We start from the raw sequence: 115,343 nt of genomic DNA, 5'->3' as shown, positions 1-115,343 counted from the left end.
CAATTGATCTGCCAGTTTTTCAGCTATTAACATGGACTCTAGCTCCTCAATTCCCTATAAACAAAAGTATGCCCACTATCTGACTCAAAGCATTCACCCGTAATGGGTACTATTTACTTTGACAGATGTATTTTTTGACAACAAGTGCAGCGAACCCAATTTTACCCGGAGGTTTTTCTAGTATATTTTCTTCACTTGTCAAATTTTTCCAGGTGTTTTCGATCACAACTTATTAGAGAGTAACCTCACCAACCACTAATGTTAAATTTTGTTAAGTTAACCTTGTATAAAAAATTTTTTTGTCCTCAACATTGTTAACTATGAATTTAGAATCTATAGAGATGCGTCTGCAAAAACTCCAGCAAGAAGAAGCGTTAATCATTAACCAAGTGGACAATGCAATTGCCCTTTTCGATCGATCCAACCAACTAATCTTATTTAACAATAAGTTGACCCTGATGTGGGGATTACCTACAGCGTTTTTGGAAGAAAAACCCACAGAGCAAGTTATTTTTAACCGGATTGTAGAACAAGGCTATTGGTCGGAGTCACAAAAGCAACAATTGGAAACCTATTTACAATCAGAAGATATAGCAAATAGTTGTTTCTACTTACAACAAAGTAATAGCATTTGTTTAGAAATTTACACCACGTTAACCTCTGACGGAGGACGCTTATTTACGTTCCGTGATGTGACAAAATATCAGCAAGCACTGCGTTCCGCTAACGAAACTCAAGCTTCATTAAATGCGGAAGTTAGACGGTTAGATTTTTTACTACAACTCACTGAACGATTGCAACCCGCTACCGATCTAAAAGAACTAGGCAAATTTGCTCTCAGCTATTTGGTAGAGGTAACGGGTGCAGCATTTGGGGATGTAAAAGTAATTATCGGTAATAGTAATCAGCGTTATGCTGGTGCGATTACTAATCAGATTTCGGGACAATTTATTGCTACTCATGGAGAAATAGCGGTTGCGGAAATGCAAGCGTTATTAAATCAAGGCATTCCATACGGTGAAGGGTTACTCTGGGGGGTAGTGGAAACTGGGGAACCCATGTTTGTGGAAGATTACTATAAAAATCCGAAAGCTTTACCGGGGTTTAAGCATCCGGCGATCGGACAATTGGGCATTTTTCCCATCCCAGCGGCTGATGGTACGATCATCGGAGTGCTAACATTGGAATCCCGGAGTTTACAGAAGTTACAAGAAGCGCCGCAACAGGATATGCTGATGGCAGCTTGTCGGACTTTGGGTGTGGCGATCGAACGAGTGCAAGCACAGGAGAATTTACGGCGAATTAATGAAGACTTGGAACGCGCCTCGCAGATGAAATCGGAGTTCTTAGCTTCCATGTCTCACGAATTACGCACTCCGCTAAATAGTATTTTAGGATTTTCCGATCTATTGTTACGCCAAAGTGCGGGTTCTTTGAGCGATCGGCAAGTTAATTACGTTCAGACGATCGAACGCAGCGGCGAACACCTGTTACAACTAATTAACGACATTCTCGATCTTTCCAAAATTGAAGCTGGCAAAGTTGAACTAAATTTAAGACCTGTTTCGATCCATTATCTTTGTACAGAATGCCTGAAAATGATTCAAGTCCGAGCAGTGAAAAAACGACTGGCGCTGACTTTGGAATTGGATTACCGTCTAGAACAGGCAAACATCGACGAACGTCGCGCTTGTCAGATTTTGATTAATCTGCTTTCTAATGCGGTAAAATTTACCCCCGAAGGCGGACAAATTAAACTTTCTAGCCGCTTAGCTTATGGTAGCCAATTAGAGAAAGAATATCGTCCCGATCGCTCTGCGATCAATCCCAGTACCCCTTACCTCTGCTTAGAAGTAGAAGACTCCGGGATTGGTATTCCCAAACATAAATGGCATTTGTTATTCCGTCCCTTTCAACAGGTGGATGCTTCCCTAAATCGCTATCACGAAGGTACAGGTTTGGGTTTGGTGTTGACAAAGCGATTAGCAGAATTACATGGTGGTACAGTCTCTTTAGAATCGGAAGTAAACAAAGGTAGTAAGTTCCGCGTTTGGATACCGCTAACAGAAATGCGCCAGGAACAAGCTAGAATGGCATATTTAGACTTCTCTCCATCGCAGTCGAAAATAAATCTGCAACTCAAAGAACCCCCAACTTCACCAGCTAAAGCCGAGACTAAGCGAGTTTTGGTGGTGGAAGATCAACCATACAACCAAGCTTTTATTTCGGAAGTGCTCGAACTTGAAGGATATAAGGTAGAGATGATTTATGATGGCGGAACGATGATGCAGACAATTTACTCTCCCTTAGTTACGCCCCAACGTTTACCAGATTTGATTTTAATGGATATTCAATTGCCCCAAGTAGACGGATTTCAGTTGATCCGCCAACTCAAGGCGCATGAGTTATGGAAAAGTGTCCCAGTGGTTGCAGTTACAGCGATCGCTATGTCTGGCGATCGCGATCGGTGTTTAGCTGCTGGTGCTGATAGTTACTTGAGTAAACCCCTAAAAGTCGATGAGTTAATTGCTTGTGTGCGCTTGTATACAAACAGCGAATCAAAAGAAGTAGATTCGTAAATTACCTAGCCTAGAGTTGAACATTTATCATTAAATTGTTTCAATATATTAAGAAAGCTTTATTGTGTGAGAGTAAAATTTCCTGAAGCTAGGAACCAAACGGGTGTATCTCTGTCACCAAAGACTTTGATTTTTAAAGCCTTTGGAGTTATTGCTAACTTTAAACCTGATTTTTGATGTTTGTGGTTGTACCACATTAGTAGTTTTTTTCCTTAATTATGCTAAACCACCCGCCGAAAATATTGCTCGTAGACGACCAGCCTACAAATCTTATTTTACTAGAAAATTTACTACAATCGGAAGGCTACGATACAGTTTCAGCGACTTCTGGAATGGAAGCACTGACAATGGCTAAAACATCAACTCCCGACTTAATTGTACTGGATGTTATGATGCCAGGAATGAATGGTTTTGAAGTTTGCCAAAAATTACGGGAAGATAGCATTTTACAAACTATACCGATTATTTTTTTGACAGCCTTAGATGACGATCGTTCTAAATTGCGCGGTTTAGAAGTAATGGGAGACGATTTTTTAACTAAGCCGTTTAAAAATGACTTACTTTTAACTAAGATTGCCAGTATTTTACGACTTCAGGAAATTCGATCGCAACAATTTCAACAAGAAATTAAAGAGAAAACTAAAAAGCAATTATCAGCAGCCTGGAATATTAATTTAGCACTTTCGGAAAAATTACGTTTATTCGTCCCCGATCAATTTTTGCACCGTATTGCCCCTAATGGAGTAGAATCAATTCAATTAGGCAATGCTCAAGAAGAAGAAATTACAGTTTTATTTTGTGATATTCGTAAGTTTACTACTATTTGTGAGTCGCAATCTCCCAGTGAAACTTTCCAATGGTTAAACGTATTTTTTACCCAAATGAATGCTTGTATTATCGCAAATCATGGGTTTATTGATAAATTCTTAGGTGATGCTTTAATGGTAGTATTCGATCGTCCAAAAAGTCACCCCCAAGATGCGGTAAATGGCGCATTAATGATGCAACAAAAAATTGTGAAATTTAATAGCGATCGAGCAAAATATAACTTAATACAACCGATTAATATCGGTATTGGAATTCACACAGGCAAAGGAATTATTGGTGCTTTGGGTGCTGATTCTCGGATTGATTCTACAGTGATTGGTGACGTGGTGAATACAGCAGCAAGATTGCAAGAATTAACTAAACATTATGAATGTGGTATTATTGCCAGTGAGTCAGTAATTTCTCAATTGCATCCATCAGAATTTTTTGAGGTGCGTTGGATCGATCGCGTAGTACCCAGAGGAAAACAACACGCACAAGACATTTACGAAATTTTTGAAAGCGGGGTTAAATTGCGATCGTAATAGTACAATAAAAAAATATCTTACAAAGTCTTCAATAAGTTACTCAGACAATTTCAGAAGATTAATAAAGGAGATAATTAATCACAATGAAAACATCTATCAATATTAACCTAGCGTATGAAGAAATTATAAATTTTCTTGCAGCGGGCATAACATCGCAAAGTTTAATTGATTTTCAAGTATCAGAAACCGTTAAAGAAAGAGTATCTGACTTAATTTGGCGAGAAAAGAATGAGGGGATATCTTCCGAAGAAAAATTAGAATTAGATAGTTATTTCATGTTAGAACATTTATTAAGATTAGCCAAAGCTCGTGCATATAGTTTTATTAACCATGAGGCTTAAAATATAATTAAAAAATATCCTTCTCCTTCAGCAATTAGAAGAATGAATGCTTAATCAACTGAATCTGATTTATCAGTAAGTGTTTCAGATTGATTAACTTTGGATTCAGAGATTTGGTTGCGAAAAGGCCAGCCCGATCGCTTATCATAGTTAGAAGCGATCGCTAAAAGCACCCCACCTAAGATGAACACTGGTAATGGCAAAGATAAGTGTTTCATCCACCTAAAAAGTTGTGCCAAAGCAAACAATAACAGAAAACTAGCGACCCAAACTCTCATTTTTTCACCTCATTACTTGTCTGATTATATTGCTATCCTAAAAGTAGCAGGAAAGCAGGAGAGACAAGGGGACAAAGGAACAAAGGGAAGTTCATTAACCCAAAACAGGATCGGGATTTATGGATTTAGATGATGTTCAGGATTATTCTAGAAATATCGTCAATTTGTAAATCTTGTAAATCCCAACCTAACGTTTTCCCTAACTCAAAATTCAAAACTCAAAACTCTCTTCCCAGTCCCCAGTCCCCAGTCCCCAGTCCCCTATTGATGGAGAGAGATTCTGTGTCATCATTAACGCCAGAAATCAAGCAACGGGTGGAACAATTACGGCAAAAGCTTCAGGAAGCAAGCTATGCCTATTATGCTCTCGATAATCCAATTATGGAGGATGCGGTATACGATCGCTTGTACCGGGAATTACAAGATTTAGAAACCCAATATCCAGAAGTAATTACCCCACATAGTCCCACCCAGCGAGTAGGCGAACGTCCCGCAACTCAGTTTACCGCAGTGCGGCACAATATTCCGCTCTACAGTTTAGAAAATGCTTTTAATATAGAAGAGTTTGCCAATTGGCAGGAACGTTGGCGGCGTTATGGGAAAGAACAGGAAATAGGGAAAGAATCTTTTGAGTACGTTTGCGAATTGAAAATTGATGGTTCAGCTTTGGCGCTAACCTATGAAAATGGAGTATTAGTTAAAGGTGCGACTAGAGGTGATGGAATTACCGGAGAAGATATCACCCAAAATGTGAAAACAATTCGTTCCATTCCCCTGAAATTAAACTTAGAAAATCCACCCTTGCGCGTCGAAGTAAGGGGAGAGGCATTTTTAGCATTAAATACATTTAAACAAATTAATCAGGAACGGGAAAAAGCGGGAGATACATTATTTGCCAATCCTCGTAATGCTGCTGCGGGAACTTTGCGCCAGTTAGATTCTAGAATTGTGGCAAAACGCAGGTTAGATTTCTTCGCCTACACTTTACATATTCCCGGAAAAGATGATACCGAAATTACCCAAACTCAATGGGAATCTTTGGAATTGTTGCAAAAAATGGGTTTTAAAGTAAATCCCAATCGCCAACTTTGTCAAACTTTAGAAGATGTCGCAGATTACTACAATTATTGGGATACAGAAAGGTTAAATTTGCCCTACATGACTGATGGGGTAGTGGCGAAACTGAATTCTTTAAAATTGCAAGAAAAACTCGGTTTTACGCAAAAATTTCCCCGTTGGGCGGTAGCTTTAAAATATGCAGCGGAAGAAGCACCAACTCGCGTCGAAGCTATTAGCGTAAACGTGGGAAGAACGGGTGCAATTACACCTTTGGCGGAACTGACTCCAGTACAATTGGCAGGAACGACAGTTTCACGGGCGGCGCTGCATAATATTGATTATGTGCGATCGATCGACATTCGTGTAGGCGACACCGTAATTGTTCACAAAGCAGGAGAAATCATCCCCGAAGTTGTCAAAGTTTTAACCGAACTTCGCCCCCCCAATACTCAACCTTTTGAAATGCCAACTAGTTGCCCAGTTTGCAATCAACCTGTGGTAAAGTTACCCGATGAAGCAGTCACCCGCTGCGTGAATGCTTCCTGTCCCGCAATTTTAAAAGGCGCATTGGTACATTGGGGAAGTCGTGACGCTTTAGATATTAACGGATTAGGCGAAAAACTAGTGCATCAAATGGTAGAAAAAAACCTCGTGCATTCCGTCGCAGATTTGTATGATTTAACCCCCGAAAAACTCATGACTTTAGACAGAATGGGGCAAAAATCAGCCACCAAATTAATCGACGCAATTAATCAATCAAAAACTCAACCTTGGGCAAGAGTATTATATGGTTTAGGAATTCGTTTAGTAGGTAGCGTCAACGCCCAAACTTTAACCCAAAAATTTACTAATGTCGAACAATTAGAAGCAGCATCAGCAACATCAATTGCAGCAGTTTATGGCATCGGCGCAGAAATTGCCCAAAGTGTTTTTCAATGGTTTAGAGTTCCCGCCAATCAAACCTTAATCGAAAGATTAAAAGCAGCAAATTTGCAACTAGAAAATCAAGAATCTACCACATTTTTATCAAATCAAAGTAACAAACTTAACGGCAAAACTTTTGTACTTACAGGAACTTTACCCACCTTAAAACGCGATGAAGCTAAAGATTTAATTCAAAAAGCTGGCGGAAAAGTTGCTAGTTCGGTGAGTTCCAAAACTGACTTTGTAGTTGTGGGAGAAGATGCAGGTTCTAAACTAAAAAAAGCTGAAGAATTAGGAATCACCCGATTGTCGGAAGCGGAACTTTTACAAATGTTGGAAAATTAAACTGAAATACATACTCGACTTCTCTGAGAAGTCGGGTATCTGAGCAAATCCAAAATCTAAAATAGCCTCATGTTATTGCATCAAAGTTCGGGAAAATGGCGTTTAGGGTTAGCACTATCATTATTAACTGTTTTATTATGGGGAGTGCTACCAATAGCTTTAAAAGTAACACTTCAAGGATTAGATCCCTACACCGTTACTTGGTTTAGATTTTTAATGTCTTTCATCTTAGTTGGAGTGTATTTAGCAACTAGAAAACAACTACCTTCGAGGGAAAAATTACGTTCTCTTCCCTTACGTTTGTTAGGAGTTGCCAGCGTATTTTTAGCTTTCAACTATATCCTTTATTTATTGGGTTTATCCTACACAAATCCGGCAAATGCTCAAGTTTTAATTCAACTTGCTCCCGTGTTAATGGGATTAGGAGGAATCTACATTTTTAAAGAACGTTATACCTTGATGCAATGGATAGGTTTAGGAATGTTAACTTTAGGTTTTGCTTTGTTTTTTAATGAACAATTAAAAACCTTGTTAACTGTTCAAGGAAAATACTTGTTTGGTTCGGGTTTAATCGTTATAGCTGCAATAGTTTGGGCAATTTACGGTTTAGCTCAAAAGCAACTTTTGCAACAATTAACTTCAGCCAATGTGATGTTATTAATTTATGGTATTTGTGCGGTTTTATTTGCTCCTTTCGCTCATCCCGAATCCATTCTTAACTTAACTCCTTTGCAGTTTTGTATGCTGATTTTTTGCGGGTTGAATACTGTTATTGCTTACGGTGCTTTTGCTGAATCTTTAGAACATTGGGAAGCATCAAGAGTTAGTGCTGTGTTATCAACTACTCCCATTGTTACTTTAATATCTGTTTGGATGGTAGCATTATTATTTCCAACTTGGATTGTGAAAAATAACCTGACATTTTTAGGGGTTTTGGGCGCACTTTTAGTTGTAGTGGGTTCGATGACTGTTGCTTTGGGGAAAAAGCATTAATTCCGCAGAATGGTAGTAAGTTAAATTTCAGCAGATATAGCAAGGAAATTTTAAGAGTATTTCCTGAACCAAGAAAAAATCGATCCATATTTTAACAAATTATTCAATATTTGTGTAAGGTTGATTTGCCGCTTTGTCTAAATTTACAAAAGTCTCGACGTTTAGGAAATTGTTAGTCAGTATATAGATAGGTAGCGATCGCCGTTGTAGTTCTTTTAAACGATGAATCGCTAAGTTATTGCAGAAGTTGTGTTTGTCAAACTTCCTAAGATTATGCGTAAATTAACTTATTCAATCCCCAAGTCTTTTAACTGGGTCGGAATTTTACTAGGAATTTCTCTGTTGACAACTATTGGGTCTACTTTTCCGGCAAGATCCGCAGAAAGATTGCAAGTATCTTTAGACATATTACAACGGACAATTTCTGTAAATTCTTTAGAAGCTTACGCTAAAAGAGGCGTAGTTAATAACGATTTAGCACCTTACGTTCGATCTGTTAATCCCCAACAACAAGCATTATTGCGCCGGATTTTACTTAAACGTTTAGAAGTTAGACCGATCGCAATTTCTCAATTCTTCAACACCCCACAAGCAGCAATTTTACTGCGAAGATTAGGACAGGTTGTTCAGACAGAATCAGGAGAAGTAGGTTCTCAAGCAATTCAACAAGCCTTAATTTCTGCTGCTAACGATCCAGAAGGAATTACTTTACTAAATGTTTTACGTAAATTTCCGGCGACTGGAGTCAGAATTGATTTAACTAGAGGTTTACAACTTGCGGATGATTTATCTAGAGTAATCGAGCAATCTAATAAAGCAGTTGCAGCTGTTAACCAACAAGCAACTACTTTAGTAACAAATCAAACTCTGGCACAAATAGCTACATTACCAAACTTGCGCCAATCGGGAACTTTTACTACTAACAAGCAAACAATACAATTACGAGATTTACGCCGCAACCGCAGTTTTAAAGCTGATATTTACCTACCAATTTCTGATAATACTAACCAGCAATCAACAGCTGCACCAGTAATTGTAATTTCTCATGGTGTAGGTTCAGATAGAGAAACTTTTGCTTATTTAGCTCAACATTTAGCTTCCTTTGGATTAGCGGTTGCAGTGTTAGAACATCCTGGTAGTAATGCACAACAATTACAAAATTTATTTGTAGGTAAAGCAGAAGAAGTTGCTCAACCTTATGAATTTATTAATCGACCTTTGGATGTCAAATTTCTCCTCAATGAATTAGAGAGACTGTCCCAAACAGATATGTTGTATCGAGGTCGGTTAAATACGCAACAAGTGGGAGTAATTGGTCAATCTTTTGGTGCTTATACTGCATTAGCTTTAGCAGGTGCAGATATTAATTTTAATAGTTTGCAAAAAGATTGTGCGGCTATTAATTCTACTTGGAATTTGTCACTTTTACTGCAATGTCGGGCTTTAGTTTTACCAAATTATAATTATGATTTGCAAGATTATAGAGTCAAAGCGGCGATCGCCATAAACCCCATTAGTAGTAGCATTTTTGGTAAAGATGGATTGGACAATATTAATATTCCTGTTGCCATAGTTGCTGGTAGTGCTGACACAGTTGCACCAGCTTTACCAGAACAAATTGCGCCTTTTACTTGGCTGAATGACCCCAAAAAATACTTACTGATTATTAATAACGGTACACACTTTTCGACTTTAGGTGATTCTCCATCTAGCGTACCTTTGCCATCATCAGTAGTTGGCCCCAATCCTGCTTTAGCGCGTGATTACATGAAAGTTTTCGGTGTAGCTTTCTTCAAATTTTATATTGCCGATCGACCAGAATATAAAGCTTATTTGACTCCATCCTACATTAGAAATTTGAGTCAGGAGCCTTTGCCTTTAAGTTTAGTGCGATCGCTCACCGAAACTGAGTTACAATTAGCTTTAGATCGTCCGTCTCCAGCGCTAATTATCTCGCCTAATCGCGACTAACAATCACTAATTCTTAATTACTAAATCGTGCAAGGTTTCCTCAACTTAAACAAACCATTTGGGATTACTTCTCACGACTGCGTAGCTAAAGTACGCCGTCTATTACGTCAAAAAAAAGTCGGACATGGCGGAACATTAGATCCCGCAGCAACAGGCGTTTTACCCATTGCTTTAGGTAAAGCAACTCGCCTGTTACAATATCTGCAAGAAGACAAAGCTTATCGTGCCACAATTAAATTAGGCGTAACTACCACTACAGACGATTTACAAGGAGAAGTAATAGCCGAAAATTCGGGAAATCAACTAACTTTAGCAGAAGTGAAATTAGCCTTAGAAAAATTCCAAGGAACTATTCAACAAATTCCCCCAAATTATAGTGCGATTCAAGTTCAAGGTAAACGTTTATATGACTTAGCTCGTGCTGGAGAACAGATTACAATTGCTGCTAGACCTGTGGAAATTCATCAAATAGAAATTTTAGATTGGCGAGGCGGAGAATTTCCAGAGTTAGACTTAGAAATTGTTTGTGGGCCTGGTACTTATATTAGAGCGATCGCCCGCGATTTAGGAATAGCTTTACAAATTGGCGGAACTCTCGCTGCCTTAACTCGCACCGCTAGTTGTGGGTTAAATCTAACCGACAGTTTGACTTTTGCAGAATTAGAAACTCAAATAGAACAAGGAACATTTAATCCCATTCCACCAAAAAAAGTTTTAGAACATTTAGCAACAATCAATTTATCAGACAAAGAAGCTAAAGCTTGGTGTCAAGGTCAACGGATTCTCCTTTCAGATATTTCACCTAAATACTCAGGAGATTTGCGGCAAGTTTATCACGAAGACAACAGCTTTTTAGGCATTGGTAAAGTAGTTAACCCTGACGGTAATTTCCTGTTAGTTCCACAAATGGTATTTGCACCAGAATAAAGCTTGACAGGAAACACAAAATTTGAACTCTCAGAAACTTCGTAGTCACATGGGAATCAAGTCTGGACAACAAACCAATTCGATCGACTAGTCTATTTATTGAGCTTCATTTGTGCTTTGGCGACGACGGCGTAAACCGAAGAAAGAACCTACACCCAACAAAGCAAGCATTGCCGAAGGTTCAGGTACGCCAACAGCAGCATTACCTGTAACACCACGAACCGCAACTACAACGTCATTAAAATCGCGATCGGAGTTTTGGTTTTCGCCACCAGTTGCTCCTCTAGGGCCAAATAAATCTTCAAAACCAATTAATACCCAATTTTCGCCACCAGCGTTTACATTATAAGCAACCATGTGCTGTAATCCATCCGGGTTGTTAGCAGCAACAGCACCGTAGCGACGAGTGCTACTGCCATTAGGAGCAAGAGACAAAGATAATTGAGTATCGCCTTGGTAGCTACCTAAACTGAAACCTTGACCTAATGTTAATGGGCCATTGCTTTCTGGCAAAATACTGTTAGGAGAAGCAATATCACCCCAAATTAGTCTTTCAGGGCTATTATTTACAGAGTAGTAAAGAGCATTTCTAAAACCTGCTCCTTCGTTAATAAAGTAAATCTCTGCATTATCAACACCATTTGCCCATCTCAAACTAGCAGGATCTAACTCTAAAAGTTCCGCTCCTGAGAGTTGTAAACGCTCTCTTTGTACATATTGATTAAACTCAGACCAGATTGAGTTACTTAGTTGCAAAGCACTAGCTGTTGTGGCGTGAAACACGCTGGCGACAGAAACTGTAGCAATAATTAATCCTGTTAAAAATTTAGATTGCATGGTTTTTTCCTCAGATTTTTGTTTGGAGATTCAGGTTTTAAGCTGATTTATAATGTCTTCTAATATTTATTGAATTGCAAGCGTTTTTGTCGATTTTTACTAATACTTTATAATGATTAAATCATATTTAAAATTGCTGTTAATTAGCCAAAATTCAATACAAATTACACCTAATCAAAGACTCACTTAATCTAAAATTGCATCAAAATATTAGTCATAATTTCGGTCTAATTTGCTAAATATTCTCATTCTGAGTTGAGGTAAAAGCGTTTGATATGTATTTATACGGTTAATTTTTCTGTAATTTTACTAGTTAAGTTAGTTTATGTAAGAAATACGATCGCTAAACCTATCTATAATTTCCCACCCAGTACTGACCCAGATTTTTGCTACTAAACTTTCCCAAAGATCTGAAAGCCATCGGGATTGGCAAATTTTGTACCTGTAGTTGCTACCTTAGAAAATATACAACTTGCTATCTCAGAGGAAAGGATAATGAGTCGTCGCGATGATGCAAAAGCGATCGTTAATGAATTAAAGACCCAAGTCCTCATCTTGGGTGGACTTGTCGCCCTAATGTGGATTGTGGAATTTTTCGACCTCATGGTTTTTCGAGGTCAACTGGACTACTTTGGGATTATTCCTGGTGTACCTATTGGACTGCGTGGTATATTGTTCGCACCCTTTTTACATGGAAACTTCCTTCACTTAGCGGCTAATACCATTCCCTTTGTCACTCTTGGTTGGTTAATCATGTTACGAGAAACCAGCGATTTTTTTGTTGTCAGTGCCATTTCCATGATTATTAGTGGTCTGGGCGTTTGGCTATTTGCACCACCTCGTAGTATTCATATTGGTGCTAGTGGAGTGATATTCGGATATCTAGGTTATTTACTATTTCGGGGTTATTTTCAACGGAGTCCAGGCGCAATATTTTTATCGCTGTTCGTAGCCCTGGTTTACGGTAGTATGATTTGGGGTGTTTTTCCCTCACAAATTGGGATTTCTTGGCAAGGGCATTTATTTGGCTTTATCGGTGGTGCGATCGCAGCCCGTCTACTCTCCCCTCAAAAGCGTTAACAATCCTAGTAACTGATATCACTAGTCTCAACTAACCAACCACATCACTGAAGATGCTCGAAAATCCAAGTAGTTGACGAGAGAACCTAACTTAGAGATACTGTTGGTCTATCCGGGGGCAGATGCAAAAGCTACCTAAGCCCAGTATAGTGAGGAGTTTACCTGATGACTAATTTGTGTCAAAAAGTCGCTTTAGCGGGTGCTGCTACTATGGCAGTTACCGCTACTATGATTATGGCTAAGTCTGTCTCGGCTCAAAGCGTTACTATTTGCCAGAGCCTTAATTTTCAAATTGCAAGATGTTCCATTGATACTAGAGGTGGAGTAGTCTTAGTAAGACGATTTTCTCACAATCCTTGTAGACCTGAGATAGATTGGGTTTTTAACAGAGGTTCTGTTTGGGTGAGAAACGGATGTCGTGCCGAATTTCGGTCAGGTAGTATAGATCAGCGCTGGCAGATTTTCGACGAAGGAATATGTTGTGAATCAGACTGTTATTCCCAACCAAGACCTAGACGGCGTGTTCGTTATCCCAGAAGAATTCCGATTTGCCCTTATTAAAAGACAGGGAAGTAAGGGGAGTTTGGCATTTTGAGTTGATAAACTTCCCCTTATTAGTCTTGCTTTAATACCTGTCTGCAACAGTTGTTTTTTTAGATTATCCAAACCTAAAACCAAAGAAGTTTCCTAATACTTTTAATGATTAATTGCTAATAATTTAAAAATTACCTATCTTGGGGTATAACTCAGATCTTGCAGAGTATGGAGGTTCCACCTCCCGTAGTGCAAGATCTGAGCTTATTCCTTACCTTTAAATTGTCTGGGATGGTGGGGACGACAGGGATTACCCAAGCAAACTTGTCCGGCTGGCAAACTGCGAAAGACGCTACTGCGTGCGCCTACTATTGTATTTGCACCAATTTCTACACCTGGGCCAACAAAGGAATCAGTTGCTACCCAAACTCCGTTACCAATGGTAATCGGTGCGGTAATTAAACTAAAAGTGGGGTCTTCAAAGTTGTGATCTCCGGTGCAAAGGTAGCATTCTTGGGAAATGACGCTGTGACGACCGATGCGAATGTAATCCAAACTGTACAAAACTACGTCATCACCAATCCAACTGTAATCGCCAATTTCTACTTTCCAAGGGTAAGTGAAACGGGCGGTTGGTCGAATGACGACTCCTTTGCCAATTTTGGCACCGAATAAACGCAGTAGGGCGATTCTGGGTGCGTGGAGTTGGTGGGGTGTGAGGGGAAAGACGATCGCTTGTACCAACCACCAAAGTAAAATTATCCAATTAGAACGACCGCGATCGAAGTTTGATTGATCGTACTTTCGTAAATCCATCCAAGGTTCCGCATCCAACAAAGATTCTTTTTTGGATGCAGAATTTGGATCGGTTGATTCAGGAACCCACTGAGTCATAAGCTGTAGTTTCGCTAGTGGTAGGAGAATCGGTTGTAGATGTAGTTTTTGGGGGAGTAACTGGTTGTGGGGCGTTGTTTAACTGACCACCAAAACGGCGTAATTCGTAGAGTTTTACTCCAATTTGATATTCATATTGGCTCAAGAGTCTAGCATAAATATATCCGGCTCTCCCATCCAAAAAGCCCAATTGAAACACATAACTGATCAAAAAGCGTAGTATGGGTTTGAAAGGTAAATATACCCAAACTTTCTTTAAAAAGCGTTTGCGTTGGACGGCATCTCCGAAAATATTTGCGCCGATCGTCCCGTGATCTCCTCTACCAGTTAACAAGTTCAAATAAACGCGAGCTTCCCAATTAGAATAGCGATTGTGTCGTTCTAACCAGTGATAAATATCACGAAAGTCAATGTGCAGCATATCATTTTTGAGATAGCCAACTTTGCCATCTAAAATTACGTGCTCGTGAACTTCGTTATCTCCGGTGTTGCGAATTTCTTCCGTTCCCAAGTTTTCATAACGCCCTTTTTGATGACGGAAGAGGCGTAAATTCCAATCGGGATATCTACCACCATGCTGAATCCAAGTTCCCAGGAAAAAGACTTTCCGATTTAGGTAATAGCCGTTGTATTCTGGGTTTTCAATGGCAGCAGTAATTTCTGCCCACAGTTCTGGGGGAATGCGTTCGTCACAATCGACGATTAACACCCAGTCATTGCGGAAAGGCAAATTTTCTAATGACCAGTTTTTCTTTTTGGGCCACCGACCGTTAAAGTAAAACTGAACTACATTTGCTCCATATTTTTGGCAAATTTCCACTGAGCGATCGCTACTTTGCGAATCTACCACAAAAACTTCATCTGCCGCTGCCACACTTTCTAAACAAGCTGGCAAGTTAGCTTCTTCGTTTTTGGCTGGAATCAGTACGGAAACTGGGATTTTTTTGGCTGTGGCAGTCATGATTAGTAGTGCTTTTAGCAATAAACTTCAAGATAATCGGCAAGCGAGCCAATCAGGAACTAATTGCTCGCCCGATCTTATTTTTCCCGCTTGGAGGCGGAAAATAACCCTTTGATTACGGCACTTAAATAGCCAATTTGACCGTAGCTATATACTAAATTTTCAAACCTGCGATCGGGTTGGCGAAAATACTTCATTGATTTATAAACTCCATACATCAAGCGTTCGCCACCTCTCCCTAGTTGTTTTACCCCGGCTTTCCCGACTAGTTGTTCCCGGTAATATTCGCTGATGCCTTGCCACCAACCCCGGCTTAAAAACCATTGGGGGTTAACTCGTTCTGGGGAAACGTTATGTTGTACTAAAGCTTCTGGGATATAGGCGACTTGCCAACCTCGGTTTAAAGCTTGTTCTGTCATTAGTAGTTCTTCGTTAGATAGTAATTTTTTCCCGACTCGACCCAGGTTAATATCGAAACCACCGATTTCTGCTAAGAACTTGCGCCTAATTGAATAGTTTAAACCTCTTGGAGTTAAGCCTGGGCGATCGATATAAACTATTTTCTCACCCAGATTATATGCACCCAAATTTCCTGCTAAGTCATCGGAAAGCCAAGCTGGAGGCACAACTCCTTCGGGCCAAATTAAGGTAACTTTGCCACCTGCGATCGCTAGTTTTTCATTGCTTTGATAAGCTGCATACAGTATGCTTAACCAACTGGAACTAGCTACGGCATCATCATCAAGATAGGCGAGAATCTCACTTGTGGCTGATTGAGCGCCTGTGTTGCGAGCTACTGATAATCCCGTGATTGGTTCATAGACGTATTTCACGCTAGGGCGTGCTTGAACTATTTCACGGGTGCGATCGCTCGAAGCGTTGTCTACAACAATTATTTCATAATCAGGAAAATCTTGTGCCAGCAAACTATCAATAGCTGCACCTAAATATTTTTCTCGATTATGCGTACAGATAATTGCAGAAATTTTCGGCATAAACTTTCGCCTAATTGTTAACCTGCTTATCGCTTGTTTACGAAAAGCTACATTTGTTACCCAAAATTTTCATTATACTTTTTCGAGATGAACCCAAAAAAATTATTGTTGAACTTTTCTCATGCTACCAAATAAAAGTCTTTCTAGATATCCGTAAATTCTTTGACACTGCTATGATTATTAAGTACTCTAAACTACGTACAATCTAAGAGGTTTTATCGATCGGATTGTTCGAGTTTTGTTTATGACTCAATTATTTAAAAGACGAGTAATCTTAGTAACTGGCCCTGCGCGATCGGGTAAAAGTGAGTGGGCGGAATCATTGGCGCTACGATCGGGAAAATCGGTAATTTATGTAGCTACTGCTCAAACAGATCCCAATGATACTGAGTGGATGGAGAGAATTTCTCAACACATTCAGCGCCGTCCTTCCGATTGGCAAACTTGGGAAGTGCCTGTAAATTTAGCAGCAACGATTCAGGAAGCAAAAAGTAGTAGTTGTTTATTGGTAGATTCTTTGGGAACCTGGGTAGCTAATTTATTGGAATACGATCGAACTCATTGGCAGAAAATCTTAAAAGAATTGTTAGAAATCGTTGAGAATTGTGATTGTGATGTAATCTTTGTGGCAGAAGAAACAGGCTGGGGTGTAGTTCCGGCATATCCAGCGGGTCGGATCTTCCGCGATCGTTTAGGCAGTTTGGTGCGTCAAATCGGTGCGATCGCTAATCCCACTTACTTAGTCACAGCAGGTCATGTTTTAAACTTAAGTCAGCTTGGTACTCCCTTAAATCCTTAAAGAAGAAATCAGAGATTGCTATTACCTAAATAATCCCATTTTCCGAGATGGAAACTTTTTTAGGTACTAGTCTTGGGAAATAAATATTTTATTTCTTTTGGCAGAACAGCAGTAAAGGTTATGATTGACTCAGCAAGAAAAGTTATTCCTTTTTATAGCTGAGTTACTCCTCACCCAGAAGGAAACATAATTTAAGCAAAACAACTAAGATAAGGAAATAGTTGTGAGATTTGAAAGCGTCCCATTACTTCCCAGGGCAGTAAGGCAAAAATAAATACAGTTAAAAGTTAAGTAAAAGTTTTCAATAAACATTTTTTCTTGCTACCTGGGAACCTTGTTGTACTAGTTTTAACCAATGATTCACTATAAAAGCTATGGCCTCTGAAGAACAAGTTAAACAATATATTGCCTATTGGTTTCAACTAGGAAAGAGAGTTTTGATTCGCAATGGCAGAGAAACTTTGTTGCCGCAAAGGGTGATCCAAGGCGATCGCTACAGCGACGATTTTGAAGAGTGTTGGCAGAAAATAATTGCACCTGATGCTGGCGATTGTAATCTCGAAGGTACGCAGGAAACTGTTGCCGAATTACTCACACCTGCTTGGGATTTAAACCCTTGTGCGCGTTGTTCGATGCCAATACCAGTAAGGAATTTGGGTTTACCGCCTAATAATTGTCCTTGTTCTGATTTACCTACTTGGCCTAATTTGGACACGCCTTTGCCGCGATCGCCAGTTGACACCCAAGTACATTTAAATAGTTTAATTAGTCGTCTGTTAAAAAAAGAAAAAAGTCTTCATGAAGACTTTTCTGCGGACAATATCAAGGAAAAAGTAGAGTAACTTTTATTCAAGGTAAAGGTAAGGGTTAAGGGAACTATTCTTTTAACCTTGAACCTGACTTTATGCAAAATATTTTTTACAATAAATGGAGTTATTTTAAGGAAAGTATACTTAGGTTTAGTTGTGTCAATTTAAATGCAATTGATATTTAGGTAACAGAAAAAACGCAAAATTTCTGATAATGTAAAAATTACATTTACTTGGGAAGCAAACTACATTTGAATCTAAGACAATATGATAGATTCATGATGTTTGTAAATATAAAACATGGCTGTTTATCATAGCTACACATACGGCGATTTTAAATTACTACAGGGACAACCTATTCCTTTTGGCGCTACTCCGGTACCAGGAGGAATTAATTTTTCTATTTACTCTCGTCACGCCACAGCTGCGACATTAGTGCTATTCAAAAAAGGTGCAACAGAACCATTTGCTGAGATTCCTTTTCTAAGCGAGTTTCGCTTAGGTAATGTGGTCAGTATGATAGTTTTAGATTTACCAAATTACCAAGACTTAGAATATGGATATCGCGTCGATGGGCCATATAATCCAGAAGCAGGTCACAGATTCGATCGCACCAAAATTCTTCTAGATCCTTACGCGACTTGTGTGGGTGGTAGGGATATTTGGGGAGAATCTTTAAAAGAGGATGACATTTATCCCTATCGCGGACAAATTATCAGTAAAGAGTTTGATTGGGAAGGCGATCGACCTTTAGAAATTCCCGCCGAAGATTTAATTATTTACGAAATGCACGTCCGAGGTTTTACTCGTCACCCTTCCTCTGGAGTTAAAGCAGAACATCAAGGTAGTTTTGCCGGACTACAGGAAAAAATTCCTTATCTCAAAGAATTGGGAATTAATTGTGTAGAATTAATGCCAATTTTTGAGTTTGATGAGTTAGATAACCCTCGACATAATCCCCTCAATGATGACAGATTATTTAACTACTGGGGCTATAATACTGTAGGTTTTTATGCCCCGAAAGCTGGCTATGCAGCCACAGGTAATTATGGAAATCAAGCAAATGAACTGAAGACCTTAGTTAAAGAACTCCATAGAAATGGCATAGAAGTAATTCTAGATGTAGTGTTTAATCATACCGCCGAAGGAAACGAGAATGGCCCAACAATTTCTTTTCGGGGTTTAGATAATAAAACTTACTATATGCTGACTCCTGAAGGGTTTTACTATAACTTTAGTGGTTGCGGCAATACTCTTAATTGCAATCATCCAATTGTCAGACAATTTGTGGTAGATTGTTTGCGATTTTGGGCATCTGCATATCACATTGATGGATTCAGATTTGATTTAGCTTCTATTTTGGGAAGGGATACAAAAGGTGAACCTTTAACTAATCCACCATTGTTAGAAACTTTAGCTTATGACCCAGTTTTAGCTGAGTGTAAATTAATTGCAGAAGCTTGGGATGCTGGCGGACTTTATCAAGTTGGTTCTTTTCCGAATTATCACCGCTGGAGTGAATGGAATGGAAAATATCGGGATGCGTTAAGAAGGTTTATTAAAGGCGATCCTTTAGTGGGAGAAATAGCGCAACGCATTCAAGGTTCGCCTGATTTGTATGCTTGGACAGGCAGAACTGTAGATAGTTCAGTAAATTTTATTACTGCCCATGATGGCTTTACTTTAGCAGATTTAGTAGCTTATAACCAAAAACATAATGAAGCTAATGGAGAAGATAATCGAGATGGAGCTAATGCTAATTTCAGTTGGAATTGTGGAGTTGAAGGGGAAACTGACGATCGAGAAATCATTGAATTGCGCGATCGACAAATGAAGAATGCGATCGCCATTTTAACAGTCAGTCAAGGCATTCCGATGTTACTAATGGGCGATGAAATGGGGCGATCGCAACAAGGAAATAATAACGCCTATTGCCATGATTCAGAATTAAGTTGGCTAGATTGGAATTTATTACAAACTAATAAACAATTTTTCCAATTCGTAAAAAATTGTATTGCTTTTCGTCATGCCCATCCTGTTTTGAGAAATCGGGAATACTTCCGCAATCAAGACTATATGGAAAGTGGTTATCCCGATATTAGTTGGCATGGAGTTTACGCCTGGAAACCTGATTGGGCAAGCTATTGTCGCACCTTAGCTTTTATGCTTTGTGGCAAACACGCCAAAGGAGGTACAGTCGAAGATAACTCAATTTATGTGGCAATGAATATGCACTGGGAAAGCCACTGGTTTGAATTACCTAAACCACCATTAGAAACAAAATGGCACATTTTTGTTAATACCGGACTTGCCTTTCCCGAAGATGTTTACCAACCAGGGACTGAACCAATTTTAACTGAACAACATGGAATTTTGTTGGGTGAGCGATCGGTAGTAATTTTGGTTGCGAAATAGGGATTAGGGACTGGGGACTAGGGACTGGGAAAGTTTTGAGTTGTAAGCTGTTCCGCATTTAAATTGGATTGTTTGGAAACAGAAGAAAATTCGTCTAATTCTCTCCCCTGCCCCCCTGCAATCTTAATAAGTGATTTAAATGCGTGACAGCTTAGGGGCGAGTTTTATTAAAAGATTGTCTAGGGAATATAAAGGTTATCTTACTAAACCCGCCACTACCGAATGTCCCCTTGTCTCCTTGTCTCCTTGTCCCAGTCCCCAGCCTAATCCCGCCTTGGAACTTCATAAGCAAGGAAATCATAAGCCATTGTTGTATTCGGAAAAATGGCTTTTGCCTCTTCCAACAAATCATTTAATTGAATGTCATTGCCTGGGGCATAGCGGGGACTAAAGTGAGTCATAATTAAATGTTTTGCGCCAGATTCTAAAGCGACTTGAGCAGCCATTGTGGAAGTAGAATGTAATCTTTGAAAAGCTAATTCTGCATCTTGATGAGCAAAAGTAGCTTCATGAATTAATAAGTCAGCATCTTTGGCTAAATCAACAGCGCCTTCACAATAAACCGTATCTGTACAGTAAACAATTTTACGCCCGGTTTGATCTGGCCCACACAAATCAGCACCATTAATTACTCTGCCATCAGGTAAAGTAACTTGTTCGCCTCGTTTGAGTTTGCCATAAATTGGGCCGGAAGGAATGCCTAATTCCTTGGCTTTTTCCACATCAAAACGCCCTGGTTTATCTTTTTCTTCTACACGATAACCAAAAGCCGTGACTCGATGTTTTAAAAGACCACATTTGACAATATACTCGTCATCTTCATAAACTATCCCTGGTTCCACAGTATGTATTCTTAAGGGATAGGAAAAATGGGTAAATGAGTAACGTTGGCAAGCTTTAATGTAATCATTTAGACCGGGAGGCCCATAAAGATCGATTTTAGTGGGATTGCCAGCCAAACCATAAGTTGCTAATAAACCCATTAACCCAAAAATATGGTCGCCGTGCGTATGGGTAACGAAAATGCGAGTGATTTGGCTAATTTTCAACTCGCTGTGTAATAGCTGATGTTGAGTACCTTCGCCGCAGTCAAATAGCCAAACTTCTGCACGTTGAGGTAAGCGCAAGGCAACACTAGAAACATTGCGCGATCGCGTTGGTACACCGGAACTTGTGCCAAAAAAAGTAATCTGCACTTAAATTAAGCCAACCCTACGAAAATTTCAGGGATTACCCTATTGACATTTTAACTAGGAAAAAGTTTTTCTTTACCTCTTAGCCCGATTAAGGTATCCTAGAGGACTGTCTAGCATAGCCAACTGAGAAAATTTTTTTGCCAAATTTAACCATAAAGTTACTTATTACCTCGATTCTCAGCCGTGTGAGGAGGTTTTGACCAAATGCTAACCAAAAATTTGATTTTTTCCTTTTTATCTGCCAAACAGAAACAGTTATTTCCGCAATCAGGAAAAAATTTTTGGTTGTCGCTGTTGTTCTGGATGCTTCTAGTTGCGCCTGCTCAAGCCGCTTTAGAATTGCGAGTGGCGATCGAAGAAAATGCCCCCCAAGTGAAAATCGGTAGTTCTACGAAAGCGATCGTCCGTGATGCCACTGGTAAACCTGTAGGAGAGATTGCGCCACTCAACGCCTTTGTTGCCGAAACCGACAGCGGTAGAGTCAAGATGAACCGCTGGCAATCCAATGCCTTGTGGGTAGAACCGACAAACAGAGGTTTTGTGTGGATTGGCGATCGCTGGTATCGTGGACGTACCTTAGTCGTACCCACAAACCAAGGTTTAACCGCCATTAACTATGTAGATTTAGAAAGATACCTCTACAGCGTACTCGGAGGCGAAGTTTACACAAATTGGCCTCAAGAAGCATTAAAAGCGCAAGCTGTAGCCGCCCGGACTTATGCCCTTTACCAAAGGCAAACTAGAGGAAATCGGCTGTTTGATGTTGGAGATACGATCGCTTGGCAAGTTTACCGAGGAGTAGAAACCGAATCACCCAGCTTCTACAACGCCGTAGATGCCACTGCCGGACAAGTTCTCACCTACAGAGGCAGGCTGATTCTAGCAGCTTATCATGCCGCTTCTGGAGGACACACAGAAAACGTCGAAAATGTTTGGGGATTACAAGCCTTACCTTACCTGCGTGCTGTCCCAGACTTCGATCAAGGAACTCCCGGTTATCAATGGACAAGATCGTTTACTCAACCAGAACTTAGCAGTCGCATTAGCGGTGTCGGACAAGTTCAATCTTTGAAACCAGAACGAATCACTCCCTTTGGAAGAGTCATGACAGTAAAAGTCGTGGGAGACAAAGGTTCGCGGACTATGAGTGGTGCAGAATTGCAGCGAATGTTTGAATTAAGAAGTACCTGGTTCACCGTCACCCCCGAAGGCAATGATAAAACTCTACCAAGCTCTTTCCGTTTTGACGGTCGTGGTTTTGGTCACGGTATAGGCTTGAGTCAGTGGGGTTCTTACGCAATGGCTCGCCAAGGCGCAAATTACCAACAAATCCTTCAGCATTATTATCGGGGAGCGAGTTTAGCCAGAATTAGAGTGAGATGAGAGGACAAGGGGACAAGGGGACAAGGGGACAAGGGGAAATTTGGTAGAGGCGGGTTTAGTAGATAACTTTTGTATCCCATAGACAATCTTTCAACAAAACTCGCCCCTACAACTCAAAACTCAGAACTCAAAACTGGAAACGTCCCCAATCCCCAGTCCCCAATCCCCAATCCCCAATCCCCAGTCCCCAATCCCCAATCCCCAATCCCCAGTCCCCAATCCCCAATCCCCAATCCCCAGTCCCCAATCCCCAATCCCCAATCCCCAGTCCCCAATCCCTAAGAACCGGATTCTAATCTACGTTGCCACTCAGCGTCGATTTTATCTTTTTGAGCAATTTCTTGTTCGATTAGGTCGGTTTCTGTTGTATAAGCTAAGTCTTCTCTGTTAATGATGTTTCGGGCGGCAAATTTACGCGCATAGCTAATTTTTTTCTTTAATTCAGCACCAGCTTGAATTAAGAAATTAGCTCTTTGTTCGCGTTTTTGGTTGCGTTTATTAATTTTAGTATTGCGCCATTGCAGCCAAAAATAACGGACTAAAGGCAATGTCAGAAAAACTATTCCGTAAATTAGTAGCAGCCAATAAATTGACTGAACAAAGGCAACTAGTCCACCAATTTGGGCGGCGACAGTTCCGCCAGCTAGGAGGTTTCCTAAAACTAATGCGCCAACTAAGTTAATCGCTCCTAGTCCACAAGCTAACAAAATTTGCCCGGAACTAGCGGCACTAAATCCCCAAGGTATTTCTCGTAAATATGCTGCTACTGGTTGGATTTCCTCTTGGGTAGCTGTTACTTGTAAATCGGGAAAGTGATAAACTAGTTGCCCTTCGGGACTAACTTCTGGGCGACCATTATATTTTGTTAGTACTGGTAGCATATAGTCTTCATATTCGCGGGAGTAGCCTTCTCCTAATTCATCTAAATAGGGTGCAATTTGTTCGGCTACTACTGCGCCTTGGTTGTTGCGAATTACTGTGGCTATTTCTTGCCAACGTCGTTCTTCTAAATTGGCGTTGGGGTTTCCATCACCAAATAAGAATGAGAAGACTGCTTCCAAAAAATTTAGTTGGGGTTTTTCCCGCCGATGATATTGGTATTGGGGGCTGTTGTAGTCGGGGTAAAATACCCAAAACCACCAGTCACTAAACCAAAATGTTGGGGCAAAAACTGTACCGCCATTAAAGTCGCCGCCGAAGTCGCCGCCGGAACTGTCGCTGTCTCGGCTGGAGTTGAGGGCGATGAAAATTATGGCGATCGCAATGAAGATTAACGCGATCGAAGCTAGTAAAATTAAGCCAAAGCTCACCCGAATTAAATAAAATAAAACTCGCCAAACTTTTTGCCACCATTCCTGTAGCTGCAACCGAAAAAACTTGTTGCGTAGCACTGCTTGAAAATTTCGCGGAAACTGATAGGCAATCTCTCCAGACTCCGCTACTTGTAAATGTCCACCTGCATCAGAAGCTAATACTAATAACGCCTGTTCAGCTTGGTTGATGTTTAATCCAGTTTGTGCTGCAATGTCGCCTACGGTGACACGGTAGTTCAACTGTTCTACAGCCTGTATAATGGTGGGATTTGGAGCCATGCTCTTCCCTCAGATATTTGTCTTCCTATTCCCAGTATAAATTTCTGGATTTCTTAAATGGTGGCTGTAAGCTGAAACTGCCTATTTTAAGTTAATTTGCGTTTTTATTCTCCCCAGAAGCAGCACGGAGATCCCAGTTGATGGTGAAATTGTTATCTACGTCTCTTGCAATTACTGTCCTAAATAGGCGAGTATAACTTACATCACATCACTTTCAGTTTCGCTAAGTATGCTCGGAATGCTTTAGCTTCAACTGTTTAAGTGACATCTACTTTTGTATATTTTGTAACAGGCAAACCGAATGAACAGAACAAATGGGCAGATTTACTCAAAAGGGTCTGGTCTTTTAAGAAGATTTCGATACAATATAAATAGGTAGTGAAAACCATACCCAAGAACTAGCACCTATTTGGGTGTATTTGTATGGCTTTTATTAAGCTATGGGCAATCACAAACTTAAAACGAAGTGCAATGGAATGGCTTGGCTGATGGGAATTAACTAAATTTAGGCATTGTGAGGAAAATGCGAATCAACAAAATTGCAAAATAGGTAACAAAACCTAAAAATTTTCCCATTAGACTTAAGCATGAGTTTATAACGAAAAAATTAAGTTATGAGCGTAGGGATGGAATCTGTGCATAGGTTTCAGTTTGTCCACCTGAAAGCGGAGGGGTTTTCAAAGTGATTGCTATATCTAAGCGTCCAGTTGGGCGCAGCTGGGCTACGATTAGCTTTGCTTCAACTCTTTACCTTTGTCCAATTCTGGATTTGCTGGTGTCTGAGATTCCAGATTCCTGGCAAGCGGAACTGCGACTAGGTTTACAGGAGGCATTGGTAAATGCGGCTAAACATGGCAACAATCTAGATCCTAGTAAAACAGTAGTTGTGAAATTTGCCGCGATCGCAGATCACTACTGGTGGGTGATCTCAGACCAGGGTTCCGGGTTCAAACCATGCTGTTGTCGCCCTAGCGATGCCAATGAGTACCTGCCGCCGGAAGAAGCGGAATGTGGTAGAGGCTTGTATATTCTTTACAAAGTTTTCGATCAAGTGCATTGGAATCCAGAAGCAAGAGAATTGAGTCTGTGTAAATATGTTAAGAACCGCTACAAGTTACCTTTAGTGCGATAGCTGGCAGAAGACTCTAAGGGTCTATGGTGAAGGTAGAAGGAAAGAGAGCTTCTACAACCATGTTTTTACCTTTTTTTCCACTACTTAGTTATTGCCAGGATTTGGCGATAGGTATTTAATTCTAGCTCACCAATTATCAGTATTTTGGCTAGTTAATATAGTTTTAATATTCCTGACTCTATGTTTGAGTGGCTGAGCGAGCAGCCACTTCTAGAGGATAGAATATTAGTGAGGATGATTGTGACCGTGAGAGGGGCAGGGAGGCGCAGAGATCGATCGATCTAACCAGCCAGAAGCTTGGTTAAGGCGCGGTAATGCTTCTTCTGGCTGATTTTTGACGAGGAACAACAGTGCGGCAGCAGCTTGTTCGCTGGCGCGTGCTTGACGATTCGATTTGAGGCGATGCCAGTCATTAGGTGTAATGGCAAGGCGTTCCATTAAAGCTTGTGCTAGTTCTATGGTGGTAAATTGGTTCAAGGTGTCGGTTTTCAGTAGTTGGGTAGGTTCAGACATAATGAAATCACATTAGTGTTTAGTCTTATTCTATGAAGCCACCAGAAGAACCATCTGCATCTAGCGATACTCTGGGATCGGGAAATAGCGAACTAGAGTTTGAGCAAGCTTTGGCGCAAGTTGAGCGATCGCTAACGGCTCTAAAAGAACGTTACGCACAGGTACAGCGCGATCGCCAGCGACAAGCAGAATTAAAACATCGCTATGAGGAAGTGCGTCAAGACCGCAGTATGGCGCGATCCCAGCAAATGAAAACCCAGCTAAAGCAAATTCAGCAGGAATTGGAAACTTTGGAAGTTAACTTGGAAAGCAGTTTGTTTTCTTGGAGTAGCTTGAAAGAACCTTTTTGGATGGCAGTGCGATTTGCGGGGATCGGGATCGTTATCGGTTGGTTGTTGAAGTCTTGTGCAAGTTAAAGACTTGTGTTTTCCCCATTGTGCATTGCTTTGGCGATCTGCTATACACAAATCATTGCACAGAAACTATGCGATCCCCAGTTAGCATTGATTGATATGCGTTATGGTGGGGATCGTGATGAACAGACGATCCCAGACTCTGGCACAATGCAACTTAAATTCTTTAAATTAATTTTCAGTAGCTTGGTACTCTGCTGTAACTTTGTGTTCCCGGTTCGCACTCAAGATTTACCTGCGCCGGAAGGGGATACAGGAAGGACTGAAAAGCAAGCTGTCCGCGCAAAAAGACAAATGGTAGTTACTGCTAACCCGTTAGCTTCTCAGGCGGGGATCGCTATTTTGCGACGGGGGGGTAATGCGGTGGATGCGGCGATCGCAGTCCAAATGGTGTTAACTTTGGTGGAACCGCAGTCTTCAGGTATTGGCGGTGGGGGGTTTTTACTGTTGTACGATGACGCAACGGGGAAATTACTGAGTTATGATGGTCGGGAAACTGCGCCTGGGAAGGCGAGAAGCGATCGGTTTTTAAACCCAGAAGGCAACCCTTTAAATTATTTCCAGGCGATAGTCGGGGGAAAGTCTGTCGGTGTACCGGGAGTAGTGCGAATGCTGGAAATGGTACATCGGGAGGAGGGGAAACTCCCTTGGCGAGAGTTGTTTCAACCTGCTATCCAGTTGGCAGAAAATGGTTTTCCGATTTCTCCGAGATTGTATCAACTGCTGAGTAGGGAAAAGTATTTGCAGCGTTTTCCTAATAGTAGGGATTATTTTTATTTAGCAAATGGTCAACCGAAACCTGTTGGTAGTAAGCTGGTAAATCGACCTTTGGCGGGTGTTTTAAAGGCGATCGCCAATCAAGGCGCAGATGCTTTTTACCAAGGAGAAATTGCTAAAGATATTGTTGCTACTGTTAATAACTCTCCTATTAATCCGGGAGATTTGACGCTTGCTGATTTAGCTAATTATCAGGCAAAAAAGCGCGATCCTATTTGTAGTTTATATCGAGTTTACCAAGTTTGTAGCATAGGACCTCCGAGTTCTGGCGGAATTACTATGTTGCAAATGTTGGGAATTTTGCAGAATTTCGATTTAGCTAGTTTGAAGTCTAAACCAATTGAATTGGTGCATTTATTTTCGGAGGCGGGTAGACTTGCTTATGCCGATCGCGATCGGTTTTTAGCCGATCCAGATTTTGTTAAGATTCCTACTGGAAGGTTACTCGATCCGCAGTATTTGCGGGTTCGGGGAAGTGCGATCGATCTTAACCGTTCAATGGGAAAAGCTGCGCCGGGAAATATTGTAGTTTCTTTTGAGGAAAGGCGATCGATTCATTGGTTGGATTTACCTGCGACTACTCATTTCTCGATCGTTGATAAAGATGGTAATGTCGTTTCTATGACTAGTTCTATTGAAAGCGGTTTTGGTTCACGATTGATGGTTAGGGGGTTTTTATTAAATAATCAATTGACAGATTTTAACTTTATTCCTGTCGAGAATGGTCAACCTGTTGCTAATCGTGTGGAAGCTTGGAAACGTCCCCGAAGTTCTATGTCTCCGACAATAGTTTTTAATGCTCAAAAACAGCCGATTTTAATTACTGGTTCTCCTGGTGGTAGTGCAATTATTAATTTTGTTGCTAAGGTTTTGGTGGGGGTTTTAGATTGGAATCTTGATATTCAAGAGGCGATTTCTTTGCCTAATTTTGGCAGTCGTAATCGTCCGACAGAGTTGGAAGCTGGTACTAATTATGCTAGTTTTAAAGCAGATTTGGAAAGTCGCGGTCATCAGGTGATTGTTATTCCTTTAAATAGCGGTTCTCATGGAATTCAAGTTAAAAATGGCGAACTCATCGGTGGTGCCGATCCGCGTCGCGAGGGGGTTGCTATTGGTGATTAAGAAGGGTAAGATTTTTTGAACCACGAAGGACACGAAGGAAGAGGAAGGAAGAGGGATGATTTCTGTCTGTGGTTTAATATAATGAAGTTCTAAGTGTCTCAGTTAAAATCCATTAATCATTATGACTCGACGTATTGCTGATATTCTGAAAAATGGTCAATCTGATGAATCTGTTAAGGTGCAAGGTTGGGTTCGTACAAAACGGGAATTAAAGGACTTTGCTTTTGTTGAGGTGAATGATGGTTCTTCAATGGCAAATTTACAAGTAGTTTTAAATCCAGATTTGGCAGATTACGCCACAATAATTAAACAATTAAATACTGGTGCTTCGGTGGAAGTTGAAGGTGTTTTGGTGGAGTCTCCGGCGAAGGGACAAAAAATTGAGTTGAAGGCTTCTAGTGCAAAAGTTTTTGGGGAAGCTGATCCAGAAACTTATCCGTTGCAGAAGAAAAGGCATTCTTTTGAGTTTTTAAGAGATATTGGACATTTGCGATCGCGTACTAATACTTTCGGCGCAGTTTTTCGGGTAAGAAATGCTTGTGCAACTGCAATTCATAACTTCTTCCAAGAACGGGGTTTTTTATGGATTCATGCACCAATTATTACCGCAAGTGACTGCGAAGGTGCAGGGGAAATGTTTACGGTTACGAATTTTAATTTAGATAAGGTTCCTCGTACTGAAAAGCAAGAAATTGATTACACTAAAGATTTTTTTGGTCGTCCAGCTTATTTAACTGTTAGTGGACAGTTGGAAGCGGAAATAATGGCTATGGCTTTTTCTAATGTTTACACATTTGGGCCAACTTTTCGTGCTGAAAATTCCAACACTTCCCGCCATTTAGCTGAGTTTTGGATGGTAGAACCAGAAATGGCTTTTTGCGATCTTCAAGGTGATATGGATTTGGCAGAAGAGTTTTTAAAATACATCTTTAAATATGTGTTGGAAAATTGTCCTGAAGATATGGAGTTTTTCAACCAACGCATTGATAATTCGGTTTTAGCAACCGCAGATAATATCATTAATAATCAGTTTGAACGGTTAACTTATACTGATGCAGTTAAATTGTTGGAAAAGGCAGATAAAAAGTTTGAGTTTCCTGTTAGTTGGGGTTTGGATTTACAATCGGAACATGAAAGATATTTGGCAGAAGAAAAGTTTAAAAAACCTGTAATTGTTACCGATTATCCGGCGAAAATTAAAGCTTTTTATATGCGGTTAAATGAGGATGAACAAACCGTCCGCGCAATGGATATTTTAGCACCGAAAATTGGCGAAATTATCGGCGGTTCCCAAAGAGAAGAACGCTTAGATATGCTAGAAAAACGTATTGAAACGTTAGGAATGGATGCCAAAACTTTGTGGTGGTATTTAGATTTACGCCGCTTTGGAACAGTTCCTCATGCAGGTTTTGGTTTAGGGTTTGAAAGATTGGTGCAATTTATGACTGGAATGGCTAATATTAGAGATGTAATTCCTTTCCCTCGTGCGCCATTAACAGTGGAATTTTAATCATTGTGAGTAAAACTATTTCTATAGGAGAAAACATCATTAGTCTGGAACAGGTAGAGGAAAAATTTAATCTGTTCCAGTCAGAAAATGATGATTTTTTTACTGAATGGTATGAAAATTTAGCCGAAGTCACCGATAGCGAAAAACAAGCTTTGGATAAAGTCAAAAGCAGGTACATTTATCACAGAAAATCTGGCCCTTTAGCTGAGGGAACAGTTAAACTTATAGTGTTATCTCCTCTATTAGAAATGGCAGGGTTCTATGATGCTCCTTTTCGGATAGATTCGGAAGTTACTGTACAGATAGCAGCAAGAGATTTAGATGAAATTTATCGAGGACGCATTGATGTTTTGGCTTTACAAGGGGAATTATGGATTTTGGTAGTTGAATCCAAACAAACAAGTTTTAATATTGATATTGCAATTCCACAGGCTTTAAGTTACATGACAGCTAGTCCTAATTCTGCGGTAAAAGCAGTTTTTGGTATGATAACGAATGGTAGTAATTTTATGTTTCTTAAGCTGGTAAATGGTGATACGCCACAGTATGCTTTGTCGGATGATTTTTCAGTTTATCGTCGTCGCAATGAATTGTATGATGTACTGTGCGTGCTAAAAAAAATTGGCAGTTTAATTGGGTAAAAATAAGGGAACGAGCGCACTTTCTACTATTAAATTTGAGCATAATATGAAAAAATGGTTATGGTGGGGATGGTTGTTTGCGATCGCCACAACTACAACAATCTTTTTCTACTCCTACACTAACAACTTCATTAGCAATTGGTACTCCAGCTTATTAGCATTTCAACTAACAACAAATAACACCCCAGAAGTAGTTCAACAACCAATTCCTACACCAAAACTTAACACTACGCAAGCGATCGCAGCACCAAAAGTTAGTAACCATCAAATACTAGCACATATTAAAGCCTTAAACTTTGAACGTTACGAAGATAATAGTCGCAGTAAAACTAGAGATTATATTATCAATAAGTTAAAAAAATTTGGCTGGTCGCCAACTCTCCAAACCTTCGAGTATGGTATCAATGTAGTAGCAGAAAAACCCGGAACTAACCCAAAAGCAGGAACCATTTTATTAGCCGCACATTATGACACAGTAATTGGTTCTTCCGGCGCAGATGATAATGCTAGTGGTGTTGCTACCGTTTTAGAAGTGGCGCGTTTATTAAGTAACTTTCCCACAGCAAGAACCTTAAAAATTGCCTTTTTTGACTTAGAAGAAAAAGGACTTCTGGGTAGTTTCGCTTTTGCTAATCAACCGGAAAATTTAACCAATTTACAAGGTGTAATTGTTTTAGATATGGTTGGTTTTGCTTGTCATACTCCCGGTTGTCAGCAATATCCTCCCGGTTTACCAATTACCCCACCAAGTGACAAAGGAGATTTTTTAGCAGTAATAGGTGATGCCGAAAATCCACAATTACTCGCAGCATTTAATAACAAAAATTTTTCTGATTTACCACCAGTAATTACTTTGCCTATTCCTTTAAAAGGCATAGCCACTCCCGACCTATTGCGTAGCGATCATGCACCTTTTTGGATGCGGGGAATTGGTGCGGTTTTAATCACTGATACCGCAAATTTTCGCTCTCCTCACTATCATAAACCGACAGATAAACCTGATACAATTGACCAAGAATTTTTTACTGGTGTAGTGCAAATTGTCGCTAATGCTACGGCTATATTGTTGCAAACTCAGTAACTTAAAAGGTAGATTATTAGACTTTAGCGCTAAAGCGCAACAACGTACCTTGAAAGTTATTTTAGTGCTTTAAAAGGTAATTTCATCATCATTATTTACCTCTGTATTTTGATTTTCTGTATCAGGTAATTCTACAACACCAGCTATTAATTTCCAACAAGGATCGCCACCTTCCCAATTTTCCGGTCGCCAAGGCATACTTAAACTAACTGTAACTAAACAATGATTTTTGGGACGATAGCCTAAATCTAATTTCCTCGCAAACACTGGATCGGTAATATTTGTGGTCAATTTTTGATGATTTTCAGTGACAATTGTACCTTCCCATTTTTGGCTTCCTTCATACATGACTTTCAAAGGTCTAACGTCAAACTCTACTACTTTTACTAGTTGTAAAGTCCGTCGTTGAGGAAATGGTAATGATTGCAAAAATGGTACTTCTACATATTTCAAATCATTGTGTAAAATGTATTCTTCATTGCTACAATATTTCAGCAAGTAGCTTGGGGGAAATTGTCCAACTCGCTGCCATTTTCCTGGTAAAATTGAAAGGTTTTCGCTCTCAAAACCGTAGTCTGGTCCCGTTTTAGCTAAAGGAATTTGTAAAATATCTAATAATGCTGGTTCTGTTCCTCCAATTTGTCGGATTTCTTTGGTTACTTGACCAACGGGTAAATCGGAAACTGGACGAATCCATTGTCCTTTAAAAGTAGTAATTCCGGCGATGCACCTTTCGCCTCGCTTCCATGAATTAGCGAGGCAAATTATTCTGGTTACAGATGGCATATTTTCACATTTCCCCATTTATCTTTTAAATATTCGGCAACTAGGCGGCGATGACAATGGTGTGGTTTTGGTTCGCTACACAGCAAACATCCACAGTCTAAAATTTCGGGAGTAACTGTTTTTTCTATCTGTCGTTGTGCGATTAAATTTAAGAATTGTTTTTCGTAAGTTTCCCAATCTCCGCCATTTTTTTTGTAAGCATCCAATATGTCTTTTGTTGGTGCTAGGTCTAAAATGTGAATGTATTCGATGTTGCCAATTTTTTGGAGAAAATATTCTAAGTCTTTGCGCTTGGTAAAACCTGCTAGTTGAGAAACATTATTTAGGCGTGTATCTATGATTTTACGCACTCCAGATTTTAGCAATGTTTCAAAAAATTGTTCGGCGCTTTTTTTGGTAAAACCAATTGTAAATAAGTTAATCTCTTTACTCATTGTCGTTGCTATTTTCTGCTACTTTAACATAAGCAATTTCATTGCCTTGAAGATTATAAGCTGCTTCGATGTCGATTTTCTCTGGTTTGGCGGGTTCTAATTCAAATAAGGTTAGTTGAATTGGTTGATTTAGATCTTCTGTTTTGTTGAATTTGCCTAAAAGTCTGGTTTCTAATTGTTGATGAGATTCTAAATTACCATCTGATAAAATATGATTAATTTGTATGTCAAACTTTCGTAGTTGCTGACAAACTAAAATGGTACGATGACAAGTAATTGGGTCTTTTTCGGCACACATTAAGGCAATTTTGTATGTTTCTGCGCCTTTGAGTAAACGCTGAATTCCTGTGGCAAATAACTTGGTTGCAGCTATTCTTTCGTACAATGCTTTTCCTGTAGCGTCGTAACAGCTTAAATCTTCCGGTCTTGCACCTAGTTCTCGACCAAGGAAAACATAGTTTATTCCGGCGTTTAAGAGTGATGCTTTTAAGGCGGGTTGACTAAAGTGGGGGAAACGTCGGCTGTAGGGGTGGGAACGCACATCGGCTATTGCTGTAATGCCGTGTTGTTGTAGTAAGGAAATAAATGTTTCAATATTAAGATTTGAATGACCTATAGTAAATATTTGATTCATTAGCATTTAGATTTTTATAGGGCAAATCTATTTTTATAATTATAATGCTTTTTAGGAGAAATTCAAAATATTAGTCAAAAAGTGCGATCGCTCCAGCAACTCCATTTATAGATGAGTTAAATTTATATCATAAGACTGAGGTTTTTATTATTTAAATTTTGAATAGTAAAAATGTAACTGACGGTTTTGAACTGAAGAAAGATAAAATAATGAATTCTGAAAAACCAAGAAGTGCTAATACTCCTAGAGAAGAAACAACCGATCGGGGTTTGATTCAACCTGATGCTGGCTCTGATTCCTTTGTGAAGGATTATAACGATCAAATTCCTGAAGGAGTTGACCCAAATAATAATCCTGAAGATATTTTCGATTCCGATGATGAGTCTAAATTAGGCGATCGCCAAATTACGATCGCTAACACTTCACCGGGTTGATACCAAAGTGAAAAAAACTAATAATAACTATCTGGTGAAGTCATGTATAATGGTGACTTCGCCATCATTAATATGAGCGAATTTAACCACTCCTTAGTTAGTAATATTTTGCACCATACTAACTGGAAAAAGCTGAGTATTCGTGGTATATTGATGCTATCAAGGCTCAAAAGCGCTACGCGGATTGAGTAGGTAGCGACCTTTTGAGCCAGAATTTTAGAGCGCTTAAAAAGTTCATGGAAGCCAAAAACTAAGGGCTTTAACCAATATCACCTATGCAGCACTACGGGTGAAGAGGTTCCACAAGAAGATGGCAACAATCGCGCCTAAAATAGCAACAATAATGCCTGCAATACTTAAAGTTGAGGAGGTGAGAGCTAAAGTCCCCGTAGTGAATAAGTTAGCCAAACTTCCACCAACAAAAGCGCCGATGATACCTAGTAAAAGGGTGCCGAGAATGCCACCGCCTTGGTGTCCAGGATAAATAGCTTTAGCGATCGCACCAGCAATTAATCCTAAAATGATCCAAGCAAGAATATTCATGGTAATTTTCTTTTTAACCTCTTCTTTTGACATTTACAATTTATCAGTAATAATTTACTAAACCCATCTGTCATCCGGTATAAACCGATTTTTCCTAATGGATTAAATCTTTGGAGTTACTCGTTGGATACAAAATAAAAACTATGTCTAGCTGCATTTTTTCCCCATTCATCACGACAAAGAGGTAGAAAATGAATGTTCCTGAAGATATTTTTGCTGGCGATGGAGAAATGGGAGCATTAATGCGAAGTTTTAATTGGGGAACTACTCCTTTAGGCATAGTAGAAAATTGGCCGCAAAGTTTAAGGACTGCGGTGAGTATTTTGCTTAATTCCCCTTTTCCAATTTTTATCTGTTGGGGTTCTCAGTTTATCAAGTTTTACAATGATAATTTCATCCCCTTTTTGGCAGAAAAACACCCCCAAGCTTTAGGAAAACCTTTGGATGAAGTTTGCCCGGAAATGTGGTCAAAGATAGGTTCGATGTTGGAAAAAGTGAGAGAAACAGGCGAAGCTACGTTATCAGACGATATACAATTATTCGCAAATCGCAATCAATCTCAAGAAGTAGTTTATTTAAAGTTTTCTTGTGCGCCAATTCGAGATGAAAATAATCAGGTGGGAGGAATTTTTGTGAGTTGTATAGAAACTACTCAAAATGTGCTTCAACAGCTTTCACTTAATGAACAAAAGTTGCAAGAAAGTCAACGTTTGTTACAGCAAATAATCGATACAATTCCGGGAATTTTATATATTTATGATTTAGAAGAAAATCGCAATGTTTATGTAAATCAGCAAATTAGTGATGTTCTGGGATATACGCCACAACAGATTCAAGCAATGGGCGAAATGTTATTTCTTCGATTAGTTCATCCCGAAGATTTAGTCAAATTCCCTGCTCATATAGAACAATGTTATTCACTTCCTGAAGGAGAAGTTTTAGAACTAGAATATCGGATGCAACGAGCTAATGGTGAGTGGTGTTGGTTGAGCGGTCGGATAATAGTTTTTAATAGAAATGCGGATGGTTCACCGAGACAAATTCTCGGTACTGCTTATGATATTACTAAACGTAAGCAAGCTTTATCGGAATTACGATCGCAAAAAGAGCGCTTTGAATTAGCAGCAGCGGCGGTAAATTGTTTAATTTATGATTGGGATCTCCAAACAAATTTAGTCGAAAGAACAGATGGTTTAACACGCATTTTTGGTTACTTACCCGAAGAAGCAGAACCGACGCGAGATTGGTGGTCAAGTGTAATTCATCCAGAAGATTTACCACAGGCAAAGGAGAAAGTATTTGCTCAGTTAGTCAGCCAAAATCGTTATGAAATTGAGTATCGAGTGCGCTGTAAAAATAATCAATATTTGTATGTCGTAGACCAGGGTTTTGTGATTAAAGATAGTGAAGGTCATCCAGTGCGGGTAGTGGGGACAACTACAGATATTAGCGATCGCAAACAGTTAGAAGTTGCCTTACAACGTTCGCAAGCTAAACTTAATGATATTGTTAATAATGCGATCGCTGCAATTATCAGTTATCGCGTATTTGCTGATGGGAGTTGGGAATCAGAATATTTTTCCGCAGGTTGTGAGAAAGTCTTTGGTTTTACCGCCACAGAATTAACTGAAAATCCTCATCTTTGGATGTCAAGAGTATTGCCAGAAGATTTAGCTATCTTGCTTCCTAATCGTTATCAAGATATCTTTGCTTGTCGGATTAATTCAATGGAATATCGATTTCAACATAAGGATGGAACTTGGCGTTGGATTTCCGATATTATGACTTCCCGTTATGAACCTGAGTGCAATTGTTGGATTGCAACTGCTGTAGCAACTGATATCACGGAACGTAATCAATTATTAGATGATGTGCAACTACGAGCAAGTCAATTACGCGGGTTAACGGAAGCATCATTAGCAATGAATTCTGTGCTGTCAATTGAACAAGTATTGCAAGTAGTAACCGAACAAGCACGATTAATTATTGGTGTTCACCAATCAATTACAACTATGGCGATCGAAGGAAATTGGCAAAAACCAATTCATATTGTCTCTTTTTCCGATAAATATGCTCAATGGCAAGATTACCAACCTAATTGTGAAATTTGCCAAATCTATCCGCAAATTCGCCAGATGAATCAAGTTTTAAGAAAGACAGAAACCGAGTTAATTTTAGATCCCAAATGGATAGAATTTACTCAAGAAATGGAAAATCATCCACCAATGCGGGGTTTATTAGTTGCACCATTAATTAGAAGAGATGGAGTAAATATTGGATTAATTCAACTTTCTGATAAACACTCTGGCGACTTTAGCGAAGCAGATGCAGATATTTTAATGCAGTTGGCACAAATGGCTTCGGTTGCGATCGAAAATTCTCGCTTATATGAAGCAGCACAAAATGCGCGTAATCAAGCGGAATCAGCTAACAGAATTAAGGATGAATTTTTAGCAGTTCTTTCCCATGAATTACGCTCTCCTTTAAATCCGATTCTCGGTTGGTCAAAATTACTGCGAAGTCGCAAATTCGATCGAGAAACTACCGATCGAGCTTTAGAAACGATCGAACGCAATGCTAAATTACAAACCGAATTAATTGAAGATTTATTAGATGTTTCCCGCATCCTGCAAGGTAAACTAACACTTAATATTTGTGCTGTTGATTTAAAAACTATTGTTCAAGCAGCTATTGAAACTGTACATTTAGCCGCCGAAGCAAAGTCAATTCAAATTAAAACTCTATTTCAAGCAAATATTAGCTTAATTTCTGGCGACCCGAATCGCTTGCAACAAGTAATTTGGAATTTACTTTCTAATGCAATTAAATTTACACCTAATGGCGGAAAAGTAGAAGTTGAATTAGAGCAGATTGGCGGTTTTGTATTAATTCGAGTCAGCGATACTGGTAAAGGAATTAACCCTGATTTTATCCCGTATATTTTTGAGTACTTCCGCCAGGAAAATAGCAGTACAACTCGTAAATTTGGCGGCTTAGGTTTGGGTTTAGCAATTGTGCGCCATTTAGTAGAATTACACGGCGGAATTGTTCAAGCAAATAGTCCAGGTGAAGGCAAAGGAGCTACTTTTATAGTTCAATTACCAGTAAAATCTACTCGTTTAGAAACAAAATTTGAAACTAAAAATTCTGAATTAAAAACTGATTTAAATGGTGTGCGAGCTTTAGTTGTCGAAGATCAAGCAGATACGCGAGAATTAATTGTTACACTGTTAGAACAGGCAAACGCCAGAGTAATTCCAGTTACTTCGGCTCAAGAAGCATTACAAGTTTTAAATCAAACAGAAATTGATATTTTATTAAGTGATATCGGAATGCCAGAAGTTGATGGTTATATGTTATTACAGCAAATAAGAAATCACTCTAACCCAAAAATTAGCCAAATTCCGGCGATCGCACTTACTGCTTACGTGGGTGAATTTAACCAGCAAAAAGCCCTGAAAGCCGGATTTCAAAAACATCTCCCTAAACCTATAGAACCAGTAGAATTGATTGCCTTAGTAGCCAACTTAGTTAATAATTCCTAAATCAAAAAATTCCTCGTTTTTATAGATGCTTAGTGTAGAAAAATACATTATTTCTCAAACAAAAATCCATGCTTTTGCATAGTTTTATTTTGGATTATTCCCTCACTTTTAAAGATACACAAAATCAGTTTTAGTATGTTCATACTCAAGACTGATTAAACTCATTGATTCACTTGCCAGGATCGATCGCAAAATCAAAAAAATATAGAATTCTCAGAGGTGGAAAAATGCTTAAATCTTGGATGGTAATCGGAGGCATAACTCTAATAGTTGCCCTTGGTACTATTTTGATGAGACCGCGTGATACAGTTTGGGGAGTAGAATTACGCCGACCTCAATGGTTAGTTTTTGAACCTGCTATTCCTTTCATTTGGAATTTCATTTTTGTCTGTGGTGCAGGGTCAGCTATTCAAATTTGGGGAAAAGAACCAGGAAGTTTAAAAACTTGGTTACTCATGGCACTTTACTTACTTTTAGAAATAGTAACAGTGGCTTATATTCCCATGACCCTAAGACTAAGAAGCTTAAAAGTTGGCTTAATATTAGGAGCAGTGGGATTGGTTTTAGCTGTTTCACTAGCACTTTTAGTTTGGCCTATTTCTGGTTTAGCTGCTGCTTTATTAATACCTTATTTACTGTGGAGTCCAGTTGGCACTTATACCACTTGGGAAATGATTCAACTTAATCCAGAAGCGGCTTAAAAACTTAAACTTGATTTATTAATCATACCTTAGAGATAGTTAATAAATAGCATAATTACCTCCAAGGATGAAGAAATTGTAAGCTCTGCTTTTTATGATGATCCTAGTAGTGAAATAAAAAGAGGATGGGATTTATGGCTGTGAAACAAATCGAAGACTTATCTCCTGAAGTTAGAGAACAATTAGCGGATGGTTCTGAGCAATATTTTCTGGCTGCTTTCAATAGCGCCTACGAAAATGGAATGGATGAAGAATCTGCTATGAATGTAGCCTGGAATAGCCTGGGTGTAAACTTTGAAAAAGGTCAAGATGGCAAATGGCACAAGAAGCCAGAAGAACCAGGTATACATTACAAACCTGTTACTTCAGGCGGTAACTAAGTAGTAAGAAAAAAGCCTATTCGAGCCAAAAATTATTTACATATTTCGTTGTGTTTTAAAAATCTCCCATAGCGTTTGATTTTGAGCGAATAGGTGAATACAGAAACAGCCCTTGATTAATGGAATTTTCCAACAATCAAGGGTATATTTTTGATTTGTATGTTGTTGCGCTTCAGCGCTCTTTTACCATTTGAATAAGAGCGCTGAAGCGCAACAACGTACTTATGTTACCTATGTCCAACAGGTTGTCCTTCGGTGGTGGCAATTTCTCCGGCTTCCATTAATTGTTTAAAGCGGCGTAAATCATCGCCGATTTGTTGTTCTGGTTCTTCACCAAAAAGTTTGGCGATCGCAGCCCCCAAAGCACCACCAGGCGGGTTATACTCCATGACAACTTTTACTTCAGTTCCTCTTCCCGCTGGCGCAGGTTGAAAGCGAACAAAACCAGAATTATCTACATCTGCACTTTCTAAAGAAGCCCAAGCAATTAAATGATTTTCTTGGTCATTAATAATTTCAGCATCCCACTCCACGCTGTTATCCATAGGTGCGTTAGCAATCCAATGAGAGCGTTTTTCATCAAGTACTCTCACCGATTTTAAATGTTTCATAAAAGTTGGTAAATTCTCGAGATTGTGCCAGAAACGATACAATTCTTCCGGCGATTTGTTAATAGTTACTGTCTTTTCCACCATGATATTTTGGTTCATTCCTGTTGCATCCTGTACGCCACTTTTTCCACCGATTCCTTGATACACTAAACCGCCACCTGCAAGAGCCATCAACGCACCTCGAAGCGAGCCACGCGATAAGCCATAAAGTACAAGTGCGCCTCCACCAATTAAGGATGCCCAATTTCCAGCATCTTTGGTATTTTCTGGTTGATTAGTAGTATTTTGTTTGGTAATTTCCATCCGGTTGTCTCCTGAAAATAGTAATATTGCAAGTTAATAACGAAAAACAGCTGCTAAGGGAGCGCGATCGGGAACTTTTTCTGGTTCAACAGCATAGACAGTTCCTCCATTTAAAATGGTTTGAACTGCGGCTGAATCTAATAAATCTTCATCTCCTATTTCGGGTTCGGGATGTAGTTCAATTGTGTTATTTTGAGGATCGAAATTTCCCCATTGTTGCACTCCAACAGCTACAAATAATTGTTCAATGCGCCCATAAAATGCTGCGGGAACAGCTTCTTTAATATCAGTTGAAGCTCTTTGAGCAGCGGCAGATTCTTGATAGTAAGCGATCGCTTCTTGTTGCGCCTGTGAAAATATCGGTTCCACAATTTGCCAAGCTTCACTTTGTAATTCTTCGGGAGTCGAGATTTTGGTATTCCCGGTAATTCCTTCTTCTACTAAATGCGGGTAAGTATTAGCTTCTCGGTAAATTGGAAACAGGTATTCTACTCCCGTTAATACCAAAGGTGCATTTTTTCCCCGCAAGTATTTGTGGATTCCGCGATCGATCGAGTAGAAAAACTGCAACAAATCTGTCTTAATATTATCTCTGTCTGGACTTCCTTGCCCGTGATAACTACCCGATCGTTGAAAAGAATTATTAGTTCCACCTCTTGTTGTGTTAATGCGGAATTGCCCCTCTTTAGCAGTCTCATCATACATGAGCGCTTCATCCATATTTTTGGGGACATCCTCTAACTCAATTTCTTTTACATCATAACGGGTACATTCTAATAGTTGAATTTGATCTTGACTCAAACTCAAAATGTAAAATAATCCATCATTAGTTAATAGAGGTAAGAGAGGTTTGAGATGGAAGCGATCGGTAACAACAGCTAATTCGTTAAAGTCTAATGGCAAGCGGTAGTAATCAAAAAATCCTTCAGCTATAAAGATTGCTAACCCATTATTTTGATGTTGCCAAAAGTCTTGCTCGTCAAGCTCATGAGCAGGCTGCAAAAATTTTCCGGCTTCTGATTGAGTTAAACCCTGTTCTACTAATAATTCTTCTGCCTGACGGATGAGATTTTTAAACCGAATGGGATTTTGTTGCGTTTCTTGTCCTAAACGGCAAGTAGGCATATAAATTGAAACACAAAGTCCTTTAGGTTGTTCTACTAATTTTTTTAACTCATCTATAGACAATAGACCCATGCTATATCTTCTCCTAAATCTTTCTAAAGTTGCTAATCGCCTATTAGTGCAATAGTCAATAAATGCTTATTCTTTACAATTTATCTCTGCTAACTTATCTACTCTTCTGTCTTTAGTAACAATCGAAAGAAAGATTTTTAAATTACTTAACTTAGGATAGATGCCATTAATATTTTGTTTGCTTATAATGTGCGACTTTTGAATACTTGAGAGAGAAATAATGCACATCTTGGGATAGATTGCAAGACTACTCTTTCGACAGAAAAGAATCTTAACAAATAGGGTTAACCTATTAAATAAGCAACAAATTATTAGGCAAATATACGTCTATAAAAGAATTTTTATTTGCTAATAAAGCTCCAGCTTTATGCAATCAAGCTTTTGCTTGGTGCTGATTTTTAGTAGCTTAAATTCTCAGATTACCCATTAAAAGTAACTAAGGAATTATGAATAAATTGACACCTCATCCAAATTCTGCACAAATTTCTGAATTTCTTAGTAACTTGAGAAATGGTATTTGGCTATTAGGAATTCCCTCTGGGTTATTTGGAATTACCGATCGCAGTATGGCAACTCTAGCTGATGGTTATCTATCAGCGATGGATTTCATGCAAATACTGACAGCTTCTCTGTTTTTTTTAAGTTGGCTAGTCTTGAAACCCGCTCAGGTAGAAATTAATACTTATCCTACAGATATCAACCTGATTCCTCAAGAAATTCATCCAGGTTCAGCGCAAAATCGGATGCTAGAATTGCGAAAGTTACACCTGATTAGCCAGGAGTATTTATTACCTTTTTCTCATCTTTGTCAAATCTATCACCTGTTAAATCTAAAACATTTAGAAACAGTTCATAATTTTAGTCTTAGTAACTTGAGAGTTGTTTCAGTTACACATTTTCAAGCAACTGCTGTTGGTGGAATTATTAAGTTCCAAACTATGCTGGATTCTGCTTTTAATGCCTTGAGAATTTGGCGACAACCAGTAGTAGAAGTAATTCTAGCTTTACATAATCCACATACGGTAGAACTGAATATTCCCGTTTACGGAGATAAAAGAATTATTGTCATGTTTAATGTCGAACCTGTTAGTGATAAAGAACACAGATTGTTTATCGACATTTACAGCAATCTCAATTGGCCTAAACCTTTGTTGCAACTTTTATTACATTTAGCATCTTGTTTAACTCTGTTTGAAGACTTGCCATATTTACGGAAGTTAGCAGAAAGAAATATCGATCGCTTGTTTAATGCTAGTATAGTTTCAAGTCACGAAACTGCTTGGTTATTTAGAAGGTTTGTAGAGTTATATGGTTCGGCTCGAAAATCTTCTCAACCAATCGAAATGCTTGAGTCAAAGGATACAGTCACGGAAATGGCTTAAGGCGATCGCAATTGTCCAAAACAATTATTCCTGACCAACAAAACTCTTATGAATCAACCAAACAATCAACTAGGAAGATTCGTTGCATCTGGTGTTTTACTAGGTATGGGTGCTGCTGCTTTCTTTGATGGCATAGTACTGCATCAAATTCTCCAATGGCATCACATGGTATCGAGTATTCGACCCTTAACTAATGCGGCTAATATTAAGTTGAACACTTTCTGGGATGGAATTTTTCATGTAGGTGCGTCTCTATTGGCGGTAGCAGGATTAATTTTGTTTTGGCAAGCAACTGCTAACAGTAAAGTTCCTCTTTCTTTAAAAACTTTTGCTGGTTCTTTTTTGATCGGTGCGGGTGCTTTTGATTTTGTGGAAGGTTTAATTAATCACCAAATTTTAGGTATTCATCACGTAAAACCTGGGCATAATCAATTGGTGTGGGATATAGGATTCTTAACTTTAGGTCTGTCGCTGGCTGTTGTGGGTTGGTTGTTGTTAATCAGACGACAAGAAGTAGAAACTTAAATTAATAAAACCGTCATTAATGGTAAACCTGCGATCGTAAGGAGTAATGACTGTGGAAAGCTTTTTCATTGAAAAGCAAATTGATTTGGTAGATAGTAATATTTATTACAAAGAAGCGGGAAAAGCTAACAATTCTATTACTATACTATTTATTCATGGTTGGGCTGTATCAATTGAACCTTATCAAGAAATCTTAAATATTTTGTCGCAACGTTATCACATAGTAGCACCATATTTACCAGGTTTTGGAAAATCAATAGCCCCTCATTTTGTTAAAGATTACAGCGATTATGCTGTACTATTAATTGATTTTCTTAAAGCATTAAATCTCCAGTCTGTACATATTGTGGCGCATTCTTTAGGCGGCGCGATCGCACTGGCAATAGCAGCTTTAAAACCTACTTTTGTCCGAAGTTTAATCATAGCAGATAGTACAGGCATTCCGATGAATTCATTGCCAGAAGTTGTATTGCGAAGAGCGATCGAAATGTCTACTCAAATGTGGCAAGCAAAACCAAAACCAACCCTAGCTATACTAGAGCGTGTACTTTACAATAGCCTGTTTAATACTAGAAAAGTCATAGAAACAGCCAGGATAGTATTAGAAAGAGATATTCGTTCAATTTTGCCTCGAATTAATACTCCTTGTCTAATTATTTGGGGTGCAAATGATTTACTCACTCCGATCGCAATGGCTCAAGAATTTGCTCGAAATATTAAAAGTTCCAAACTGGTAATTGTTGAGGGTGTTTACCATGAATGGAACTTCTTTTTTACAGCAACATTTACAAAAGCTGTTTCTAAGTTTATTGATGAAATTGAAGCTAGGTATCCATCATTTGTCGCAACACGGGAGGGCGATCGGTAATATGTAAATCAGAACCACAAATAGTTGCTGAAGTAATTTTTAAAATTGCATCTTTTGGATTAATAATTTTTGGTTCGGGGACTGTTTCCACCCGGACATCATTAGCACCATACCAACAAACAGCTTTCATTTTTGCTTCTCCAATTTAATAAAACTTAGTCTGTAAGGTGCGTCAAATCACGCACCCTACAATTGCGATTAATTTACTCGGTGATTTTTGAAATTTCGGCTGCCATTGCTGACAAGAATGCTGCACCTCCTAAAACTGTGGAACCTACAGCAAGTGCAGCTAAACCTAAAGCGTATTTAACTGGAGGATTTTTATCGATCCAATCAGTGAAACTTGGAATTGCTAACTGATCGAAATCTCCCTTTACTGTGTCGTAATTTCCATTAGGAATAGCCTCAAAAACATTGTTTGGTGCATCTTCCGATTTCGGTTCATTAGTGCGCTGTCCTTGAAAGGCTATTAACAGCAAAATCGTATCGGTTAATTGCGGGGAAATTCGATGTAAAAAATCTAAGACTTTTCCCGAATCACCGACAATAAAATCACGGGTGGGATGTTCCGCAGTGTAGAGAATTGCATCAGCAACTAAACTGGGTTGATAATAAGGAGGTATTCCTGTAGGTTTGACTCCTATTTTGGTGCGAACTTTGTTGTAATAAGGAGTGTTGATTGTTGAGGGTAAAATGTTAGTAACGCTGATGGGAATTCCTTTGTGAATTAGTTCTAAACGTAAAGAATCGAGGAATCCTTCAACTCCATGTTTTGATGCTGAATAAGGACTTTGCAGGGGAAGACTGCGCCTACCTTCCATCGAAGAAACATGAATTAATGCGCCTCTTCCTTGACGTTTTAAATGGGGTAATGCTGCCATTGCACCGTAAGCTTGTCCGGTGAGGTTAACATCAATTACTCGCTTGAATTCTTCGGGGGTAATTTCATCAAATGGCGCAATAACTCCCGTAGCAGAAAGATGTACCCAAGTATCAAGTCTGCCGTATTGTTCTACTGCTCGATCGCCGATCGCTTTTACTTGCCCAAAATCTGCCACATCAGCAATTACAGAAATCGCATCTCCGCCAAAACTTTTAATCTCAGAAACTAACGATTCTAAACCTGGTTGACTCCGCGCCGAAACTACTACTTTTGCTCCTTTTTTGGCAAATCTAATCGCTGTTTCGCGTCCAATTCCACTGGAAGCGCCGACGATCGCAACTACCTGTTCATTAATTGGTTTTAGCTGCATTAATGCTACTCCTTTCTGCTATTTGTTGTTACGGGAGGCGATCGCACCTCATTGCTCTATTTCCGTTCCGAAAATGCTGATTGATTCGATTCAATCATCTTTTTTAAATGCAGATATGCTCTTTCTGGAGTTAATGGTTCGCCTTCCTGTTCGTTGGGAATATAAAATTGCCTACTATCTGGAAAGCAACGCATTACAAAGCTGGGTATTATGCCTAACTCCAGAGCTTTTTTAGCTAATTCTTCAGCCTTTTCTGCTAAAGTATATTCATCGTGAAATTGATATTCTTTCATCTACTTATTCCCTGCTATTAGTGATTAACTAACCAGTTCCTTAATCGAACTAAAAGCTGTAGTTGCACAAAAAAATTCGCTCGCTGTTATGTTTATTGAACCCAGCGAGATGCAAAATTAATTGTTCTTAGTAAAACTTAACAATCCTACTTACCCTAAACCTCTATCTCAAGAAGAATTTATGTTTCTATCTATAGAACGAGTTAAAAATAAATAGGATTGGTATTATTGACATTAATTGCTTTTTCAAGGTGAAAATTAAAGCAACTAATTGTTTACTTTTTGGTAAGTTCAACGATTACCGCAATTACATCCATTGGTTCCACTGGTTTAGCTAAATGCCATTGAAATCCAGCTTTTAATGCTTGTTGTTGGTTAGATTCTCCCGCGTATGCAGTAAGTGCGATCGCCGGAATTTGTCCCCCTTGTTCTGGCGACAAAGAGCGAATTTGATTTATTAACATATAACCATCCATATCTGGCATTCCGATATCACATAAAAGGATATCTGGTTGAGTGCTTTCTATAGTTTTTAATACTTCTAATGCTGAAGCTACTACAATTACTTCCATCCCATATTCTTTCAATAAAAATGCTACTAAATCTCTAGAGTCAGGGTCATCATCTACAACTAAAACTTTTAATCCTGAAAGGTTTACCGAATCAGCAGAGAAGATTACAGAATCTTCCATTGGTTCACTCATTTTTATATCTCCCTATTTCTAAATAGTAATCTAACTTCTGCCTTAGTTTCCTGTTCATATAGAATCATTAGATAATTCTACCAGAGAATGAATAGGTAGAGAACGATCGCCAAAATAAGCTCATTCCTTAATTACCTTTTAGTAATATTCCTGCCTTTCCAAAATATTCTACTACGAAAGGCTAGATACTTCACTTCATTGACAAACAGAAAATTAGTTAAACAAAAGAAAGCTGTGTATGTTGTTCATTTTCTACTATGATTACTAAACATTGCATTCGGGAATGCGGGGGGAAAAACCCATCCACTTTACTTTATAATTTGCTCTAAGCGAAAAAGATCTTTATCAAGTTTATCACCCAAATTTTGGTAAAGTTAAGCGATCGAACTTTTAACCGCATTAAAAGTTCAGCTTGATTGTGTAATGTTTCTCAAAATTGTATAAATTATTACTCTGTTTATTTAAATTAAAGATTTCTTTCATATAAAGTTAATCGGTATTCAGGTAAAATCAGAACAAATTTCACAAGTAAAGTCTTTAAAAGTGTTACCACAGGATGAAGAACCGCCTGTAAACTTGCAGCGGTTGCAAGAAATTACCAGGGGAAAAGTAGCCATGCAAAAACGCCTTTTAGAAATCTTTTTCCAAGCTACTGAAGAAAACATTGTAGCTTTGAAAGAGGCGATCGCTAATCAAGATTTTCCTACTATAAAACATAAAGCTCATCAAATTAAAGGCTCTAGTGCTAACGTAGGTATACAAAAAATGTCTATTGCAGCAGCAGAATTAGAAAAACAAGCTAATCAACAGAATATTTCACAAGCTAATCAATTGCTTAATGAAATAGAAAATTATTTCCAAAAAGCACGAGAATTTGCAGAGATTAATTTCTCAAATTAAGCAAAATCTGCTTTTATACCAAATCCGGTTTAAATACCCCCGCTATTCTTTAGTCCGCGTAGGCGGACTTTGTTTGTGTAGTAGCGATTTCAATCGCCCAATCATACGCCAATCGGGTAGCTGACTCGGATTTGGTATTACCGAGAATTTCTTAACAATTACTCTCTAACACCAGCTAAAAATTTTAACCGTTGTAAATCCAATAACTTAACAGTTGAACCATTCAAAGTAATAATTTCTTCTTGGCTGAGTTTAGCGAATACCCGTGATAAAGTTTCAGGAATCGTACCCAACAAAGCGGCTAATTGTCCTTTAGTTAAATCTAGTTCTACCTCATTTTGGTTGCCAGTGCGATCGCTCAAATACAACAAATAAGCCGCCAATCTTCCCGGTACTTCTCTTAAAGAAAGGTCTTCAATCACTTTAGCAAATCTGCGTAAATGACGGGCGAAAATTTTCAACAAATTAACTGCTAAGTTGGGCCGATCTTTTAATAGTTCTAAAAAAGTAGTGCGAGGAAAAAATAACAATTTAGTTTTCTCTAAAGCCGCTGCTGAAGCGGGAAAAACTTGACCATCAAAAGCCGGAACTTCGGCAAAATGTTCGCCAGTACCGAACACTTGTAAAATTTGCTCTTTTCCTTCTGGGGAAATCTTAAAAACCTTCACCTTGCCAGAAATTACTAAAAAAAATCCCGTTCCGGCATCACCTTCCCAGAAAATTGTCTCACCTTTTTGGAAACTTTGCTGTTGAGCAATATTTAACAACGCATCAACCTCATCTATTGGCAAGCCAAAAAACATTTGACTATTGCCTAAAAACTTTTGTAAATCTGCCTTTTCATGCTTGTCCTTGCTTGCCATTTTTCCTCAATCCTCAATCTTTTGACTTAAGTCAAGGTTATCTTTTTTAGCTTCTCCTATTCTGAGGGTAGATGAGAGAAACAGGAACAAAACTATGTATTGCAACCAATGCGAACAAACCACCAAAGGAGAAGGATGCTATCAATGGGGTGCTTGTGGCAAAAACCCAGAAGTTGATGCTTTACAAGATTTATTAGTGCATTGTTTACGGGGATTGGGAGAAGTAGCGATCGCAGCACGCACCTTTGGTATCATCGATAAAGAAGCCGATTTCTTTACTTGTGAAACCCTCTTTTCCACCCTAACAAACGTCAACTTTGATCCCAACGACTTTGTTAATTATATTCACAAAGCGATCGCATTGCGAGATGAATTAAAAGCGCGAGTTTTCTTCACCAGTTGTAAACCAATTGAATGGTCAACTCTTGCTCAATTTCAACCCGCACAAACTGTTAGCAAATTAGTCCAACAAGGCAAAGATATTGAATATCAATTTATCAGTTCTTCCGCCAAAAATGTCGATATTTTTTCCTTAAAACTCACCGTACTTTATGGACTAAAAGGCATTGCTGCTTATGCCTATCATGCTGCCGAACTTGGTCAAGAAGACGATCGCGTTTATGCCTTCTGCCATGAAGCCTTAGCCGCCCTTGGAAGCAACGATAAAACCTTAGAAGAATGGGTAAATATAGCTTTAAAATTAGGAGAAATTAACCTGCGAACAATGGAACTTCTCGACGCAGGAAACACCAAAACTTATGGACATCCCGTTCCCACATCTGTACCTTTAGGTGCGAAAAAAGGCAAAGCAATTTTAGTTTCAGGTCACGACCTTAAACAACTAGAACATCTCCTCAAACAAACAGAAAACACCGGAATTTATATCTACACTCACGGCGAAATGTTGCCCAGTCATGCCTACCCAAAATTAAAACAAAACTACCCACATTTGTACGGTCATTATGGCACCGCTTGGCAAAATCAAACTAAAGAATTTCCGGCATTTCCTGGGCCGATCGTAATGACAACTAACTGTCTCATGCCACCTCATGATAACTACAAAGACCGCGTTTATACCCTTGGCCCAGTAGGTTGGCCTGGATTAATTCACCTCACCGATCGCAACTTCAATTTGGTAATTAAAAAAGCTTTAGAAATGCCAGGATTTACTGAAGATATTGTTACTAAAGAAGTCATGACTGGGTTTGCTCGTAACACTGTTTTAGGTGTAGCTGGTGATGTAATTGATGCAGTTAAACAAGGCAAAATTCGCCACTTTTTCTTAGTTGGTGGTTGTGATGGTGCTAAATCAGGAAGAAACTACTACAGCGAATTAGTAGAAAAAGTTCCAAATGATTGTGTAGTATTGACTTTAGCTTGTGGTAAGTTCCGTTTCTTCGACAAAGATTTAGGAAATATTGGCGGTTTACCTCGGTTAATGGATGTCGGTCAATGTAACGATGCTTATTCAGCAATTCAAATTGCTTTAGCGTTAGCAAATGCCTTTAATATTGAAGTGAATCAGTTACCTTTATCGATGATTCTTTCTTGGTATGAACAAAAGGCTGTAGCGATTTTACTGACTCTACTTTATCTGGGAATTAAAGATATTCGCTTAGGCCCAACATTGCCAGCGTTTATCTCTCCAAATGTCTTCAAGTTCCTGTCAGAAAAATACAACTTGAAACCAATTACTACCCCCGATGAAGATTTGGCAGCTTGCCTAAGTTAGTCTCTCATCTTATCTTTAATTGTAGGTTGGGTAAATATTAAACCCAATCTACATTTTTTGTAGCCTTTTAATTTACTTAGATCTCCAACTTGGTTGATTTTTGGGGTAAGCTTTACTTTGTGGTTATTAGCACGTTACAATTGTCGCTGGAAATCTACGGATGAGCAACTTTAATTATTTTATTTTATGTCTTTAATGCCCATTTCCTCTTCAAGTATATTTGCTGCAAAAAATATTAGTTTAATTGCTACTGATATGGATGGCACTTTAACCACTCAGGGAAAATTTACTTCATCTTTAATCAAGGCTTTAGAAGTGTTAGCTGAAGCAGAAATTGCTGTATTATTAATTACAGGTCGATCGGCTGGTTGGGTACAAGGTTTAAAAAGTTATTTGCCTGTGACAGGTGCGATCGCAGAAAATGGCGGCGTATTTTTCCCTGCCAACAGCGAACAACCAAAACTTTTAACACCAATTACCGATCTCATTATTTACCGTCAAGAATTAGCCACAACTTTTAAGTATTTAAAATCTCAATTTCCCCAAATTCAAGAATCTACAGATAACGCTTTTCGTCTCACTGACTGGACATTTGATGTCCAAGGATTAACAACTGCTCAATTACAGCAATTAGAACAACTTTGTAAGGCAAAAAATTGGGGTTTTACTTATAGTACAGTGCAATGTCATATTAAGCCAGAAAATCAAACTAAAGCTAACAGTTTACTGCAAGTATTAAATAGTTATTTTCCGTCAATAACCACAGAGAATTTAATTACAGTTGGCGATAGTCCTAATGATGAAACTTTGTTCGATCGCAGTTTGTTTCCCTTTTCTGTCGGGGTGGCGAATGTCCTACATTACAAAGATAAATTAAAATTTTTACCTACTTACGTCACTTCCTTAGCAGAAGGAGAAGGATTTAAGGAATTAGCAGAATTAATTTTGCGTATTAAGTTTGGGTGAATTAGCGATCGACATCATAAATTATAGTCCGCGCAGGCGGACTTTGTTTGTGTAGCCGCGACTTCAGTCGCCTGGGTATTTTTAATTAACAATAATCACCCATAACGCAACACACAAAACTATAGTCGCTAGATGTTGAGGAAACAAACATTTAAAAGATTGACGAGCAATTTTCTGGGTTAATATCACCGAACAAATCACCGAAAATACCAACGTAACTCCTTGTAAAAAAGCCATCACAGCCGGATGAGCAACTATTATTGGTAAACCTTCACCATGCAAACCAAAAGTTGCTAAACTCACAGGCAAAATGCGTCCAGCTTCCCCTAAACCTAAACGCAAATAATGGGCTAAATTTGCCCCTAAAACTAACGGTAGATAACCGTAAGCTAACTCTACAAAAGAGCGGGGTTTAATAAAGTTTTTCGTCCTCGATACAGTCCACCAAATCACCAATCTGATCCATCCATAAGCCATAAATGTAATCAACACTGGTAAGAGTAATGCTGCTAATGAAAAGCCTAAATGTAGCCAAAATTGCGTTAAATCTAAATTCAATCCCAACCAAGAATTGATTTCCGGTAAACGATGCAGAAAAACTCCACCTAATAACAACATTAACAACGCTACTTCGTAAGTATGGGCAGTGTGAGTTGTCCAAAGTTCAATTCCGGGAGGACGTAAATTGAATTCTACAGAACGATGAGGACAAGCTTTTAAACAAGTCATGCACAAAACACAATCTTTGTTATCTTCTAATTGTGCCGGATGGGAATATAAAGGACAGCCATTTGTCGCTAAACCTTCGCCTTTTTGCGGCCCTCCTTTATAACATTGGTAAGTGGTACATTCAGCCGAACAAGTTCCCTGTTGCGCTCGTAATTCGGTCATTGACAGTTTAGCAAATAAGCCGTTCATTCCCCCGATCGGGCAAAGATAGCGACACCAAAATCTTCGCTCAAAAATAGTAGAAAATATCATCGCTCCGGCTGTAATTAATAACAACAAACAAGCCGAAAGATAAGCAGTATTTTCTAAATTCCAGAGTTCTTCCCAAAGGAAAATTAATACAAATAAGCCAAATAAAAACCAACCTCCCCATTTTTCTGCTGACTGTCTAGGCCAACGTTTTAGTTGTCTAGGCCATAACCATAAGGATAATTTCTGAGTAATTTCGCCATAAATCATGAAGGGACAAACCGCGCACCACAAGCGTCCGACAAAGGGAAATCCTATTAATATTAAAGGCCACCACCAAGCCCAAAATAAGTTTAACGCAAAGTTTTCTTGCCGATTTTGGGGAGCTAGAAATAAGACGGCGACAATAAATGCGAAAAAGCTAAAAGTAAACCAGTAATTTATTCGATCGGGCCACCAAGGACTACGCAAAAATTTCCTTAACCAAGGATTAGCATTTAAGAGATTAACGCGAAATTCTTTCTTCTTAGTTTGTGCCGACCAAAACACTTCTTCAGTTAATACTTTGATGCCGGGAGATTGCACGATCGCTCTTTCCACCAAACTCTCTAATTCCCGCAAATTTCCCGGAAAATCATAAGACTGTAACCTGCGTAAAGCCTCCTGTGTAATTTGCGGTTTGGGAACACCTTTAGCCCGACTAAATAACCGCATATAATACTCTACTTGGTCGCTAATATCAGCTTTTCTAACTCGCAAAGGGGGAACTTTAATTAAATGCTTGACTGAGCGATCGATCGCAGGTAAAGTCCTTTCCGAAATCAGAATAATTTTAGCTTGACACTCAATTTCTAGAACAGCTGTTTCTAATTCTTGAACACCTACAGGCGTGAAAGTTTTAGTTTCCAATAATCGAGCAATTCTCGGAACTAATTCTTGCGGCAATTCTTGAATATTATTCAGCAGTAAAGTTCCTTTTCCTAACCATTCAATTAATCCCGGTTTACCGCCAGCACGACCAAACAAATCTACCCCGCTGGCTTGTAAAGTGCTACAATCTAACTTAATCATTGGTTCTCGTCTTTGAGCCGAACCAAAATGAATTAAAGCGGCAATATTATCCTTTTCTAAACCCGGTTCGCCGAAAATTAAAACCGAACCCATATCATTAGCTGCTTGTTTAATTTGTTGGCGCAACCTTTCCGCATAGCGGCTTCTTCCCACAACCCCACGTTTGGCTTTTGTGACTAAATAAGGACGTAAAATTGTTTGCCGTTCTTGTTCATAATTTAATTGCGAAGAAAGCTGCACCAATTCCATTGCTAATTTCGGGGTAAAAGCTTGGCTAATTTCTGGATATGCAGCTACTAACTCCTGAAATTTAGAGACGGGAATAAACCATAATTCGCATTCACTCAAAGCTATAATAGTTCTTTGAGTTAACTGCCCAAAAAGTAGTTCTTGTAAATGAATTAAAGCACCGGGAAGTAAACTAATTGCCCAAACCGAATTAGCTTGATTTATGCGATCGCCCTCTAGCCTCCCCTGTTTTAAAATATAAAGACCATCAGGTGTAGTATTTTCTTGTACCAAACGAGTCTGCGCCGCAATCACCTTTTCTTCTAAAACTTCCGCAATTGCTGTTAACGTATTTTCAGATAACACACCTAATTCTGTGCGTTCCTCTAACCATACCACTCTCTCTGGATATTTCATAAATGCTACTCCCAGCGAAGCTTTTTAATTTAAAACTATGTCTCAACAAATAATCGATCTTTGGGTTCCTCTAACCCTTTTAAGTCTAATTGTTTTAGCGGCAATTTTCTTCAGCCGCAGCAGTTAATAAAAGGCAGAAAGCAGAGGGGAGAAGAATTCAAAACTCACCCAGTCCCAAGTCCCCAGTCCCCAATCCCCAATCCCCCATAAAGTCATGAAAAAAACTTTTTTAGCTATAGCAGCTTTGGGTTTTCTCCTCACAGTTATTCTTGCCGTAAGCAAACAACCAAATGTCAGTTCAGCACAATCAGCTGGAAACAGTTTTAAACTTGCCTTGCCGATCGACTGTACACTAGGCAAAGACTGTTTTATCATGCACTACTTAGACCGTGACCCCAGTTCCGCAGCCATAGATTTTGCTTGTGGTCAACTTACCTACGACAATCATAATGGCACAGATTTTGCCATTCCAGACGAACGGGCAATGGCAAAAGGTGTAGCAGTCAAAGCAGTTGCTTCCGGGAAAGTTTTACGAATACGCGACGGAGTTCCTGATATTCGGGTAGCAGACCAAACGGACAAAAGCAGAACTCAAGGTATAGAATGCGGTAACGGCGTAATTATAGATCATGGGAACGGTTGGCAAAGTCAGTATTGTCATCTTCGCCAAGGTAGTGTCGTCGTCAAACCAAACACATCTGTGGCATCGGGTGCAGTTTTAGGTATGGTGGGAGAATCAGGTTTAGCTTCTTTTCCCCACGTCCATTTAACAGTTCGCTACCAGGATAAAGTTGTAGACCCTTTTGTTGGTATTGGCAATACTCAAGGTTGTAACGTGGCGCGTCAACCTTTGTGGCAACAACCTTTAGAATATGTTCCCACAGGTTTGATTCGCGCAGGTTTTGCTAGCAAAGAACCAACCTTTGGAGAAATTTGGCAAGGACAGTTCGCAGAAACTACCTTAGCGACAAATAATCCGGCATTATTGTTTTGGGTGCAAATTTTCGGAGTGCGTCAGGGAGATGAAGAACAATTTCGGCTGATAGCACCAAATGGTAAACCTGTGGTGAATAGCAAACAACAGGTGAAATCAACTAATCGCATCCGGTTGAGTTACTTTGGTAAGAAGAACTCTGCCAGTCAACCTTTATTTCCTGGCGTTTGGCGTGGAGAGTATCGCCTAATAAGAGGTAATAAAGTGTTGATTGAAAGCATCAGACAAGTGCAGTTGCGCTGAGATAATGGGAAAGTAAGGATTCTGAGTAACAATGAGTATCGCTACTTTTCTCAATTCTGGACGACGACTGTTTAGCTGGCTAATCTTGCTAGTAGCTACCCTCAGTTGCCTATTTCTCTTGGGAACGCCGTCAGCCCTAGCGGGTATCAATGATGATAACTATGATGGCAATATTTTTGTCCTCTATGGCGGAAATGGTTCTTTAGTTCCGCCAAAGGTTTCGTTAGCAGAGTCCTTAAAGCGAGATAATCCGACTCTGTTAGTGTTTTATGCCGACGATAGTAGAGATTGTAAGCAATATGCGATCGTAGTTTCCCAACTACAAGCATTTTACGGTCGAGCCGCAGATTTTATCCCCGTCAGCGTCGATTCTATCCCCGCTAAACCCAACTACGCACCCACAGAAGTTGGTTATTATTACCAAGGTTTTGTTCCCCAAGTCGTTCTACTTGACAAATCAGGTAAGCAAGTGATTAACGAAAAAGGACAACTACCTTTTGAAAAAATCGATGATGCCTTTCGGGAACAGTTTAATTTGCTACCTCGTTCCGCGTCTAAGGAGTTAAAGCCAAAAGCTTTCAACGAGTTCAGCAGCGAGTTAGCTGAGTAACATACCCTAAAGTACGTTGTTGGACTTTAGCACTAAGTCTGGCGCTAAAGCGCTACAACGTACTAAATTTCCAAATTATTAGTAAAGGATAACCAAAAAATATGGGTTCAGAGGTTAAACTTGCAGATAAACCAACTGAATGGTGTTCTCATGACAAAGGTTTACACCACCCAGGATCTAATAACAATTTTGGCGCACGAGCGTCAAGCCTGTCTGACGGGACAGCGCCTTAGCTTGAGTGCGAAACCTTCGGGAAATCCTTTAATAGACAGATTTTTGAAATCGGAGGGAGTGCAAAAGTTTACAGCTTATCAAGATTTTAAAGCTACTATTCATCATTACCAAAGACAACATGGGGTTTCTGGTATTGTTTGGCGAGAGATTGGCATTAATGGCAAATCTTTGCGCTTTCCAGAAGTTGACTCTAACTTAGTTGCTTTACCAAGTGATGTGGAGATTTTAAAAGCTGCTAAACCTTCCATATTGAAATTTTGGCATGAAGTAACATCCGCTATGGATTTTTATCTGAGTGTCAATCATGGTAAAGACTATCGTGCGATCGCTCCCGCTGATGTGAGTAGAATCGCATATAGAACAGAATGGGCTAATCTGTGCAAATGGGAAAAGTCAGACTTTCTGGAAATTCTCTTGCAGTTGGGATGGGGAAACCCAGAGGAAGCAGCTTACAAACGAGGATGGCCCACTTCCGGTAGCGAGTATGTCCATGCCGTAAAACCTGGTCATCGTCCAATTTGTTAATTCCGAGGACTTACGCCAAAATAATGCGTAAGTCCTGATTTTTCATCTATCTAACTGCTTATTTTACAGCAACCATAAGATAGCTCTTTATATTTGCAAAATATATGCCTTTAGATTGCGAAATTGCTCATCTATAATCGTTATTATAAATATAGGGCTAGCTAGAGAAAAGTCTTTGTTCGGTGTGGTGGAGAGTGAGAAAGCTACAGATGTAAAGACGTTTAATCAAACGTTTCTACATCTGAGGTAAACGCTGTTTATTTATAGCACAAATCAATCCAACCAAGATCGTACTAGAGAAGTAAGCTATGCAAACTATCGCCAAATTTGCTTCCCTTCTGGGAATGTCTGCTTTAATTGTAGGGATTCCTCTTGTTGCTAATGCACAGGTTGTGCCAAGATCGAGAATTCAAATCGACCCCACTGTTGTACAGGATTTAGAAATTAACCGATATAACTTTAGTCAATTTACTGACGCTGAGGTTACTTACGGTCTTTATCAACCAGCTTATGGTGCTATTGCCTATAGCACTCAAATTTTACCTGTAGGTGTTGGTGGCCCAGATTTAGAAGAAAGTTGGCCTGATACCTTTGTTGTTAAGTTAGGTGAAGGACAAATAGTAACCGAACCAAATTATAGACAAGGAGACAATTTTCTGCAAGTGGAGTTGTTAAGATTTTAAAGGATAAAGCTAGGCTGGAAACCCCTAAATTAATTACTGGGGTTTCCTTTTAACTGTTGGTTTCTGTCTTTTATTTGCTTGGTCATCTTGTTTATCTTTTGGTGGTTTTCGGAGGAGAATGATAGAGAATATGATGGCTGCGATCGCGCAACTTACTAAAGTATATAATGGATTTAATTTATAATCAAAAACTGCATGAGCAGGTAAAGCAGAATCAGTGGGATTAACTAACAAAACGGTAAATAAGTTATTAGCTGCATGAACTCCTAAAGCTAGTTCTAAACTATTATCTTTAACAGTAATGAAGGCTAAGAAAAAGGCAAACCCTAAGTAAAACATAGCTAAAATCAAAAAATTTGCTCCTACTTCGGGATTTCCTAAATGGATAGCTGCAAATATTAATGATGAAAACCATATTGGAATCCAAGATATGCGAGTAATTAAGCCAACTGTCTGCATTAAGTAGCCTCTAAAAAAAAGCTCTTCGACGCTAGTTTGGATGGGAGTTAAAATTAATGCAAAAGGGAGAAATATTAAAAATTTGGTTTGGTTATAGTCAAACTGATAACTCTGAGGAAAAAGTTTATACTCGATCGCGCAAGCAACAGCTAAAAGAATCACCCAAAGCAAAAATCCTTGGACAATTCTAGATATCTTTACTTGAAATTTAGGAGTAATCAAACTAATGAATTCTCGCTGATGTATGAACCGAACTGCAACATATAAAGCAGCTAGGAAAACAATAAAAGCAAAATGAATTACTAAATAAGTCCATAATATATCTATTCCCTCAAATCGATTGAGTTGAGCGTTAAAGTTTGTCTGTTCGTTACCATCATAAAATACTAACAAAATTAAAGCTAACGCTGGTATATTACCGATCGCTAACCAGGAAACTAAAATTAAAGAAATTGCTGACAAGTAACGCCACCATTGATTTTTGCCACGACGAGCTAAAAACAAATATCTATCTGCCATAATTTTTCAAAGTATATATTACCAATAAATACCATAACTAATAACATTTTTCCATATCTATAGCCAGTCTAAATGAGTCATGAAAGAAGTAAAAGGGTAATCTGGTAAAATAAGAACGGCTTGTAACCGAGAAGTAGAAATGAGAGCAGTAGAAGATTCAGAAGTTAGAAAACAGCTAAAGACTCTCGAAGATTTTATTAAAAGTAATCCAAAATCGGCAGAAATGAAGAGAGCATTAGCAGCTAAATTGGCGTTAGAGGGATATCGCTATGAGAAAATTAAAGAAATTTTAGCAGTCTCAGTAGGGTTTATCAGTAAATGGTTTAATGCTTTTAAAGTCGGCGGTAATGAAGCTTTAAAATCCAGGTATAAAGGCACAGAAAGTTATTTAAGCCCAGAAGAAAGAGCGGAAACAATTGCGTGGTTAATTCAGCAAAAAGCTTGGGATATTTCCGAATTAGAAACTTATTTAATTGACAAATATGATGTAGTTTTTCAATCGCGACAAAGCTATTATCAGATTTTTCAAGAAGCGAAAATCTCTTGGCAAAAAGGAGAACAGGTGAATCCTCGATATGATGCAGAATTAACTAAAAAAAAAACCAAGAAATTGCCGCACTTCTCGAAAAACATCGCACCGAAATAGAGGCCAGAAAGCTGGTGGTGTATATTATTGATGAATGCCATCTACTCTGGGACGATATCTGTGGTTATCTGTGGAACTTCATCAAAGAACCAGTGAAAATTCCACTGTTGAATCCCAAAGAAAGACAGACTTATTATGGAGCTTTAGATCTATTAACGAAAGAATTTATTCTCGACCCTTATCCCCAAGGAAATGGAGAAAACACTGTCAATTTTGTCACTCAACTACAACAAAGAAATCCGGGAGCCAAAATTTTATTGATCTGGGATGGAGCTAGTTATCATAGAGGAGAGGAAATGAAAAAATTTTTAACTCAACAGAATCAAGAAATGACTCCCGAAGAATGGAATGTTACTTGTCATAGATTTGCGCCTTACGCTCCCCAAGAAAATCCTGTAGAAGCAATTTGGCTACAGTTAAAAAATTTACTAAGAAGATTTTATCGGTTTGGTAAAAGTTTTGCCATTGTGAAGCGGTTATTTCAGCTTTTTGTTGATTTCAAACTTTTTAATGTTCCTAACTTTAAAAACTACGATGCTTTTTCACAATTCATTTAGACTGGCTATATAATAGGATTGACGTAAGATTATTTGTGTGTTAAAAAATGAAAATTAATATAGATCGGACAGTTTGCCGAGCAGTTAGGGTGACAGTATGGGGAGTTTCTTTAACTTTATTAATGAGTTCGCCCATATTAGCAAATACTATTCCTCATCAGGTAATTAACGGTTTATATCGTTCTAGTTCAGAGGATTTCTTTCTACAGGGAAAGCGGCAATTTGAAAAAGAAATTCAGATTTTAAGGCGACAATTGCTAATTGAACCCCGATCGCTATTAAACATTAGTGATGAGGTGCAAATCAAAGAGGAAGAAGTTCCAGAAACGCCCGATTTTTCCCCAGAGAATCCGGTTAATAATAAAAAATCGCATTTCTCAACAACTCAGTCCTGACCTAAGACTAACTGAGCGTACATTTGCATTGCCGATCGCCAAACTAGATAACCTTGTCGGTTAAGATGTAATCCATCTGTGGTTAAATCGGCGCGAAGATAACCATGAGCATTTGTAAATAAAGGATATAAATCTAAAAATCTTACTTCTTCTTCTTGGGCGATCGCAGCTAATTCTTGGTTAAGCTGTTGAATGCGACTGATAGGAATTTTGATTAACCGATCGCGCCCTTCCCAAGTTGCCTCTTCCCCACCGTGAGGTAAAATCGATTGCACCACAATTTGAGTTTGGGGATGAACTCGTCGCAATCTTCGCAGAATCTTGCGGTAATTTTTCAACAAAGTTCGATCATCCACTTCCCGAATCAGGTCGTTAATTCCAATCATGATGTAGATTCTTTCCGGTTGCGTGCGATCGAACAACCCCAACCTCCGCCATAAACCAAGAGAAACTTCCCCAGAAATTCCTTGATTCAACCAATTTTTATTAGTAGGCAACAAATCTGGAGGAAACCACAGACTCAAGGAATCACCCAACAAAACATTCAAATGTGAAGGCTGTTTTGCAGCAGCAATTTCCGCTTCCTGCTGCAAAATATTTATCCACTTTTGATAGGTCAATTGATGCCTTTTTCCTAATCCCGGAGTAGTGGAAGGATCTTCTGACAACAGACTTTCTCTAGCCGCAGAAGCACTAATTTGATAATCAACAGGCCACCAAAAATCACGTAGTAGCCAGCCAACCACTAGTATTAGTAAAGCATTAACAGCAAGAGACAACAAAGCCCAAGTCGGGTAATTCTTGAGGGAATTTAATACCCGATTGGATTTTAAGGTGTTTGGTTCTGATTTGAGAGTGCGATCGGTCATTCGATTTTAGACTTGAGATTTAGATTTTATATTTTCCTTTTTCGTTCAGAATAGAGCAAATCTAAAATCCAAAACAGTAATAAGTTACTCGCCCAGACTCAACCCGGAAGCAAACTCTTCACCGTAAGCTTCTTCACCATGCTCGTTGATATCTAAACCTTGGTCTTCTGCCAATGGTTTCACCCGTAGCGGCATCACCAATCCCAGAAGCTTCAAGATGATTACTGTACCAACAGCAGCAAAGATATAGGTAGCTATCACACCAATTACTTGGGTAACAACTAATCCGGGATTACCAGATAGTAACCCATCATTTCCGGCGCTGTTAACTGCCTTAGTAGCAAAGAAACCCGTAAGAATTGCTCCTAATGTACCGCCTACGCCGTGAATCGGGTAAGTATCTAAAGAATCGTCGAATTGCAACTTTGCCCGCCAGCTAACAGCCCAAAAACAGCAGAAAGCGACGATCGAACCCATCAAAATTGCTCCCAAAGGAGTCACGAAACCTGCGGCGGGAGTTATAGCTACTAGTCCTGCCAGGAAACCGCTAGCAATACCAACAGCGGTGGGTTTGCCTCTTAATACCCATTCTGCGATCGTCCAAGTCAGACCTCCAGCAGCAGTAGCTACTGTAGTCGCAACGAAAGCTACAGTTGCTAATGGGCCTGCACCTAAAGCACTGCCACCATTGAAACCCATCCAGCCAAACCACAGCAAACCAATTCCTAGTAAAACATAAGGGACGTTGTGAGGGGCAGCGGGTTGGGTGGGGTAAGTTTTTCTTGGGCCTAAAATCCAAGCGGCAACTACTGCGGAAACACCGGAACTAATGTGTACGACGGTTCCTCCAGCAAAGTCTAAGGCTCCCATTGTACCGATCCATCCTTTGCCCCAAACCCAGTGAGCTAAGGGTGAATAGATAAAGGTAGACCAGAAGATGATAAACCAGAAGAAAGCTTTAAAACTGATTCGTTCGACTATTGCTCCTGAAATGATCGCTGGGGTGATGATGGCGAACATCATTTGGTAAGCCATGAATAGTTGATGGGGAATGGTGGGTGCGTAGCCGATCGGATCTGGTTGATCGAAAGAAACACCATTCAAGAACATCCATTTCAGGCTGCCTAAAATGGGATTCATGACATAAGGGGGATTGGCTCCCGTCAGTTCGTTGGGTGCAAAGGCGAGGCTGTAACCCCACAAAATCCAGGTTACGCCGACAACTGCCATGAGAATCAAGCTCATCATCATGGTGTTGAGGACGTTGCGCGATCGTACCAACCCCCCATAGAAAAACGCTAATCCTGGTGTCATCAACAACACTAACGCTGAGGAAATTAACATCCAGGCACTATCACCAGTGTCGATTTTCGATGGAGAAACTAAAGTAGGAGATGGACTTGGAGAGGGCGATGTGTCTTGCGCCAAGGATTGTATTGCCATTGGCCCGATAATCACCAAAGCCGAAATTATGCAAGGAATAATAAACTTCTTCAACACTTACTTTTTCCTTCTATTACCAAACAAAGGTTTGACAGAAATCAACTAAATTGAACGAATTATAAGTATATGGTTTCTGTGTTTTCTCACGCCAAATAATTTAAAAATTTATAATTTTTTTTTACTCTTTTGGTTAGTAAGACTCTGCAAAATTATAAATTATAAATAAAATTTCCCGTTTAATTTCAGCAGTTTTACTAAAATTATGACGGGAAATTATTGAATGAATTTGCTGCTATTATTTAATGTTTAACTAATAGTTAGTAGTCATGCTACCAGAACTATTAGAAATTCCTCCAGATTTACCTGTCATACTGGAAGGGCCAGCTTCCTTGACAAAACCGCTGTAGGCTTCCATTCCGTGTTCTCCAATATCCAAACCGACGAGTTCTTCTTCTGGAGATACGCGAATGCCTAAAGTGGCTTTCAGTGCTAACCAAAATATGGAACTGACCAGAACGGTGATGCCTCCGACGGCAAGAACACCGACGATTTGGGGCCAGAGTGTGGTAAAACCGCCTCCCATAAACAATCCATGTGGACCGATCGGTTTACCTGCTAGGTCAACCATCCAGGGATAACCACCGGGGCCAACGGCAAATAGACCAACGGCTAAGGTACCCCAAATCCCGCAAACTAAGTGAACTGAGGTTGCGCCCACTGGGTCGTCTATTTTTAATCGATCGAAGAATGTAACTGCAAAAACAACAATTACCCCAGCTATTAAGCCGATAATAAGAGCGCTACCCATGTTGACGTATGCACAAGGGGCTGTGATCCCAACTAAGCCAGCCAAGATGCCGTTGATGATCATGGAGAGGTCTGGTTTACCTAAGTACAGCCAAGCAGTAATGGTGGCAGCGATTCCACCGACCGCACCCGCCATGTTGGTGGTGAGGGCGATGTGTGCGATCGCTCTTCCATCAGCAGCCATCGTCGAACCTGGGTTAAATCCAAACCAACCCAACCACAAAATTAAGCAACCTAAAGTGGCAATACTCATGTTGTGACCGGGTAAAGCTACACTTTGACCATCTTGATATTTGCCGATGCGTGGCCCTAAAAATGCTGCACCCATCAGGGCTGCCCAGCCACCAACGGAGTGAACTACTGTTGAGCCAGCAAAGTCAAAGAAGCCCATGTCTGCTAACCAACCACCGCCCCAAATCCAGTGTCCGGTGATCGGGTAGGCAATACCGACAAGTAGCAAGCTGAAAATTAAGAAGTCAATAAATTTAATTCTTTCGGCAACTGCACCAGATACGATCGTTGCTGCGGTTCCGGCAAACACCAGCTGGAATAGGAACTTAGCTTCTAAAGGTACGCCCGTCCAGTTCAGAGACCCGAAAATCCCTTTGTAAGCGTCTCCTGTAGCTGGACTGTTATCTTGTCCAGTGAGGAATAATCCTCCTAGCGATCCGATGAAGTCGTTACCGTCAGCAAACATCAAGCTAAAACCTATTGCCCAGAATGCAACGGTGGAAAGTCCGAATACAATCAGGTTTTTCGCTAAAACGTTAACCGCATTTTTTTCTCGACAAAAGCCAGTTTCTAACATACAGAAACCAGCGTTCATGAAGAAAACTAAAAAGGCGGCGATTACTACCCATAGTGTATCCAAAGCTACCTTTAACTCGGCAGTTGTTGGGCCAGCAGATGCGGCTGCACTAGCGGCTGCGGGTTCAGCAGGTGTAGCTGGTATGGGTACGGGTGTGAGTGTAGGCGATGGAGTAGCTGTGCCATCCTGTGCAGTTGTGCCTTCCGGTGAAGGTGATGCCGTTGGTGTGGCTTCTTGTACAATTCCCGGCTGTGTAGGTGTGGGACTGGGCGAGGCATCTTGTGCGATCGCCATATAACCCCAGGACAACACGATCATTAAAGCTAAAGGAATACAAGCTTGCCAGCTAGGAGACAATCTCTTCACTCTCGCCGACATTTTCTGCAAAAACTTAACACTTAATACTTGGTCAAGCAGTTTATTTAGAAATGGTTTTCTAGCTTTTGCTCTCGACCTCTTCTTTCGGAGGACTAATTTAGACATGATTACAGCACTATTCTTTTTGATTGATGTGTAAAACGTCTCAGGGTTTTTTCGACTAATCGTTTGGTGATTGTAACTTGAACGGAACCTTTTTAGAGAAATTTTTTCCCTAATTTTACTTAGGCCAACTATGCGATTTCGGTTTCAAATCTGACTATAGTCAGACTTTTTGTTCAATAATTCTGTAACAATTAATACTTTTTTCCGATATATGCGTTAGGTAGAGCAGAGGGGCAGAGGAGTTTTTCCCTAACCCCTAACCCCTAACCCCGCCCCAATCCCCAATCCCCAGTCCCCAGTCCCCAATCCCCAGTCCCCAGTCCCCAACCCCCAATCCCCAACCCCCAGTCCCCAATCCCCAGTCCCCAGTCCCCAATCCCCAACCTAATGTGTTTCCTGCAAATATTGTTTATAACCTACGTTATCTAGCTTTGTTTGCTTATTAAGTACGGATTCGGAGAGCTTTTGGCGATAGGTTACGATTTTTTCTTGCAATTGTGGCTGATATGTCGCTAAAATTTGCACTGCTAAGAGTCCAGCATTGGTGGCATTGCCAATAGCAACGGTGGCGACAGGAATTCCTGCGGGCATTTGCACAATGGAATAAAGCGAGTCAATGCCTTGGAGGTGACGGCTGGGTACAGGTACGCCAATTACTGGCAAAGGAGTTAGGGAGGCTACCATTCCGGGCAAGTGAGCCGCACCACCAGCACCAGCGATAATAACTTTTAAGCCACGCTGGACAGCTGTTTGGGCATAATTTACCATGCGATCGGGAGTGCGATGGGCGGAGACGATGGCAACTTCACAGGTGAGAGCGAATTCTTCACAAATGGCGATCGCTCCCTGCATAGTCGGTAAATCGGAATCGCTGCCCATGATAATACCAACTAAGGGTCGGTCGTTGGTCATTTTACAAAAGTTCGACAGGTCAAAAGGTCATTAGTTATTCTGACAGAGGATGCAGCAAACAAAACCAATGATTTTTCCGGTGCAAATCGCTAACGTTAGATTTCCAGGGTACAAAGGTTTACAAAAAATTTTGCTTGACTCCGAAGGCAAAATTTCCAAAATTAAGCAAATGGGTGTCATTAATTACCATTCGCAAGAAACTCAAGAAACTATAGATGTTTCAGGCGACTGGGTTTCTTTAGGTGGTGTTGATTTACAGATTAATGGGGCGCTTGGTTTGGCATTTCCTGAATTAAATTTGGGAAATAGCGACAAACTTCCTGCCATTTGTGATTTTCTTTGGCATCAAGGAGTTGATAGTTTTTTACCAACTTTGGTGACTACTTCTATTGAAAATTTTCACCGAAGTTTAGCAATTTTTGCTAATTTTATGAGGTCGCAATCTGAAAATGAACCAACAGCAAAAATTCTTGGAGTTCATTTAGAAGGGCCTTTTTTAAACCCTGAAAAACGAGGGGCGCATCCGGCAGAGTATCTTTTGCCTTTAACTCTTGAGAATGTAAAGCGAGTTTTGGGCAGCTATGCAAGTGTTGTCAAAGTAATTACTTTAGCACCGGAATTAGATGCAACTAATCAAGTAATTCCTTATTTACAAAGGTTAGGTATTATCGTTAGTTTAGGACATTCTCAAGCGACTTTCGATCGGGCAGAAAAGGCTTTTCAATTGGGTGCTTCAATGGTGACTCATGCTTTTAATGCTATGCCCAGTTTACATCATCGGGAACCAGGTTTATTAGGAGCAGCGATTGTTGATTCTAATGTAAGGTGTGGTTTAATTGCTGATGGACAGCACGTTTCTTTAGCGATGATGCAAATATTGTTGCGTGCTAGTGATTATGAGAAGGGAATTTTTTTAGTTAGTGATGCACTTTCGCCTTTGGGTTTACCTGATGGGGTTTATCCTTGGGATGTGAGGGAAATTGAGGTGAAAAATGGTACTGCTAAGTTACCTGATGGTACTTTGGCTGGAACTACTTTGCCGTTATTGGCTGGGGTACAGAATTTGATAAAGTGGGGGATTTGCGATCGAGAAAAAGCGATCGCATTAGCCACTATTTCTCCCCGCAAAGCTATAGGAATTAAATCTATAATTGGGCAATCTGGCTATCAACTATTACGCTGGCAAAGCGATCGATCGTCTAAAAATGAAGAAACTCTCTTCACTTGGCAAAGACTATTAACCTAACTCTAAAGTTGTCACGCCAAAAACCCCTGTAATATCAAAGTTAGGTATTTCACGGGTGTACATCCTCACGCATTCAAATACTGGCTGCATACCATACTTTTGCGCTAGGGAAATAGCCTGGGGATTAGCATCAGGTGTATCGAGAAAAATTGGTTGATTTTGGGCATGATTAATCAAAGCTAGAAACAGCGATTCTGCTATCTCTAAATCTTCTGCAAATAAAGCCCCAATTTTAAAACCATTGCGGCATTTTCTCAAGACTCCATAACCAGATAAATTGCTATCTTTCAGGAATCCTAAAGCAGCATTTTCAGGTTGATTAATCCATTTTTGCAGAAATTGTGGGCGAGGAGTGGGGAAATATTGGCGATCGTACTTAAATACTTTTTCTATTGCTAAATCTGATAAAGGTACAATACTTTTGTTAGTCTCTGTAGCCATTCCCAAACCTGCATAACGTACATGACGATAAGCTGGCTGAAACCCAAATTTCTGATAATTTTCTACTTGTGCCAATACCCCATCAAGAGCAATATTTCTATTACCTAATAATTTTAAACCAGCCTGCCAAGTTTGTAACCCAAAACCTTGACTTCGCCAATTTGGTTTAACAATATACAAACCAACAAAACCAAATGTATCATCATATCTAACAGCAGAAATGCTACTAATAGTTTCGCCATTAATTTCACCCATTAAAAAGCCACCAGAATCAGCAGCATAAAATGCTTCAGCATCGTAAATTCCAGGGTTCCAACCTTCTATTGCTGCCCATTCTAAGGATAATTCTAAATCAGCGAGAGTCATCGGGCGAATTTTAAATTCAGTGTTGTTCATCAGTAAAATTTGCAGTATTTATTATTTCAATATTTGACCTAAATTTTTCAAAATTCTCAGAACATTATACAACTCATTGCCGGGATTCCGAATGTTAAACAATCTCGATAAAGCATATTGATTTGCCTGAGATTTAACTAATTTGAAGAAGCGAAAACTACTACCATCACTAATCATACCAAAAGTTGATTGTTCAGGATGAGGAGTTGCTAACATATAAGCAAGTATTTGCGCTTCACTAGTTTCTAGAGAAAAGGTTGCTTGTTTAGATTCTATTGCCATTAACCAAAGTTTTTCTTTAAACACTAAAACATCTATTTTGCCTCGATAAATCACTCCTTCATCTTCCGCAGAAAGTTCTATAGAATCTTCTGATTTGATCCGAAATGGAGGCAAATAAAAATCTGCCATATCTAGCAAAGGAGACAGTACCACCATTTTGACAGTATTTTCCAACATTGGTGGATATTCTAATAAATTATTGTAGGCAGCTTTTACGCGATCGAGCCTTTGCCTTTCCAAATCACTAAGTTTTGGTAGATTATCTCGCCATTCAGGAAAAAAATCTTCATCTTCAATTAAATGGAGTCCAAATTTGATGCGAAGGTCGTAAAGCGTTATATCTTTTACAGAAAGACTTTGCACGATAAATTTACCTGCTTTTGATTACCACAATTATGCTAAATTAATTCCTGGCAACTTGTTAGGCAAACCCAAATTCATGAACGCAGCTGACGACAAAACTATTGTTCAGGACTACTTTAATTCTACTGGCTTTGACAGATGGCGACGCATTTACGGCGATGGTGAAGTTAACAAAGTTCAACTGGACATTCGCAACGGACACCAGCAAACTGTAGATACAGTAATTAGTTGGCTAAAAGCAGATGATAATCTGATAAATTTATCTATCTGTGATGCTGGCTGTGGTGTGGGTAGCCTCAGCATTCCCCTAGCACAAGCTGGCGCTAAAGTTTATGCTAACGATATTTCCGAAAAAATGGTGGGAGAAGCTAAAGATAGATCCAAAGAAGTTCTCGGAAATAATCATAATCTCACTTTTGCCGTGCAAGATTTGGAATCATTAAGCGGCAAATATCACACGGTAATTTGCCTGGATGTATTAATTCATTATCCCCAAGAAAAAGCGGCTGAAATGATTAATCATCTCAGTTCTTTATCAGAATCAAGGTTAATAATTAGCTTTGCACCAAAAACTCTTTGTCTAAGTTTGTTGAAGAAAATTGGCAGCTTTTTCCCTGGCCCTAGTAAAACTACTCGTGCATATTTGCATCGGGAAGTTGACATTGTGAAAATCTTAGAAAGTTGTGGATTTTCCCTAGAAAGAAAAGCAATGACTAAGACTCGTTTTTACTTTTCTCGCATCCTAGAAGCAACTCGTAAAACAGCTTAGGAAATTGCCAATAACATTAGCTTAATTTAAGTCCGTTGTAACGACTTTAGTCGTTTATTGGTTAAAATGAACGACTAAAGTTGTTACAACAAACCTGTTCGTTGTAACGAATTTAGTTGTTTATTGCTTAGAAAAAATTATGATGCAAATTTTTCTCATATTTGGGGCAATTTTTGGTGCTATGTCTGTAGGTGCTGGTGCTTTTGCTTCTCATGCTTTAAAGGAAAAACTTACAGAAAGAGCGATCGCCATTTTTGAAGTAGGTGCTCATTACCAAATGTATCACGCTTTGGCTTTGCTGTTCGTGGGATTATTGTTCGCTCAATTTGAAAAACCTACCCCAGTTCTGTTAATATCTGGTTGGGCATTTGTTGCGGGTGTAATAATTTTTTCTGGTAGCTTGTACGCTTTGAGTTTAACGGGGATCAAGTGGCTAGGAGCAATTACGCCTCTTGGGGGTGCAGCTTTTATAGTAGGATGGAGTTGTCTGGCGATCGCTGCTTGGGCGTTGAAGTAGTCAGCCATTAACATTATTATTTTCCCCTATCCTGTCGGATTAGAGGGGGTGTCATGAAAGAACTATTAATGATCTCTGGTGGAATTTTCTTAATTTTAATTGCTTTAATTGCAGTAACCGTCTTAGCTATCGTTGTTGCTGTATTTATTTTCCTACCTAGATATTTGAAATCTCTGCCTCAAGCAATGGAGATTAACGAGGAAGCACAGGATTACGTGAATGCGGCAATTCTAGAAACAGTTCATGAGTGGAATTTTCAAAAGCTTTACGAAAAAGCAACACCGCAACTTTTAGAATTATCTCACTTAGAAGAATCAGAAAAAATCATTGCTTTTTGTCGTCAACTCGGCAAATTAGAATCTTATAAAGGTGCTGTGGGAGGATGGCAAACTTCTACAGAAGGAAGCAAAGAAATCTCTCCTAGCGATCGTCATAAATTTGGCAAAATCACTTTAGGTAACTATGTAGCAGAAGCGGATTTTGAAAAAGCATCAGCTACAATTAAAGTGCAAGTTATTAGGCGGGAAAACCAATGGTTGATTAATAGTTTCACTATTAGCACTCAAGGAGTAATTACCACTTTAGGAATGCCAACAACTTTAGAGGCGTTAGTAGATACAGATCAAAAGAAACGTCTTTTAGAAGCTTTAATTAGGGGTGATGAACAGAAAGATTAGTTACCCAGTTTGAGTTGAGCGATCGCCAACCAAAATTTTAAATTTTTACGAAATCTGAGTTATAACCTTAGTTGAGTAATAGCGATTTTACCGGAGAAACAGACATCGACATCAGTGTTGGGTGTGCGATCGCGATCGGCATATTTTCCGTAATAATAAAAATCATCATTTTCAAGGCGATAATTAACAGGCAAAGGAGATTTAGAAGGTTCGCAAAACACAATTTCTGGGTCAGATTCTCCGGGTAATAAATGGGGTAAATTTACATTCCAAAAACTCCCAGGTTTCAAAGGGCGATCGAACAAATCAGCTAATACTTTTGCCGTCCATCTCGCAGCAGTATCCCAATCAACATTTAGCTTTCCTTTGCGATAGTGAGAAATCGCAATTCCGGGAATTCCCAGTATTGCTGCTTCCCTAACAGCAGCGACAGTTCCCGAAATATAAACATCAACCCCTAAATTGCCCCCTGCGTTAATTCCCGAAAGCACCCATTTAGGATTAGGAAAAAGGTGACTTAAAGCAATCCTTGTACAGTCAGCAGGAGTACCACCAACAGCAAATTCTGTTTCGGAACGGCGCAAAACATTTATGGGGCGAGTGGTGGTAACTTGATGCCCACAACCCGATAAATGGTCTTTCGGCGCAACAATTATTCCTTTGCCGTTGACTGCTTTTTGTAATGCTTGAATGCCAGGGGCATCGATGCCGTCGTCGTTGGTTAAAATTATGGTCATTTATGTTAGGAGAGTAGAAACAGATCTCTTGCAGAATTATCATTAAACCTGACAAACCGCAAGGTATTAAAATCCGTTGCTAGTATACATCCGACTAAAAAATCAGAGTACTGACCAATTAAAATAAACAATGGAAGTGCAACCAAGGGAAATTCAACGTTATGTTACGTCAGATGGGAGGGTTCCTTTTACCGAATGGCTTGATTCCATGCGAGATAGAAGAGCCAGAACTACTATTAAATCTAGACTTGACCGAGCTAGTCAAGGTAATTTGGGAGATTATCGATCGGTAGGAGAAGGCGTTTTTGAATTTAGAATAGATTATGGCCCTGGCTATCGAGTTTATTTTGGTCAAATCGGGTTAACAATTGTGCTTATCCTCTGTGGTGGAGATAAAAGCACTCAAGAGCAAGATATTAGCAAAGCTAAGGAGTATTGGAGAAATTATGAAAAACGTAAAGATCCCACCGAGTGATAGCTATTACGACTACTTAATTTCATCTCTAAAAGATCCTGAAGAATCGGCGATGTATATCGAAGTGACATTGGAAGAAGGAGATCCAAAATTATTAAATTTGGCGATGGGAAATGTAGTTGCAGCACATGAGAAGATGAACAATTTATCAGAAGAAGCTAAACTGCACTATCAAAACCTCAGCCAGATGTTATTAAGTGATGAAAATTCGGAAATTTATACTTTGGTAGCCCTATTAAATGAAATGGGTTTTCGCTTGGAAGTAAAACCCAAAGAAAGTGAATCTGTTTCTAGTTAATTCTCGTACTTGTTGTTATCTCATCGGGCTTATTGAAGCTGAGTAAGGTTTTTTGATTTGTCAGTACGATCGCCCTAATTGAATTGGTGAATGCGATCGCGTAGCGTACCGTAGGCGATCGATGCGAGGGGAATTACGTTTGAATTGGCAAGGAATACCCCAGTTTTTCTCTAGGATAGAGAGGTGCGATCGATCATCTACAAAGGTAGGGTTGCCATATTCTGTCAAACGGATCAAGGAGGACGCTTTTCTTGAGCATACCAGAGAGAGCGATGCTTGCAGAGATAGCGATCGCTCTTCCGCTCTCTTACCCAAAAATTAAGCAAGAGCGATATGCCTCCGGCAGGCTACGCCAACGCATAAAAGCACAAAACAATGACAAGAATTACCTTAACAGAAGCTCAACTTCGTTTACCCGAACTGATTGCCAGTCTAAAACCTGGTGAAGAAGTAGAAATTTTTTCGGGGGATCTTACCGTCGCCAGACTAATTGGCGAACTTAAACCACTTCGCAAGCCTCGCCAGCCTGGTAGTGCGATCGGAACCTTAACTATCGTCTCTGAAGACGAAACCCACTTGGAAGACTTTCGCGACTATATGCCATGAAGTTTCTACTTGATACTCAGGCATTTCTTTGGTTTGTACTCAATGATTCTGCCCTTAGCCAAGTCGCCTGTGATTTGATTATCGATCCCCTAAATGACATACTGCTCAGTCCGGTTTCTTATTGGGAAATTGCCATTAAAATTAGTATTGGTAAGTATCGAATTCCGGGCAATTTTGAAACATGGATGGAGCATCAAATCCAAGTTAACGAATTTGAAATATTACCAATTAAAATTGCTCATGTAGCTGCGATCGTAACTCTGCCATTCCATCATAAAGATCCCTTCGATCGGCTTTTAGTTGCCCAAGCACTAACAGAAAATATCCCGATAATTAGCGCCGATGCAATGCTAGACAATTATACAATCACTCGTTATTGGTAAGTCAGACATCGCACCGAAGGACTACTTTACATCGGCAAAACCAAAAGTTTGCGTGGACGCTTTAGCGGTGGTCACAAAGCCTTCTTATGGGCATGGCTCGATCAATATAACGATCGAGATGTCCGTATTGCCATCTATTTGCTTTCACCTTGGGAAACTCCTGCGCTACTATTAGAGCTAGAAACAGTTATTTTAAGAGCAACTGAGCCACCCTACAACGTCCAAATTCCTCTATAAAGATTCTATGCAGACTAATAGCTTAGAACAATTATCTGCTGCTGACGCTCAAGCTATCCTCGATCGCCTACCTGAACGAATCCGGCTGGCTTTAGTTGCACGCGCTGCTGAAATTGAATACCCGATCGAAACCGTTGTGGAAATGGCAATAGCCAGCTTTCTTGATTCCGAAGCATTGGGTTTTGCAGACTGCAAACCAGGGCGGGGTCAATAGTTGCCCTTTGGGATTTGTTAGTGAATTTTTAGTGCGATCGCAAATATTCTAAAATAATAAATTAAGTACTACAAACAAATAACAATCTTTATAACCAGCGTCTTTAAAATAGCTGATTATTGAATCGCCAATTAAAACCAACTACCAACTACCCACTACCAATTACCCTTAAAACGGCATATCATCATCATCAAAATCTGGCGATATATCATCATTAATTTCTAAGTTTTTCTCTTCCTCTTCCATTTGCATATCAATCCAACGCTTTGCCATTTTCAGCGCTTCCTTGGCATTCTTGGCGTTGTGAACGGGAATAAAGCATTTACCACCAGCGTTCCAAACTTCCACACAGAAAACTGGTCTAGCTTCAATAATCCAACCTTTATAAATTTCGGGCGAACTCATAAATATTAATTCTCTACTAGGTTTCTATGTCTATATTAAAATTTCACTGCTTGGAAAGATGATGTCCGGCAAATTCTTTGTCTGGGTGGGGAATTGCGATCGGACTCCCCCGATCTAAAATTACCCCCGTACAATCCACTTGGCAAAAATCTGTGCCACTCAAATTCGCCCCCTGTAAATCCGCCCTCGTTAAATCTACATTACGTAAATCTACATTACTCAAATTTGCCTGATTTAAGCAAGCTCCCGTCAAATCCGCCCCCCGTAAATCCGCACCTGTCAGATTTGCCCCTTGTAAATTTGCCTTAGTCAAATTCGCCTCTCGCAAATCAGCATTACTCAAATTAGCTTGTTTCAAATTTGCTTTAGTCAAATCCACAGCTTTCAAATCTGCATCTTGGAGTTTTGCTGTTTCTAACCGAGTCTTTCGTAAGTTTGCTCTACACAAATCTACACTCCTCATCTCTACACCTGTTAGATTAGCAAGACTTAAATCTGCATCTCGCAAATCTGCACCAGAAAGGTCTACATCACTTAAATTTATTCCTGCTAAAGATACATTAGGAACTATTAAATAAGCACCTAACTTTATTGGATTGAAATCTTCAGAAAACCGAGTTTGCAGATTATAAACCGCTTTTTTCCAAATCACTTCTCGTAAATCAGCCCCAGTTAAATTAGCTCCGCTTAAATTGACACCACTCAAATTAGCTGCTACTAAATTAACATTACTCAAATTAGTTTCTCTTAAATTCGCTCTTCGTAAATCTGTACCGCGCAAATCCGTACCACTGAGATCGATACCACTTAAATTAATCTGTGGTAGTAACATATTAGGGCCAATTAAGTAAGCTCCAGCTTTAGCTAAATCGAAACCTTCGGGGCAACGAGTTGCTAAATTATAGATAGCATTTTGTAAGTTTACTCCCCGCAAATCACTGCTACTTAAATCTGTACCACATAAATTAGCTCCTCTTAAATTAGCTTCTTCTAAACTCGCTCCCACTAAGTTAGCTTTGCATAAATTAGCTCTTCTTAAATCTGCTTGAGTTAAGTCTGCACCAACTAAGTTCGCTTTAAATAAGTTAGCTTGATTGAGTACTGCTTTTCGCAAATTAGATAAGTTCAGACAAGCTTCACTTAAATTAGCTAAAGTAAGACAAGTTTCACTCAAATTTGCTTCAATTAAATCGGCAAAACTAAGGCAAACTTCCCTTAAATTCAGTTTTCTTAATTCTGCTTTCCTTAAGTAAGCGCCTCTGAGATAGGCACCCCGGAGATCGGTTTCTTTCAGAGAAGGGTTAAGCAAACTTGCACCGATCGCTGTTTGCCAATGACAATTTTCATTAGTAGATTTGTCTCTCCGTTGATTAGCCACAATTTTAGGTAGTCTTACTACGATCGCAAGTTTACAGGTTTAACGAAAGATTAAATAATTTATTGATTGAGTTAAATAAAAAAAGCCCAATTCATTAGTTATACTCCACCTATCTCACATTATCATGGCAATATGCTACAGGGAAAATACTTAATGTTTACTAAAAATTTACATACAATCTGCGTAAATTTCCGGTAATAATCTTATTGTAACCGATCCTAGTAGGTATTAATCTGTAATAAAAACACCAAATATTTTTACTTTTCTACGGTTGCTAACCAGTAAATCGTATATGGTTCTTCTAATTTTTGGTGAGTATGAGCCAAAATTGTAGTTAAATAATGCCGTAAATGTTGAGCGTAATCGTAATTTAGCAAATATGTTTGATTCTCTGGCTCTAAAAACAGCTTTCCGGTTCTAATTTCTTGATAATCTGTATTTTGCCAAGATGCTTCTGTGAGCAAATCTCTATCTAATTCTGCGGGAACTAAACCAGCGGGAAGTTTACCTGTTAACAAAGCAAACAACCTTTGTTGACAAGCACGAATATTAATACCTTTACGTTCCAATAAGTTGATAATTTTACCAAGGGAAAGAGGTGTTTCTCCCAAGGTACGTAACAGTTCTAATAATAAGAAATAATCGTTATATTGCTGTTGAGTGTTGTCTAAAATTTGTGTATAGAGCGGTAAAATTGCTAATCCATTAGCAATACGGTTTTCTGGTTTAATTGTTGATTTAATTTCGGTTTCTTGAATTACTCTAGCATTGGGAAATTTTTGGCGTAACCAAGTGTTTAAACCGGGAAGCATGGTAGTTTTACCTGTACAAAGTACTTGAGATATTGCTTCTACGGAGCTTCCTGCTTGGGTTAAAAGTGTGTTTAATTCTCGATTTAAGCTTTGGATAAAACGACTAATTACACGCTTTTCTAAATCTTTTTTCTTGATTTCTCTCTCTTCTTCTCCTAAAGTGAAAATGAAACTATCTTCTTGGGGTAAAGTTAGTTTTAAATAACTCGCTGCTGACAATAATGTTTCTCCCCACTCGCTACTTGACAAGCGCATTTGTAATTGTTGGCGAGTTAATAAGTCAGGTTCGCCTGGTAATGGTTTTTCTATTTCCGATTCTCCATTTAAAAGTAGTTGACAAACAATGTCTTGATCGATCGAATCTCCTGCGTAAGAAAAACTCCGAAGGATAAAGTTTTCGTAAGTTAAATCTTGCAGTTTTTCTGATAAGTTAATTAATGCTAATTCTGTAGTATTGGCTCCTGAATTTATCACTAAAGTTTCACCTCGCCAACGAATGGGATAATTTCCGGCGTTGTATTTGGTAGTAACAGCGTCATTATTTTCTGTGGTTGCTAACTTGTTTTCATGAAAATGAAGCTCTGTTAGTATGGATGCGATCGCTTCCTCCACAAAACAAATCTGCTCCCCATTATTCACCAATCCAGATGTTAAAATTACTTCTCTAACATTAAACCGATAAGCTTCCGAATAATTAGCCGGACAATTCACAAAAATTCCTGCTAAATCTGCCATTGCAGCTACAAAATCTTCTACTGATAACCCTTCAGCAAAGCTAGAATTAACCAAATTATTATGTGATTCAGATGGCAATTCTTCTGTTTTTTTGGCAGGATTCAAATAAGATAACAGCACTGTTATTGCTGAGAGAATTTCACTTAAATTAATCTCTTCAATTTCTGGATAATCTGCCTCTTTCAAAGCCAAACTTTCACTTCCTTGAGGTTTATACCACTTAAATACAGGTTCAGTTTTTCCTGTTTCAGTCGAGTAATATGGTAGCGTAACGTTTAAATAAGCCTTAAAGTTTTTTGGTAGTACTTTCCCAGCAAAAGTGATTGGTAAGCGATCGCAATTCTCTGCTAAATCTCCTTGTTCTGCAACCGACCAACTAATCGGATAAACTTGTTTAGTAGACTTATTTAACAATGTAGCAGCCAGTCCTGTTGTACCAATATCAATTCCCAAATACCACACACTAGCAGGAGCAACAAGTAAAGGTGGTAAAGCACGCAAAGACAACAAAGAAGTTGGAGTCGGACAAGAAATTAATCTTTTTTCAATTTGATTAGCCAGAGTCAATGAAGTTGATTCTTTTGGGGAATTTTCTGCATTTTCAGTCAACATCGACGGCGCAGCTTTCACTTTCTGTTTACGTTTTTTCTTAGCCGATGACTTGGATTTTAGTTTTTTTTTTCCGGCTCCACAGGTTCTTGCTTAGTTCCTATTTCTGGAAGTTCTTCCGGTTTAGATTCTATATTACTTGCCGCAACAGAACTGCTATTGGAATCACCAAATAAATCCTCAAATTCTGCCAAAATATGTTCGGGAATTGCGGCATTAATTTTTTCCTGTTCCTGCTCCACAGCAGCAGCCAAATCTAACTCAATACTATCAGTAGCATTGGTAATTGTTTCTTTGAGATCTTCCAGCGGTTGAACATTTAATGGCTCAACTTCTTCTAAATCAGAAAGGTCTTCCTTTAACTGTTCTACAATATTATCTCCTAACCAAAGGTCTACTTTCGCTTTAGTATCTGGCAACTCATTTGTGAGCAAATCTTCTGGCAATGCCGTAGTTAAATTTGCCTCTTGGATTAAATCCGTCAATGCAGAAATTGTATCGTTCTGCTTTGATGGCAATGTAATAGAATCTTTTGCATTTTCGAGTTTTTCACTAATTAATCCTGTCAATTCAACACCAGCATAAGGTAAAGGTTCGATCGCAGCCGCGAGCAATTCCAATTGAGGATTGATTGCCATTGTCTCTAAGCCAATAAATTCCAATTTTGCAGATACTGTTTCCTGCTTTAAGCTAGTTTCTACCTCTGCTTCTGGCAACTGGACTGCTGGAATTTTCTCTAAAGTTTCTGCTAATTGTTGTTTAACTGTTTCCTGCAATCGCTCGATTAATGCTTGAGAAAATTCTGTAAAAATTTGCTGTTGTGCAACTAATACGTCTGGATTAATTAATGCTTGTCGTTGTCGCTGTAACTGCTGAACTTCGTTTAGTAATAATTGCCGTTGTTGCTGCAATAAAGCAATTTCTGTCTGTAATGATTCCGATAATATTACCCGATCGCCTTCCCTATCAGCCTGCCCAAACAAAATCTGATAACTGGTGATTTCTGCGGCTTGAGTTTCCTCGCCAGTAGCTTGTATTATAATTAATTGTTCCTGCCATTTTTGTAGCTGTTGGCGAACTCGCTCCAGCATTTGCCGATCGGGATTACCATCCCCCACCAACCAACCAAAGCGGGATTTACTATCTTTGCTAAGTACTGCATCAATCTCAGCAATCAGTGCTTGGATTTTAGCTGTTTGGAACGTCATTCGATTTTAGATTTTAGATTTTAGATTGATTCGAGAGGTTCGTACAGTCTTTGCATTTATCCGGGAATTCGACAATTCCACGTTGTTAATCTTAATTGACTTACAACCGACAATCAAGATGCTACAAAAATTCTCTGAACCTAAAGCTCTTGCCCCTGTGCCCCTGTACCCCAAGGTAGCCAAGAGCGATCGCCACAAAACTAACCATCTCATAGTTTTTCATGATAATCTCTATAAAGTGCTGCGATCGTACCGATCGTGTCAGTTACAGACACAACACCACAGTGCTTCGGGAACTTCCTTTCCCTCAAGATACTGCGGTCTATTAGTTATCATTGATTTGCAGTCCTAACAAAAACTGATACTATGCCAACTTATCAGCCTACCAAACCCCGCTCAACCCCAATTGATTTTTAGTTTATTTACTCAACATATTCTTAGTGAAAGAATGGTCTGATGGAAGACCGAAATCATAATCTAATCCGTTCAACGCCTTTTTTCAAAGGATTACCAGAAGGTAGCGTTGAAAAAGCTACAGCCCACCTTGTTACCCGTAATCATCCAGCAAACCAAGTAATTTTGCTAGAAAATGACTGGGGGAGTTCAGTATACTTCATTCTCGAAGGTTGGGTAAAAATTCGCACGTACAATCTAGAAGGCAAAGAAGTAACCCTGAATATTTTAGGGAAAGGCGAAATCTTTGGTGAAATGGCAGCACTTGATGAAGTGCCTCGTTCCACCGATGTCATCACCTTGGCTCCTACAATAATTGGCAATATGCCTGCTCAGGATTTTGTAAAATTAATTTATTCCGAGCCAATGGCAGGAGTTCGTCTGGCCCAATTAATGGGAAGGCGTTTGCGCCAAGTCAATCGCCGACTCCGATTAAGAGAGTCGGATAGTACGTCACGAGTAGCAGACACAATATTATTTTTGGCAGATGGGCAAGGAAAACAAACTACCGAAGGGGTAGAAATTCCCAACCTTCCACACCGAGAATTGAGTAGCTTGAGTGGACTGGCAAGAGAAACTGTCACCAGAGTATTGACGAAGCTAGAAAAGAAAGGCTTAATTAGACGGGATCAGGACATTCTGAGAATTCCCGACCTTAATGCCTTGGAAAAAATAATAGTTTAATCACCACTCTCGAATTTAGATCTGCTTACTTTTTGGCAATTTGCATGAGTGAATCTTTCAAAGATCCGGCAGATGAAAATGCTGGAAAATCTAGCTCTCCAACTCCAATACCTCAAACTCAACTGCAATCAAATGGGCCTTTAGTATTGGTGGAAACAGCATTTTTAGCCAGTACTGCCAGCTTAATTTGGTTAGTTAATTTCTACTTTCCTTTAGGCCCAGTACTGCGAATCTTTTTCCCAGTCCCGATTGCTTTAGTTTACCTGCGTTGGGGAGCAAGAGCCGCTTGGATGTCGGCTTTAGTTTCTGGTTTATTATTATCAGTGTTGATGGGGCCGCCTCGCAGTATTCAGTTTTTCATTCCTTTTGGTTTATTGGGTGTGTTGTTGGGTGCTTGTTGGCGACGCAGAACTAATTGGGGAGTATCAATTTTTTTAGGGTCACTTTTAGGTAGTATTGGCTTCTTTTTCCGATTTTGGTTACTTTCGATTCTTTTAGGTGAAGACCTTTGGGTTTATGGCATTACTCAAGTAAGCAGTTTTTTAGATTGGGTATTTCTCAAACTGGGGTTATTGATAGAACCAAGTATATTTTTGATTAACGTAATTGCGATCGCAATGGTTTTCTTGAGCAACTTAGTCTATCTATTTGTCGTCCACATCGCCTCCTGGTTACTACTACAACGCTTAGGCAACCCCATCCCCGAACCTCCCCATTGGGTACAGGTGATTTTGGATTATGAAGAGTAGGTGTTGGGGATTGGGGACTGGGGACTGGGGATTGGGGATTGGGGATTGGGGACTGGGGACTGGGGATTGGGGATTGGGGACTGGGGATTGGGGACTGGGGACTGGGGATTGGGGACTGGGGACTGGGAGACAGAAGTATTTTCTTAACTTAAAATTCAAAACTTAAGACTTTCCTAGTCCCCAGTCCCTAGTCCCCAATCCCCAGTCCCTAATCCCCTTGAAAAACTATGATTAAAATTTACACGCAAGAAGAACAGGGAAAACGTTGGTTGCAAAGGTATCGCGGTTGTCAACCTGTGTTTGCTTGCGTGCTGGGATTTACGGAAACTGGGTTGATTCCGGGGATTTCTGCGGCGGGGGCGACTCCTGACGATCGCAAATATACCGCTTTAGCTGATGCAGAATTTTTATATAATGGCCCTTCACCTCACCCGAAATTTCCCTTGCCACCTTTGCACGCAGGCGCTTCTCCAGTTTTAATTTCCCGTGCTGTGGTTGAGTCTCTTTCTTTGCCTCTTTATATTTTTAATGCAGGTTTATTGGAATCACCAGCAATCCCAACTATTGATTTAGGAGGGCAAGCGGCTAATTGTTTAAGTACAGGAAAAGCCCTCGATCTAGCTATAGTTAAAAGTTTGCTCGATCGAGGGTTAGTTTGGGGAGAAAAATTAGCGACGCTTCATCCATCAAGTTGGCTAATTTTGAGCGAATGTGTAGTTGGCGGAACTACTACGGCATTGGCTGTGCTCACTGGTTTAGGTTTTGCTGCTGTAGGTAAAGTTAATAGCTCTCACCCACAATGTAATCATCAGCAAAAGTGGGCTGTGGTACAACAAGGATTAAAAGCAGCTGGTTTGCTAAATTTTGCGGATTTTTCCTCTAATTTGGCAGTATTGCCATTAGTAGCAGCAGTTGGCGATCCCATGCAAATTGTAGTTGCGGGAATGGCGATCGCAGCTAGTAGAATCTCCGGCGTAATGTTAGCCGGAGGCACTCAAATGTTAGCTGTTTATGCCTTAATTCAGGCTATAGTAAAAGAATTTTCTTTACCCTGGCAACAGGAACAAATAGTCGTCGGTACAACTCGCTGGGTAGCAGAAGACCCTACAGGTGATACGGTAGGTTTAGCGCAAATAGTTGGTTCAGTTCCTTTGCTGAGTAATAACTTCAGTTTTGCTAATTCTGGCTATGAAAAATTACGAGTTTATGAGCAGGGATACGTCAAAGAAGGAGTCGGTGCAGGTGCAGCTTGTATTGCCGCAAACCTTTATCGAGGCTGGAATCATAGCCAACTTCTCCATGCTGTCGAAACTTTAGCAGCACGGTTAGAACAAAATCAGAAAATTACACCACCAAATCGTTAGTAAACTCTTTTAGCTAGTAATTGTTCTTCTAAGGCTGCAATTCGGTTATACGCTGCTGTTAGTTGTGCTGTTAGGCGTTGAATTTGAATTTCTGGCCCTAACTCTTTTTCCCGATTAGCTGAGTTTGAATCTGAGTAGCTATTATCTATCAAAATATCTTTGTGTGTTAAGGCAGCATCTACTCTGGTGAAACTACTGTATGAGGGGCGCTCTCCTACTCTACCAATAAACTGATCGGTATCTTTTGGGCTGGAGCGCTTGATTTCTGACAACATTTCTCCCATTTTCTCATTTAAATGTTCGACCAATTGACAGAGCGTATCTATCTTGTCGTTTAAACTATTAACTTGATTTCTTACCGAATCCATCTTATACCCCTATGTTTTTCATGCCTATTCTTCTATCCTACAGAATAAATTCTTAAAATTTGACGGCCTTATGAATCATTTAACTTTTCCTAAACTTCTTTATTATGCAATCTTTCTCAGGTTGCGGGAAATTCGACCAAACCAGATTTTCCCAGGAGAATTATGTTACCTTAATTAAATTAGTTACTTTGTTTGTAGTTCAGGTAAATTAAGTCAAGTAAACATCCTTATTGACAAAAGACTTTGGAAAAATTAACTAGCAAAATTGCCTAATTAATGTTAAATGAAACGACGCGATTTTTTATGGGGTACTAGTACTCTAGCAATTTCTGGGTTATTCGCAGGCTGTAGCAGTCAGGAAGAGGCAAGTTTAAGAATTCGACTGCTAAAAGATTCTATTCCGGCTCAACTATTAAATGAATTTCGCCAGAAATTTAAGCGGAAAGGTGAATTAGATTTAATGGTGGAAGCACAATTAATTAGTTTGTTTAGTAGTTTACAAGAAAAGCCTAAACCGCAAAATTGGTGGTCGAGGTTGCCGCTGCTTTCCGGGGGAGAAAAAACGAGTTCGATCGCAAATTTAGTCACTTTAGGGGATTATTGGTTAAATGCAGCGATCGAGCAAAAACTAATTCAACCTTTAGATACCGAACAACTTAAAAAATGGGAAGAATTACCCCTACAATATCAGCGATTAGTACGCCGGAATCAACAGGGAAATATTGACTTAAAAGGAGAAGTTTGGGGTGCGCCTTACCGTTGGGGTACGACAATGATTGTTTACAATCAAGATAAGTTTAAAGCTGAAGGTTTAAATCCGCCTCAAGATTGGAATGATTTGTGGCAAGAGAGGTTGCAAAATTTCATTTCTTTACCAGATCAACCAAGAGAAGTCATCGGTTTAACCTTAAAAAAAATTAACCCGCAAAACTCTTACAACACTCAACAATTAGATAAAATTCCCCAACTTAAATCAGAATTGAAAGCGCTCGATCGCCAAGTAAAATTCTATAGCAATGACAACTATTTACAACCCTTGATCTTGGGCGATACTTGGTTAGCTGTCGGTTGGTCTACAGATATCCTGCCAGTAATCCAACGCTACTCAAACATGATTGGAGCAGTAATTCCTCAATCTGGAACCTCTCTTTGGGCAGATTTATGGGTACGTCCGACTAAAGCTAATGATGACTTTAGTTTAGCTGAGAGTTGGATTGATTTTGGTTGGCAACCAGACATAGCAGTTTTATTTTCGCGCTTTGGAAAAGCTGCTTCACCAATTTTTGCTGGCGAAAGTTTGGCAGAATTACCAAAAATTATCCGCGATAAAAAGTTAATTTTCCCCTCGCCAGAAATTTACAAAAGAAGTGATTTTATTTTACCGCTTTCTGCAAAAGCGCAACAGCAATACTTAAATTTGTGGCGAGAAATTCGGTTTCAAGGTTTAGGTTTAGGCGATCGCAAAGGTGGAGGCGAATAATTACCAAAACTTTCCACCCACAACTGGCAAATATTTGGATTTATACCATACTTACATCGATAAGCCGCTAAATTTTCTAATTGGGGATTTAATACTTCCACATTGTATTCAGCCGTTCTAGAATAAAGCCCAAAATGATTGACAAAAGCGTATCTATCTACATAATTTAGGGAATTCCAAATTTGGCGATTAACTATTAAATATACCCGTCTATCACCGGGACAAGTAAACCAATAATCTAATAGTAAATTGCCAAATCTTTGTTCCGCCCACCAGATACTAGGTCGTGTAATTCCTGTTTGGGAAATATCATTTTCTGTCACCGGATTGGAGCAGATATTTTTCTTTATTGCTTGCTGAAACCTCTCTCGATATTGGGCTTGTACTGGTTGCAAGTTAACAGAAAATAAAAGGAAAAATAGCCAAAAAATTAAATTTAATTGGGGAAATTTTACCAATAATTGTTTACTCATTTAGCACTCCCACTTTTACTTTTCCTTTTACTTCTGCCTTCTACCTTCATTCACATCTTGTAGCAGGGGAGGTAGAACCTCCCAGATCCTCGTTCCTCGTTCCCAGGTTCAACCTGGGAACGAAAAATGGAGGCTCTGCCTCTTGATGCAACTGAGTTCATTCCCAAAGTCGGCGACGATTTGGCCCATTTAATCTTTGATGGGTATCATCTAACAGAGAGGGAATATCCAAATTTTCTGGACAACGGGGGAGACATTCTCCGCAGGAAGTACAGCGGTTAGCTTTAACTCCAGGGAACCAATGTCCGGCATTTTCAAACATTCGATAACGATACTGACCATAATCTGTCATATCGTAAGCAACCGCAAGATTTCGCAGTCTTAAAACTTCAGGAATGTTAATATTTTCGGGACAAGGAAGACAAGCATAACACTGGCTACATTTGTCTGTTCCGAGAATAGTTGATTGATGAGATTCCAGATCCTCTAAAATTTCTAACTCCTCAGTTGTGAGCGGGTAATCGCGATCGGCTATGCTTAAGGCTTCAGATAGTTCGCTGGGATTAGCTGCGCCTAAACTGAGGGTGGTAATGCGTCGATCGCTCAACAAAAACCGATAACTTAAAGCTAAAGGAGAATACGGCGCACACAAATCTTTTAACTTTGTCGGTGGAGCAAATAAGCGTCCGCCCTTATCAGCAGGTGAGATAATAAAAACGCCCAAATCCTTTTGTGCTGCTAATTCTACTGCGGGGGCGTTTCGTTGGAAAAAGTAATAATAATGCAGATTGACGAACTCAAATAAACCAGAGTCGATCGCCTTGACAATCAATTCTAAACTGCCGTGAGTCGAAAAACCAAAATGCCTGACTTGACCATCTGCGATCGCTTGCTGCACCGCCGAAACACAGCCATTTTCTACCCAGTCTAAATGTTCCCAAGTATTTAACCCATGAATCGCCAAACAATCCAAATAATCAACTTTCAACCGCTCTAAAGACTCATCGATATGACGGCGCATGGTATCAGCCTGAACTGTGGGCGGAATTTTACTAGTGATATAAAGTTGGGAGCGTGGTAGACCTAAACCTGCGCTTAATGCTGCTCCCAGATACTCCTCACTTTTCCCATAGCCTCTGGCTGTTTCGATGTGATTTACTCCTTGCGCCACCGCTTGCCGTACAGTTTCGATCGCATTATCCTCACTATCCAAGTAGCGCATAGTTCCCAGAGAAAACACTGAGAGCCAGAGATTGGTTTTACCAAAACGCCTATATCGCATATTTAATCAAATGTCAATTGTCATTTGTGGACATGACCAATGACTAATGACAATTTAGGCTTCTCCACTGCTGAAGCCACGTCGCTGAATCAAATCTTCGGGTCTAACATTTTCCAGAAATTCCCGAAAAGCCCTTTGTTCTGCTTCATCAGCATCTCTATCCACAGGAATAGAAGCATCAGCAATCACTTCTTCCATCACCCAGATCGGGCTATTGGTACGCAACGCCACTGCGATCGCATCACTAGGACGAGCATCAATATCTTTTTTGACCTCACCTCTACGAACCGTCAAGATCGCATAAAAAGTATTGTCCTGTAAGGAGTGAATAATAATTCGCTCCACCCGCATTTCCCACGCTTCCAACATATTTACTAGCAAGTCATGGGTGAGAGGACGGGGAGGCGGTTGATTTTCCAGGGCGGCGATAATTGACTTTGCCTGATCTTGACCGATGTAGATCGGCAAAGCCCGTCGCTCAGTCCCATCTTTCAGGAGTACAATTGGGCTGCGCGTGATTGCATCTACTGCAATTCCAGCGACTTTCATCTCTATCATTGGTTTAGCCTATATAATACCTTGGTCAAGGAGATTACATTTATACGATAATCTGGTACTGGACTTTTTCAGGTTAGTACCCTAGAGTTTAGGGTTTTAGAGAGTTACCGATTAAACTCAATACTGGCAGTTATAGCCACTTGAAGTCAAACCGATACTATCTAATAAGAATGTCTTTACATTCTCAGTATGCCCTGCTCTCGACTACGATCCTAACCGTGCCTGCAAAATTTTCACATTTCCCCAAACAACTACTTTTCTCGGTTGGTTAAACAAGTACGTTTGAGAGGCATATATAGCATAAAATTAGGAACTAAAAATAAAATTTTTCTTAAAGCCGTGTTTAAAAATTTTTCTTAAAGCCGTGTTTACAGGACTAATTCAGAGTTTAGGAACGATTCAATTTCAGAGTGGCGATCGCGTCAGCATCACCTGTGCCCAAAACACAGCCGATATGATTTTAGAGGATTTGGCGATCGGTGACAGCATAGCCGTAGACGGCATCTGCCTCACCGTAGAAGAAATACTTCCCCAAGGATTTCTAGCCACCGCCTCCCCAGAAACCCTCGATCGCACTCGCTTAGGCAAAGGAAGCCTAGAATACAACAGCGTCAACCTAGAAACCTCCCTCCGAGTCGGAAGTAAACTAGGCGGGCACTTCGTAACCGGACACATAGACGGAGTAGGCTGTTTAGAAACAGTAGAACAAACCGTTAACTCCTGGGAAATGGGTTTTATTGTCCCCGAATCAGTCGCCCGTTACATCGTCCCCAAAGGCAGCATCACAGTAAACGGCGTAAGCCTAACCGTAGCCGAATCCAACACAGACGGAACTTGGTTCAAAGTCGCCGTCATCCCCCACACCTACGCCCACACCAACCTTTACCTATTAAAAAACGGCAGCCAGGTAAACCTAGAAGCCGATATCTTAGGCAAATACGTCGAAAAACTCGTAAATTTCCGCCAATCTCCCCAAACCATAACACCCGAATTTTTAGTAGAAAACGGCTATGTTTGAAGCCTGGGACTGGGGAGTGGGACAGTTTTAAGTTTTAAATTCTTCCCTGCCCCTCTGCCCCTCAACCCCTCTGCTAGAAATCAATTTCCGGCAGACAATAACGGAGGTGGTGAATCGGTTCCGGTTATGGAAATTTCCGGTAACTCAGCGCTCGGTATAGGAACTTGGGGCGATAACTTTTCCTTTTGTAAGGTATTTGGTGGCATCTCGTAAGATTGGATATCTTGTGGTACAGTTGCCTGACCGCTTTGGAAAGCCCGTACCAATCGAGCTAGAGAGTATTCCAATTGTACTCCTGGGTCTTTAGCTACCCAACCTTGGGGTGTTTGTTCCCGGACTTCAAAATGCAGGTGAGGGCCATTTGAATGACCGCTATCACCAACTCGACCGATAACTGTTCCCTGTTCTACCCAATCTCCAGGTTTAACGGTAACTTCGGAAAGATGACCGTAGCGGGTTTCTTGGGCATCTTGATTGTGACGCAATACCACTGCTAAACCGTAACCGCCCAAGAAATCGGCAAGGGCTACCTTACCTGCATGAGCCGCTAATACAGGCGTTCCCATTGGCGCACCAATATCTGTGCCAGCATGAAAGCCCCTCTCACCTGTAATTGGATGGATTCGCCAACCAAATACGGAGGTAATTTGAGCAGGAATAGCTAAGGGGAATATCAAGGCTAGGTTAGTACGGTTGGATTCGTTATTTGATGAATCGCTGGGGTTGATGGAGTTGTAGTAATAATTCAAAACCTGATTCCGAGAATTTCGATCGTTCCTGAAACTACCGATTAATCCATTGGTATTAGTGCTGGCAATTTGAGTTTCTCCCCTTCTAATCACTCCAGCGCGACTGATTCTCATGCCGTTGGAATTTATGTTAATTGCGCTAACTCTGATTTGATTGGCAGCGGCTAGTGTTGTGCCTCGCCGTCGAGTTACTTTAGTTGTTTCGGGATTCTCTATTCCTTGGTTCGATCGTCTTTGCGAGATCCGGTTTAATGGTTCTAGAGTTATCCGCTCAATTTCATAAGTTCTGGCAACGCGACTGTTTTGAGTACGACGAGTGTTGCGTTCAATTTCGTAAATTCTGGGGACGCGACTGATTTCGGCAGAATCTGGACGCTCTATGTCGTAAGTTCTTGGTGCGCGGCTAATTTGAGTAAGAGAAGCATTACCACGACGAGCAGTCATCGCACTTCTTCTGCCTCTCCGTCTTACTGCTGCTACATCCGTGCTAGGTTCTTCAAGAGGTGATTGTGGAACTACTCGCTGATTAGGTTTGTAACGTTCTTGGAATACTACAGCGCTTGGTGGTTGATAGGAACGTCCTGGTATGTCTCTTCTATTGGTTGCTCCTATGCTGTAATCTGTTGGGTCGATGTAGGAGTTGCTATTGGTGTTGTTAGTGTTAGTGCTGTTGCTCCGAGATTGAGTGACCCGGTTTTGCGATCGAGTTCTAGTGCTAGTGGATGAGCTAGGTGAAGGGGTTGGGGTACGTCTGATGAATACAGGCTCAGGTTCGGGTTCTTTTGCTGGTGGTGCGGGAATGTCTGGCGCAGCTTTGGGCATAATTTCTGGGATTTCGGGAGCAGCAAAGGCTATCCCAGAATGGGAATTTTCTACCCAAACTATGCTACTGCTGAGAAATGCGATCGCTCCCAACCACCCTAACCCATTCATCAGCAAGGAACGTTGCCAAAAATCAGCAATCTTGGGCGTATGACTGACGCTTGTTTCCCCTAGTTGATTTTTTGAGTCAGTTTCTCTTATTTGCTCGTTTTCGTAATTTGGTTTTTCCATCTCCATCACACCGTATTAATTACTCACAAAATTTTTAAGAATAACCCAAACTGATTGTACCTAATGCCAGATGAATTTCTGAAGCGGGGGTTTCCCCCACACTCTTTAAGCAAACTCGCAAATCCCCAGTTTCCGAAACCCCAACTATCACTGCTTGCTGTCCATTAATTTCTATGGAACCACCTATATTGTTTAACAGTTTTTCGTAAGCGGGCAAGAATGCAGCTACTCCTTCTTGCTGCCAGTATTCGTATCCTGATACTATTCCTGTCAGGGCAAGGGCAGCTAACATTTCTAGTGAAGATATTAGTCCGGGATGATTTTCTTGCCAAGATTGCAGGTTAATACCTGTTTCTGGAACTGGATTAACCCAATTAATACCAACACCAATTACTGCTTTGGTAATGCGCTCTTGCTGAACTCTAGTTTCTACTAGAATGCCGCCAAGTTTATATTTAGAAATTACCAGATCGTTAGGCCATTTGAGGTAGACTGGGATACCAAGTTGGCGTAAATTTTGCGCTATTCCCCAAGCGCTACTCATGGTTAGTTGAGCGGCCTGTTTTACTGGCAAATTAGGAGTTAATGACAAAGATAAGTATAATCCACCTGGAGGCGAGTACCACTGCCGACCCCATTGACCTTTGCCTGCTTGTTGTTCGGTGGCAATGACGACGGTTCCCGGTGCTGCGCCTTGTGCAATTAGTTGCCAAAGTTTTTGATTGGTGGAAGGGAGAATGTCAAATAAATGAAGTGTAAAGTGGTTGTTGACAGGTTGCTTTAGATGGTGATAGTTCTGTTTTACTATGTCTAATGCTTCGGTAAACTTCTGCCGATCGAATCCCACCATTAATTCTAAATTTTTAATTTACTAAATCTTGGTATAGGTTAGCATAGAAAGCGCTGTTGCTTTCTAAAGTTTTGTCAGCGTGATTTCTCCTCAAACAACTGAACTGGAACCAAATAATTCTGCTAATTCTTTCCATTCTTGGCAATGGTGTTTTTGGGAAGGTTTGCCTTATTTAACTTGTAGCTTGTTGGCAAACTGGCAGCATGGCTTTTTTACCCGACAGTTTTCGCCCCGCTTTCCGGTAGATTTGGTACAAGTTTTACACAAGGATGCTCAATTTTACCGGGTAAGACAGGTGCATGGTAATGCTGTATTAACTCCAACCGAAGTGCAAAAGTTTTTAGGTGTAGAAACAGATGCCGGAACGTCAGAGTTTGAGTCTTTACCACCAGCTGATGCTTTGGTGAGCGAACGGGAAATGCAGGCGGTTTGGGTTTGTACTGCTGATTGTACTCCGGTGTTAATTGCTGATGAAATAACGGGACAGGTGGCAGCTATTCATGCGGGTTGGCGGGGTACGGCTCAGAGAATTGTACCAGAAGCGATCGCACGTCTAACTTCTCAAGGTAGCAAATTAGAAAATCTTCGCATCGCAATGGGGCCAGCAATTACCGGAGAAGTATATCAAGTTTCCCAAGAAGTAGCAGCAGAAGTAGGCTCTACTGTTGTTTCTGCCAACTCGGAAACAGCAATTTTAAATGCTTTACAAGAGCTACCAAATTCTCCCATCCTCCCAGATTCCGCACCCGGAAAAGTGCGTTTAGATGTTCGCAGAATCAATGAATTACAGTTAAAACAAATGGGAATTACTGAATCACAAATAGCTATTTCTCCTCATTGTACCTATCAACAACCAGATTACTTTTTTTCCTATCGTCGCGATCGGTTAAAAAAGGTGCAATGGTCAGGAATTGTTAGCCAATAACTCAAATAAATGAGATGCAGTTCGATAATTTATGTAAGTATCTGGCAGAGAAGTATCCTGACAAATTCGCTAGCTGGTTATTGGGACAGCCAACAACTAGAGTAGAAGTGTTAAAAACCGAGTTGAGTCTTGAACCAATTCGCGCTGATTCTGTCACTTTCTTACGCACACACTCAGAAATTTTGCATTTAGAATTTCAAGTGCAAGTGCCAACTGGTAAACCGATGCCACTGCGAATGTTGAATTATTTTGTCCGGCTTTATTGGCAATACAATTTACCCGTAACACAAGTGTTGATTTGGTTGCAACAAACTACTAATTCAGCAGTATTAGAAACCCAGTTTCGCCAGGGATTAACCAGTCATGGATATCAAGTAATTAGAATGTGGGAACAACCCCCAGAACCATTATTACAAGATCTAGCGCTACTACCAATGGCTGTTTTAGCAGCTACAAATAATCCAACTGAGTTACTGACTCAAGTAGCATCAGAAGTGGCTAAAATAGAGTCAAAGGTACAACGCCAGGAAATTTCAGCTTCTACTGAAATATTGGCAGGTTTAAGGTTTAATAAAAATTTGATTCGCAATCTTTTTCGGGAGGGAATTATGCGGGAGTCGGTAATTTATCAAGATATTTTGGAAGAGGGAAGACAAGAGGGAAGACAAGAGGGAAGACAAGAAGAAGCATTGGTAATGGTAATGCGTCCGCTGGTGCGCCGTTTTGGTACATTAAATGCGGAACTAGAATCTCGCCTTGAGGAATTATCTGTTACACAATTGGAGGATTTGATTGAGGCGTTGTTTGATTTTTATGATGTTTCTGATTTGGTGAATTGGTTGGAGGAACGGCGGAGAATTTAAATAATTTAGGGACAAGGAATTGGTAATCTTTGCGTAAGTTGTAAAATATTAATTATCCCTGTCTCTACTATTTTGTATCGATCGAGCTTTAAAGAATCTTCTTCTGAGTCAATTTCTGCTTGCTGCTTGATCTGCTCAACTTCTTCTATTTCATGTCCATATTTTTTCCATTAAGCTACAACATTGCCTTGGAAAAGATGGTAGAGAATTTCTTTAGCGATCGCTCTTTTTAAATCACAAGCATACCAAATTATTATGGTAGGGACACGGCATTATTAATATTTTCAACTTGTCCAAAATCTCTATGATGCCGTGTCCCTACGCCGCCATCTTTGGGTATGTTAAAGATGCCGTTGCCCTACACACTTTTCCTTTAACTCCCCTATAAATTAGTACTTAATCTAGCTTTTCTGAGAATAAAGCTTAGAAAAGTTTCTTCTTTAGAAATAATGTTAGCTGTAACCTCCATTCCCGGCTGTAAGGGATAATAACGATCGCTTTTCACCAAAAAGCTCTTTTCCGGTTCAATAGTCACTTCATAGTAAGGAGAGCTTTGTTCTACACTATTTTGAGGTGTAATTGCATCAGCACTAATTGAAGTAATTTTTCCTTGCAAAACTCCATAATCAGGATAAGGATAAGCCGAAATTCTCAATTGTACAGTCTGACCAATCTGTACCTGACCAATATCTTGTAGTGCCACTCTTGCTTTTACCAACATGGAAGTATTAGTGGGAAGAATTTGCGCTACTTGTTGTCCCGTTTTCACCTGTTGACCAATACTTTGCAAGTCCAATTTAAGAATTCTGCCAGATACCGGAGTACGTACCACAGCATTATCTAACATTTGGGAAACTTGGTAATATTGGCTTTGGGTATTGTTGAGTTGTTCTTCTAGGTTTTTGTAACGACGGAACAAGTACCAAATGTTACTTGAATCGGGATTTTTAGCTTTATACTGATTTATTTGAGAACCAAGTTGAGCCAGTTGAGAGCTTAGTTGATCTATCTGCTTCTTTAGGTTGTTTTTTTGGTTTTTTAAAGGATTTTCATCTACTTTAGCGATCGGATCTCCCGCCTTAATATCCTGATTTTCCTTAACATCAATACTTTTCACCTTTCCCTGGGTTGCTGACTCCACAAGTTGCAATTCACTTGCTGGACGAACCATTCCCATAGCATCTACAGTTGTGCTGTATTTAATCACCGCCGATAATCCTAAAGCTACGCCAAACGTAGCAGCTAAACACAGCCCTGTTAACTTTGCCCAACGACTAATTGGGGGTAGAAACTCATCGCTTTCTAAAGGATTGAGTAGGTTGGAATCAAATCTATTACTCATGATGGCATTCAGTTAGTTAGGTGAAAATTTTTCTGAAAACTCCCTGCATACCTTCCGGATGGAAGGGGGTAACGCAGGGAATCTGTAACTGAATTCGCAAGGTAGAACAACAAATCAGCAAACTACTAAGCGAGATTTAACACTTGTCATCAATGGAGTTACTTATGGATAACCAAGAAATTCAAAAACTAGAACTTTTTACTGAGTTGAATTCTGAAGAAGCTGCTAGTGTTAACGGTGGTTACTACTACTGCGGCTACGGCTACCGTCGCTACCGTCGTTCTTACTACGGCTACCGTCCTTACTACCGTCGCTACTACCGTGCTTCCTACTACCGTCCACGCTACTACTCCTACTACCGCACTAGCTACGGCTACGGTGGTTACGGAGCTTGGGGTGGTTGCGACTGGTAAGCCTACTAGATATGTAGGTTAGAAATTTGAGCAATCAAGTAGTTTGCAAACACATTGAAATTGCCCAAATTTCTCTACAGATGTAACTCGGAACGGGACTAAATACGCACAAGAACACCCATATATATAATGGGTGTTTTTTTCTGATTTGTGTTAGGTAGCGATGAATAGCTGATCTAGCATCTAACACTAATATAGATTATCCAATGAAATACTCAGTTGTTTTACAACATAGTGAAGAAGATTGCGGTGCAGCTTGTTTAGCTTCTGTTGCTAAGTCTTACGGGCGTTTGTTAACTCTGAACCGCACTCGAGAAGCAGTTGGTACGGGCAAATTAGGAACTACCTTGCTAGGTTTAAGAAGGGGTGCAGAAGCTTTAGGTTTTAATGCCCGAACTGTGAAAAGTTCCCCCGAAATTCTCAACCACATGAATGATGCACCATTACCAGCTATCATTCATTGGATGGGAACTCACTGGGTTGTTTTGTACGGACAGCGGAAAAAGAAGTATGTTATTGCCGATCCTGCTGTGGGAATTCGCTACATTACGAAAGAGGAATTAACCGAAAATTGGGAAGATTGGGTAATGCTTTTGCTAGAACCCGATCCGGTCAGATTCTACAATCAACCAGAAGATAAAATAGGTGGGTTTGGTCGCTTTTTTGAGAGAGTTTGGCCTTATCGTGCTTTATTATTGCAAGCATTACTACTAAATGTTGTTTTAGGTTTTCTGTCTTTAGCTTCGCCTTTTTTGCTGCAAATTCTTACCGATGATGTGTTAATTCGGGGAGATATGCAGTTACTTACTGGTGTGGCGATCGCAGTTATAGTCATGAACCTTTTTAGTAGTGGTTTAGGGCTACTGCAATCCAATTTTATCGCCCACTTTGCCCAAAGATTAGAATTAGGTTTAGTCTTAGAATTCGGCAGACAAATTCTTCGTTTACCTTTAGCTTATTACGAAGCTCGTCGCAGTGGTGAAATTGTTAGTCGGTTGCAAGATATTCAAGAAATTAACCAGTTAGTTTCTCAAATCGTTGTTACTTATCCCAGTCAGTTATTTGTCGCCAGTATTTCTTTTATTTTCATGCTGATTTATAGCTGGAAATTAACTATAGCTGCTGTGATTATTGCTGCATTAATGACTGTTTCGACTATTTTGTTCATGCCCAGTCTGCAACAAAAAACTCGCAATCTTTTAGTCCAAGAAGCAGATAACCAAGGTGTTTTAGTTGAAACATTTAAAGGCGCACAAACTCTTAAAACTACTAACGCTTTTGGTCAGTTTTGGGAAGAAATACAGGGTAGATTTGGTCGTTTAGCAAATCTCTCTCTCCGCACTACTCAAATTGGTATCGTTAACAATGTATTTTCTTCGTTTGTTTCTGATAGTGGTGCGGTAGCTTTACTTTGGTTAGGTAGTTTGTTAGTAATCAATAAAGAGTTAACGATCGGACAATTACTAGCATTCAATAGTTTAAATCAAAGTTTTGCAGGTTTAATTACTACTACTATTGGGTTTGTTGATGAATTTGCTCGCGTTCAAGCAGCTAGTCAACGGTTAACAGAAGTTATCGATGCTACTCCAGAAGCTGAAGGAGATACGAAAAAACCGGAAGCAATTATCCCTGGAGATTCTGATATTATTTGCAGCGATGTCAACTTTCATTATCCCGGCAAAATAGAATTACTGAAAAACTTTTCTCTCACAATTCCTGGGGGGAAAGTAGTTGCGGTAATTGGTAAATCTGGCTGTGGTAAAAGTACTTTAGCGAAAATTATTGCTACGTTATATACACCGCAATCTGGTAATATTCGCATTGACATTTATAATATGCAAGATTTAGCTTTGGAATCTTTCCGTCAGCAGGTGGTTTTAGTTCCCCAAGATGCTCATTTTTGGAGTCGATCGATTATTGAAAATTTCCGTTTAGGTTCGCCTCAAGTCACTTTTGAACAAATTGTTAAAGCTTGTCGTATTGCTGGTGCTGATGAGTTTATTAGTCAGTTACCTGACAAATATCAAAGTGTTTTAGGTGAGTTTGGCGCGAATATTTCTGGGGGACAAAGACAAAGGTTAGCTATTGCCAGAGCGATCGTAAATGACCCATCAATTCTAATTTTGGATGAGTCAACTGCTGGGTTAGATCCGGTGAGTGAGGCGCAAGTTTTGGAGAATTTACTAAGTCATCGCCGGGGAAAAACGACTATTTTAATTAGTCACCGTCCGAGAGTTGTTAATCGTGCTGATTGGGTGATTTATTTGGATCAAGGACGAGTAAAGTTACAAGGTACTTTGGAGGAATTAGGTGCTAAACGTGGCGAACATCAAGGGTTTTTAAATCCTTAATTTTTGGGGAAATAACGAAACAAACAATTTTTGGAGACGGGCTTTTTGCCTGTCTTTTTTTTATCTGATCCAGACGCAGAGAGTCAAGTTAAATTATCGGTTTCTGTGGGTGAGATTAGGGTTAGGGCGCGATCGATAATTTCTGCTTTATCAACTAATTTTTCTAATTCTTCCGTTTCATAAAGCCCTTCTGCAACTTCCAAGGAAGCTTCATCAATAGCATTTAAAAAAGCTTCTTCCAATATTTCGTTTAATTCTTCTGGAGTCAAGTAATAACCTCCAGCTTTCCGACGTTTATTTTCTCTTTGAATTTCCCTAATTGAATTGCGAATAGACACTTCCCAAGAACGAGTTGTCCGCTTCTCTGCTTGCTGTTTGATTAAATGTAAAAGCAAAATTATTGCATAGCTACGAATGGTTTTAATTATATCTTTTTTACTCATTTCTTCCAGTTCTTCAACAATAGCTAACGATCCCGTAATGTCGCCTTTAAGTAGAAGTTGTTTTAATTCAAGTAGTTCTTCCATAAAGTTTTCTCCTTACGATTGGGAAGATTCATTTGCTAAAATTAAAGCGATCGCTCGATTTAAAATTTCTTCTTGATTAACCATTTTTGCTAATTCTTCTGCTTCATATTTACCAGATTCTACTTCAAGTGCTGCTTTATCAATTGCTCTGGGATAAGCTTCTTCTAAAGCTATATTTAATTCTTCTGAACTTAAGTAGTAGCCGCCTGATTTACGGCGTTTATTTTTATTTTGAATTTGCCAAATAGAATTGCGAATGGAAACGTCCCAAGAACGAGTTGTGCGATTTTCAACTTGTTGTTTGATTAAATGCAAAAGCAAAATAATTGCATAGCTACTAATTGCAGTAATTTTATCATCACGGCTCATTTCTTCCAGTTCTTCAATTATGTCTAATGACCCTTTAATGTCGCCTTTTAATAGGAGTTCTTTGAGTTCAAGTAATTCTTCCATAAAGTTTTCTCTCTTACTTCATTTGTTGACCAATTTTGGTAAAGTGTTGGCTTCAAACCAATACTCAATTAAAAGTTGAATGCTACGCATTAACTTGTTGACATTAATTGGCTTGATCATGTAGCTATTAACACCTTGTTGATAACAAATTTCCACGTCTTTGGGATTAGAAGATGTTGTAAATACAACTACAGGGATAATACTCAGTTCGCTATCTTGTTTAATTTGCGCTAAAATTTCTCGTCCATCTATGCCTGGTAAATTTAAGTCTAGTAAAATAATTGATGGGCGAGGTGCTTGTTCTGGATTGGTATATTGACCTCTATGGTAGAGAAAGTCTAAGGCTTCATCCCCATCTGAACAACGGTAAATCGCTTGAGTAACTGACAATTTCCTAACAATGCGTTCAAAAGTAAAAAAGTCTTCATCACTATCTTCAACAATTAAAAAGGATTGATTGGTAGTGGTATTCATCAGATGAGATTTATTCTAATTTTTAGCGAGTGGTGAGCTTAGCTTGGCAAGGTAAAGTAAAAAGTACTGCCTTCACCAAAGGTAGACTCTACCCAAATTTTACCGCCATGTCGCTCAACAATTTTCTTGGCAATGGTTAAACCTGCGCCTGTTCCACCACCATATTTTTTTGGCCCATGCAAACGTTTGAAAATCCGAAAGATATTTTCGTGATGATACTCGCGAATACCTATACCGTTATCGCGGACGTATAAAGTAATCGTTACTTCTGACGCATCTTCCGTATTATTACGAAAGTGATTCTCAAAATCTAAAAAGCCAATTTCTATCCATTTTTCGGTGCGATCGTTATATTTGATGGCATTACTGAGTAGGTTACTAAAAACTTCGCTGATTTGGATGCGATCGCATTTTATTCTTGGTAAAGGTCGAGGTATACGAATTTCTATATTAGACATTGGCAAACTCAATTTCAACACATCAATTACACTTCTAACTAAATCATTCAAATCGGTTTCTTGCCAAGCTAATGCTACTCGTCCCAGTCGTGAAAAATGTAGTAAGGAATCGATCAAATCTTCCATCCGCTGTGTCAGACGAACTAAAGTTTCTAATTTTGAAACTCCTTCTTCATGCAAAACATCGGCATAATCTTCTATTAAGAAACTAGCGTAATTATGAATTCCCCGTAATGGTTCTTTTAGATCGTGAGAAGCGATGTAAGCAAAAGCATCTAGTTCGTTATTGCTACGTTCTAACTCTACGTTAATTTTCGCTAGTTCATCGGCGCGACGCAAAACAATTCCCACAATGGCACTCCGCAGTTCTAAAACTGCTTCAATTTCGCAAGGTTTCCACGCTAAAGATTTGCCTTTTACTGTTTCTTGCCAAAGGGCGAAAGATTTACGGGGAGAAAGATGCAAAATATTATCTTCTTGTACTTCTACGGGTTTGTTAGGATTACCACCCCAGTTGACTGTTTGAATTACTTCGGGACGAAACCAGAAGATATAATTACGATTAACTTTTGAGATTGCTAAGGCGATTACTCCGCTGACAATTTTCTGATATTTTTCGGCTTCTGGATACTCTTTAGATAAAGCATCGGTGTGAAATAAATTTCCTGGTATCTTGCTTTCAATCCATTCAAGTAAATTTTCTAATTCGGAAATTTCTGGAGTTTGTCCGATCGCTACCCATCGATCGTTCTGGCAAATCGCCACTCCCCCAGCACTAGTTAAGTTTAACAAATCTGTTTCTGATTGAATTAAACCATCTACAAAATCCTTATTTTGAGGAATCGATTCCATAAATTTACTCAGAATCGATTTTAATTTAATTTTATAATCTAGGTCTTCGTTTTCTTCTTTTCCTATTAATTCCCACGACACAACCTGACCTAAAAATTCGCAAGCTGTTCGGATTTCATAGCTAAGATGTTTAATAGATTCATGGTGACAAGCGATTAAACCCCAAAGTTTTTTGTTTTTAATTAATGAAATGGACATTGATGCCACAACACCCATATTATGAAGGTAGTTAATATGAATTGGCGATACGCTGCGAAGGACGGAGAAACTTAAATTTGTCGCAGAATTAGTCAGGGAATTTAGCTGCGGAATTAGGGGAACAGGTTGATAGTTAGCATCGGGAATTAACCGCAACCAATTGTAAGTGTAAAGTTGTTTAGCTTGTTTGGGAATATCGGATGCGGGATAGCGCAAACCTAAAAAAGGTGTCAAATCTTCTCGTTTTGCTTCGGCAATTACGGTTCCTGCGCCTGTGGTATCAAATTGATATACCATTACCCGATCGAATTCCGTAATTTTTCTCACTTCGCTAACAATAACGTTACACATCTCTGACAATTTTGATGTGTTTTGTAGTTTGCTAATTGTCCCTCGAACTAAATGATAAAATCCGAAAAAGTCAGGATTTTTTTTTGTTTTTGCTGGCTCTAATTCCAAAAATAAAACGCCGTCAAAGCGATGAACGATCGCATCAAATAGAACAGATTTTGTTTTGTTTTTCCAGGTTAATTTTAAAGGATTAATAGTTTCAAAATCTGATTTCAAGCATTCTTTTATAACTTCTATTTGCTGAGAATTAAGTAAATTTTCTAAGTAAGTGTTTAATAATTTTTCTGGCTGTTTACCAATAAATTCGGCTGTATTTTCGCTAACCTGAATTATTTTTAGTTCTGGTTCTTGCAAAATTAACATGAAACCATGAGGTTGAATTGAACCAGGAATGTGAATTGGTTCGCGATCGCAATTAGTTAAGTCAACTGTTTTGGGAGTAATTATCATATTGTTAATCTTTATTTTCAGCAATTATCTTCGCTCAATTTTCATCTGGAAAAAGTGGGAATGTTACTGTAAAAGTCGCACCTTTTCCTTCTCCGGGACTAGCAGCAGTGACAGTTCCGTTGTGTAGTTCAACTAAATTATATACGATCGCTAATCCTAAACCTATCCCATCTTTAGAGCAGTTACTATTGCTATTTTCTTGACGGAACGACTCAAAAACATGAGGTAAAAAATCTGCACTAATTCCTTTTCCTGTATCCGTAACTTGAATTTGTACATAACCATTTTTCAAAATAGTTGAGCTTCCTTCTTCTTGCTTGGCGATTAGTGAAAGTTCCACCTTTACTCTGCCACCATCAGGAGTAAATTTAATGGCATTAGTCAATAAATTATTAATAATTTGCTGCAATCGATTAGCATCTCCCAGTATTTGCACATTTTTATCTGCAATCTTTGTCTCTAAACTAATATTTTTTTCTTCCGCCGACAATTGCATATTATTAACAGTTATTTCAATCACATTAGCCACATTAACTGGATTGAGAGATATCTGTAAATTGCCCCGAATCACCCGCGAAATATCTAATAAATCGTCAATTATTTTGTTTTGGATTTTAGCATTACGTTCAATTGTTTCCAGTGCATTTGTAATTGTTGTATGGTCTAACTTTCGAGTTCTCAGCAAGTTTGCCCAACCGAGAATAGCGGTAAGCGGAGAACGCAATTCATGAGATACGATCGCTAAAAATTTATCTTTAGTGCGATTAGCTATTTCTGCTTCCTCACGCGCCGCTTGTGCTTCTAATAACAGCTTTTCTCGTTCTTGTTCTAACTGCTTTTGCTCGCTAATATCTAGTACAAAAGCCACTCCTTTATCCTTAGATTCAGGTAGATAAGCAACAGCTAATAAAATAGGTAAACGTTTACCATTTTTACAGATATATTCTTTAGTAAACGGCGTACAGTAACCCATTTTTTGTAAACACTCCAATTTCTCCGCATCTAACTCTTGATATTCTGGCGGTGTAATATTCTGATAGTAAATTTTTTCTGTCAGCAACTCTTCTCGACTATAGCCAATCATCCGGCAAAAACTTTCGTTAGTATCCCATATTTTCCCCTCATTATCCCAGAATAAAATGCCAATTATATTTGATTCAAATACACCGCGAAACAGTGCCTCACTTTGCCGTAATGCCGTCTCAGTTCGTTGACGTTCTATTAATTCATTGCACATTTTTTGATAAAGTTCTGATTGCTTAATCGCAATCCCCACTTGAGTCGCTAACTGCTGAAGTAAAGCAATTTCTGAAAGTTGCCATTCTCGCGCTGTTGCACAATGATGAGCAATTAATAACCCCCATAATTTATCCTCTTGTAAAATTGGTACTATTAAGTTTGCCCGCACTTGAAATTTACTCAATAATTCTAAATGACAAGGATTAATTCCGGCATTGAAAATATCACTTTTGCTAGTGACGAATCCCTGATGGTAAGATTCAATATAAGTTTCTGTAAAACAGGGATCGTATATATTTGAATAAAGGATAGAAGTCCACTCAGAACCAACAGATTCTGTGACTACAACACCATTGCCATCTGATTGTAAACGGAAAACGATTACGCGATCGGTTTGCAGAAATTTCCTTACTTCCGTTACCGTAGTATTAAGCACTTGTTCTAAATCCAGTGATTGCCAGATTTGTTGAGCAATTTGATTAACTATTCTTTCCCGTTCTATTTGCTGTTGTTTAGCTATTTCTGCTTGTTGACGGGCGGTAACATCTCGCCAACATACTACCATTCCATCACCTAATTTACTAATCCTGACATCGTAAAATCTAGTTAAATATTCACCAGCAAAAATATCTGAATAAATCTGAGATTCTTTAATTAAAGGTTTTCCTGTTTCTACAACTTGACAATATTCGGCAAATAATTCACTTTTATATTTATTAGGAAATACTTCACAGAGAAATTTTCCGATATCCTTAGATGTCATTCGATTACTTGCTAAAGCAGCTGCATTCAAATAATCAATCCGAAAATCTACTATTCGCCCTGACTCATTTCTTACTGCTGAGTAGATGCCAAAGCAGTCTAGCATATTTTCCACCGAAGTCTGAAAACGCTCTTCACTAGCGCGTAATTGGCGACGTAATTCCGTATTTGCGATCGCTGCGTTAATTGCTAATCTCAAACTATCAGGCGTAATCTGTCGTTTAATCAAATAATCTTCAGCACCACTTTTAATCGCTTTAGCTGCTACAGCTTCATTACCTTGCCCAGTAATCATTATTACTGGTGGATATTCTTTACCTATTTGCATTCGCAACTGCGCCAAAAATTCTAATCCATTTAAATCTGGTAGTAAAAAATCTAACAATATTCCATCTATTGTTTTTGTTTGACATAAAATTAGAGCATCTTCTGCCAATTCTTCTTCTAAGATGATATAACTATTGTTTTGATCGGCTTGTAAGTATCTGCGATAGGTTTCGCGATCGTGTGGCGTATCATCAATTATCAAAATTGTGCGTTGCTCTTTTGGTGACATAGCTTATTATAATATATATTAAATCTTTTCAAAGAAATTTTTTGATATTTGTGAATAATTCTACCAAACAAAAAAGCCCCTGCAAAGGGGCAAATCTACTGAGAAATCAGTTTGTGATTCAATTACCAATTTTCGGTGCAGAAGTGAATTTCTGAAGCGCCATTGGCAAAGGATTCACAGGTTGAGGTTTTTCCACTAATGTTGGGACTGCTGCGCGTAAACGTGCTGTTAGTTGTTGGGTAGTTGCATCATAGATTTGCGTCAGCATTTTGGGATAGAAACCAATCCCAATAATGGGCACCAACAAACAAGAGACGATAAATACTTCTCTTGGTTCCGCATCAATTAAAGCTTCGTGTTCTACTAACTCTTTATTTTCCGGCCCGTAGAAGATTTCCCGCAACATTGACAGCAGATAAATTGGTGTCAAAATTACCCCAACAGCCGCCAAAAACACAATAATTACCTTGAAAGTTGGGTTATAAGCATCGCTGGTAGCAAAACCGACAAATACCATCAATTCAGCCACAAAACCACTCATTCCCGGTAATGCTAAAGATGCCAAAGAACAGGCAGTCCACATGGAGAAAATCTTCCGCATTTTCTGACCAACGCCACCCATTTCATCTAACATCAAGGTGTGAGTGCGATCGTAAGTTGCCCCAACTAAAAAGAACAAACTCGCCCCAATTAAACCGTGAGAAACCATTTGTAACATTGCCCCACTCAAACCTAAATCGGTAAACGAGGCAATCCCAATTGTCACAAATCCCATGTGAGAGATTGAAGAGTAAGCAATCTTCCGTTTTAGGTTTCGTTGGGCGAAGGAAGTCAAAGCAGCGTAGATAATATTTACCACGCCCAAAACTACCAAAACTGGCGCAAATACCGCATGGGCTTCAGGCAACATTTGAGCATTCATCCGAATCAAGGCATAACCGCCCATTTTCAGGAGAATACCAGCCAGTAACATATGCACGGGTGCGGTAGCTTCGCCATGTGCGTCGGGTAGCCAAGTATGGAAAGGAATAATCGGCAGTTTGACGGCGTAAGCAATGAAGAAAGCCGCATACATCCATAATTGGAAGTTGATAGCGAAATCTTTAGCGGCGAGGGTACGCATATCGAAAGAAACGTTATCGCCGTAGAACGCCATCGCCAAAGCTGCGATTAAGATAAATAGGGAACCACCAGCCGTGTAGAGGATGAACTTGGTAGCGGCATAAAGACGCTTTTTCCCGCCCCAGATTGCCAGCAGTAGGTAAACTGGAATCAATTCCAATTCCCACACTAGGAAGAACAGCAACATATCTTGGACGGCAAACACGGCGATTTGCCCACCGTACATCGCCAGCATCAGAAAGTAAAATAGCTTTGGTTTCCAGGTTACAGGCCAAGCTGCCAAAGTTGCCAGCGTAGTCATAAAACCAGTGAGTAAGATTAGGGGCATAGAGAGCCCATCTGCACCTACTGACCAATTTAAATCTAATTGGGGAACCCAAGCATAGCTTTCAAAGAGTTGTAAACCGGGTTTACTTAAGTCGTATCCGGTGTAGAAAGCGTAAGAAATCAGGGCAAAATCGAGTAAGCCGATAATCAGGGCGTACCAACGTACTGTTTTGCCTTCTTTATCGGGGATGAAGGGGATTAGTAGGGATGCTGCGATCGGAAATAGTACGATCGTCGTCAGCCAAGGAAAATTAGCTGTATTCATTGCGAGTCAGGTTATTAAATTCCTAGAACTTAAAGAATGATCTCGTCTGATTTAGGTTAAAACAAGATCTACTCTCGTCCATACCATTTTTATTACTAAGTTACGAAATATGCTTATTTCTTTGGTTTTAATTCCAGAGTTTTGGGGGTTGGGGACTGGGGGAAAGTTTTGAGTTTTGAGTTTTGAGTTTTGAGTTGGGAAGAGTTGGGGAAGTTTTGAGTTTTGAGTTTTGAGTTAGGGAAATAGTTCTAAGTTAATGAGCTTCCCAAGAGTCCCAAGAGTCCCAAGAGTCTCCCAATCCCCAGTCCCCAGTCCCCAGTCCCCAGTCCCCAGTCCCCACTGCTAGGTGACGCTGAAGGCGATAACGCCGACTAAAACAGCGGCGAATACGATTAGGGCGTAGAACTGTGCTCTTCCGGTTTCAAAGTATTTCAGACCTTCGCCGGAAAGTAGGGTGACTAAACCTGTTAAGTTTACTGCACCATCTACTACTTTTAAGTCTACTTCCATGACTGCCCTAGCTAGGCGACGGCTACCTTGGACGAAGAGAACTTCGTATACTTCGTCGAAGTACCATTTGTTTTTGGAGATTTTGTAGAGTGAGGGAATCTTGGCTGCGATCGCACTCGGATCAATTTTACCCATCAAATACATCAGCGAAGCCAAAGTAATCCCAATCAAGGAAATCCCCACAGAACTACCAGCCATAATCAGGAACTCTGTAAAACCTTCCTGTGCTGCTTCCGCTGGTACTTCGGCAACTAACTCACTCGCTGGATGGATGAATTCTTCAAAGTAATTGTGGAAAGGTGTTCCTACTAAACCAATTAACACCGAAGGAATTGCCAAAATCATTAATGGCAAAGTCATGGTAATTGGTGATTCGTGAGGTTCATGGCTATGACCGTGACCTTCATGGGCTTCATGGTCATCATGCCCTCTAGCTTCCTCGATCGTCAATTCTTGAGGATTCATCGCACCTGGGCCAAAAACTAAACCTTGGCTTTGCAGAACTTCCGCCTTAATGGTGTTCTTCACGCCTGCTTCATTACCCCGAAACTTGCCTTCAAAGGTAGTGAAGTACATTCGGAACATATAAAAAGCGGTGATTCCCGCAGTCAACCAGCCAACGATCCACAAAACTGGATTAGCTGCGAAAGTAGAACCTAAAATCTCGTCTTTTGACCAAAATCCGGCGAAAGGAGGAATCCCGGAAATTGCCAAAGTGCCAATCAAAAAGGTGATTGCAGTAATGGGCATAAACTTCCGCAAACCGCCCATCATTCGCATATCTTGAGCATAAGCGGGGTCGTGTCCGACTACTCCTTCCATGCCGTGAATCACTGACCCAGAGCAGAGGAACAACATGGCTTTAAAGTAAGCGTGGGTCATGAGGTGAAATAGTCCAGCGCTGTAAGCACCGACTCCCATCGCCATCACCATGTAACCTAGCTGAGACATGGTGGAATAAGCCAAGCCTTTTTTGATGTCATTTTGGGTAATTGCGGTTGTTGCCCCCACGAACGCGGTTACAGCCCCCGTCCAGGCAATGACATTCATTGCTACGGGAATGCCTTCAAACACGGGGTACATCCGGGCGATTAAGAATACGCCAGCTGCTACCATTGTTGCGGCGTGGATTAACGCCGAAATGGGGGTAGGGCCTTCCATTGCGTCTGGTAGCCAAACGTGCAGGGGGACTTGGGCGGATTTTGCCACTGGCCCCATGAACACTAAAATGGCGAATAAGGCGGCTAATGCGGCGGATAATTGTCCGGTTTCGACGCTGGCTTGTAGACGTTCGCCCATGATGGTGAAGTCGAAGCTGCTAGTTGCCCAGTATAAGCCAAGCATACCTAGCAATAAGCCAAAGTCACCGACCCGGTTGGTAACGAAAGCTTTTTGACAGGCATCGGCTGCGGCTTTGCGATCGAACCAAAAACCTATCAGCAAGTAGGAACACATCCCCACGAGTTCCCAGAAGATATAAACTTGCACAAGGTTGGAGCTAACTACCAGACCTAACATCGACGAGCTAAACAAGCTGAGATAAGCATAGAAGCGTACATATCCCGGATCGTGTGCCATGTAGCCGTCGGTGTAGACCATGACGAGGAAGGCTACGGTGGTGACAATAACCAACATGACTGCGGTTAGGTGGTCGATCGTATAGCCCATCGACAAATGAAAATTCCCTGCTGATGCCCACTCTAGAGTCTGAGTGTAGGGTGCATGACCAGTAAATTGACTCCACAGAAGGGCAAAGGAAAGGGTCATGGCGGCTCCCAGTAGGGAGACGATAAACACCGCGTTTAACTGTCGGAGTTGGGTGGTAAATTTGCTAAATGAAATTAGCCCGATGCCGACTATCATCGCCCCCAACAGCGGTAAGACGGGTATTAGCCAAGCATACTGATATATCAGTTCCATCACTGATGCCTACTTTATATAACTTAACTTTTTGCTGAAACTGTGAACAATTGTGACACACAGTTGATAGGTTCATTTCACCATAAAATAACCAACACGGGAAAATCCGGGTTGGCTTAAGGAAAAATTCATACCATTGGTAGCCTGGTCAGCAAAAAACCTTTCTTTAGAAATAGGCTATTTGGTAATATTCTTGACTGTTTTTTCACTGTATAGTTTTTCCGGCAATGGTTCGATCGTCACTCAAGACTAGTAGCTTGTTACTGTTTGAAACTGCGATCGAGTTCAGGAATTACTATGACATGAGATGTGGTTCTAGCAACTGATAGTTGCTTGGTTTTGTGTAGCTTTGCAAAATCAACTTTAGTGCTGTGTCGAGATCGTCTCTACCTCGAAAGTGCTCGAAGCGATAGAGAATCTGACCTGCTTCAAACAAAATTATAGTGGGCAGGCTGGTTAGCCGATATGTATTCGCTAGTTTAAAGTTTTGATCAGCGTTAATGTCCACTAATTTAAACTTTCCTGCCGATTCTGCCTGAAAACGAGTCAATTGGGGGTTAATCAGGCGACACAAACCGCACCAAGGAGCCCAAAAATGAACTAGTACTGGTGTGGGAGACTCTAAAACTTCTGGTGTAAATGTCCGCTCGTTGACTGACAGTACCATGACCCTCAAGATAATAACTTATAGATTTTTTTTATTTGTCTTGGGATCATGCTACATCGATTCGGGATCGTCTGACTCAGAAGTTTTTATAAGCAATTTAAGGTTCGGGGATCAATGAATCCTGTAGAAGTGCCAGGAGACTATGCACTGGGCTGAATTGATGAGTTTTGAGTTATGAGTTTTGAGTTAAGAATTTTAGGGACTGGGGACTGGGGACTGGGGACTGGGGACTGGGGACTAGGGACTGGGGACTGGGGACTGGGAGAATCTTGGGACTCTTGGGAAGCTCATTAACTTAGAACTATTTCCCTAACTCAAAACTCAAAACTCAAAACTCAAAACTTTCCCCAGTCCCCAGTCCCCTTTACCAAGCAACCCTAGCGGTGGCGTTAATCAAGAGGGGATGTGCCCACCAGAGGAGGAGGACGAAGGTGGCTACGCCTGCGTATGCGGGACGGAGAAATTCTTGCCATTTTAGGGTTTGTTTGCCTTGGACGATCGCTAAAAATGGGACGATCGAAGTTCTTTCTTTAACAGCTGTGAAGGCTGCGCCGTAACGGGCTAGTAATCGGCGATCCCCGTGCCAGACTCCAAAACAATGGTGTAGAATCAAACCGATTGACGTAACTAGGGTAAAAGTGGTACCAATCCAGATGGTGTGAGCTATGCACCAGATTATCTGTCCGACCATCTGGGGATGTCTGGTAATCCGTATGATTCCGGTTTCGTAAAGGTGTACTTCTGGTTTTTGAATGGCGGCAATTTCCAGCAGGTTAAAGGTTGCAGGGTACAAAAAGAGGAAGGATACGGCAGATAACACCCAAACTAAGGGTTCTACTCCCGGTATTCCTTGAACTTGCCACATCTGTAAGCCGTCATATCGATGGTTACAAAAGTAGATGATTAATACAGTGGCTAGGGGTAAGCTGACGAGGGCAAATAATATGCGGTACATTCTAGGGCCAATTAATTTTTCTCCCCAAGGACGCAATGCTGCTAATCCACTGTGAGCGATCGCAAAACTTAACAACAGTCCCAGGATAATTCCGTGACTGGGCGTAAACCAAGTAAATAACATTACAGAATTTGAAGAATTATCAATCGATTCAATTACAGCACAAACCATGTCAGAAATTACTCTTAGAAGACTTTTTCTTGGGTGGTGTTACTTCATATTTGTACCTAAGATCTCTAAACTGTATTAGTAACTAAGCGTTTGAGTCAAACCCAATTTAACCGGGTTTGTCGTCTTCTGGCTCCTTTTCACATTCAGGTTTAGCCGTATGACCGACCTTCCTTTCACTTTAGATCAGTTGCGTATTCTCAAAGCGATCGCCGCTGAGGGAAGCTTCAAACGCGCCGCTGATAGTCTGTATGTCTCTCAACCCGCTGTTAGTTTACAGGTGCAAAATCTAGAAAGGCAGTTGGATGTGCCTTTGTTCGATCGCGGTGGGCGCAGGGCACAATTAACAGAAGCAGGGTATCTCCTGTTGAGCTACGGCGAAAAAATTCTCTCGCTTTGTGAAGAGACTTGTCGAGCGATCGAAGATTTACAAAATCTCCAAGGTGGTACCCTGATCGTGGGAGCCAGTCAAACTACTGGAACCTATCTGTTACCTCGGATGATCGGAATGTTCCGCCAAAGGTATCCAGATGTGTCGGTACAATTGCACGTTCACTCGACAAGGCGCACTGCTTGGAGTGTGGCAAATGGACAAGTTGATTTGGCAATTATTGGTGGCGAAATTCCCTCGGAATTGAACGAATCTTTGCAAATTCAACCTTATGTAGAGGATGAGTTGGCGTTAATTATTCCCGTGATTCATCCCTTTGCTAAGTTGGAAATCATCCAAAAAGATGACTTGTACAAGTTAGGTTTTATTGCTCTCGATTCTCAATCAACTATTCGTAAGGTAATCGATCAAGTGTTGACTCGCTGTGGTATCGATACTCGCAGGTTGAAAATTGATATGGAACTTAATTCCATAGAGGCAATTAAAAATGCTGTACAGTCGGGTTTGGGTGCGGCTTTTGTTTCAGTTTCGGCGATCGAAAAAGAACTGCAAATGGGAATTCTGCACCGTGCCAATATTGATGAAGTGGTGGTAAAACGAATGCTGTCGGTAATTTTTAATCCTCATCGTTACCGTTCTAAAGCAGCAGAAGCTTTTAGTCATGAAATTTTACCGCTGTTTGCCATGCCGGGATGGACTAGGGAAGTAGTAGAACCAACAATTAATATTGCTAATTCTCAGAAAACTGTTGTGCTGCCCCAAGCTGGTAAAATTTTTCCAGCTAATGGCACATAACCTTTGCGGTTGCTAAAAGCTACAATGAGCCATTAACTTTTATGGAACTTTACTGCACTCGTTCAGGTTGTCCCCGTCCGGTGAATAGTTTCGCGGAACTCGACGATTTAACAGTTCTTAAACGAGTGTCGCAAAAGTATTGCACTGCTTGTGGGATGCCGTTGATTTTAAGGGATCGTTATTTACCTGGGAAATTGTTGGGAAAAGGAGGATTTGGGGTGGCAGTTTTAGCACGCGATCGCGATACTCCAACTATGCGTAGTTGTGTGGTAAAAGTATTTCGTCCTCCAGAAAACTTAGCTCCTAATCAACTCCGAAAAGCGCAAATTTTGTTTGAACGGGAAGCAGAAGTTTTAGAACAATTGGGCAATGAACATCCTCAAATTCCAGAATTATATGCCTTTTTTGAGCTAAGTGTTCTTAATCGAATTTCGGGAAAAGAAGACCAATTTTTTTACTTAGTCCAAGAGTTTATCAATGGTCAAACTTTGGATGAAGAACAGAAACGCAAGGGTAATTTTTTGGAAGATGAAGTGGAAGAAATTTTGCGGGAAATTCTCCACGTCTTGCAATTTGTACATGAAAAAGGGACAATTCATCGTGATATTAAGCCTTCTAATATTATGCGCGATCGTCAAGGTCGTTTGTATTTATTAGATTTTGGTGCAGTCAAACAAGTAACCAGCGTACCTCTTTCGGGAATCTCTCACAAATCAACGGGAATAATTTATACTCCGGGATATGCTCCTCCAGAACAAATGAGTGGTTCTCAAGTTTACCCAGCGACAGATTTATACGCTCTTGCTGTTACTTGTTTAACTTTACTTACTGGCAAATCTCCACAGGAATTATATGATTCTTATAGTAGTGAATGGCGATGGCGAAATTATGTGCAGGTGAGCGATCGATTAGCTAGTATTTTAGACCGAATGTTGCTACCTATACCCCAACAGCGTTTTCCTTCAGCAGCAGAAGTACTAGCAGCACTCAACAACGAATTTACTTCCGCACCAATTCAACCCCAAGTAATCAATTCAGTACCTCAACTACCACCAAATCCACCAACTATTTCTCAGTCTGCACCCCCTTTAGTTCCATCTTCTCCTCAACCAAGATTTACCTTGTGGGAAGTGCTAGTAGGAGCAGCATTTACCGGATTTGAAGGGGGGTTGTTGTTGTTATGTTTGCGTTATTTACCTATTTCCCCAGGTATCAGTATAGGCTTATGGGTGATGATTTTGGCAGGTTTGATTTTTGCTCAAAATCGCCGCATTATTGAAAAGTTTGATTTATTAATTATTGCTGGACTCACATTAGCTTTGGTTTGGTTTCTGTTGCGTAGTTACAGTATAGGATTTATAATTGGAGTGCCAATTGTTGTGGGATTGGTAGCGATCGCTATTACTACTCTATTCCGGTTAATTTACAAACTGATTTACCGAAATTTTTAAGTGTTAATAGTTACCAACCAATTATCTAGTTTCTTATGTCTCAAAAAAATGAAACCATAACTTTGATTTTTATCCTGTTAATTACTTTAGGGTTGTTAGGTGTAGTTGCCTGGTGGTTATCTCAAAATTTGGGTTTTAATATTGATATTTTCAGCCAAACAAAACCTAACAATTCCACCTCTGGAAACCCAAATTCTAGTAACGACTTTGCTCAAGTTCAAAACGTACCTTCTGGATTATTTAACTATGGCGGTAGCACGACTTGGGCACCAATTCGCTCATTAGTAGACCCAAAAATCCAAAAGGCGCGACCTGAATTTAAGCTGCGTTATATCGATCCAATTGGTAGTCCGCCCGGTTCCACTGCTGGAATTAAGATGTTAATAGATGGTCAAATAGCGATCGCTCAATCTTCTCGACCAATACTCGACAAAGAATACGAACTCGCACAAAAACGCGGTTTTAGTTTGCAACAAATTAGTATTGCGATCGATGGTATAGCTGTAGCTGTTAACCCAAGTTTGAACATTTCAGGATTAACAATTGACCAATTAAGGTCTATCTACAACGGTCAAATTACTAATTGGAAACAAGTAGGTGGCCCAGATTTAATTATTAAACCATTTTCTCGACCTAAAAATGCTAGCGGATCGGTAGATATATTTTTACAAGAAGTTACTAAAAGTGAAAATTTTGCTGCCAATGTAGAGTTGATTGGTACGACAACTCTAGCCTTGCGGAAAATTGCCAGTACTCCTGGGTCAATTTATTTTGCTTCTGCACCAGAGGTAGTGCCACAATGTACTATTAAACCAATAGCGATCGGTCGCAAACAAAGCGAATTTGTCGCACCTTATCAAAAACCTTTTGTACCTTTGTCTCAATGTCCAACTCGACGCAATCAGTTGAACCAAGCAGCTTTTCAGCAAGGTAAATATCCTTTAACGCGCAATTTGTTTGTGATTGTGAAACAAAATGGTCAAATAGATCGGCAAGCAGGTGAAGCTTACGCTAATTTGTTGCTGACTGGCGAAGGTCAAGAATTAATTACTAAAGCTGGTTTTATTCCTATCCGTTAGTTGTTCTGTAACTCCGTCTTGCACCTCCAACCTCTTTCTTTCGTTCCCAGGTTCAACCTGAGAACGAGATTAGTTCGATTTGGTAGCAAGCTTGGGTTAATACAGTCAAGCTTTGATAGCACAAAGTTTCATTAACAAATTCGTTTAATTGCAATAGTTATTGTTACAATCGCTACCATCAGTTAAAAATATGGCTTCTGAGTTAGTGTATGGAGAATTAAACATGGAAAATCGAGAATGGAAAGAGTTGGAAAGGGGAAGACTTGCCAATTTTCGATTTCCTGTTCCGACTCAGAGGAAAAACTTTCCAGAAGAAGAGATTTTATTTTGGGAATCACCAGCCAGCATTTTATATATGAGTTTGGATGGTGCTATTCTGAAAGCTAATCTAGCGATGAGTAATTTAATTGGTTATACGCAAGCACAGTTACATCGTTTAGATTATCGCACAATTTCCCATCCAGATGATTTTGCGGATGAAATCAAATTTATTGAGCAATTAATTAATGGGGAGTTATTGGGAAAATCCTGTTGCCAAAAGCGGTTTATTTGTCGTAATGGGGCGATCGTCTGGGCGGAAGTGACGATGTTTTTGCAGGGAGATTTAGAAGCTGAGGATAGCTATTTGTTGGTGTTTGTGAAAGATTTAAGTTATATTTTAGAGGCGGAGAAAGAGATTCAACAAAGACGGGAACGAGAAGCATTACTAAGCGAGATTGCGGCAACTATTCGCAGTACTTTTAATTTTCCTAAGATTTTGGAAATTGGGGTGAGAAAGTTACAAAGTGCTTTGAATGCCGATCGCGTATTAGCATATCAATTGCAAGCAGATGCTAGTGGAATTTGTACATCAGAAGCAGTAAACCCAGCATATAAATCAATTAAAGGACAAAGTTTTCCAGCTGAATGTATTCCTCAACGTTATTTACAAGCTTATAGTCAAGGTAGACTTTGGCATAGCATAGATATTCGCACTGAAGAATTGTCGGAATGTTATCGAAAAATGCTCGAACAAATGGAGGTGCGAAGTATTATGGTAGCAGCGATTCAACAACGAAAAGATAATTCTTGGGAGTTGGATCGAGGGAAACTTTGGGGTTTGTTGATTGTGCATCAGTGTCGCGTACCTAGAAAATGGACGGAAGATGAAAGACAATTGATGCAAGCGGTGGCAAATCAAATGGCGATCGCTTTTGAACAAGCAAGTTTGGTACAACAATTGCAAGCTTACACCCAAGAATTAGAAGAAAGGGTGAAAGAACGGACGCAGACTTTAAATCGATCGCTACAATTTGAGCAATTAATTCGTAAGTTAACAGTGTCACTTCGCCACGAACTGACTGAAGATCAAGTTCTCCAAACAGCTGTGGAAGGTTTAGTAACAGCTTTAGAAATTGATGGTTGTTGTGCGATGCTGTTCCAAGCAACCGAAGAAATTTTAGAAGTAGAGCATGAGTATTTTAAAAATGAGCGATCTTCTAATATTAACAACGAACTCTCATTAGTAGGAAAACGCCTTTCACTGGATGAGTTACCAGCAAATTGTCGTGCTGCATTGTTAGTGGGAAAAACCTATTTAGGCTCAATTACACTTAAAAATCAACCTGCAACAACAATAAATATAGTGTTGATTAGTCCGATTTGGGATACTCAAGGTTTAATCGGCGCAATTGCTTTATTGCAGTCTGAATTCCATCATTTTAGTCAAGATGAAATTATTTTGATTGAGCAAGTAGCGAGTCAATGTACCTTAGCAATTCGCCAATCTCGTCAGTTGCAACTTTTAGAAGCCAAAAACCAAGAATTGTCAACTTTAAATCGGGTGAAAGGAGAAATTATTGCCAATACTAGTCATGAGTTACGCACACCTTTAACGGCAATTTTGGGGTTTTCTAGTGTGTTGCTAGAAGAATGTTTTGGTAAACTCAACCTTAAGCAAAAGGAATATGTGAATCGAATTTATGGTAGCGGTCAGTATTTGCTGGAATTGATTAATGATATTCTCGATATGTCTCGCATTGAAGCGGGACGTTTGGAGTTAGACCCGCAAATTGTGTTTATTCATGAAATAATAGAAAATGTAGTTGATTTAATCCGGGAAAAAGCGATCGCTCAAGGTCTATCTTTAGAAGTAGAAATAGCTGACGATTTAGAGTACTTAGTAGCCGATCCAATTCGCCTAAAACAAATTTTAATTAACTTACTCAGTAATGCGGTGAAGTTTACGCCAAAAGGAAGCGTTGGTTTAAAAGTTTACCGTTCTTACGAAACTTTTAACAATAGTAATTGCACTACTGAAAAGGTAAATTTTACTGTTTGGGATACGGGTATTGGGATCGCTCCGAGAGATCAAGTAAAACTATTTTCTCCCTTTTCTCAGATTCACACTTCTTTATCACGGCAATTTTCGGGAACTGGTTTAGGTTTAGCGATCGCCCGGAAATTAGCAGAACTTCATGGCGGATCGATTACCCTAAAATCCTGCTTAGGAAAAGGTGCCAGTTTTACATTGCAAATGCCGCTGTTTACTGCATCTTCTTCAGCTTATGAATTGAGTTATGAAGGGGATGGAGGGCAAAGGGATTAGTTTTGAATGGTGAGTTATGAGTTTCGAGTTAAATTGCCTTTTCAACTTAAAGCTTAAAGCTTAAAACTTAAAACCCATAACTTTCTAAAGTTCCCTTCCCTCATCAAAATATCCTGCTAACTAAACCCTTTACCGACGTAATGCTGTATCCGCAGGCAAACAGATGAGGTTGTCATCTTGGGTGACGATTAATCCCCGTTGCCGTAGTTTACCCATGAGGCGAGTAACGGTGACGCGAGTGGAACCGATCGCACTACCGATTTGAGCGTGAGTTAATGTCCAAGGTAAACTGTAACCTTGTTCTGCTGGTTCGCCGTATTCTTCTATTAATAATGTGAGGAATCCTAAGAGACGGTCGATCGTCCGGCGTTGTCCCAAAGTACTTAACCACAACAGTTTCCGTTGGTGTTGATAGCGAAATGCGTCCAATACTTCCCGGCGAAAATGAGGCCAATTATCTAAATCATGCCAATACATCCAGATTACCGAAGTTTGGTCGATGTGAGCATAACTATGCAAAGTAAAAGGCGATTGAGCTACAATCTCGAAGGGTTGTCCCGCACCAATGAAACCTAAAAAAGCTTCTTCCTGGTTCAGATTAGCGACAGCGCGAGTACCTTGATTGCGATGAGTAGCGCTAACTTGAGCAACCCCTACCATTCGCACTGCACCTCGCTGCACTAAGTAAAGTAATCCCGGACGAGCCGGAATTTTTTCATCTTTGCTAAAAGTCCGGCAACGATAATGTTCGTTAGCCCAGTCAAGAATGCGCTGCCATGTTAGAAAGGGGCGTGCTGGTTCAGGACGCAGTGCTTCTGGATTTAAATTGTTTGGTTCTAAAGAAACAGATTGTGGGAGCATAGCTTTGAGTGTCAACTAAAGAGTGTATTTTTTTTACCTTTATCATTGGGGAGATTTTACTGTTCAAGCTTGGTCAAATTTAACTCATTTAACCAAGCTTGATTCATACTATCTTTATATAAGTTTTACTAGATTTTTAAAGTAATAAAGGATACTTTATAATTTATTAATCAATCTGTAATTTGACTTTTGAATTTGTTATATTTTATGCAATCTCTATCTGTAGACAGATGGCAAAAAAAGAGAGCTAAATTGGCTGGGGGATTGAGCGTTCATGAATCAGAGTTTATTAACTACCAGGTTCCCTACAGTTAAGCGGTTTCTGCTGTTCTGGCTGCAAAGAACAATTAATACAGTAGCACATCAGCAAAGTTTAATACCTATCCTACTTTGGAATGAGGTACAAAACCACAACAATCAAAAGAATGATATTTATACTTCAAAATCAGAAAAAAAATGTAGTCAGATTACAGAAAAAATAGTTACAAAAGGTAATCTTTCTTTGACAAGAGTACAGAAGGATACATTAGTAGTTTACAATTGCCCGATCGCTTTCCAAGTGTCCCAAACTTGGCGCACATCACCAATAGATATTGCTACTCAAATTGCAGATTGCTTTTCTTACTTATCTAGTCAAGAATTGTCTGACGACCCAAAACAATATTGCACGCTCAAAGTAATTCCTCCTGGTTGGCTGCACTTACAACTAACTGATTTAGGAATCGCGACTTGGTTGCAGAGTTTAGCCGGGAGGAGCAGAGGAGGATTAAATTATCCCCTTGTCCCCTTGTCCCCAGTCCCCAGTTCCCAGTCCCTTTTTCCTGTGCAATATGCTCATGCCCGTTGTTGTTCGCTGCTGCGGTTGGCTCAACGGGAGGGGAAATGGGGAGCGATCGCACCTGACGCGATTCCCTGGTTAAATGAAATGGGACAATTGCGATTAACTGATCCGGCAGAACGCAGTTTAATTTCTCAGCTATTCTCAGCTTTAGATGCTCTTTACTGTTCTGAATCAGCAAAAAAGTTCAACTGGGAAAAACTCGCTCAAGAAATTAGCCTCTGTTGGGAAAACTTTTATCGCCAATGCCGCATCTGGGGAGAGGTACAAGCAGAAACGCCAGAACTAGCACAAGCAAGGTTGGGTTTACTCATGGCTACCCAAGTAATGCTGCAACTTTTGTTAGAAGATTATTTGGGTGTTTCCGCACCTATGGAGTTGTAGTTGGGGGAGCATCCCAAATGTGTAAATTGCCCCTCAGACTGGAAGTCTGGGGCTATACAAACTAAGTCCGCCTGCGCGGACTTTTAGCCTGCGGAGGCAGGCTTTGTCTGTGTAGCCGCGATTTCTAATCGCTTGGAAAGGCAGAAGGCAGAAGATAAAAATTCCCCTTGTCTCCTTGTCCCCTTGTCCCTCTGTGCCTGGAGTCCCTCTGCCTTCCCTCAAGGGTTGTACGCCTTGTACGTCTAAATAGTGAAAATTTTCTTAAAAGGGGTGACAAATTAAAATACCTCCTGTATAGTTACAGATGTGTGAGGAGCGAACCAGCAAGAGAACCGAGACGAAACACGGCCAGTCGTCGGTTCTCTTTCTGATTTAAGGGTATTTTTAGAGGATGAATTTCTCGATCGCAGCAACTACGCCATCTTCCTCGACGCTGGGTGCTACCCAATGTGCGATCGCTTGCACTTCCGCAGGGCCACCACCCATTGCAACTCCAATACCTACATATTCGAGCATTTCTAAATCATTGAAGTTATCGCCTATAGCCATAATGTTACTAGCTGACAATCCTAAAATTTCTTCAGCTAAATAACGCACAGCTGCGCCTTT

At 39.9% G+C, this 115,343-nt stretch carries 109 protein-coding genes and 2 pseudogenes (2 of these 111 cut by a window edge); 59 read left to right on the top strand and 52 right to left on the bottom strand.

All coding sequences use genetic code 11. From position 1 onward, the window contains the following. Positions 1 to 33 carry the start of a HetZ-related protein 2 gene (locus tag ACE1CA_RS11715; protein WP_413281056.1) on the bottom strand. Its footprint begins 1,098 nt before the window's first position, so 33 of the gene's 1,131 nt are visible here — the first part of the coding sequence; it begins with the start codon at positions 31 to 33; its stop codon lies beyond the left edge, outside the window. Positions 34 to 341: 308 nt separating this feature from the next. Between ACE1CA_RS11715 and ACE1CA_RS11710 the strand changes: the two genes are divergently transcribed. The 3 genes from ACE1CA_RS11710 (at position 342) to ACE1CA_RS11700 (ending at position 4,275) form a co-directional block, all read left to right on the top strand. Then, the gene (locus ACE1CA_RS11710) at positions 342 to 2,579 is read left to right on the top strand and encodes a hybrid sensor histidine kinase/response regulator (RefSeq protein ID WP_413281073.1); all 2,238 of its coding nucleotides are present in this window, start codon (positions 342 to 344) and stop codon (positions 2,577 to 2,579) included. Between the two features lie 218 nt (positions 2,580 to 2,797). Next, positions 2,798 to 3,931 (top strand): response regulator, encoded by a 1,134-nt coding sequence (locus ACE1CA_RS11705; protein ID WP_413281055.1) that lies wholly within the window; start codon positions 2,798 to 2,800, stop codon positions 3,929 to 3,931. A gap of 86 nt (positions 3,932 to 4,017) precedes the next feature. Next, positions 4,018 to 4,275: a hypothetical protein gene (locus tag ACE1CA_RS11700; protein ID WP_413281054.1), complete on the top strand. Its 258-nt coding sequence runs from the start codon at positions 4,018 to 4,020 to the stop codon at positions 4,273 to 4,275. Between the two features lie 50 nt (positions 4,276 to 4,325). Here ACE1CA_RS11700 and ACE1CA_RS11695 read toward each other — a convergent pair whose 3' ends face one another. After that, positions 4,326 to 4,553, bottom strand: a complete 228-nt coding sequence (locus tag ACE1CA_RS11695; RefSeq protein ID WP_413281053.1) for a hypothetical protein — start codon at positions 4,551 to 4,553, stop codon at positions 4,326 to 4,328. Between the two features lie 282 nt (positions 4,554 to 4,835). On the opposite strand from ACE1CA_RS11695, the gene ligA reads away from it, so the two are divergent. From ligA to truB, 4 genes are all read left to right on the top strand, one after another. After that, complete coding sequence (gene ligA / locus ACE1CA_RS11690; protein ID WP_413281052.1) at positions 4,836 to 6,881, top strand: NAD-dependent DNA ligase LigA; 2,046 nt, start codon at positions 4,836 to 4,838, stop codon at positions 6,879 to 6,881. A 69-nt stretch (positions 6,882 to 6,950) separates the two neighbouring features. Then, entirely contained in the window at positions 6,951 to 7,874 is a 924-nt protein-coding gene (locus ACE1CA_RS11685; protein WP_413281051.1) for a DMT family transporter, read from the top strand. Between the two features lie 273 nt (positions 7,875 to 8,147). Beyond that, positions 8,148 to 9,845: an alpha/beta hydrolase gene (locus ACE1CA_RS11680; RefSeq protein ID WP_486517773.1), complete on the top strand. Its 1,698-nt coding sequence runs from the start codon at positions 8,148 to 8,150 to the stop codon at positions 9,843 to 9,845. Positions 9,846 to 9,872: 27 nt separating this feature from the next. After that, positions 9,873 to 10,772: a tRNA pseudouridine(55) synthase TruB gene (gene truB / locus ACE1CA_RS11675; protein ID WP_413281049.1), complete on the top strand. Its 900-nt coding sequence runs from the start codon at positions 9,873 to 9,875 to the stop codon at positions 10,770 to 10,772. Between the two features lie 96 nt (positions 10,773 to 10,868). On the opposite strand, the gene ACE1CA_RS11670 is transcribed toward truB, so the two are convergent. Further along, positions 10,869 to 11,609, bottom strand: coding sequence for a DUF4114 domain-containing protein (locus ACE1CA_RS11670; RefSeq protein WP_413281048.1), 741 nt, complete (start codon positions 11,607 to 11,609; stop codon positions 10,869 to 10,871). 495 nt (positions 11,610 to 12,104) lie between these two features. Between ACE1CA_RS11670 and ACE1CA_RS11665 the strand changes: the two genes are divergently transcribed. Further along, on the top strand, positions 12,105 to 12,689 hold the full coding sequence (locus ACE1CA_RS11665; RefSeq protein WP_413281047.1) for a rhomboid family intramembrane serine protease: 585 nt from the start codon (positions 12,105 to 12,107) through the stop codon (positions 12,687 to 12,689). 165 nt (positions 12,690 to 12,854) lie between these two features. After that, positions 12,855 to 13,250: a DUF3011 domain-containing protein gene (locus ACE1CA_RS11660; protein WP_413281046.1), complete on the top strand. Its 396-nt coding sequence runs from the start codon at positions 12,855 to 12,857 to the stop codon at positions 13,248 to 13,250. Positions 13,251 to 13,487: 237 nt separating this feature from the next. On the opposite strand, the gene hpsU is transcribed toward ACE1CA_RS11660, so the two are convergent. From hpsU to ACE1CA_RS11645, 3 genes are all read right to left on the bottom strand, one after another. After that, positions 13,488 to 14,039, bottom strand: coding sequence for a hormogonium polysaccharide biosynthesis acetyltransferase HpsU (gene hpsU, locus ACE1CA_RS11655; protein ID WP_413281072.1), 552 nt, complete (start codon positions 14,037 to 14,039; stop codon positions 13,488 to 13,490). A 58-nt stretch (positions 14,040 to 14,097) separates the two neighbouring features. Next, entirely contained in the window at positions 14,098 to 15,078 is a 981-nt protein-coding gene (locus ACE1CA_RS11650; protein ID WP_413281045.1) for a glycosyltransferase family 2 protein, read from the bottom strand. 77 nt (positions 15,079 to 15,155) lie between these two features. After that, positions 15,156 to 16,073, bottom strand: coding sequence for a glycosyltransferase family 2 protein (locus ACE1CA_RS11645; RefSeq protein WP_413281044.1), 918 nt, complete (start codon positions 16,071 to 16,073; stop codon positions 15,156 to 15,158). A 244-nt stretch (positions 16,074 to 16,317) separates the two neighbouring features. Between ACE1CA_RS11645 and cobU the strand changes: the two genes are divergently transcribed. From cobU to glgX, 3 genes are all read left to right on the top strand, one after another. Further along, entirely contained in the window at positions 16,318 to 16,872 is a 555-nt protein-coding gene (gene cobU / locus ACE1CA_RS11640; protein WP_413281043.1) for a bifunctional adenosylcobinamide kinase/adenosylcobinamide-phosphate guanylyltransferase, read from the top strand. A 374-nt stretch (positions 16,873 to 17,246) separates the two neighbouring features. Next, the gene (locus ACE1CA_RS11635) at positions 17,247 to 17,714 is read left to right on the top strand and encodes a hypothetical protein (RefSeq protein WP_413281042.1); all 468 of its coding nucleotides are present in this window, start codon (positions 17,247 to 17,249) and stop codon (positions 17,712 to 17,714) included. A 267-nt stretch (positions 17,715 to 17,981) separates the two neighbouring features. Further along, positions 17,982 to 20,096, top strand: a complete 2,115-nt coding sequence (glgX, locus tag ACE1CA_RS11630; RefSeq protein WP_413281041.1) for a glycogen debranching protein GlgX — start codon at positions 17,982 to 17,984, stop codon at positions 20,094 to 20,096. 263 nt (positions 20,097 to 20,359) lie between these two features. Here glgX and ACE1CA_RS11625 read toward each other — a convergent pair whose 3' ends face one another. After that, a complete protein-coding gene (locus ACE1CA_RS11625) occupies positions 20,360 to 21,292 on the bottom strand; it encodes a ribonuclease Z (RefSeq protein ID WP_413281040.1) in 933 nt (310 codons plus the stop codon). 204 nt (positions 21,293 to 21,496) lie between these two features. On the opposite strand from ACE1CA_RS11625, the gene ACE1CA_RS11620 reads away from it, so the two are divergent. Beyond that, complete coding sequence (locus ACE1CA_RS11620) at positions 21,497 to 22,675, top strand: SpoIID/LytB domain-containing protein (protein WP_459563708.1); 1,179 nt, start codon at positions 21,497 to 21,499, stop codon at positions 22,673 to 22,675. 278 nt (positions 22,676 to 22,953) lie between these two features. Here the strand turns inward: ACE1CA_RS11620 and ACE1CA_RS11615 are convergent, their stop codons facing one another. Then, positions 22,954 to 24,267, bottom strand: coding sequence for a hypothetical protein (locus ACE1CA_RS11615; RefSeq protein ID WP_413277559.1), 1,314 nt, complete (start codon positions 24,265 to 24,267; stop codon positions 22,954 to 22,956). 682 nt (positions 24,268 to 24,949) lie between these two features. On the opposite strand from ACE1CA_RS11615, the gene ACE1CA_RS11610 reads away from it, so the two are divergent. Further along, complete coding sequence (locus tag ACE1CA_RS11610; protein WP_413277560.1) at positions 24,950 to 25,399, top strand: ATP-binding protein; 450 nt, start codon at positions 24,950 to 24,952, stop codon at positions 25,397 to 25,399. 225 nt (positions 25,400 to 25,624) lie between these two features. Here ACE1CA_RS11610 and ACE1CA_RS11605 read toward each other — a convergent pair whose 3' ends face one another. Beyond that, positions 25,625 to 25,912: a DUF6439 family protein gene (locus ACE1CA_RS11605; RefSeq protein ID WP_413277561.1), complete on the bottom strand. Its 288-nt coding sequence runs from the start codon at positions 25,910 to 25,912 to the stop codon at positions 25,625 to 25,627. A 32-nt stretch (positions 25,913 to 25,944) separates the two neighbouring features. On the opposite strand from ACE1CA_RS11605, the gene ACE1CA_RS11600 reads away from it, so the two are divergent. The 5 genes from ACE1CA_RS11600 (at position 25,945) to ACE1CA_RS11580 (ending at position 31,456) form a co-directional block, all read left to right on the top strand. Beyond that, complete coding sequence (locus tag ACE1CA_RS11600; RefSeq protein ID WP_413277562.1) at positions 25,945 to 26,328, top strand: sll0565 family protein; 384 nt, start codon at positions 25,945 to 25,947, stop codon at positions 26,326 to 26,328. Positions 26,329 to 26,334: 6 nt separating this feature from the next. Beyond that, positions 26,335 to 28,224, top strand: coding sequence for a gamma-glutamyltransferase (ggt, locus tag ACE1CA_RS11595; RefSeq protein ID WP_413277563.1), 1,890 nt, complete (start codon positions 26,335 to 26,337; stop codon positions 28,222 to 28,224). Positions 28,225 to 28,342: 118 nt separating this feature from the next. After that, positions 28,343 to 29,734, top strand: coding sequence for an asparagine--tRNA ligase (gene asnS / locus ACE1CA_RS11590; RefSeq protein ID WP_413277573.1), 1,392 nt, complete (start codon positions 28,343 to 28,345; stop codon positions 29,732 to 29,734). A 5-nt stretch (positions 29,735 to 29,739) separates the two neighbouring features. Next, a complete protein-coding gene (locus tag ACE1CA_RS11585) occupies positions 29,740 to 30,375 on the top strand; it encodes a type I restriction endonuclease (protein ID WP_413277564.1) in 636 nt (211 codons plus the stop codon). A gap of 46 nt (positions 30,376 to 30,421) precedes the next feature. Further along, a complete protein-coding gene (locus ACE1CA_RS11580; RefSeq protein WP_413277565.1) occupies positions 30,422 to 31,456 on the top strand; it encodes a M28 family peptidase in 1,035 nt (344 codons plus the stop codon). A gap of 69 nt (positions 31,457 to 31,525) precedes the next feature. On the opposite strand, the gene ACE1CA_RS11575 is transcribed toward ACE1CA_RS11580, so the two are convergent. From ACE1CA_RS11575 to ACE1CA_RS11565, 3 genes are read right to left on the bottom strand one after another with little or no spacing between them, the layout of a single operon-like run. Then, positions 31,526 to 32,242 (bottom strand): dual OB domain-containing protein, encoded by a 717-nt coding sequence (locus ACE1CA_RS11575; RefSeq protein WP_413277566.1) that lies wholly within the window; start codon positions 32,240 to 32,242, stop codon positions 31,526 to 31,528. After that, complete coding sequence (locus ACE1CA_RS11570) at positions 32,230 to 32,676, bottom strand: DUF488 domain-containing protein (protein WP_413277567.1); 447 nt, start codon at positions 32,674 to 32,676, stop codon at positions 32,230 to 32,232. The genes ACE1CA_RS11575 and ACE1CA_RS11570 overlap by 13 nt, the downstream gene beginning before the upstream one ends. Beyond that, positions 32,669 to 33,310, bottom strand: coding sequence for a DUF488 domain-containing protein (locus ACE1CA_RS11565; protein ID WP_413277568.1), 642 nt, complete (start codon positions 33,308 to 33,310; stop codon positions 32,669 to 32,671). The genes ACE1CA_RS11570 and ACE1CA_RS11565 overlap by 8 nt, the downstream gene beginning before the upstream one ends. A gap of 209 nt (positions 33,311 to 33,519) precedes the next feature. Here ACE1CA_RS11565 and ACE1CA_RS11560 point away from each other — a divergent pair, with 209 nt between their 5' ends. Further along, entirely contained in the window at positions 33,520 to 33,744 is a 225-nt protein-coding gene (locus ACE1CA_RS11560; RefSeq protein ID WP_413277569.1) for a hypothetical protein, read from the top strand. Between the two features lie 273 nt (positions 33,745 to 34,017). Here ACE1CA_RS11560 and ACE1CA_RS11555 read toward each other — a convergent pair whose 3' ends face one another. Further along, positions 34,018 to 34,287: a GlsB/YeaQ/YmgE family stress response membrane protein gene (locus ACE1CA_RS11555; RefSeq protein WP_413277574.1), complete on the bottom strand. Its 270-nt coding sequence runs from the start codon at positions 34,285 to 34,287 to the stop codon at positions 34,018 to 34,020. 191 nt (positions 34,288 to 34,478) lie between these two features. Between ACE1CA_RS11555 and ACE1CA_RS11550 the strand changes: the two genes are divergently transcribed. The 3 genes from ACE1CA_RS11550 to ACE1CA_RS11540 all read left to right on the top strand — a co-directional run bounded on the left by ACE1CA_RS11550 (position 34,479) and on the right by ACE1CA_RS11540 (position 38,913). Continuing rightward, on the top strand, positions 34,479 to 37,832 hold the full coding sequence (locus ACE1CA_RS11550) for a PAS domain-containing protein (RefSeq protein WP_413277570.1): 3,354 nt from the start codon (positions 34,479 to 34,481) through the stop codon (positions 37,830 to 37,832). A gap of 227 nt (positions 37,833 to 38,059) precedes the next feature. After that, positions 38,060 to 38,533, top strand: a complete 474-nt coding sequence (locus ACE1CA_RS11545; protein WP_413277571.1) for a TspO/MBR family protein — start codon at positions 38,060 to 38,062, stop codon at positions 38,531 to 38,533. A 134-nt stretch (positions 38,534 to 38,667) separates the two neighbouring features. Continuing rightward, positions 38,668 to 38,913: a ChaB family protein gene (locus tag ACE1CA_RS11540; RefSeq protein ID WP_413277572.1), complete on the top strand. Its 246-nt coding sequence runs from the start codon at positions 38,668 to 38,670 to the stop codon at positions 38,911 to 38,913. A 227-nt stretch (positions 38,914 to 39,140) separates the two neighbouring features. Here the strand turns inward: ACE1CA_RS11540 and ACE1CA_RS11535 are convergent, their stop codons facing one another. Next, on the bottom strand, positions 39,141 to 39,827 hold the full coding sequence (locus tag ACE1CA_RS11535; protein ID WP_413279760.1) for an SRPBCC family protein: 687 nt from the start codon (positions 39,825 to 39,827) through the stop codon (positions 39,141 to 39,143). A 33-nt stretch (positions 39,828 to 39,860) separates the two neighbouring features. Continuing rightward, positions 39,861 to 41,024 carry a baeRF7 domain-containing protein gene (locus tag ACE1CA_RS11530; RefSeq protein ID WP_413279759.1) on the bottom strand — a complete coding sequence of 388 codons (1,164 nt, stop codon included), beginning with the start codon at positions 41,022 to 41,024 and terminating at the stop codon, positions 39,861 to 39,863. A 446-nt stretch (positions 41,025 to 41,470) separates the two neighbouring features. Between ACE1CA_RS11530 and ACE1CA_RS11525 the strand changes: the two genes are divergently transcribed. Genes ACE1CA_RS11525 through ACE1CA_RS11515 form a run of 3 tightly spaced genes read left to right on the top strand, consistent with a single transcriptional unit; the run spans position 41,471 to position 43,799 of the window. Next, positions 41,471 to 42,406, top strand: coding sequence for a hypothetical protein (locus ACE1CA_RS11525; protein WP_413279758.1), 936 nt, complete (start codon positions 41,471 to 41,473; stop codon positions 42,404 to 42,406). A gap of 48 nt (positions 42,407 to 42,454) precedes the next feature. Continuing rightward, a complete protein-coding gene (locus tag ACE1CA_RS11520) occupies positions 42,455 to 42,931 on the top strand; it encodes a DUF2243 domain-containing protein (protein ID WP_413279757.1) in 477 nt (158 codons plus the stop codon). Positions 42,932 to 42,983: 52 nt separating this feature from the next. Then, on the top strand, positions 42,984 to 43,799 hold the full coding sequence (locus ACE1CA_RS11515; RefSeq protein ID WP_486517769.1) for an alpha/beta fold hydrolase: 816 nt from the start codon (positions 42,984 to 42,986) through the stop codon (positions 43,797 to 43,799). Here ACE1CA_RS11515 and ACE1CA_RS11510 read toward each other — a convergent pair. From ACE1CA_RS11510 to ACE1CA_RS11495, 4 genes and pseudogenes are all read right to left on the bottom strand, one after another. Then, positions 43,798 to 43,929: pseudogene (locus tag ACE1CA_RS11510) on the bottom strand (glutathione-dependent formaldehyde dehydrogenase); the annotation flags it as partial. The gene ACE1CA_RS11515 and the pseudogene ACE1CA_RS11510 sit on opposite strands and share 2 nt — an antisense overlap. A 73-nt stretch (positions 43,930 to 44,002) precedes the next feature. Then, positions 44,003 to 45,052, bottom strand: a complete 1,050-nt coding sequence (locus tag ACE1CA_RS11505; RefSeq protein ID WP_413279754.1) for an SDR family oxidoreductase — start codon at positions 45,050 to 45,052, stop codon at positions 44,003 to 44,005. 56 nt (positions 45,053 to 45,108) lie between these two features. Further along, on the bottom strand, positions 45,109 to 45,345 hold the full coding sequence (locus ACE1CA_RS11500; RefSeq protein WP_413279753.1) for a hypothetical protein: 237 nt from the start codon (positions 45,343 to 45,345) through the stop codon (positions 45,109 to 45,111). A gap of 275 nt (positions 45,346 to 45,620) precedes the next feature. After that, positions 45,621 to 46,049, bottom strand: coding sequence for a response regulator (locus ACE1CA_RS11495; RefSeq protein WP_413279752.1), 429 nt, complete (start codon positions 46,047 to 46,049; stop codon positions 45,621 to 45,623). A gap of 543 nt (positions 46,050 to 46,592) precedes the next feature. Between ACE1CA_RS11495 and ACE1CA_RS11490 the strand changes: the two genes are divergently transcribed. Then, positions 46,593 to 46,949 carry an Hpt domain-containing protein gene (locus ACE1CA_RS11490; RefSeq protein ID WP_413279751.1) on the top strand — a complete coding sequence of 119 codons (357 nt, stop codon included), beginning with the start codon at positions 46,593 to 46,595 and terminating at the stop codon, positions 46,947 to 46,949. A gap of 158 nt (positions 46,950 to 47,107) precedes the next feature. Here ACE1CA_RS11490 and ACE1CA_RS11485 read toward each other — a convergent pair whose 3' ends face one another. Further along, complete coding sequence (locus tag ACE1CA_RS11485) at positions 47,108 to 47,812, bottom strand: Crp/Fnr family transcriptional regulator (RefSeq protein WP_413279750.1); 705 nt, start codon at positions 47,810 to 47,812, stop codon at positions 47,108 to 47,110. A 94-nt stretch (positions 47,813 to 47,906) separates the two neighbouring features. Here ACE1CA_RS11485 and hcp point away from each other — a divergent pair, with 94 nt between their 5' ends. Beyond that, entirely contained in the window at positions 47,907 to 49,544 is a 1,638-nt protein-coding gene (gene hcp, locus ACE1CA_RS11480) for a hydroxylamine reductase (RefSeq protein ID WP_413279749.1), read from the top strand. A 186-nt stretch (positions 49,545 to 49,730) separates the two neighbouring features. Further along, positions 49,731 to 50,510, top strand: a complete 780-nt coding sequence (locus ACE1CA_RS11475) for an HAD-IIB family hydrolase (protein WP_413279748.1) — start codon at positions 49,731 to 49,733, stop codon at positions 50,508 to 50,510. Between the two features lie 81 nt (positions 50,511 to 50,591). Here the strand turns inward: ACE1CA_RS11475 and ACE1CA_RS11470 are convergent, their stop codons facing one another. Continuing rightward, positions 50,592 to 53,144 (bottom strand): sigma 54-interacting transcriptional regulator, encoded by a 2,553-nt coding sequence (locus tag ACE1CA_RS11470; RefSeq protein ID WP_413279747.1) that lies wholly within the window; start codon positions 53,142 to 53,144, stop codon positions 50,592 to 50,594. Positions 53,145 to 53,358: 214 nt separating this feature from the next. Between ACE1CA_RS11470 and ACE1CA_RS11465 the strand changes: the two genes are divergently transcribed. The 4 genes from ACE1CA_RS11465 to ACE1CA_RS11450 all read left to right on the top strand — a co-directional run bounded on the left by ACE1CA_RS11465 (position 53,359) and on the right by ACE1CA_RS11450 (position 56,433). Further along, on the top strand, positions 53,359 to 54,381 hold the full coding sequence (locus ACE1CA_RS11465; protein WP_413279746.1) for a M23 family metallopeptidase: 1,023 nt from the start codon (positions 53,359 to 53,361) through the stop codon (positions 54,379 to 54,381). A 31-nt stretch (positions 54,382 to 54,412) separates the two neighbouring features. Then, positions 54,413 to 54,991, top strand: a complete 579-nt coding sequence (locus ACE1CA_RS11460) for a thylakoid membrane photosystem I accumulation factor (RefSeq protein WP_413279745.1) — start codon at positions 54,413 to 54,415, stop codon at positions 54,989 to 54,991. Positions 54,992 to 55,141: 150 nt separating this feature from the next. Further along, positions 55,142 to 55,750 (top strand): hypothetical protein, encoded by a 609-nt coding sequence (locus tag ACE1CA_RS11455; protein ID WP_413279744.1) that lies wholly within the window; start codon positions 55,142 to 55,144, stop codon positions 55,748 to 55,750. Positions 55,751 to 56,058: 308 nt separating this feature from the next. Continuing rightward, complete coding sequence (locus tag ACE1CA_RS11450) at positions 56,059 to 56,433, top strand: hypothetical protein (protein ID WP_413279743.1); 375 nt, start codon at positions 56,059 to 56,061, stop codon at positions 56,431 to 56,433. Positions 56,434 to 56,466: 33 nt separating this feature from the next. Here ACE1CA_RS11450 and ACE1CA_RS11445 read toward each other — a convergent pair whose 3' ends face one another. Next, the gene (locus ACE1CA_RS11445; protein ID WP_413279742.1) at positions 56,467 to 57,411 is read right to left on the bottom strand and encodes a CPBP family intramembrane glutamic endopeptidase; all 945 of its coding nucleotides are present in this window, start codon (positions 57,409 to 57,411) and stop codon (positions 56,467 to 56,469) included. A gap of 139 nt (positions 57,412 to 57,550) precedes the next feature. On the opposite strand from ACE1CA_RS11445, the gene ACE1CA_RS11440 reads away from it, so the two are divergent. After that, positions 57,551 to 58,614, top strand: a protein-coding gene (locus ACE1CA_RS11440; protein ID WP_459563618.1) for an IS630 family transposase whose coding sequence is annotated in 2 segments (ribosomal slippage) — positions 57,551 to 58,007 and positions 58,007 to 58,614 — 1,065 coding nt in all. Because the reading frame shifts where the segments join, the coding sequence is not laid out codon by codon here. A gap of 47 nt (positions 58,615 to 58,661) precedes the next feature. After that, on the top strand, positions 58,662 to 59,009 hold the full coding sequence (locus ACE1CA_RS11435; RefSeq protein WP_413279095.1) for a hypothetical protein: 348 nt from the start codon (positions 58,662 to 58,664) through the stop codon (positions 59,007 to 59,009). Here ACE1CA_RS11435 and ACE1CA_RS11430 read toward each other — a convergent pair. The 4 genes from ACE1CA_RS11430 to purE form a co-directional block, all read right to left on the bottom strand. After that, positions 59,000 to 59,878: an SGNH/GDSL hydrolase family protein gene (locus tag ACE1CA_RS11430; protein WP_413279094.1), complete on the bottom strand. Its 879-nt coding sequence runs from the start codon at positions 59,876 to 59,878 to the stop codon at positions 59,000 to 59,002. The genes ACE1CA_RS11435 and ACE1CA_RS11430 overlap by 10 nt on opposite strands. A gap of 84 nt (positions 59,879 to 59,962) precedes the next feature. After that, the gene (locus ACE1CA_RS11425; RefSeq protein ID WP_459563648.1) at positions 59,963 to 61,321 is read right to left on the bottom strand and encodes an ammonium transporter; all 1,359 of its coding nucleotides are present in this window, start codon (positions 61,319 to 61,321) and stop codon (positions 59,963 to 59,965) included. Between the two features lie 310 nt (positions 61,322 to 61,631). Beyond that, on the bottom strand, positions 61,632 to 63,314 hold the full coding sequence (locus tag ACE1CA_RS11420; RefSeq protein WP_459563647.1) for an ammonium transporter: 1,683 nt from the start codon (positions 63,312 to 63,314) through the stop codon (positions 61,632 to 61,634). Positions 63,315 to 63,803: 489 nt separating this feature from the next. Beyond that, complete coding sequence (gene purE, locus ACE1CA_RS11415; RefSeq protein ID WP_413279091.1) at positions 63,804 to 64,331, bottom strand: 5-(carboxyamino)imidazole ribonucleotide mutase; 528 nt, start codon at positions 64,329 to 64,331, stop codon at positions 63,804 to 63,806. A gap of 49 nt (positions 64,332 to 64,380) precedes the next feature. Between purE and nagA the strand changes: the two genes are divergently transcribed. After that, positions 64,381 to 65,577 carry an N-acetylglucosamine-6-phosphate deacetylase gene (nagA, locus tag ACE1CA_RS11410; protein WP_413279090.1) on the top strand — a complete coding sequence of 399 codons (1,197 nt, stop codon included), beginning with the start codon at positions 64,381 to 64,383 and terminating at the stop codon, positions 65,575 to 65,577. On the opposite strand, the gene ACE1CA_RS11405 is transcribed toward nagA, so the two are convergent. After that, on the bottom strand, positions 65,569 to 66,414 hold the full coding sequence (locus tag ACE1CA_RS11405) for a GNAT family N-acetyltransferase (RefSeq protein WP_413279089.1): 846 nt from the start codon (positions 66,412 to 66,414) through the stop codon (positions 65,569 to 65,571). The genes nagA and ACE1CA_RS11405 overlap by 9 nt on opposite strands. A gap of 21 nt (positions 66,415 to 66,435) precedes the next feature. Next, positions 66,436 to 67,059: a restriction endonuclease subunit R gene (locus tag ACE1CA_RS11400; RefSeq protein WP_413279088.1), complete on the bottom strand. Its 624-nt coding sequence runs from the start codon at positions 67,057 to 67,059 to the stop codon at positions 66,436 to 66,438. Between the two features lie 76 nt (positions 67,060 to 67,135). On the opposite strand from ACE1CA_RS11400, the gene bchM reads away from it, so the two are divergent. From bchM to ACE1CA_RS11385, 3 genes are all read left to right on the top strand, one after another. Beyond that, entirely contained in the window at positions 67,136 to 67,828 is a 693-nt protein-coding gene (gene bchM / locus ACE1CA_RS11395; protein WP_413279087.1) for a magnesium protoporphyrin IX methyltransferase, read from the top strand. Between the two features lie 139 nt (positions 67,829 to 67,967). Continuing rightward, positions 67,968 to 68,345, top strand: a complete 378-nt coding sequence (locus ACE1CA_RS11390) for a DUF423 domain-containing protein (protein ID WP_413279086.1) — start codon at positions 67,968 to 67,970, stop codon at positions 68,343 to 68,345. A 53-nt stretch (positions 68,346 to 68,398) separates the two neighbouring features. After that, a complete protein-coding gene (locus ACE1CA_RS11385; protein WP_413279085.1) occupies positions 68,399 to 69,022 on the top strand; it encodes a hypothetical protein in 624 nt (207 codons plus the stop codon). 59 nt (positions 69,023 to 69,081) lie between these two features. Here ACE1CA_RS11385 and surE read toward each other — a convergent pair whose 3' ends face one another. Next, positions 69,082 to 69,759, bottom strand: coding sequence for a 5'/3'-nucleotidase SurE (gene surE / locus ACE1CA_RS11380; protein ID WP_413279084.1), 678 nt, complete (start codon positions 69,757 to 69,759; stop codon positions 69,082 to 69,084). A 130-nt stretch (positions 69,760 to 69,889) separates the two neighbouring features. Between surE and ACE1CA_RS11375 the strand changes: the two genes are divergently transcribed. Together ACE1CA_RS11375 and ACE1CA_RS11370 are read left to right on the top strand one after the other, a co-directional pair. Next, complete coding sequence (locus ACE1CA_RS11375; protein WP_413279083.1) at positions 69,890 to 70,234, top strand: type II toxin-antitoxin system RelE/ParE family toxin; 345 nt, start codon at positions 69,890 to 69,892, stop codon at positions 70,232 to 70,234. Beyond that, positions 70,206 to 70,532, top strand: a complete 327-nt coding sequence (locus ACE1CA_RS11370) for a helix-turn-helix domain-containing transcriptional regulator (protein WP_413279082.1) — start codon at positions 70,206 to 70,208, stop codon at positions 70,530 to 70,532. The genes ACE1CA_RS11375 and ACE1CA_RS11370 overlap by 29 nt, the downstream gene beginning before the upstream one ends. A gap of 60 nt (positions 70,533 to 70,592) precedes the next feature. On the opposite strand, the gene ACE1CA_RS11365 is transcribed toward ACE1CA_RS11370, so the two are convergent. Continuing rightward, positions 70,593 to 70,847 carry a hypothetical protein gene (locus ACE1CA_RS11365; RefSeq protein WP_413279081.1) on the bottom strand — a complete coding sequence of 85 codons (255 nt, stop codon included), beginning with the start codon at positions 70,845 to 70,847 and terminating at the stop codon, positions 70,593 to 70,595. A 60-nt stretch (positions 70,848 to 70,907) separates the two neighbouring features. Here ACE1CA_RS11365 and ACE1CA_RS11360 point away from each other — a divergent pair, with 60 nt between their 5' ends. The 4 genes and pseudogenes from ACE1CA_RS11360 (at position 70,908) to ACE1CA_RS11345 (ending at position 71,972) form a co-directional block, all read left to right on the top strand. Next, complete coding sequence (locus ACE1CA_RS11360) at positions 70,908 to 71,138, top strand: type II toxin-antitoxin system Phd/YefM family antitoxin (protein WP_413279080.1); 231 nt, start codon at positions 70,908 to 70,910, stop codon at positions 71,136 to 71,138. Beyond that, positions 71,135 to 71,521: a type II toxin-antitoxin system VapC family toxin gene (locus tag ACE1CA_RS11355; protein WP_413279079.1), complete on the top strand. Its 387-nt coding sequence runs from the start codon at positions 71,135 to 71,137 to the stop codon at positions 71,519 to 71,521. The genes ACE1CA_RS11360 and ACE1CA_RS11355 overlap by 4 nt, the downstream gene beginning before the upstream one ends. Further along, a pseudogene (locus tag ACE1CA_RS11350) lies at positions 71,522 to 71,758 on the top strand (GIY-YIG nuclease family protein); the annotation flags it as partial. It abuts the gene before it with no gap. Positions 71,759 to 71,765: 7 nt separating this feature from the next. Then, complete coding sequence (locus ACE1CA_RS11345; RefSeq protein ID WP_413279078.1) at positions 71,766 to 71,972, top strand: hypothetical protein; 207 nt, start codon at positions 71,766 to 71,768, stop codon at positions 71,970 to 71,972. A gap of 168 nt (positions 71,973 to 72,140) precedes the next feature. Here the strand turns inward: ACE1CA_RS11345 and ACE1CA_RS11340 are convergent, their stop codons facing one another. The 4 genes from ACE1CA_RS11340 to ACE1CA_RS11325 form a co-directional block, all read right to left on the bottom strand. After that, complete coding sequence (locus tag ACE1CA_RS11340; protein WP_413279077.1) at positions 72,141 to 72,377, bottom strand: hypothetical protein; 237 nt, start codon at positions 72,375 to 72,377, stop codon at positions 72,141 to 72,143. 43 nt (positions 72,378 to 72,420) lie between these two features. After that, positions 72,421 to 73,755, bottom strand: coding sequence for a pentapeptide repeat-containing protein (locus tag ACE1CA_RS11335; RefSeq protein ID WP_413279076.1), 1,335 nt, complete (start codon positions 73,753 to 73,755; stop codon positions 72,421 to 72,423). A gap of 257 nt (positions 73,756 to 74,012) precedes the next feature. Beyond that, positions 74,013 to 75,932 (bottom strand): hypothetical protein, encoded by a 1,920-nt coding sequence (locus ACE1CA_RS11330; protein ID WP_486517765.1) that lies wholly within the window; start codon positions 75,930 to 75,932, stop codon positions 74,013 to 74,015. Positions 75,933 to 75,970: 38 nt separating this feature from the next. Next, positions 75,971 to 77,119, bottom strand: coding sequence for a hypothetical protein (locus tag ACE1CA_RS11325; RefSeq protein ID WP_413279074.1), 1,149 nt, complete (start codon positions 77,117 to 77,119; stop codon positions 75,971 to 75,973). Positions 77,120 to 77,575: 456 nt separating this feature from the next. On the opposite strand from ACE1CA_RS11325, the gene ACE1CA_RS11320 reads away from it, so the two are divergent. From ACE1CA_RS11320 to cobT, 3 genes are all read left to right on the top strand, one after another. Continuing rightward, positions 77,576 to 78,256, top strand: coding sequence for a Crp/Fnr family transcriptional regulator (locus ACE1CA_RS11320; protein WP_413279073.1), 681 nt, complete (start codon positions 77,576 to 77,578; stop codon positions 78,254 to 78,256). Between the two features lie 44 nt (positions 78,257 to 78,300). Further along, complete coding sequence (locus ACE1CA_RS11315; RefSeq protein WP_413279072.1) at positions 78,301 to 79,005, top strand: DUF2232 domain-containing protein; 705 nt, start codon at positions 78,301 to 78,303, stop codon at positions 79,003 to 79,005. 227 nt (positions 79,006 to 79,232) lie between these two features. Then, positions 79,233 to 80,369 (top strand): nicotinate mononucleotide-dependent phosphoribosyltransferase CobT, encoded by a 1,137-nt coding sequence (gene cobT / locus ACE1CA_RS11310; protein WP_413281861.1) that lies wholly within the window; start codon positions 79,233 to 79,235, stop codon positions 80,367 to 80,369. Here cobT and ACE1CA_RS11305 read toward each other — a convergent pair. Continuing rightward, the gene (locus tag ACE1CA_RS11305) at positions 80,366 to 80,737 is read right to left on the bottom strand and encodes a hypothetical protein (RefSeq protein WP_413281862.1); all 372 of its coding nucleotides are present in this window, start codon (positions 80,735 to 80,737) and stop codon (positions 80,366 to 80,368) included. The two genes, cobT and ACE1CA_RS11305, sit on opposite strands and share 4 nt — an antisense overlap. Positions 80,738 to 81,020: 283 nt before the next feature. On the opposite strand from ACE1CA_RS11305, the gene ACE1CA_RS11300 reads away from it, so the two are divergent. After that, positions 81,021 to 82,217 carry an extracellular solute-binding protein gene (locus tag ACE1CA_RS11300; protein ID WP_413281863.1) on the top strand — a complete coding sequence of 399 codons (1,197 nt, stop codon included), beginning with the start codon at positions 81,021 to 81,023 and terminating at the stop codon, positions 82,215 to 82,217. Here ACE1CA_RS11300 and ACE1CA_RS11295 read toward each other — a convergent pair. From ACE1CA_RS11295 to ACE1CA_RS11285, 3 genes are all read right to left on the bottom strand, one after another. Next, positions 82,175 to 82,690: a hypothetical protein gene (locus ACE1CA_RS11295; RefSeq protein ID WP_413281864.1), complete on the bottom strand. Its 516-nt coding sequence runs from the start codon at positions 82,688 to 82,690 to the stop codon at positions 82,175 to 82,177. The two genes, ACE1CA_RS11300 and ACE1CA_RS11295, sit on opposite strands and share 43 nt — an antisense overlap. A 157-nt stretch (positions 82,691 to 82,847) precedes the next feature. Further along, positions 82,848 to 83,972 carry an aldo/keto reductase gene (locus tag ACE1CA_RS11290; RefSeq protein WP_413281865.1) on the bottom strand — a complete coding sequence of 375 codons (1,125 nt, stop codon included), beginning with the start codon at positions 83,970 to 83,972 and terminating at the stop codon, positions 82,848 to 82,850. A 54-nt stretch (positions 83,973 to 84,026) separates the two neighbouring features. Further along, on the bottom strand, positions 84,027 to 84,530 hold the full coding sequence (locus ACE1CA_RS11285; protein ID WP_413281866.1) for a bifunctional nuclease family protein: 504 nt from the start codon (positions 84,528 to 84,530) through the stop codon (positions 84,027 to 84,029). A gap of 364 nt (positions 84,531 to 84,894) precedes the next feature. Between ACE1CA_RS11285 and ACE1CA_RS11280 the strand changes: the two genes are divergently transcribed. Next, positions 84,895 to 85,548 (top strand): riboflavin synthase, encoded by a 654-nt coding sequence (locus ACE1CA_RS11280; RefSeq protein ID WP_413281867.1) that lies wholly within the window; start codon positions 84,895 to 84,897, stop codon positions 85,546 to 85,548. A gap of 80 nt (positions 85,549 to 85,628) precedes the next feature. Here ACE1CA_RS11280 and ACE1CA_RS11275 read toward each other — a convergent pair whose 3' ends face one another. Together ACE1CA_RS11275 and ACE1CA_RS11270 are read right to left on the bottom strand one after the other, a co-directional pair. After that, positions 85,629 to 87,350 (bottom strand): M23 family metallopeptidase, encoded by a 1,722-nt coding sequence (locus ACE1CA_RS11275; RefSeq protein WP_413281868.1) that lies wholly within the window; start codon positions 87,348 to 87,350, stop codon positions 85,629 to 85,631. A gap of 34 nt (positions 87,351 to 87,384) precedes the next feature. After that, a complete protein-coding gene (locus tag ACE1CA_RS11270) occupies positions 87,385 to 88,200 on the bottom strand; it encodes a biotin--[acetyl-CoA-carboxylase] ligase (protein WP_413281869.1) in 816 nt (271 codons plus the stop codon). A gap of 79 nt (positions 88,201 to 88,279) precedes the next feature. Between ACE1CA_RS11270 and pgeF the strand changes: the two genes are divergently transcribed. Both pgeF and ACE1CA_RS11260 read left to right on the top strand, forming a co-directional pair. Then, positions 88,280 to 89,125: a peptidoglycan editing factor PgeF gene (gene pgeF / locus ACE1CA_RS11265; protein ID WP_413281870.1), complete on the top strand. Its 846-nt coding sequence runs from the start codon at positions 88,280 to 88,282 to the stop codon at positions 89,123 to 89,125. Positions 89,126 to 89,139: 14 nt separating this feature from the next. Then, a complete protein-coding gene (locus ACE1CA_RS11260) occupies positions 89,140 to 89,988 on the top strand; it encodes a DUF4351 domain-containing protein (RefSeq protein WP_413281871.1) in 849 nt (282 codons plus the stop codon). A 382-nt stretch (positions 89,989 to 90,370) separates the two neighbouring features. Here ACE1CA_RS11260 and ACE1CA_RS11255 read toward each other — a convergent pair whose 3' ends face one another. Continuing rightward, on the bottom strand, positions 90,371 to 91,330 hold the full coding sequence (locus ACE1CA_RS11255) for a beta-barrel domain-containing protein (RefSeq protein WP_413281872.1): 960 nt from the start codon (positions 91,328 to 91,330) through the stop codon (positions 90,371 to 90,373). 164 nt (positions 91,331 to 91,494) lie between these two features. Here ACE1CA_RS11255 and ACE1CA_RS11250 point away from each other — a divergent pair, with 164 nt between their 5' ends. Beyond that, complete coding sequence (locus ACE1CA_RS11250; protein ID WP_413281873.1) at positions 91,495 to 91,743, top strand: hypothetical protein; 249 nt, start codon at positions 91,495 to 91,497, stop codon at positions 91,741 to 91,743. Positions 91,744 to 91,949: 206 nt separating this feature from the next. Beyond that, positions 91,950 to 94,094, top strand: coding sequence for a peptidase domain-containing ABC transporter (locus ACE1CA_RS11245; RefSeq protein WP_413281874.1), 2,145 nt, complete (start codon positions 91,950 to 91,952; stop codon positions 94,092 to 94,094). Positions 94,095 to 94,177: 83 nt separating this feature from the next. On the opposite strand, the gene ACE1CA_RS11240 is transcribed toward ACE1CA_RS11245, so the two are convergent. The 9 genes from ACE1CA_RS11240 to ACE1CA_RS11200 form a co-directional block, all read right to left on the bottom strand. Next, positions 94,178 to 94,621, bottom strand: coding sequence for a DUF29 family protein (locus tag ACE1CA_RS11240; protein ID WP_413281875.1), 444 nt, complete (start codon positions 94,619 to 94,621; stop codon positions 94,178 to 94,180). 12 nt (positions 94,622 to 94,633) lie between these two features. Continuing rightward, entirely contained in the window at positions 94,634 to 95,074 is a 441-nt protein-coding gene (locus tag ACE1CA_RS11235; RefSeq protein ID WP_413281876.1) for a DUF29 family protein, read from the bottom strand. A gap of 18 nt (positions 95,075 to 95,092) precedes the next feature. After that, a complete protein-coding gene (locus tag ACE1CA_RS11230; RefSeq protein ID WP_413281877.1) occupies positions 95,093 to 95,548 on the bottom strand; it encodes a response regulator in 456 nt (151 codons plus the stop codon). Between the two features lie 38 nt (positions 95,549 to 95,586). After that, positions 95,587 to 97,857: an ATP-binding protein gene (locus tag ACE1CA_RS11225; RefSeq protein ID WP_413281878.1), complete on the bottom strand. Its 2,271-nt coding sequence runs from the start codon at positions 97,855 to 97,857 to the stop codon at positions 95,587 to 95,589. Between the two features lie 34 nt (positions 97,858 to 97,891). Next, on the bottom strand, positions 97,892 to 100,414 hold the full coding sequence (locus ACE1CA_RS11220) for an ATP-binding protein (protein WP_413281879.1): 2,523 nt from the start codon (positions 100,412 to 100,414) through the stop codon (positions 97,892 to 97,894). Between the two features lie 118 nt (positions 100,415 to 100,532). Next, on the bottom strand, positions 100,533 to 102,128 hold the full coding sequence (gene ndhD1 / locus ACE1CA_RS11215) for a photosynthetic/respiratory NAD(P)H-quinone oxidoreductase subunit D1 (RefSeq protein ID WP_413281880.1): 1,596 nt from the start codon (positions 102,126 to 102,128) through the stop codon (positions 100,533 to 100,535). A gap of 342 nt (positions 102,129 to 102,470) precedes the next feature. Beyond that, positions 102,471 to 104,558, bottom strand: coding sequence for an NAD(P)H-quinone oxidoreductase subunit 5 (locus tag ACE1CA_RS11210; protein WP_413281881.1), 2,088 nt, complete (start codon positions 104,556 to 104,558; stop codon positions 102,471 to 102,473). 295 nt (positions 104,559 to 104,853) lie between these two features. Continuing rightward, on the bottom strand, positions 104,854 to 105,225 hold the full coding sequence (locus ACE1CA_RS11205; protein WP_413281882.1) for a thioredoxin family protein: 372 nt from the start codon (positions 105,223 to 105,225) through the stop codon (positions 104,854 to 104,856). 364 nt (positions 105,226 to 105,589) lie between these two features. Continuing rightward, the gene (locus ACE1CA_RS11200) at positions 105,590 to 106,303 is read right to left on the bottom strand and encodes an NnrU family protein (protein ID WP_486517762.1); all 714 of its coding nucleotides are present in this window, start codon (positions 106,301 to 106,303) and stop codon (positions 105,590 to 105,592) included. A 205-nt stretch (positions 106,304 to 106,508) separates the two neighbouring features. Between ACE1CA_RS11200 and ACE1CA_RS11195 the strand changes: the two genes are divergently transcribed. The 4 genes from ACE1CA_RS11195 (at position 106,509) to ACE1CA_RS11180 (ending at position 112,651) form a co-directional block, all read left to right on the top strand. Continuing rightward, the gene (locus ACE1CA_RS11195; protein WP_413281883.1) at positions 106,509 to 107,534 is read left to right on the top strand and encodes a LysR family transcriptional regulator; all 1,026 of its coding nucleotides are present in this window, start codon (positions 106,509 to 106,511) and stop codon (positions 107,532 to 107,534) included. A gap of 41 nt (positions 107,535 to 107,575) precedes the next feature. Beyond that, positions 107,576 to 108,985 (top strand): protein kinase domain-containing protein, encoded by a 1,410-nt coding sequence (locus ACE1CA_RS11190; protein ID WP_413281884.1) that lies wholly within the window; start codon positions 107,576 to 107,578, stop codon positions 108,983 to 108,985. Positions 108,986 to 109,020: 35 nt separating this feature from the next. Next, the gene (locus ACE1CA_RS11185) at positions 109,021 to 110,064 is read left to right on the top strand and encodes a PstS family phosphate ABC transporter substrate-binding protein (protein WP_413281885.1); all 1,044 of its coding nucleotides are present in this window, start codon (positions 109,021 to 109,023) and stop codon (positions 110,062 to 110,064) included. Positions 110,065 to 110,254: 190 nt separating this feature from the next. After that, complete coding sequence (locus ACE1CA_RS11180; RefSeq protein WP_413281886.1) at positions 110,255 to 112,651, top strand: sensor histidine kinase; 2,397 nt, start codon at positions 110,255 to 110,257, stop codon at positions 112,649 to 112,651. Between the two features lie 129 nt (positions 112,652 to 112,780). Here ACE1CA_RS11180 and ACE1CA_RS11175 read toward each other — a convergent pair whose 3' ends face one another. Then, positions 112,781 to 113,512 carry a Crp/Fnr family transcriptional regulator gene (locus ACE1CA_RS11175; RefSeq protein ID WP_413281887.1) on the bottom strand — a complete coding sequence of 244 codons (732 nt, stop codon included), beginning with the start codon at positions 113,510 to 113,512 and terminating at the stop codon, positions 112,781 to 112,783. A 274-nt stretch (positions 113,513 to 113,786) separates the two neighbouring features. On the opposite strand from ACE1CA_RS11175, the gene ACE1CA_RS11170 reads away from it, so the two are divergent. Next, positions 113,787 to 114,734, top strand: a complete 948-nt coding sequence (locus ACE1CA_RS11170) for a DALR anticodon-binding domain-containing protein (protein WP_413281888.1) — start codon at positions 113,787 to 113,789, stop codon at positions 114,732 to 114,734. A 384-nt stretch (positions 114,735 to 115,118) separates the two neighbouring features. On the opposite strand, the gene ACE1CA_RS11165 is transcribed toward ACE1CA_RS11170, so the two are convergent. Then, positions 115,119 to 115,343: the end of a Cof-type HAD-IIB family hydrolase gene (locus tag ACE1CA_RS11165; RefSeq protein WP_413281889.1), read on the bottom strand. 636 nt of this gene lie beyond the right edge of the window; only the last 225 of its 861 coding nucleotides appear in the window; its start codon lies beyond the right edge, outside the window — the gene reads right to left on this strand; it ends in the stop codon at positions 115,119 to 115,121.

It is taken from the genome of Floridaenema evergladense BLCC-F167 (assembly GCF_041929205.2).
GTDB classification, from domain to species: Bacteria; Cyanobacteriota; Cyanobacteriia; order Cyanobacteriales; family Aerosakkonemataceae; genus Floridanema; species Floridanema evergladense.
Note: the sequence above shows the minus strand (reverse complement) of the source record. Positions and strands in the feature narration are given on the sequence as shown.

Coding starts and splice junctions, on each gene's coding strand:
- ACE1CA_RS11520 (WP_413279757.1), top strand. CDS start 42,455: ATGAATCAACCAAACAATCAACTAGGAAGATTCGTTGCATCTGGTGTT.
- ACE1CA_RS11425 (WP_459563648.1), bottom strand. CDS start 61,321: ATGGCAATACAATCCTTGGCGCAAGACACATCGCCCTCTCCAAGTCCA.
- ACE1CA_RS11420 (WP_459563647.1), bottom strand. CDS start 63,314: ATGTCGGCGAGAGTGAAGAGATTGTCTCCTAGCTGGCAAGCTTGTATT.
- ACE1CA_RS11465 (WP_413279746.1), top strand. CDS start 53,359: ATGAAAAAAACTTTTTTAGCTATAGCAGCTTTGGGTTTTCTCCTCACA.
- ACE1CA_RS11620 (WP_459563708.1), top strand. CDS start 21,497: ATGCTAACCAAAAATTTGATTTTTTCCTTTTTATCTGCCAAACAGAAA.
- ACE1CA_RS11460 (WP_413279745.1), top strand. CDS start 54,413: ATGAGTATCGCTACTTTTCTCAATTCTGGACGACGACTGTTTAGCTGG.
- ACE1CA_RS11430 (WP_413279094.1), bottom strand. CDS start 59,878: ATGACCGATCGCACTCTCAAATCAGAACCAAACACCTTAAAATCCAAT.
- ACE1CA_RS11550 (WP_413277570.1), top strand. CDS start 34,479: ATGAATGTTCCTGAAGATATTTTTGCTGGCGATGGAGAAATGGGAGCA.
- ACE1CA_RS11220 (WP_413281879.1), bottom strand. CDS start 100,414: ATGTCACCAAAAGAGCAACGCACAATTTTGATAATTGATGATACGCCA.
- ACE1CA_RS11340 (WP_413279077.1), bottom strand. CDS start 72,377: ATGAGTTCGCCCGAAATTTATAAAGGTTGGATTATTGAAGCTAGACCA.
- glgX (WP_413281041.1), top strand. CDS start 17,982: ATGGCTGTTTATCATAGCTACACATACGGCGATTTTAAATTACTACAG.
- ACE1CA_RS11575 (WP_413277566.1), bottom strand. CDS start 32,242: ATGCCATCTGTAACCAGAATAATTTGCCTCGCTAATTCATGGAAGCGA.
- ACE1CA_RS11530 (WP_413279759.1), bottom strand. CDS start 41,024: ATGGGTCTATTGTCTATAGATGAGTTAAAAAAATTAGTAGAACAACCT.
- ACE1CA_RS11495 (WP_413279752.1), bottom strand. CDS start 46,049: ATGAGTGAACCAATGGAAGATTCTGTAATCTTCTCTGCTGATTCGGTA.
- ACE1CA_RS11570 (WP_413277567.1), bottom strand. CDS start 32,676: ATGAGTAAAGAGATTAACTTATTTACAATTGGTTTTACCAAAAAAAGC.
- cobT (WP_413281861.1), top strand. CDS start 79,233: ATGATTAAAATTTACACGCAAGAAGAACAGGGAAAACGTTGGTTGCAA.
- ACE1CA_RS11540 (WP_413277572.1), top strand. CDS start 38,668: ATGGCTGTGAAACAAATCGAAGACTTATCTCCTGAAGTTAGAGAACAA.
- ACE1CA_RS11525 (WP_413279758.1), top strand. CDS start 41,471: ATGAATAAATTGACACCTCATCCAAATTCTGCACAAATTTCTGAATTT.
- surE (WP_413279084.1), bottom strand. CDS start 69,759: ATGACCATAATTTTAACCAACGACGACGGCATCGATGCCCCTGGCATT.
- ACE1CA_RS11670 (WP_413281048.1), bottom strand. CDS start 11,609: ATGCAATCTAAATTTTTAACAGGATTAATTATTGCTACAGTTTCTGTC.
- ACE1CA_RS11240 (WP_413281875.1), bottom strand. CDS start 94,621: ATGGAAGAACTACTTGAATTAAAACAACTTCTACTTAAAGGCGACATT.
- nagA (WP_413279090.1), top strand. CDS start 64,381: ATGCAGCAAACAAAACCAATGATTTTTCCGGTGCAAATCGCTAACGTT.
- ACE1CA_RS11300 (WP_413281863.1), top strand. CDS start 81,021: ATGAAACGACGCGATTTTTTATGGGGTACTAGTACTCTAGCAATTTCT.
- ACE1CA_RS11185 (WP_413281885.1), top strand. CDS start 109,021: ATGTCTCAAAAAAATGAAACCATAACTTTGATTTTTATCCTGTTAATT.
- ACE1CA_RS11210 (WP_413281881.1), bottom strand. CDS start 104,558: ATGGAACTGATATATCAGTATGCTTGGCTAATACCCGTCTTACCGCTG.
- ACE1CA_RS11600 (WP_413277562.1), top strand. CDS start 25,945: ATGAAGCCACCAGAAGAACCATCTGCATCTAGCGATACTCTGGGATCG.
- ACE1CA_RS11535 (WP_413279760.1), bottom strand. CDS start 39,827: ATGGAAATTACCAAACAAAATACTACTAATCAACCAGAAAATACCAAA.
- ACE1CA_RS11470 (WP_413279747.1), bottom strand. CDS start 53,144: ATGAAATATCCAGAGAGAGTGGTATGGTTAGAGGAACGCACAGAATTA.
- ACE1CA_RS11665 (WP_413281047.1), top strand. CDS start 12,105: ATGAGTCGTCGCGATGATGCAAAAGCGATCGTTAATGAATTAAAGACC.
- cobU (WP_413281043.1), top strand. CDS start 16,318: ATGACTCAATTATTTAAAAGACGAGTAATCTTAGTAACTGGCCCTGCG.
- ACE1CA_RS11230 (WP_413281877.1), bottom strand. CDS start 95,548: ATGAATACCACTACCAATCAATCCTTTTTAATTGTTGAAGATAGTGAT.
- ACE1CA_RS11445 (WP_413279742.1), bottom strand. CDS start 57,411: ATGGCAGATAGATATTTGTTTTTAGCTCGTCGTGGCAAAAATCAATGG.
- ACE1CA_RS11305 (WP_413281862.1), bottom strand. CDS start 80,737: ATGGATTCGGTAAGAAATCAAGTTAATAGTTTAAACGACAAGATAGAT.
- ACE1CA_RS11680 (WP_486517773.1), top strand. CDS start 8,148: ATGCGTAAATTAACTTATTCAATCCCCAAGTCTTTTAACTGGGTCGGA.
- ACE1CA_RS11315 (WP_413279072.1), top strand. CDS start 78,301: ATGAGTGAATCTTTCAAAGATCCGGCAGATGAAAATGCTGGAAAATCT.
- ACE1CA_RS11475 (WP_413279748.1), top strand. CDS start 49,731: ATGTCTTTAATGCCCATTTCCTCTTCAAGTATATTTGCTGCAAAAAAT.
- ACE1CA_RS11580 (WP_413277565.1), top strand. CDS start 30,422: ATGAAAAAATGGTTATGGTGGGGATGGTTGTTTGCGATCGCCACAACT.
- ACE1CA_RS11455 (WP_413279744.1), top strand. CDS start 55,142: ATGACAAAGGTTTACACCACCCAGGATCTAATAACAATTTTGGCGCAC.
- ACE1CA_RS11555 (WP_413277574.1), bottom strand. CDS start 34,287: ATGAATATTCTTGCTTGGATCATTTTAGGATTAATTGCTGGTGCGATC.
- ACE1CA_RS11250 (WP_413281873.1), top strand. CDS start 91,495: ATGGATAACCAAGAAATTCAAAAACTAGAACTTTTTACTGAGTTGAAT.
- ACE1CA_RS11325 (WP_413279074.1), bottom strand. CDS start 77,119: ATGACGTTCCAAACAGCTAAAATCCAAGCACTGATTGCTGAGATTGAT.
- ACE1CA_RS11205 (WP_413281882.1), bottom strand. CDS start 105,225: ATGGTACTGTCAGTCAACGAGCGGACATTTACACCAGAAGTTTTAGAG.
- hpsU (WP_413281072.1), bottom strand. CDS start 14,039: ATGGATTTACGAAAGTACGATCAATCAAACTTCGATCGCGGTCGTTCT.
- ACE1CA_RS11285 (WP_413281866.1), bottom strand. CDS start 84,530: ATGATAGAGATGAAAGTCGCTGGAATTGCAGTAGATGCAATCACGCGC.
- ACE1CA_RS11695 (WP_413281053.1), bottom strand. CDS start 4,553: ATGAGAGTTTGGGTCGCTAGTTTTCTGTTATTGTTTGCTTTGGCACAA.
- ACE1CA_RS11375 (WP_413279083.1), top strand. CDS start 69,890: ATGGAAGTGCAACCAAGGGAAATTCAACGTTATGTTACGTCAGATGGG.
- ACE1CA_RS11245 (WP_413281874.1), top strand. CDS start 91,950: ATGAAATACTCAGTTGTTTTACAACATAGTGAAGAAGATTGCGGTGCA.
- ACE1CA_RS11175 (WP_413281887.1), bottom strand. CDS start 113,512: ATGCTCCCACAATCTGTTTCTTTAGAACCAAACAATTTAAATCCAGAA.
- hcp (WP_413279749.1), top strand. CDS start 47,907: ATGTATTGCAACCAATGCGAACAAACCACCAAAGGAGAAGGATGCTAT.
- ACE1CA_RS11225 (WP_413281878.1), bottom strand. CDS start 97,857: ATGATAATTACTCCCAAAACAGTTGACTTAACTAATTGCGATCGCGAA.
- ACE1CA_RS11260 (WP_413281871.1), top strand. CDS start 89,140: ATGCAGTTCGATAATTTATGTAAGTATCTGGCAGAGAAGTATCCTGAC.
- ACE1CA_RS11565 (WP_413277568.1), bottom strand. CDS start 33,310: ATGAATCAAATATTTACTATAGGTCATTCAAATCTTAATATTGAAACA.
- ACE1CA_RS11710 (WP_413281073.1), top strand. CDS start 342: ATGCGTCTGCAAAAACTCCAGCAAGAAGAAGCGTTAATCATTAACCAA.
- ACE1CA_RS11450 (WP_413279743.1), top strand. CDS start 56,059: ATGCAAACTATCGCCAAATTTGCTTCCCTTCTGGGAATGTCTGCTTTA.
- ACE1CA_RS11190 (WP_413281884.1), top strand. CDS start 107,576: ATGGAACTTTACTGCACTCGTTCAGGTTGTCCCCGTCCGGTGAATAGT.
- ACE1CA_RS11650 (WP_413281045.1), bottom strand. CDS start 15,078: ATGACTGCCACAGCCAAAAAAATCCCAGTTTCCGTACTGATTCCAGCC.
- ACE1CA_RS11500 (WP_413279753.1), bottom strand. CDS start 45,345: ATGAAAGAATATCAATTTCACGATGAATATACTTTAGCAGAAAAGGCT.
- ACE1CA_RS11295 (WP_413281864.1), bottom strand. CDS start 82,690: ATGAGTAAACAATTATTGGTAAAATTTCCCCAATTAAATTTAATTTTT.
- ACE1CA_RS11200 (WP_486517762.1), bottom strand. CDS start 106,303: ATGTTATTTACTTGGTTTACGCCCAGTCACGGAATTATCCTGGGACTG.
- ACE1CA_RS11635 (WP_413281042.1), top strand. CDS start 17,247: ATGGCCTCTGAAGAACAAGTTAAACAATATATTGCCTATTGGTTTCAA.
- bchM (WP_413279087.1), top strand. CDS start 67,136: ATGAACGCAGCTGACGACAAAACTATTGTTCAGGACTACTTTAATTCT.
- ACE1CA_RS11370 (WP_413279082.1), top strand. CDS start 70,206: ATGAAAAACGTAAAGATCCCACCGAGTGATAGCTATTACGACTACTTA.
- ACE1CA_RS11255 (WP_413281872.1), bottom strand. CDS start 91,330: ATGAGTAATAGATTTGATTCCAACCTACTCAATCCTTTAGAAAGCGAT.
- ACE1CA_RS11385 (WP_413279085.1), top strand. CDS start 68,399: ATGAAAGAACTATTAATGATCTCTGGTGGAATTTTCTTAATTTTAATT.
- ACE1CA_RS11615 (WP_413277559.1), bottom strand. CDS start 24,267: ATGGCTCCAAATCCCACCATTATACAGGCTGTAGAACAGTTGAACTAC.
- ACE1CA_RS11195 (WP_413281883.1), top strand. CDS start 106,509: ATGACCGACCTTCCTTTCACTTTAGATCAGTTGCGTATTCTCAAAGCG.
- ACE1CA_RS11700 (WP_413281054.1), top strand. CDS start 4,018: ATGAAAACATCTATCAATATTAACCTAGCGTATGAAGAAATTATAAAT.
- ACE1CA_RS11545 (WP_413277571.1), top strand. CDS start 38,060: ATGCTTAAATCTTGGATGGTAATCGGAGGCATAACTCTAATAGTTGCC.
- ACE1CA_RS11320 (WP_413279073.1), top strand. CDS start 77,576: ATGGAAGACCGAAATCATAATCTAATCCGTTCAACGCCTTTTTTCAAA.
- ACE1CA_RS11560 (WP_413277569.1), top strand. CDS start 33,520: ATGAATTCTGAAAAACCAAGAAGTGCTAATACTCCTAGAGAAGAAACA.
- ACE1CA_RS11180 (WP_413281886.1), top strand. CDS start 110,255: ATGGCTTCTGAGTTAGTGTATGGAGAATTAAACATGGAAAATCGAGAA.
- ACE1CA_RS11390 (WP_413279086.1), top strand. CDS start 67,968: ATGATGCAAATTTTTCTCATATTTGGGGCAATTTTTGGTGCTATGTCT.
- ACE1CA_RS11235 (WP_413281876.1), bottom strand. CDS start 95,074: ATGGAAGAATTACTTGAACTCAAAGAACTCCTATTAAAAGGCGACATT.
- ACE1CA_RS11355 (WP_413279079.1), top strand. CDS start 71,135: ATGAAGTTTCTACTTGATACTCAGGCATTTCTTTGGTTTGTACTCAAT.
- ACE1CA_RS11360 (WP_413279080.1), top strand. CDS start 70,908: ATGACAAGAATTACCTTAACAGAAGCTCAACTTCGTTTACCCGAACTG.
- ACE1CA_RS11505 (WP_413279754.1), bottom strand. CDS start 45,052: ATGCAGCTAAAACCAATTAATGAACAGGTAGTTGCGATCGTCGGCGCT.
- ACE1CA_RS11170 (WP_413281888.1), top strand. CDS start 113,787: ATGAATCAGAGTTTATTAACTACCAGGTTCCCTACAGTTAAGCGGTTT.
- ACE1CA_RS11405 (WP_413279089.1), bottom strand. CDS start 66,414: ATGAACAACACTGAATTTAAAATTCGCCCGATGACTCTCGCTGATTTA.
- ACE1CA_RS11705 (WP_413281055.1), top strand. CDS start 2,798: ATGCTAAACCACCCGCCGAAAATATTGCTCGTAGACGACCAGCCTACA.
- ACE1CA_RS11435 (WP_413279095.1), top strand. CDS start 58,662: ATGAAAATTAATATAGATCGGACAGTTTGCCGAGCAGTTAGGGTGACA.
- ACE1CA_RS11275 (WP_413281868.1), bottom strand. CDS start 87,350: ATGGAAAAACCAAATTACGAAAACGAGCAAATAAGAGAAACTGACTCA.
- ndhD1 (WP_413281880.1), bottom strand. CDS start 102,128: ATGAATACAGCTAATTTTCCTTGGCTGACGACGATCGTACTATTTCCG.
- ACE1CA_RS11660 (WP_413281046.1), top strand. CDS start 12,855: ATGACTAATTTGTGTCAAAAAGTCGCTTTAGCGGGTGCTGCTACTATG.
- ACE1CA_RS11685 (WP_413281051.1), top strand. CDS start 6,951: ATGTTATTGCATCAAAGTTCGGGAAAATGGCGTTTAGGGTTAGCACTA.
- ACE1CA_RS11605 (WP_413277561.1), bottom strand. CDS start 25,912: ATGTCTGAACCTACCCAACTACTGAAAACCGACACCTTGAACCAATTT.
- purE (WP_413279091.1), bottom strand. CDS start 64,331: ATGACCAACGACCGACCCTTAGTTGGTATTATCATGGGCAGCGATTCC.
- ACE1CA_RS11485 (WP_413279750.1), bottom strand. CDS start 47,812: ATGGCAAGCAAGGACAAGCATGAAAAGGCAGATTTACAAAAGTTTTTA.
- ACE1CA_RS11345 (WP_413279078.1), top strand. CDS start 71,766: ATGCAGACTAATAGCTTAGAACAATTATCTGCTGCTGACGCTCAAGCT.
- ACE1CA_RS11270 (WP_413281869.1), bottom strand. CDS start 88,200: ATGGTGGGATTCGATCGGCAGAAGTTTACCGAAGCATTAGACATAGTA.
- ACE1CA_RS11290 (WP_413281865.1), bottom strand. CDS start 83,972: ATGCGATATAGGCGTTTTGGTAAAACCAATCTCTGGCTCTCAGTGTTT.
- ACE1CA_RS11645 (WP_413281044.1), bottom strand. CDS start 16,073: ATGCCGAAAATTTCTGCAATTATCTGTACGCATAATCGAGAAAAATAT.